This window comes from Pseudomonas sp. App30 (genome assembly GCF_047947025.1).
In the GTDB taxonomy this organism is placed as follows: Bacteria; Pseudomonadota; Gammaproteobacteria; order Pseudomonadales; family Pseudomonadaceae; genus Aquipseudomonas.
This window is the reverse complement of sequence record NZ_CP133165.1, coordinates 1,534,521-1,649,863: the sequence shown is the minus strand read 5'-3', so window position 1 is coordinate 1,649,863 and position 115,343 is coordinate 1,534,521. Positions and strand designations below refer to the sequence as shown.

At 66.3% G+C, this 115,343-nt stretch carries 96 protein-coding genes and 2 pseudogenes (2 of these 98 cut by a window edge); 58 read left to right on the top strand and 40 right to left on the bottom strand.

The genetic code is table 11. The annotated features are described in order from the left end of the window. The 6 genes from RAM80_RS07270 to RAM80_RS07245 form a co-directional block, all read left to right on the top strand. Positions 1–146, top strand: the 3' end of a protein-coding gene (locus RAM80_RS07270) for a fatty acid desaturase family protein (RefSeq protein WP_416425546.1). It extends 946 nt beyond the left edge of the window; 146 of the gene's 1,092 nt are visible here — the last part of the coding sequence; the start codon falls outside the window, past its left edge; it ends in the stop codon at positions 144–146. Beyond that, entirely contained in the window at positions 143–463 is a 321-nt protein-coding gene (locus RAM80_RS07265) for a MocE family 2Fe-2S type ferredoxin (RefSeq protein ID WP_416425545.1), read from the top strand. The genes RAM80_RS07270 and RAM80_RS07265 overlap by 4 nt, the downstream gene beginning before the upstream one ends. After that, positions 460–1,692: an NAD(P)/FAD-dependent oxidoreductase gene (locus RAM80_RS07260; RefSeq protein WP_416425544.1), complete on the top strand. Its 1,233-nt coding sequence runs from the start codon at positions 460–462 to the stop codon at positions 1,690–1,692. The genes RAM80_RS07265 and RAM80_RS07260 overlap by 4 nt, the downstream gene beginning before the upstream one ends. Before the next feature lie 2 nt (positions 1,693–1,694). Further along, entirely contained in the window at positions 1,695–2,528 is an 834-nt protein-coding gene (locus tag RAM80_RS07255; protein ID WP_416425543.1) for a sugar phosphate isomerase/epimerase family protein, read from the top strand. Between the two features lie 157 nt (positions 2,529–2,685). Next, positions 2,686–3,141 (top strand): DUF5625 family protein, encoded by a 456-nt coding sequence (locus tag RAM80_RS07250; RefSeq protein ID WP_416425542.1) that lies wholly within the window; start codon positions 2,686–2,688, stop codon positions 3,139–3,141. 62 nt (positions 3,142–3,203) lie between these two features. Further along, positions 3,204–4,559 (top strand): MATE family efflux transporter, encoded by a 1,356-nt coding sequence (locus RAM80_RS07245; RefSeq protein WP_416425541.1) that lies wholly within the window; start codon positions 3,204–3,206, stop codon positions 4,557–4,559. Between the two features lie 375 nt (positions 4,560–4,934). On the opposite strand, the gene RAM80_RS07240 is transcribed toward RAM80_RS07245, so the two are convergent. The 3 genes from RAM80_RS07240 to RAM80_RS07230 all read right to left on the bottom strand — a co-directional run bounded on the left by RAM80_RS07240 (position 4,935) and on the right by RAM80_RS07230 (position 8,340). Further along, positions 4,935–6,110, bottom strand: coding sequence for a D-alanyl-D-alanine carboxypeptidase family protein (locus RAM80_RS07240; RefSeq protein WP_416425540.1), 1,176 nt, complete (start codon positions 6,108–6,110; stop codon positions 4,935–4,937). Positions 6,111–6,311: 201 nt separating this feature from the next. Then, positions 6,312–7,685 carry a sensor histidine kinase gene (locus tag RAM80_RS07235; protein ID WP_416425539.1) on the bottom strand — a complete coding sequence of 458 codons (1,374 nt, stop codon included), beginning with the start codon at positions 7,683–7,685 and terminating at the stop codon, positions 6,312–6,314. Next, the gene (locus RAM80_RS07230; protein WP_416425538.1) at positions 7,663–8,340 is read right to left on the bottom strand and encodes a response regulator transcription factor; all 678 of its coding nucleotides are present in this window, start codon (positions 8,338–8,340) and stop codon (positions 7,663–7,665) included. The genes RAM80_RS07235 and RAM80_RS07230 overlap by 23 nt, the downstream gene beginning before the upstream one ends. 175 nt (positions 8,341–8,515) lie before the next feature. Here RAM80_RS07230 and RAM80_RS07225 point away from each other — a divergent pair, with 175 nt between their 5' ends. Further along, positions 8,516–9,655 (top strand): N-acetylmuramoyl-L-alanine amidase, encoded by a 1,140-nt coding sequence (locus tag RAM80_RS07225; protein WP_416425537.1) that lies wholly within the window; start codon positions 8,516–8,518, stop codon positions 9,653–9,655. A gap of 319 nt (positions 9,656–9,974) precedes the next feature. Here RAM80_RS07225 and RAM80_RS07220 read toward each other — a convergent pair whose 3' ends face one another. The 5 genes from RAM80_RS07220 to RAM80_RS07200 all read right to left on the bottom strand — a co-directional run bounded on the left by RAM80_RS07220 (position 9,975) and on the right by RAM80_RS07200 (position 16,255). Then, complete coding sequence (locus RAM80_RS07220) at positions 9,975–10,541, bottom strand: DUF4337 domain-containing protein (protein WP_416425536.1); 567 nt, start codon at positions 10,539–10,541, stop codon at positions 9,975–9,977. A gap of 110 nt (positions 10,542–10,651) precedes the next feature. After that, positions 10,652–12,466 carry a monovalent cation:proton antiporter-2 (CPA2) family protein gene (locus tag RAM80_RS07215; RefSeq protein WP_416425535.1) on the bottom strand — a complete coding sequence of 605 codons (1,815 nt, stop codon included), beginning with the start codon at positions 12,464–12,466 and terminating at the stop codon, positions 10,652–10,654. 153 nt (positions 12,467–12,619) lie between these two features. After that, a complete protein-coding gene (locus RAM80_RS07210) occupies positions 12,620–13,660 on the bottom strand; it encodes an ABC transporter ATP-binding protein (RefSeq protein ID WP_416425534.1) in 1,041 nt (346 codons plus the stop codon). After that, positions 13,657–15,192: an ABC transporter permease gene (locus RAM80_RS07205; RefSeq protein WP_416427430.1), complete on the bottom strand. Its 1,536-nt coding sequence runs from the start codon at positions 15,190–15,192 to the stop codon at positions 13,657–13,659. The genes RAM80_RS07210 and RAM80_RS07205 overlap by 4 nt, the downstream gene beginning before the upstream one ends. A 55-nt stretch (positions 15,193–15,247) precedes the next feature. Then, the gene (locus RAM80_RS07200; protein ID WP_416425533.1) at positions 15,248–16,255 is read right to left on the bottom strand and encodes an iron ABC transporter substrate-binding protein; all 1,008 of its coding nucleotides are present in this window, start codon (positions 16,253–16,255) and stop codon (positions 15,248–15,250) included. A 227-nt stretch (positions 16,256–16,482) separates the two neighbouring features. Here RAM80_RS07200 and RAM80_RS07195 point away from each other — a divergent pair, with 227 nt between their 5' ends. After that, positions 16,483–16,689, top strand: coding sequence for a hypothetical protein (locus RAM80_RS07195; protein WP_416425532.1), 207 nt, complete (start codon positions 16,483–16,485; stop codon positions 16,687–16,689). A gap of 254 nt (positions 16,690–16,943) precedes the next feature. On the opposite strand, the gene RAM80_RS07190 is transcribed toward RAM80_RS07195, so the two are convergent. After that, complete coding sequence (locus RAM80_RS07190; RefSeq protein ID WP_416425531.1) at positions 16,944–17,468, bottom strand: GlcG/HbpS family heme-binding protein; 525 nt, start codon at positions 17,466–17,468, stop codon at positions 16,944–16,946. 191 nt (positions 17,469–17,659) lie between these two features. Here RAM80_RS07190 and RAM80_RS07185 point away from each other — a divergent pair, with 191 nt between their 5' ends. The 3 genes from RAM80_RS07185 (at position 17,660) to RAM80_RS07175 (ending at position 20,660) form a co-directional block, all read left to right on the top strand. Next, on the top strand, positions 17,660–18,814 hold the full coding sequence (locus tag RAM80_RS07185; RefSeq protein ID WP_416425530.1) for an SMP-30/gluconolactonase/LRE family protein: 1,155 nt from the start codon (positions 17,660–17,662) through the stop codon (positions 18,812–18,814). A 30-nt stretch (positions 18,815–18,844) separates the two neighbouring features. Continuing rightward, entirely contained in the window at positions 18,845–19,963 is a 1,119-nt protein-coding gene (locus tag RAM80_RS07180) for an L-dopachrome tautomerase-related protein (protein ID WP_416425529.1), read from the top strand. 154 nt (positions 19,964–20,117) lie between these two features. Further along, entirely contained in the window at positions 20,118–20,660 is a 543-nt protein-coding gene (locus tag RAM80_RS07175) for a GGDEF domain-containing protein (protein WP_416425528.1), read from the top strand. 113 nt (positions 20,661–20,773) lie between these two features. On the opposite strand, the gene RAM80_RS07170 is transcribed toward RAM80_RS07175, so the two are convergent. Continuing rightward, the gene (locus RAM80_RS07170; protein ID WP_416425527.1) at positions 20,774–21,076 is read right to left on the bottom strand and encodes a hypothetical protein; all 303 of its coding nucleotides are present in this window, start codon (positions 21,074–21,076) and stop codon (positions 20,774–20,776) included. A gap of 92 nt (positions 21,077–21,168) precedes the next feature. Then, positions 21,169–22,560, bottom strand: coding sequence for an aldehyde dehydrogenase family protein (locus RAM80_RS07165; protein ID WP_416425526.1), 1,392 nt, complete (start codon positions 22,558–22,560; stop codon positions 21,169–21,171). Positions 22,561–22,662: 102 nt separating this feature from the next. On the opposite strand from RAM80_RS07165, the gene ptrR reads away from it, so the two are divergent. Continuing rightward, positions 22,663–23,541: a putrescine utilization regulator PtrR gene (ptrR, locus tag RAM80_RS07160; protein WP_416425525.1), complete on the top strand. Its 879-nt coding sequence runs from the start codon at positions 22,663–22,665 to the stop codon at positions 23,539–23,541. Here ptrR and RAM80_RS07155 read toward each other — a convergent pair. Then, complete coding sequence (locus RAM80_RS07155) at positions 23,511–24,404, bottom strand: ATP-binding protein (RefSeq protein ID WP_416425524.1); 894 nt, start codon at positions 24,402–24,404, stop codon at positions 23,511–23,513. The genes ptrR and RAM80_RS07155 overlap by 31 nt on opposite strands. Before the next feature lie 82 nt (positions 24,405–24,486). Here RAM80_RS07155 and RAM80_RS07150 point away from each other — a divergent pair, with 82 nt between their 5' ends. Next, entirely contained in the window at positions 24,487–25,254 is a 768-nt protein-coding gene (locus RAM80_RS07150) for an AraC family transcriptional regulator (RefSeq protein WP_416425523.1), read from the top strand. A 14-nt stretch (positions 25,255–25,268) separates the two neighbouring features. Here RAM80_RS07150 and pseH read toward each other — a convergent pair whose 3' ends face one another. The 9 genes from pseH to RAM80_RS07105 all read right to left on the bottom strand — a co-directional run bounded on the left by pseH (position 25,269) and on the right by RAM80_RS07105 (position 32,199). Then, complete coding sequence (gene pseH / locus RAM80_RS07145; RefSeq protein ID WP_416425522.1) at positions 25,269–25,820, bottom strand: UDP-4-amino-4,6-dideoxy-N-acetyl-beta-L-altrosamine N-acetyltransferase; 552 nt, start codon at positions 25,818–25,820, stop codon at positions 25,269–25,271. Then, positions 25,817–26,395, bottom strand: coding sequence for a TetR/AcrR family transcriptional regulator (locus tag RAM80_RS07140; RefSeq protein ID WP_416425521.1), 579 nt, complete (start codon positions 26,393–26,395; stop codon positions 25,817–25,819). The genes pseH and RAM80_RS07140 overlap by 4 nt, the downstream gene beginning before the upstream one ends. 37 nt (positions 26,396–26,432) lie before the next feature. After that, positions 26,433–27,368: a ketopantoate reductase family protein gene (locus tag RAM80_RS07135; RefSeq protein ID WP_416425520.1), complete on the bottom strand. Its 936-nt coding sequence runs from the start codon at positions 27,366–27,368 to the stop codon at positions 26,433–26,435. Positions 27,369–27,492: 124 nt separating this feature from the next. After that, the gene (locus tag RAM80_RS07130; protein ID WP_416425519.1) at positions 27,493–27,717 is read right to left on the bottom strand and encodes a DUF6555 family protein; all 225 of its coding nucleotides are present in this window, start codon (positions 27,715–27,717) and stop codon (positions 27,493–27,495) included. Positions 27,718–27,797: 80 nt separating this feature from the next. Next, entirely contained in the window at positions 27,798–28,355 is a 558-nt protein-coding gene (locus RAM80_RS07125; RefSeq protein WP_416425518.1) for an ATP-dependent Clp protease proteolytic subunit, read from the bottom strand. A gap of 64 nt (positions 28,356–28,419) precedes the next feature. Then, positions 28,420–28,611 (bottom strand): general stress protein, encoded by a 192-nt coding sequence (locus RAM80_RS07120; RefSeq protein ID WP_268140763.1) that lies wholly within the window; start codon positions 28,609–28,611, stop codon positions 28,420–28,422. Between the two features lie 178 nt (positions 28,612–28,789). Continuing rightward, positions 28,790–30,931, bottom strand: a complete 2,142-nt coding sequence (gene egtB / locus RAM80_RS07115; RefSeq protein ID WP_416425517.1) for an ergothioneine biosynthesis protein EgtB — start codon at positions 30,929–30,931, stop codon at positions 28,790–28,792. Positions 30,932–30,997: 66 nt separating this feature from the next. Further along, positions 30,998–31,420: a DUF1810 domain-containing protein gene (locus RAM80_RS07110; RefSeq protein ID WP_416425516.1), complete on the bottom strand. Its 423-nt coding sequence runs from the start codon at positions 31,418–31,420 to the stop codon at positions 30,998–31,000. A 143-nt stretch (positions 31,421–31,563) separates the two neighbouring features. Beyond that, on the bottom strand, positions 31,564–32,199 hold the full coding sequence (locus RAM80_RS07105; protein WP_416425515.1) for a HAMP domain-containing protein: 636 nt from the start codon (positions 32,197–32,199) through the stop codon (positions 31,564–31,566). 387 nt (positions 32,200–32,586) lie between these two features. Between RAM80_RS07105 and RAM80_RS07100 the strand changes: the two genes are divergently transcribed. Beyond that, complete coding sequence (locus tag RAM80_RS07100; RefSeq protein ID WP_416425514.1) at positions 32,587–33,858, top strand: serine/threonine transporter; 1,272 nt, start codon at positions 32,587–32,589, stop codon at positions 33,856–33,858. A 111-nt stretch (positions 33,859–33,969) separates the two neighbouring features. On the opposite strand, the gene RAM80_RS07095 is transcribed toward RAM80_RS07100, so the two are convergent. Then, positions 33,970–35,049, bottom strand: a complete 1,080-nt coding sequence (locus tag RAM80_RS07095) for a GlxA family transcriptional regulator (RefSeq protein WP_416425513.1) — start codon at positions 35,047–35,049, stop codon at positions 33,970–33,972. 208 nt (positions 35,050–35,257) lie between these two features. Between RAM80_RS07095 and RAM80_RS07090 the strand changes: the two genes are divergently transcribed. From RAM80_RS07090 to RAM80_RS07010, 17 genes are all read left to right on the top strand, one after another. After that, on the top strand, positions 35,258–35,974 hold the full coding sequence (locus RAM80_RS07090) for a LexA family transcriptional regulator (RefSeq protein WP_416425512.1): 717 nt from the start codon (positions 35,258–35,260) through the stop codon (positions 35,972–35,974). Between the two features lie 155 nt (positions 35,975–36,129). Beyond that, on the top strand, positions 36,130–36,636 hold the full coding sequence (locus RAM80_RS07085) for a spore coat U domain-containing protein (RefSeq protein WP_416425511.1): 507 nt from the start codon (positions 36,130–36,132) through the stop codon (positions 36,634–36,636). Between the two features lie 18 nt (positions 36,637–36,654). Further along, positions 36,655–37,380 carry a molecular chaperone gene (locus tag RAM80_RS07080; protein WP_416425510.1) on the top strand — a complete coding sequence of 242 codons (726 nt, stop codon included), beginning with the start codon at positions 36,655–36,657 and terminating at the stop codon, positions 37,378–37,380. Further along, positions 37,377–39,665: a fimbria/pilus outer membrane usher protein gene (locus RAM80_RS07075; protein ID WP_416425509.1), complete on the top strand. Its 2,289-nt coding sequence runs from the start codon at positions 37,377–37,379 to the stop codon at positions 39,663–39,665. Before RAM80_RS07080 ends, RAM80_RS07075 begins: the two co-directional genes overlap by 4 nt. Before the next feature lie 12 nt (positions 39,666–39,677). After that, complete coding sequence (locus RAM80_RS07070; RefSeq protein ID WP_416425508.1) at positions 39,678–40,118, top strand: spore coat protein U domain-containing protein; 441 nt, start codon at positions 39,678–39,680, stop codon at positions 40,116–40,118. A gap of 17 nt (positions 40,119–40,135) precedes the next feature. Beyond that, the gene (locus tag RAM80_RS07065) at positions 40,136–40,639 is read left to right on the top strand and encodes a nucleoside 2-deoxyribosyltransferase (protein WP_416425507.1); all 504 of its coding nucleotides are present in this window, start codon (positions 40,136–40,138) and stop codon (positions 40,637–40,639) included. A gap of 14 nt (positions 40,640–40,653) precedes the next feature. Further along, positions 40,654–41,151: a hypothetical protein gene (locus tag RAM80_RS07060; protein WP_416425506.1), complete on the top strand. Its 498-nt coding sequence runs from the start codon at positions 40,654–40,656 to the stop codon at positions 41,149–41,151. 7 nt (positions 41,152–41,158) lie between these two features. Beyond that, complete coding sequence (locus tag RAM80_RS07055; protein ID WP_416425505.1) at positions 41,159–41,899, top strand: AraC family transcriptional regulator; 741 nt, start codon at positions 41,159–41,161, stop codon at positions 41,897–41,899. A 553-nt stretch (positions 41,900–42,452) separates the two neighbouring features. Beyond that, positions 42,453–45,152 carry a type VI secretion system Vgr family protein gene (locus tag RAM80_RS07050; protein WP_416425504.1) on the top strand — a complete coding sequence of 900 codons (2,700 nt, stop codon included), beginning with the start codon at positions 42,453–42,455 and terminating at the stop codon, positions 45,150–45,152. Beyond that, the gene (locus tag RAM80_RS07045) at positions 45,149–46,984 is read left to right on the top strand and encodes a phospholipase D-like domain-containing protein (protein WP_416425503.1); all 1,836 of its coding nucleotides are present in this window, start codon (positions 45,149–45,151) and stop codon (positions 46,982–46,984) included. The genes RAM80_RS07050 and RAM80_RS07045 overlap by 4 nt, the downstream gene beginning before the upstream one ends. Next, positions 46,984–48,261 carry a sel1 repeat family protein gene (locus RAM80_RS07040; RefSeq protein ID WP_416425502.1) on the top strand — a complete coding sequence of 426 codons (1,278 nt, stop codon included), beginning with the start codon at positions 46,984–46,986 and terminating at the stop codon, positions 48,259–48,261. Before RAM80_RS07045 ends, RAM80_RS07040 begins: the two co-directional genes overlap by 1 nt. Positions 48,262–48,350: 89 nt before the next feature. After that, the gene (locus RAM80_RS07035) at positions 48,351–49,613 is read left to right on the top strand and encodes a sel1 repeat family protein (RefSeq protein WP_416425501.1); all 1,263 of its coding nucleotides are present in this window, start codon (positions 48,351–48,353) and stop codon (positions 49,611–49,613) included. 67 nt (positions 49,614–49,680) lie between these two features. Then, positions 49,681–49,944, top strand: a complete 264-nt coding sequence (locus RAM80_RS07030; RefSeq protein WP_416424649.1) for a PAAR domain-containing protein — start codon at positions 49,681–49,683, stop codon at positions 49,942–49,944. 257 nt (positions 49,945–50,201) lie between these two features. Next, positions 50,202–53,423 (top strand): ImcF-related family protein, encoded by a 3,222-nt coding sequence (locus tag RAM80_RS07025; protein WP_416425500.1) that lies wholly within the window; start codon positions 50,202–50,204, stop codon positions 53,421–53,423. A 98-nt stretch (positions 53,424–53,521) separates the two neighbouring features. Continuing rightward, entirely contained in the window at positions 53,522–54,967 is a 1,446-nt protein-coding gene (locus RAM80_RS07020) for an efflux transporter outer membrane subunit (protein ID WP_416425499.1), read from the top strand. Next, the gene (locus tag RAM80_RS07015; RefSeq protein WP_416425498.1) at positions 54,964–56,094 is read left to right on the top strand and encodes an HlyD family secretion protein; all 1,131 of its coding nucleotides are present in this window, start codon (positions 54,964–54,966) and stop codon (positions 56,092–56,094) included. The genes RAM80_RS07020 and RAM80_RS07015 overlap by 4 nt, the downstream gene beginning before the upstream one ends. Beyond that, a complete protein-coding gene (locus RAM80_RS07010; RefSeq protein ID WP_416425497.1) occupies positions 56,084–57,586 on the top strand; it encodes an MDR family MFS transporter in 1,503 nt (500 codons plus the stop codon). The genes RAM80_RS07015 and RAM80_RS07010 overlap by 11 nt, the downstream gene beginning before the upstream one ends. Before the next feature lie 40 nt (positions 57,587–57,626). Here the strand turns inward: RAM80_RS07010 and RAM80_RS07005 are convergent, their stop codons facing one another. Further along, entirely contained in the window at positions 57,627–57,986 is a 360-nt protein-coding gene (locus RAM80_RS07005; RefSeq protein WP_416425496.1) for a helix-turn-helix domain-containing protein, read from the bottom strand. Beyond that, positions 57,986–58,288 carry a type II toxin-antitoxin system HigB family toxin gene (locus RAM80_RS07000; RefSeq protein ID WP_416425495.1) on the bottom strand — a complete coding sequence of 101 codons (303 nt, stop codon included), beginning with the start codon at positions 58,286–58,288 and terminating at the stop codon, positions 57,986–57,988. Before RAM80_RS07000 ends, RAM80_RS07005 begins: the two co-directional genes overlap by 1 nt. Positions 58,289–58,561: 273 nt before the next feature. On the opposite strand from RAM80_RS07000, the gene RAM80_RS06995 reads away from it, so the two are divergent. The 4 genes from RAM80_RS06995 to RAM80_RS06980 all read left to right on the top strand — a co-directional run bounded on the left by RAM80_RS06995 (position 58,562) and on the right by RAM80_RS06980 (position 62,148). Next, positions 58,562–59,428: an alpha/beta fold hydrolase gene (locus RAM80_RS06995; protein WP_416425494.1), complete on the top strand. Its 867-nt coding sequence runs from the start codon at positions 58,562–58,564 to the stop codon at positions 59,426–59,428. Positions 59,429–59,457: 29 nt separating this feature from the next. Further along, positions 59,458–60,729, top strand: a complete 1,272-nt coding sequence (locus RAM80_RS06990; RefSeq protein ID WP_416425493.1) for a glycosyltransferase — start codon at positions 59,458–59,460, stop codon at positions 60,727–60,729. Between the two features lie 98 nt (positions 60,730–60,827). Further along, a complete protein-coding gene (locus RAM80_RS06985) occupies positions 60,828–61,553 on the top strand; it encodes an autoinducer binding domain-containing protein (RefSeq protein WP_416425492.1) in 726 nt (241 codons plus the stop codon). A gap of 19 nt (positions 61,554–61,572) precedes the next feature. Next, positions 61,573–62,148, top strand: coding sequence for an acyl-homoserine-lactone synthase (locus RAM80_RS06980; RefSeq protein ID WP_416427429.1), 576 nt, complete (start codon positions 61,573–61,575; stop codon positions 62,146–62,148). Here the strand turns inward: RAM80_RS06980 and RAM80_RS06975 are convergent. After that, positions 62,145–63,590 carry a flavin-containing monooxygenase gene (locus RAM80_RS06975; RefSeq protein WP_416425491.1) on the bottom strand — a complete coding sequence of 482 codons (1,446 nt, stop codon included), beginning with the start codon at positions 63,588–63,590 and terminating at the stop codon, positions 62,145–62,147. The two genes, RAM80_RS06980 and RAM80_RS06975, sit on opposite strands and share 4 nt — an antisense overlap. Before the next feature lie 199 nt (positions 63,591–63,789). On the opposite strand from RAM80_RS06975, the gene RAM80_RS06970 reads away from it, so the two are divergent. Continuing rightward, entirely contained in the window at positions 63,790–65,394 is a 1,605-nt protein-coding gene (locus tag RAM80_RS06970) for an ArnT family glycosyltransferase (RefSeq protein ID WP_416425490.1), read from the top strand. A gap of 127 nt (positions 65,395–65,521) precedes the next feature. On the opposite strand, the gene RAM80_RS06965 is transcribed toward RAM80_RS06970, so the two are convergent. From RAM80_RS06965 to RAM80_RS06955, 3 genes are all read right to left on the bottom strand, one after another. Continuing rightward, complete coding sequence (locus tag RAM80_RS06965; protein ID WP_416425489.1) at positions 65,522–66,163, bottom strand: histidine phosphatase family protein; 642 nt, start codon at positions 66,161–66,163, stop codon at positions 65,522–65,524. Between the two features lie 105 nt (positions 66,164–66,268). Further along, on the bottom strand, positions 66,269–67,678 hold the full coding sequence (locus RAM80_RS06960) for a sensor histidine kinase (protein WP_416425488.1): 1,410 nt from the start codon (positions 67,676–67,678) through the stop codon (positions 66,269–66,271). Continuing rightward, positions 67,656–68,348 (bottom strand): response regulator transcription factor, encoded by a 693-nt coding sequence (locus RAM80_RS06955; RefSeq protein WP_416425487.1) that lies wholly within the window; start codon positions 68,346–68,348, stop codon positions 67,656–67,658. Before RAM80_RS06955 ends, RAM80_RS06960 begins: the two co-directional genes overlap by 23 nt. 141 nt (positions 68,349–68,489) lie before the next feature. On the opposite strand from RAM80_RS06955, the gene RAM80_RS06950 reads away from it, so the two are divergent. The 7 genes and pseudogenes from RAM80_RS06950 to RAM80_RS06920 all read left to right on the top strand — a co-directional run bounded on the left by RAM80_RS06950 (position 68,490) and on the right by RAM80_RS06920 (position 77,785). Then, on the top strand, positions 68,490–69,161 hold the full coding sequence (locus RAM80_RS06950) for a response regulator transcription factor (protein WP_416425486.1): 672 nt from the start codon (positions 68,490–68,492) through the stop codon (positions 69,159–69,161). A 195-nt stretch (positions 69,162–69,356) separates the two neighbouring features. Then, positions 69,357–70,757, top strand: a complete 1,401-nt coding sequence (locus tag RAM80_RS06945) for an efflux transporter outer membrane subunit (RefSeq protein WP_416425485.1) — start codon at positions 69,357–69,359, stop codon at positions 70,755–70,757. Continuing rightward, complete coding sequence (locus RAM80_RS06940) at positions 70,754–71,929, top strand: efflux RND transporter periplasmic adaptor subunit (RefSeq protein ID WP_416425484.1); 1,176 nt, start codon at positions 70,754–70,756, stop codon at positions 71,927–71,929. Before RAM80_RS06945 ends, RAM80_RS06940 begins: the two co-directional genes overlap by 4 nt. Beyond that, positions 71,926–75,006 (top strand): efflux RND transporter permease subunit, encoded by a 3,081-nt coding sequence (locus tag RAM80_RS06935; protein WP_416425483.1) that lies wholly within the window; start codon positions 71,926–71,928, stop codon positions 75,004–75,006. Before RAM80_RS06940 ends, RAM80_RS06935 begins: the two co-directional genes overlap by 4 nt. A 23-nt stretch (positions 75,007–75,029) precedes the next feature. Then, a pseudogene (locus tag RAM80_RS06930) lies at positions 75,030–75,854 on the top strand (sensor histidine kinase); the annotation flags it as partial. Between the two features lie 180 nt (positions 75,855–76,034). Next, positions 76,035–76,742, top strand: coding sequence for a response regulator transcription factor (locus tag RAM80_RS06925; RefSeq protein WP_416425482.1), 708 nt, complete (start codon positions 76,035–76,037; stop codon positions 76,740–76,742). Between the two features lie 167 nt (positions 76,743–76,909). After that, a complete protein-coding gene (locus tag RAM80_RS06920; protein ID WP_416425481.1) occupies positions 76,910–77,785 on the top strand; it encodes a Kdo hydroxylase family protein in 876 nt (291 codons plus the stop codon). A gap of 92 nt (positions 77,786–77,877) precedes the next feature. Here RAM80_RS06920 and RAM80_RS06915 read toward each other — a convergent pair whose 3' ends face one another. Continuing rightward, complete coding sequence (locus RAM80_RS06915; protein ID WP_416425480.1) at positions 77,878–79,407, bottom strand: ArnT family glycosyltransferase; 1,530 nt, start codon at positions 79,405–79,407, stop codon at positions 77,878–77,880. Between the two features lie 225 nt (positions 79,408–79,632). Between RAM80_RS06915 and RAM80_RS06910 the strand changes: the two genes are divergently transcribed. Beyond that, positions 79,633–81,051: an ArnT family glycosyltransferase gene (locus tag RAM80_RS06910; protein ID WP_416425479.1), complete on the top strand. Its 1,419-nt coding sequence runs from the start codon at positions 79,633–79,635 to the stop codon at positions 81,049–81,051. A gap of 284 nt (positions 81,052–81,335) precedes the next feature. On the opposite strand, the gene RAM80_RS06905 is transcribed toward RAM80_RS06910, so the two are convergent. Genes RAM80_RS06905 through arnB form a run of 8 tightly spaced genes read right to left on the bottom strand, consistent with a single transcriptional unit; the run spans position 81,336 to position 90,136 of the window. Then, complete coding sequence (locus RAM80_RS06905) at positions 81,336–82,697, bottom strand: UDP-glucose dehydrogenase family protein (protein WP_416425478.1); 1,362 nt, start codon at positions 82,695–82,697, stop codon at positions 81,336–81,338. Continuing rightward, positions 82,694–83,110 carry a 4-amino-4-deoxy-L-arabinose-phosphoundecaprenol flippase subunit ArnF gene (arnF, locus tag RAM80_RS06900; protein ID WP_416425477.1) on the bottom strand — a complete coding sequence of 139 codons (417 nt, stop codon included), beginning with the start codon at positions 83,108–83,110 and terminating at the stop codon, positions 82,694–82,696. The genes RAM80_RS06905 and arnF overlap by 4 nt, the downstream gene beginning before the upstream one ends. Then, positions 83,107–83,454: a 4-amino-4-deoxy-L-arabinose-phosphoundecaprenol flippase subunit ArnE gene (gene arnE / locus RAM80_RS06895; RefSeq protein WP_416425476.1), complete on the bottom strand. Its 348-nt coding sequence runs from the start codon at positions 83,452–83,454 to the stop codon at positions 83,107–83,109. The genes arnF and arnE overlap by 4 nt, the downstream gene beginning before the upstream one ends. Next, positions 83,451–85,100, bottom strand: a complete 1,650-nt coding sequence (gene arnT, locus RAM80_RS06890; RefSeq protein ID WP_416425475.1) for a lipid IV(A) 4-amino-4-deoxy-L-arabinosyltransferase — start codon at positions 85,098–85,100, stop codon at positions 83,451–83,453. Before arnT ends, arnE begins: the two co-directional genes overlap by 4 nt. Continuing rightward, a complete protein-coding gene (arnD, locus tag RAM80_RS06885) occupies positions 85,097–85,981 on the bottom strand; it encodes a 4-deoxy-4-formamido-L-arabinose-phosphoundecaprenol deformylase (protein ID WP_416425474.1) in 885 nt (294 codons plus the stop codon). The genes arnT and arnD overlap by 4 nt, the downstream gene beginning before the upstream one ends. Next, entirely contained in the window at positions 85,981–87,972 is a 1,992-nt protein-coding gene (arnA, locus tag RAM80_RS06880; protein WP_416425473.1) for a bifunctional UDP-4-amino-4-deoxy-L-arabinose formyltransferase/UDP-glucuronic acid oxidase ArnA, read from the bottom strand. Before arnA ends, arnD begins: the two co-directional genes overlap by 1 nt. Beyond that, positions 87,969–88,991: an undecaprenyl-phosphate 4-deoxy-4-formamido-L-arabinose transferase gene (arnC, locus tag RAM80_RS06875; RefSeq protein ID WP_416425472.1), complete on the bottom strand. Its 1,023-nt coding sequence runs from the start codon at positions 88,989–88,991 to the stop codon at positions 87,969–87,971. Before arnC ends, arnA begins: the two co-directional genes overlap by 4 nt. Continuing rightward, on the bottom strand, positions 88,988–90,136 hold the full coding sequence (gene arnB / locus RAM80_RS06870) for a UDP-4-amino-4-deoxy-L-arabinose aminotransferase (protein ID WP_416425471.1): 1,149 nt from the start codon (positions 90,134–90,136) through the stop codon (positions 88,988–88,990). Before arnB ends, arnC begins: the two co-directional genes overlap by 4 nt. A gap of 435 nt (positions 90,137–90,571) precedes the next feature. On the opposite strand from arnB, the gene RAM80_RS06865 reads away from it, so the two are divergent. Next, positions 90,572–91,876, top strand: coding sequence for a sensor histidine kinase (locus RAM80_RS06865; RefSeq protein WP_416425470.1), 1,305 nt, complete (start codon positions 90,572–90,574; stop codon positions 91,874–91,876). Here RAM80_RS06865 and RAM80_RS06860 read toward each other — a convergent pair. Beyond that, a complete protein-coding gene (locus RAM80_RS06860; protein WP_416425469.1) occupies positions 91,873–92,550 on the bottom strand; it encodes a histidine phosphatase family protein in 678 nt (225 codons plus the stop codon). The genes RAM80_RS06865 and RAM80_RS06860 overlap by 4 nt on opposite strands. A 325-nt stretch (positions 92,551–92,875) precedes the next feature. On the opposite strand from RAM80_RS06860, the gene RAM80_RS06855 reads away from it, so the two are divergent. From RAM80_RS06855 to RAM80_RS06815, 9 genes are all read left to right on the top strand, one after another. Continuing rightward, a complete protein-coding gene (locus RAM80_RS06855; RefSeq protein ID WP_416425468.1) occupies positions 92,876–93,142 on the top strand; it encodes a DUF1652 domain-containing protein in 267 nt (88 codons plus the stop codon). Between the two features lie 159 nt (positions 93,143–93,301). Next, a complete protein-coding gene (locus tag RAM80_RS06850) occupies positions 93,302–94,624 on the top strand; it encodes an OprD family outer membrane porin (protein WP_416425467.1) in 1,323 nt (440 codons plus the stop codon). Between the two features lie 166 nt (positions 94,625–94,790). After that, positions 94,791–95,291, top strand: coding sequence for a thiol peroxidase (tpx, locus tag RAM80_RS06845; RefSeq protein ID WP_416425466.1), 501 nt, complete (start codon positions 94,791–94,793; stop codon positions 95,289–95,291). A 304-nt stretch (positions 95,292–95,595) separates the two neighbouring features. Continuing rightward, positions 95,596–96,921: an MdtA/MuxA family multidrug efflux RND transporter periplasmic adaptor subunit gene (locus RAM80_RS06840; protein ID WP_416425465.1), complete on the top strand. Its 1,326-nt coding sequence runs from the start codon at positions 95,596–95,598 to the stop codon at positions 96,919–96,921. After that, entirely contained in the window at positions 96,918–100,091 is a 3,174-nt protein-coding gene (locus RAM80_RS06835; RefSeq protein ID WP_416425464.1) for an MdtB/MuxB family multidrug efflux RND transporter permease subunit, read from the top strand. Before RAM80_RS06840 ends, RAM80_RS06835 begins: the two co-directional genes overlap by 4 nt. Beyond that, on the top strand, positions 100,088–103,195 hold the full coding sequence (locus tag RAM80_RS06830; protein ID WP_416425463.1) for an efflux RND transporter permease subunit: 3,108 nt from the start codon (positions 100,088–100,090) through the stop codon (positions 103,193–103,195). The genes RAM80_RS06835 and RAM80_RS06830 overlap by 4 nt, the downstream gene beginning before the upstream one ends. Continuing rightward, positions 103,192–104,700: an efflux transporter outer membrane subunit gene (locus tag RAM80_RS06825; RefSeq protein ID WP_416425462.1), complete on the top strand. Its 1,509-nt coding sequence runs from the start codon at positions 103,192–103,194 to the stop codon at positions 104,698–104,700. The genes RAM80_RS06830 and RAM80_RS06825 overlap by 4 nt, the downstream gene beginning before the upstream one ends. A 217-nt stretch (positions 104,701–104,917) precedes the next feature. After that, positions 104,918–107,008 carry a putative bifunctional diguanylate cyclase/phosphodiesterase gene (locus RAM80_RS06820; protein WP_416425461.1) on the top strand — a complete coding sequence of 697 codons (2,091 nt, stop codon included), beginning with the start codon at positions 104,918–104,920 and terminating at the stop codon, positions 107,006–107,008. Between the two features lie 60 nt (positions 107,009–107,068). Then, on the top strand, positions 107,069–107,815 hold the full coding sequence (locus RAM80_RS06815; RefSeq protein WP_416425460.1) for an SDR family oxidoreductase: 747 nt from the start codon (positions 107,069–107,071) through the stop codon (positions 107,813–107,815). 870 nt (positions 107,816–108,685) lie between these two features. Here RAM80_RS06815 and RAM80_RS06810 read toward each other — a convergent pair. Further along, positions 108,686–110,065, bottom strand: a complete 1,380-nt coding sequence (locus tag RAM80_RS06810; protein WP_416425459.1) for an MFS transporter — start codon at positions 110,063–110,065, stop codon at positions 108,686–108,688. Positions 110,066–110,411: 346 nt separating this feature from the next. On the opposite strand from RAM80_RS06810, the gene RAM80_RS06805 reads away from it, so the two are divergent. From RAM80_RS06805 to RAM80_RS06795, 3 genes and pseudogenes are all read left to right on the top strand, one after another. Beyond that, entirely contained in the window at positions 110,412–113,240 is a 2,829-nt protein-coding gene (locus RAM80_RS06805; protein ID WP_416425458.1) for an EAL domain-containing protein, read from the top strand. Positions 113,241–113,294: 54 nt separating this feature from the next. Then, on the top strand, positions 113,295–113,585 hold the full coding sequence (locus RAM80_RS06800) for a nucleotidyltransferase family protein (RefSeq protein WP_416425457.1): 291 nt from the start codon (positions 113,295–113,297) through the stop codon (positions 113,583–113,585). Beyond that, positions 113,582–113,928 (top strand): annotated as a pseudogene (locus RAM80_RS06795) (DUF86 domain-containing protein). Before RAM80_RS06800 ends, RAM80_RS06795 begins: the two are co-directional and overlap by 4 nt. A gap of 100 nt (positions 113,929–114,028) precedes the next feature. On the opposite strand, the gene RAM80_RS06790 reads toward RAM80_RS06795, so the two are convergent. Next, the gene (locus RAM80_RS06790; RefSeq protein ID WP_416425456.1) at positions 114,029–114,268 is read right to left on the bottom strand and encodes a DUF3203 family protein; all 240 of its coding nucleotides are present in this window, start codon (positions 114,266–114,268) and stop codon (positions 114,029–114,031) included. 189 nt (positions 114,269–114,457) lie between these two features. Here RAM80_RS06790 and RAM80_RS06785 point away from each other — a divergent pair, with 189 nt between their 5' ends. Continuing rightward, positions 114,458–115,343, top strand: the start of a protein-coding gene (locus tag RAM80_RS06785) for an efflux RND transporter permease subunit (RefSeq protein WP_416425455.1). 2,300 nt of this gene lie beyond the right edge of the window; 886 of the gene's 3,186 nt are visible here — the first part of the coding sequence; it begins with the start codon at positions 114,458–114,460; the stop codon falls past the right edge of the window.

The window sequence follows — 115,343 nt, the reverse complement described above, 5'->3', positions numbered from 1 at the left end:
ACGACTGCCCGCCGCCGTACCCCAACCTGCTGGCGGCCTACCGCGAGATTCTGCCGACCCTGTGGCGCCAGCGCCGCGACCCCAGCTGGCATGTGCGCCGCCCCGTGCCCGCTGCCAGCGCCGAACGCCAGGAGTGCCCAGCATGAGCGAACAATGGATTGATGTGTGCGCCATCGACGACATCGACGCCGAAGACGTCATGCGCTTCGACCACCAGCAGCACAGCTACGCGGTGTACCGCTCGGCCGCCAGCGAGTTCTTCGCCACCGACGGCCGCTGCACCCACGAAGCCATTCACCTGGCCGACGGCCTGGTGCTGGACCATGTGATCGAGTGCCCCAAGCACAACGGCCGCTTCGATTACCGCACCGGCAAGGCCCTGGGCGCGCCGGTGTGCGTCAACCTCAAGACTTACCCGGTGCGTGTCGAAGGCGGCCGCGTGCTGCTGGCGGTGCAGCCATGAACGCCGCGCCACTGATCATCGTCGGCGCCGGCCATGCCGGTGGCCGCGCGGCGCTGACCCTGCGCGAGCAGGGCTACGACGGCGAGCTGCTGTTGATCGGCGATGAGGCCCATGCGCCGTACGAGCGGCCGCCGTTGTCCAAGGGCGTGCTGCAGGGCACTGCCGAGTTGGGCGGCTACTCGCTGAGCGGCGCTGCTGAGCTGGCGCGGCTGGGCATCGAACATGTCGCCGGCCAGGGCGTGCAGCACCTCGACGTCGGCACGCGGCAGGTGCAGTTGAACGATGGCCGCCGGCTGCTCTACAGCGGCCTGCTGCTGGCCACCGGCGGCAGCGCCCGGCGCCTCCCGGGAATGGCCACTGGCTGGACGAACGTGCGCTACCTGCGCACCCATGACGAAGCCCTGGCCCTGCGCGCCAGTTTGCGCGGCGGCGTGCGGCTGGTGGTGGTCGGCGGTGGCTTCATCGGCCTGGAGGTGGCGGCCAGCGCCCGGGCCCTGGGCTGCGCAGTGACGCTGCTGGAGGCCGGCCCGCGGCTGGCTGGGCGCGTGTTGCCGGCGGAGGTATCCATGGCGCTGTTGACGCTGCACCGCGAGCAGGGCGTGGACGTGCGACTGAACGCGCGCATCGAGGCATTCGAAGGCGCCCGTGAGGTGACTTGCGTGCGTCTGGACGATGGCTCGCGCATCCCCTGCGACAGCGTGGTGGTGGGCATCGGCATGCAGCCCAACGTCGGCCTGGCGCAGGCGGCGGGACTGGCGATAGGGCAGGGCATTCGCGTCGACGCCTGCCTGCGCGCCAGTGCGCCGGACGTGTTCGTGGCCGGCGATGTCTGCGAGTTTCGCCTGCATCCCGAAGGGCCGTACCAGCGCCAGGAGACCTGGCGCAACGCCGAGGCCCAGGGCCGCCATGCTGCGCTCAACCTGCTGGGCGCCGGCTTGCCGTTCCAGCAGGTGCCGGGTTTCTGGTCCGATCAGTACGACCATGGGTTGCAGACCGTCGGCCAGCTGGGCGACGGCCCTGCGTCGGCGCGGCGGGCTCTGGCCGGTGGCTTCCTGCTGTTCTACCTCGACAACCAGCAACGCCTGCAAGGCGCCTGCGGCTGGGGCGTGGGCAACAGCGTGGCCAAGGACATCAAGCTGTGCGAACGCCTGATCACGGCCGGCCAGCCCCTGGCCGCCAGCCAGTTGGCCGACCCCGGCGTGGCCTTGAAAACCCTGCTGAGGAATTGACCATGCCACGTCTGCTGGTGTTTCAATCGTTGTGGGCCATGCTCGACCATCAGGGGCGGGCGACCCTGCCCCTGGAGGCGCAGCTGGAGCAGATCGCCGCTGCCGGTTTCGACGGCATCACCGATCACTACTGGCAGCCGGCTCAGGCCAGGCGCCTGAGCCAGGTGGCGGGCAGCCTGGGCCTGGCCATCGAAGGGCAGGTGTTCCCGCGCACCGTTGACGACTTGGCGGCAGCGCTAGACGTGGCCAGCCAGCATGGCTGCCATCACCTGACGGTGCAGGCCGACGTGCGTGCCGGGTCGCTGGGGCAGGTGCTGCCGCTGCTCCAAGGCTGGCAGCGGCTGATCGAACAGGTGGATTTCCCGGTGCTGGTGGAGACCCATCGCTACCGGGTCACCAATGACTTGCCGTTCACACTGCAGTTGCTGGCGGAGCTGCCGGAACTCAAACTGCTGGCTGACCTGTCTCATTACGTGGTGGGCCGCGAGCTGCCCGAAGCGGCTTGCGCCGAGGACGACGAGGCAATCCATCAGGTGCTGCGCCGCAGCTGGGGCTTCCATGGCCGCGTGGCCAGCAGCGAACAGGTGCAGGTGGGGCTGGCGTTTCCCCAGCACCAGGCCTGGGTGCAGCGCTTCCTTGGGTGGTGGCAGTGGGGGATGCGCGACTGGCTGGCGCGCCCGGGCACCGACCAGGCCAGCCTGTCGTTCACCTGCGAACTGGGGCCGCCGCCCTACGCCATCACCGACGCCCATGGTCTGGAGCTGACTGACCGCTGGCAGGAGGCGCTGTACCTCAAGCAGCTGATTCGCGACCTGTGGTGTCAGGCCTGTCGCTGACGTACAGGCTTACATAGTCCGTAGCAGCGGCCGCAGGCCGCGTCCCAGGCGCCGCGGTCGCGGGCAAGCCCTGAAAAATCGTTTAAGCTTCGATACACATGCACGCATCCAAGGTCTGGTTTTGAAAGGTTTGCCGTTCACCCTGTGTCTCCTTTGCATGGCCCGCTGCAGCACCCTGGTGCAGGCCGCCGAAGCCGCGCCGCTGAGCCTGAAAAGCTCCGGCGCGGTCACCGGCCTGGCGGTGCGCATCGTCGAGGATGACAGCTATTCCGTCCGCATCGATTACTTCTACCCCGCCACCGATGCCGCCGCCCGCAAGGCGCTGTGGCAAGGCGTGGGCGGCGCCTGGAAGGACCCTGCCGGCCAGCTCCACGAGCAGGGCGCGCCGTTCAACGTGTTCCTGCGCATCTACGACATCGACGCCGCCGTGGTGGTGCAGGACCGGCGCATCAGCCACCCCACCGTGTCGTCGTGGGGCAGCGGCGTGTTGCATGCCGAGTTGAGCGAGGTGCGGTTGCGGCCGGGGCACTACCAGATCACCATCGAGCGGCGCGGCAGTGCCGAGCCGATCGACGATTATCGTGCCGGGGTCAGCGTGGTCAGGGCCTACTGAACCTGCGGCCACGGGGTTTGCGCTAGAATGCCCCGGTGCCTCATCACCTGCCCGAGAACTGCATGCCAACCCCAACCCAACGCCCGTTGTGGAAGACCTACCTGGCCTTCCTGGCCCCCATGGTCCTGTCCAATTTCCTGCAGTCCATGTCCGGTACCCTCAACAGCATCTACATCGGCCAGATGCTCGGTACCCAGGCGCTGGCGGCGGTGTCGGGGATGTTCCCTATCGTGTTCTTCTTCATTGCCCTGGTGATCGGCCTGGGCGCGGGCGCCGGGGTGCTGATCGGCCAGGCCTGGGGCGCGCGCGAGCCGCACATGGTCAAGCAGATCGCCGGTGCCACGCTGCTGCTGGGCGCGTTGATCGGCCTGGTGGCGGCGGTGTTCGGCAGCGTCTTCGCGCGCCAGGCGCTGCAAGGCCTGGGCACGCCGGTGGACGTGCTGGATGACGCCGTGGCCTATGCGCGGGTGATGATGTGGATTATGCCGGTGCTGCTGGTGTTCGTGCTGTTCACCCAGCTGCTGCGCGGGGTCAGCGATACGCTGTCGCCACTGCTGGCGCTGCTGGTGTCCACCGCGGTGGGCCTGACCCTGACCCCGGCGCTGATCCGCGGCTGGCTGGGCCTGCCGCAGATGGGTATCCAGAGCGCGGCGCTGGCGGGCCTGGCCGGCAACGTTGCCGCCATCGCCCTGCTGGCCTGGCGCCTGAACCGCCAGGGCCACGTGCTGGCGCCGGACCGGGCGTTTTTCAAGGCCCTGCGCCTGGACCGCTGGATTCTCGCCAAGGTGCTGCGCATCGGCCTGCCCACGGGCTTGCAGATGGTTGTCATCTCGCTGTCGGAGTTGGTCATCCTGTCGCTGGTCAACGGCTACGGCTCCAAGGCCACGGCGGCCTACGGCGCGGTCACGCAGATCGTCAACTACGTGCAGTTCCCGGCGCTGTCCATCGCCATCACCGCGTCCATCCTCGGCGCCCAGGCCATCGGCGCCGGCCGCCTGGAGCGCATGGGCCCGATCCTGCGCACCGGCCTGCTGATCAACCTGTGGCTCACCGGCGGCCTGGTGGTGCTGGGCTATCTGCTCTCGCACTGGCTGCTGGGCCTGTTCATCACCGACGCCAGCACCCTGGCCCAGGCCGAGCACCTGCTGCACATCATGCTCTGGAGCATGCTGGTGTTCGGCTTCCAGGCCCTGGTAGGCGGCATCATGCGCGCCAGCGGCACGGTGCTGGTGCCGGTGCTGATCTCGATCTTCTGCATCCTGGGGGTGGAGCTGCCGGCGGCCTGGCTGCTGAACGCGCACTTTGGCCTGGAAGGGGTGTGGATGGCGTTCCCGGTGACCTACCTGGCCATGCTGGCGCTGCAGGTCGCGTACTACAAGGGCGTGTGGCAGCACCGCACGATCGAACGGTTGGTGTAGCAGCAACTGTTTTGTGGGAGCTGGCTTGCCAGCGAGCTTTATGGCCCTGACAGCTCGCTGGCAAGCCAGCTCCCACAGGATGTAGCAGCTGCCGCAGGCTGCGTCCGAGGCCCAACAGCGTATTGGGGGTTGACACGCCCACCCTGGCAAAAACTCCCCTCCGGCACTTGTCCCCGAAAATCGTGGGTATCTCTGTGGATAACTTTGCCAAAGCCAGTCAGCACAGGAGGTTGGCGGCACTGGCCAAGAAATGATCAATCGGGTGGGTGAACGCTTCGAAGGCACGCAGCGGCACTGGGGTCAAGCTGTAAGCACCTGTTTCACGCGGATTTAATGGCGCATTTACGTTACGAATCTTGTCGTATTTCCGACGCCTCAAGCGCTGGCGATCAGGCCTCTTATCCACAGCTGCAAGCGATCCCAGCATTGCCCCAGCCAGCTGCCGGCAGGCACGGCCTGCAGGGCCACCAGCGGTTGGCTGCTGAGCAGCAGGTCGCCGTCGTACAGGCTGAGCGCGCCCACCGGGCTGCCGGCCGCCAAAGGCGCCTTCAGTGGTTCATGCAGGTCGAGTTGGGTGCGCGTATGGCGCTGCTGGTTGACCGGCAAGGTCAGCACCACATCCTTTGCCAAGCCTACGCTGACGCTGGCCTGGCTGCCCAGCCATACCTTCGGGGTCGCCAGCGGCTGGCCAGCGGTGGCGTAGGTCTGGGTGTCGAAGAAGCGGAAGCCGTAGCCCATGAGTTTGGCGCTGGCCTCGGCCCGCGCCCGTTCGCTGGGGGCGCCGAACACCACGCTGATCAGGCGGCGGCCGTTGCGCACCGCCGAGGTCACCATGCAGTAGCCGGCGGCTTCGGTGTGGCCGGTCTTCAGGCCGTCGTAGCTGGGGTCGCGCCACAGCAGCAGGTTGCGGTTGGCCTGGCGGATGCCGTTCCAGGTCAGGTATTTGTGCGCGTACAGCTCGTAATAGCCGGATTCGTCGTCAATGATCGCCCGCGCCAGGATGGCCATGTCGTGGGCCGAGGAATAGTGGTCGGGCAGCGGCAGGCCGGTGGGGTTGGCGAAGTGGCTGTTGTGCATGCCCAGCTTGGCCGCGGCGGCGTTCATCAGCGGCACGAAGCTGTCGGTGCTGCCGGCGATGTGCTCGGCCACGGCGACGCTGGCGTCGTTGCCCGAATCGATGATGATGCCGCGCAGCAGGTCGTGGGCGCTGACCTGGCTGCCGGGGTCGAGGAACATCCGCGAGCCGCCGGTGCGCCAGGCGTTTTCGCTGATCTGCACCAGGTCTTCGGGCTTCAGCCGCCCGGCCTGCATTTCGCGGGTGGCCAGGTAGGCGGTCATCAGCTTGGTCAGGCTGGCGGGCGGCAGGCGTTCATCGCCGGCGTGCTCGGCAATCAGGGTGCCGGTGCGCGCGTCCATCAGCACCCAGGCCTTGGCGTCCAGGCTCGGCGGGCGCGGCACCAGCGGCGCGGCGGGTGCGGGCTGGGCGAACACGGCGTAGGGGCAGGCGAGCAGGATCAGCACGATCAGGGTGCGCAGGAGCAGGCGTTTCACGGCGGCGGGGCCTCGGTGGGGAAGGGGGCCGAGACTGTGGCGGTGGGTGCCTGGGGGCTCAACTTAACCTGGGTTAAGTAAAATTAATGAAAGGGGGGTTGAGTGCGGACGCAGCCTTCGGCAGCTGCTACGGGGAGGGGCGCCGTTTGCATCGCGATCGACAAGGTACACGCGCATCCGTAGCAGCGGCCGCAGGCCGCGTCAGGTCGCACAATGAATGCTGACCTGCGCGCCGCCGCCTTCCGCGCTGCCGATGTGCAGGGTGTAGCCATGCAGCCGCACGATTGCCGCCACCAGCGACAGCCCCAGGCCATGCCCCGGCTGCGCGTCGGCGCTGGGCCCGCGGTAGAGGCGGCGGATGACCTGGCTGCGTTCCACGGGGGCGATGCCGGGGCCGGTGTCGAGGATGTCCAGGGTCATTTGCCGGCCCTGGCAACGGGCGCGCAACACGATGGCGCCGCCCACCGGGGTGAATTTGATGGCGTTGTCCAGCAGGTTCACCAGCGCCTCGAACAGCAGCGCCACGTCGCCCATCAGCGTCGGCAGCGGGCCCTGGATGTCCAGGGTCAGGGTCTGCTTGCGCTCCAGGGCCAGGGGCTCGTAGAACTCGTGGGCCTGCTGCAGCAGTTCCAGCGGCGAGTAGGGCTGGAAGGCGCCGCGCCGGCGCGTGTCCTCCAACTCGGCCACGCGCAGCAGGCCCTGGAAGCGCACCATGATCGACTCGCTTTCGGCCAGCGCCTGTTCCAGGGTGGCGCGCTGGGGCGCGTCCAGGGGCATCTGGTCCAGCTGGTGCAGGCGCGCACGCAGGCGCGTCAGCGGCGTGCGCAGGTCATGGGCGATGCCGTCGCACACGCCTTTCACTTCCAGCATCAGCTGTTCGATGTGGTCGAGCATGGTGTTCACCGCGCTGGCCAACATGTCCAGTTCGTCGCGCCGAGGCGACAGCGGCAGGCGGTCGGCGAGGTTGCCCGAGACCACGCTTTCGGTGCTGCGCTGCAAGCCCTGCACGCGCTTGAGCGGGCGCCGGCGCAGCAGGCGCCAGCCGATCAGGCCGGGGATCAGCGTCAGCGACAGCCCCCAGGCCAGGGCCTGCTGGATGATGCCGCCCACCGCCGACACCGAACCGCCGTCGCGGGCCAGCACCAGCATGCGCCCGTCGCCGCGGTGCACCAGCAGCGCGTAGCTGCTGCGCGGCTCCTCGCTGGCCTGGGCCACGCTCAGGCCTTTCTGCAGGTAGTGCACCTGGCCGTCGTCGGGCAGGCTGGCGCGCAGTTTCAGCAGGTCGCCGGCCAGGTGTTGGCCCTGGGCGTCGAACAGGCCATAGGCGTCGATGTTGGGGGTGGAGTAGGCCTCGCTGGCGGCCAGTTCGCCCAGCAGGTTGTCGTCGTCGACCTTGGCGTAGTAGTGCGCGCGCTGCATCAGCGTGCGCTCGGCGATGCTGCCCAGGTACTGCGAGATCTGCCAGTACAGCACGCCGGTGAACAGCGCGCCCCAGGCCACGAAGAACAGCGCGTAGAAGCCGATCAGGCGGCTGCTGGACGAGCCCCAGGGTTCAAGCGCGGGGCGCGAGGACATAGCCGGTACCCCTGACGGTCTGGATAATGGGCGAGTGCTCGCCCTCGATTTTCTTGCGCAGGCGGCCCAGGTGCACGTCGATGATGTTGGTGCCCGGGTCGAAGTGGTAGCCCCACACCTCCTGGAACAGCATGGTCCGCGTCACCAGCTGGCCGGCGTTGCGCATCAGGTAGTTGAGAATCTTGAACTCGGTGGGCAGCAGGGCGATGTGCTCGTCGCCGCGGTTGAGGCGGTGCTCCACCAGGTCCAGGCACAGGTCGCCGACCTGCAGGCGCGGGTGGCTGGCGCCGTTCGCCGGGCGGCGCAACAGCACCTCCAGGCGCGCCACCATTTCCACCGGCGAGAACGGCTTGGTCAGGTAGTCGTCGCCGCCCGAGCGCAGGCCACGCACGCGCTCGTCCACGTCCGACAGGGCGCTGATCATCAGCACCGGCGTGTGAATGTCCAGGCTGCGCAGGGTGCTGACGATGGTCAGGCCGTCGAAGTCAGGCAGCATGCGGTCCAGGGTGATGGCGTCGTGGCCGCCGGCAATCGCCCGGGCCAGGCCCTCGCGGCCGTTGGCGCACCATTCCACGGTAAAGCCGTGCAGGCTCAGTTCGGTCATGATGACGTGGGCGGTCACTTCGTCGTCTTCGATGACCAGGGCGCTGCTCATGGGGGAATCCTCTGTTGCTCCGCGATTTTTCGGGGTGGCCATTGTAAAGGCTTGGCTACCCTAGGGAGACCGCGCGTCGGGCTCTATTAAATTTTAATTTAATCGACTTAATTCAGTTGCTTGCACGCGCAGGAGTTTAATGGGCTACCCCCGTGAACCGAGGTTGTCCGCTGCCGTGAACCGTCGCAATTTTCTCGGCCTGATCAGCGCCGTGTCCCTGATGTCGCCCGCCTGGCTGCTGGCCGCGCCGTTGCCGGGTGTCAGCCATTGCCAGGTCAGCCAGCATGGCGGCGTGACCAGCCTGGTGCTGGACCTGGCCGGCAAGGTGCAGTACCAGGTGTTTACCCTCAGTGCGCCTGACCGCGTGGTGATCGACCTGCACGGCGTGGCCGCGCACCTGCCGCCGGCGGCGCTGAACTTCGCCGGCACGCCGGTGCAGGGCCTGCGCAGCGGCCCGACCAAGACTGGCATGCGCCTGGTGCTGGACATGCATCAACCTGCCCACGCCCAGGCGCGGCTGGTGCCGCTGGCCGGTGGGCATCAGCGCCTGGTGGTGGATTTGCCGGTGGGCAAGGCCGCTGCCGCGCTGGCGCGCCACGTGCCGCGCCAGCGCCCGGCGATCATCGCCATCGACGCCGGCCACGGCGGCAAGGACCCCGGCGCCGTCAGCGGCACCAGGCATTACGAGAAGACCGTGGTGCTGGGCATCGCCAGCCTGTTGCACCAGCAGCTGGCCAAGGACCCGCGCTTCACCCCGACCATGAGCCGCGACAGCGACTTCTTCGTGCCGCTGCACCAGCGCGTGCTGCTGGCCCACCAGCGCCGCGCCGACATGCTGGTGTCGCTGCACGCCGACGCGGCGCCGTCACGCTCGGCGCGCGGCGCCTCGGTGTACGTGCTGTCGTCCCACGGCGCCACCTCGGCCATGGCCCGCTACATCGCCGAAAGCGAGAACAGCTCCGACGCCTACGCCGGGGTGTTCGACAAAAGCCTGAGCAACGACGACCCCATGGTCTCCAAGGTGCTGGTGGACATGTCGATGAACGCCACCATCGCCTCCAGCCTCGACCTGGGCCGCACGGTGCTGGGGCACTTCAAGCAGGTCACCAACATCCACCAGCAGCGCGTGGAACAGGCCGGCTTCGCGGTGCTGAAGTCGCCGGACATCCCGTCGATCCTGGTGGAGCATGGCTTCATGAGCAACCCCTACGACTGCGGGCGGCTGATCGACCACCGCCACCAGGTGGAACTGGCGCAGGCGCTGCATGCGTCGATTGGCGATTATTTCCGCAAGTACCCGGTGCACGTCGCGTAGCAGCAACTGTCTTGTGGGAGCTGGCTTGCCAGCGAGCTTTGTATGGCCCCAACAGCTCGCTGGCAAGCCAGCTCCCACAGTGTGTATCCCGACGACGTAACAGCAACTGTCTTGAAATGGCGTCGTCTGCATCGCGACTAAAGTCGGCTCCTACCGCGTTCGTGGTAGGAGCCGGCCTTGGCCGCGATGCAGGCGACGCAATCTAAGCGGTATGCGCATCCGCGTAGCAGCTGCCGCAGGCTGCGTCTTGCATGCGCGGTGCATCAGGCTCACCGCAAAGCCCATGACGCGGCCTGTGGCCGCTGCTACGGGTTGTTGATCAGATGTGGAACCAGGCCAGCCCACCCAGCACCAGGCTCAGGGCGGCGGCACCCAGGGACATTTTCTCCAGCCATTCCTTGCGCGTGAGCAAGGTCATGGCCGCCAGCGAGATCGCGATCTGGATCGCCATCATCGCCTGGGCCCAGCGGTGGTGCTGGTGCAGGATGGTCTCGGACTTCACGTCCCACTCGGCCGCTTCCTTCTCCATGGCCTCCGCCTTCTGCCGCGCCTCTTCCTTTTGCTGCTTGTAGCGCGCGACCTCGGCCTGGTAGTGGGCCACGTCCATGCCCGGGATGTGGCTGGCCAGGTCGGCGAGGTTCTGGCGGCTGGACTTGGCCTGGTAGTAGTTCCACTGGTTGGCGGCTTCGGTCTTCTTGATGGCGGCGTTGTTCTTGTTCATCGCCGCCTCGCTCTCGGTGGAGCCGGCCTGGTAGCTGAGCAGCGCGCCGATGGTGGCCATGACTGCCGTCATCACCGCGATCTTGCTGGCGAAGCTGTCGCCACGGTGGTGGGCGTGCTCGACGTGTTCTTCATGGGGGGAGGGGACTTCGAACGACTCGGACATGGTGCTCGGGCTGCCTTGGGGGGTGGAAACGCGGGCGCGAATATAGGGTAAAACCCTGCGCCCGCCTAGCGGCCCAAAGGCCGCACCCCGCAAGTTTCATGCGGCCCGCGTTACGGCAGGTGCGCGCGGTCCTGCTCGCCGCTGTCGGACTCGAACAGGGTCGCCAATTCGCCCCGCGCTTCCTGGGCGGTCTGCATCACCTTGGCCGCGTCGTCGCGCACCAGGTACTGGGCGGCCAGCACCTGTTCGTCGTGCTGCTTGAAGCGCTGGATGCGCCAGTCGGCCTGCTCCTGGGTCAGGCCCAGGCCCACCAGGGTGCGGCGGCTCATCTCCAGGCTCGAGTAGTAGGTTTCGCGAATCGCCACGGCGCCGGCGTCCACCAGCCGGTGCACGTGCTGGCGGTTGCGGGCCCGGGCGATGATCTTGATGTGCGGGTACAGGCGGTGCACAAGCTCAGCGGTCTTGATGTTGGTCTCGGGGTCATCGGTGGCGATGATGAAGTACTCGGCCTCGCCCACCTTCGCCGCGCTGAGGATCTCGGGGCGCAGCGGGTCGCCGTAGAACACCGGCACGTTGCCGAAGCTGCGGGTCAGCTCGATGGTGTCCACCGAGGTGTCCAGCGCCACGAACGAAACGTTCTGCGCGCGCAGGATACGCGAGACGATCTGGCCCATGCGGCCCATGCCGGCGATGACCACGCGCGGCGCGTCGGCGTCGATGGCCTTGAGGTGCTCGGGCACCGGCTTGACCGGCTTGGGCTGCGCCTTGATATAGCGCGCGCAGGCCAGCAGCAACAGCGGCGTCACCGCCATCGACAGGGTGATGGTCAGCAGCAGGGTGTCGAACAGGTGCTGGTCGAACAGGCCCTCGTCCTTGCCGATCTTGAACACCACGAAGGCAAACTCGCCGCCGGCCGCCAGCACCACGCCCAGGCGCACCGCGCTGAGCTTGCTCAGGCCCCCGGCCAGGCGACCGATGAACAGCAGCAGCGGCAGCTTGATGGCGATCAACAGCAGCATCAGACCCAGCACCGTGGCGGGCGCATCCAGCAGCAACTGCAGGTTGGCGCCCATGCCAACGCTGATGAAGAACAACCCCAGCAGCAGGCCCTTGAAGGGCTCGATCTGCGATTCCAACTCATGGCGGTATTCGGAATCCGCCAGCAGCAGGCCAGCCAGGAACGCGCCCAGGGCCATGGACACGCCGGCCAGGTCCATCAGCCACGCGGTGCCGATCACCACTAGCAGCGCGGTGGCGGTGGACACCTCCGGCAGGCCGGTGCGGGCCACGGCGCGGAACACCGGGCGCAGCAGGTAGCGCCCGCCGATCACCACCACGGCGATGCTGCCCAGCACCCGCAGGCCATGGTTGAGGCTATCGCCTGGCGCCGTGTCATGGTCGCCGGTGGCCAGCAGTGGCACCAGGGCGATCAACGGAATGGCGGCGATGTCCTGGAACAGCAGAATGGCAAACGCCAGGCGCCCGTGGGGGCTGTTCAGCTGCTTGCTCTCGGCCAGGCTCTGCAGCCCGAACGCCGTGGACGACAGCGCCAGCCCCAGCCCCAGCACCACCGCCGTGGGCAGCGGCTGGCCAAAGCCCAGCATCGCCACGCCGCCAATCACCGCACCGGTCAGCAGCACCTGGGCCAGGCCCACGCCGAACACCGACTTGCGCATCACCCACAGCCGCCGCGGCGACAGCTCCAGGCCGATGATGAACAGCAGCAGCACCACGCCCAGCTCGGAAATATGCGAGACGCTCTGCGGGTTGCCGATCAGGCCCAGCACCTGCGGGCCGATGATCACCCCCGCGAACAGATACCCCAGCACCGCGCCCAGTTGCAGGCGCTTGGCCAGCGGCACGGTGATGACGGCGGCGAACAGAAAGACCACGGCGGCTTGTAGCAGGCTCCCTTCTTGGGGCATTGGGTTACTCCTGGGGCGAGGCGAAACGGGTAGTCTACTGGTTTTATAACGCCCATTTATATTATGCAGGTGGGTAGGTAGGACCAAAGCTACTGGCGCTATCCCGCGACTCAGCTCATGCCCCAATAAGGTCCTTGCCGTAAAAACCTGGCCTCAACCCATCCCCACCACATGCGCCACCCCCTGCGCCCGCACATAAACCCGGCTGCCTACCCCCGGCACCTCCACCCCGGCGCTGCGCAGCCGCAATGGGGTTGCCTGGGCTGACTCCAGCTGCACCGTCAACGTCCAGCTGTTGCCGATGAAGTCGGTCTCGCTGACCACCCCGCGCACCGCGCCGGGCGCTTCATCGCACAAGTGCAGTTGCTCCGGCCGCAGCATGACCTGGGCGCTGCCGTGCAGGCTGGGGTCACGCACTGGCAGGCTGCCCAGCGCGCAGGTGGCGTGGCCGTGGGCGAGTTGGGCGGGGAGCAGCACGGCGTCGCCGAGGAACAGCGCGGTCTGGGCGTCAGTGGGGTGGCGGTAGAGTTCCAGCGGTGGGCCGGCCTGTACCAGGCGGCCCTGGCGCATCACGGCCAGCTGGTCGGCGAACGACAGCGCTTCGCCCTGGTCGTGAGTGACCAGCACGGTGGTGATGCCGGCCTCGCTCAGCAGTTGCGCCACGGCCTTGCGCATGGAGGCGCGAAGACCGGTGTCCAGCGCCGAGAAGGGTTCGTCCAGCAGCATCAGCCGCGGGCGCTGGGCCAGGGCGCGGGCCAGGGCCACCCGTTGCTGCTGGCCGCCGGACAGCTCGTGGGGCCAGCTGTGCAACAGGCGCCGGTCCAGGGCCACGCGCTCCAGCAGCGCCTCGACCTGGGCGCGCTTGGCGGCGGCGCTGCCGGGCAGGCCGAAGCCGATGTTGGCGGCCACGTCCAGGTGCGGGAACAGCGCGCCGTCCTGGGGGACGTAGCCGATCTGGCGTTGGTGCGCGGGCACTTCGCGGCCGCCGTCGGCCAGCGGCTGGCCGCCCAGGGCGATGCTGCCCTGGTCGGGGAATTCGAAGCCGGCGATCAGCCGCAGCAGGGTGGTCTTGCCCGAGCCGGACGGCCCGACAATGGCGGTGCGGCTGCCGCTGGGGACGCTGAGGCTGACGTCGTCGAGGGCGGTGAAGGCGCCGAAACGCTTGTGCAGGTGGTGCAGTTCAAGGGCGCTCATCGGCCGGCGGTCCGTTTCGATTGTTGATAGAGGAGGGCGGTCAGCGGCAGCGACAGCACAATCATGATCAGCGCATAGGGCGCCGCAGCGGCGTAGTCGATCTCGCTGCTCATGGCCCAGAAGCCGGTGGCCAGGGTGCGCGTGCCGCTGGGCGCCAGCAGCAGGGTGGCGGTGAGCTCGTTGCAGATGGCCAGGAACACCAGCGCCGCACCCGCCGCTGCGCCCGGTGCGGCCAGGCGCAGGGTGACGCGCCACAACGCCTGGCCCGGTGAACGGCCGAGGCTGCGGGCGATGTTCTCCAGCTCCACCGGCGCCTGGGCGATGCCGGCGCGCAGGCTGACCAGGGCCCGTGGCAGGAACATCAGCAGGTAGGCCAGCAGCACGGTGAACAGGGTCTGGTACAGCGGCGGCGCCAGGTGGATGGTCAGGGTCACCAGCGCCAGGGCCACGACAATGCCCGGCAGCGAGCTGGACAGGTAGTTGCCGCCTTCCAGCAGCCGTTGCAGGCGGCTGGGCGCGCGCACCGACAGCCACGCCGCCGGTATCGCCGCCAGGGTGGTCAGCAGGGCGCCGGCGCTGGCCAGCAGCAGGGTCTGCCACAGGGCGGTCCACAGTTCGTCGTTGCGCCACACCTCCAGGCCGCCGGCCAGCAGCCAGCGGCCCAGGGTCAGTAGCGGCACGCCCAGGGTCAGCGCGCAGGTCGCCAGCATCAGGCCCAGGCCCAGCGCGGTGTCGCGCCGGTTCAGGCGCCAGCCGGGCAGCACGCGCGGGCTGCCGGAGCCCACCCGCGCATAGCGGGCATGGCCACGGCTGGCGGCCTCGACCGTCAGCAGCAACAGGCAGCACAGCGCCAGCACACCGGCCATCATGTTGGCGGCCGGGCCGTTGAACGAGGACTGGAACTGGTCGTAGATGGCGGTGGTGAAGGTGTCGAAACGAATCAGTGCGTATAGCCCGAACTCGGCCAGCAGGTGCAGGCCTACCAGCAACGTACCGCCGCTGATGGCCAGGCGCAGTTGCGGGAGCACCACGCGAAAGAACACTGCCCAGGGTTTGAGCCCCAGGGACTGGCCGACGTCTTCAAGGGCCGGGTCCAGGCGGCGCAGGGTGGCGGCCACGGGCAGGTACAGGAAGGGGAAATAGGCGATCACCGAGATCAGCACCGCCGCCGGTAAACCGTGCAAACCGGGCGCCACACTGACCCAGGCGTAGCTGTGCACGAACGCCGGGATGGCCAGGGGCGCGGTGGCCAGCAAGGCCCACAGCCGCCGCCCGGGTAGCCGCGTGCGTTCGGTGAGCCAGGCCAGGGACACACCCAGCAGCACGCACAGCGGCAGGGTCAACAGGGTCAGCGCCAGGGTGTTGAGCAGCAACTGCGCCATGCGCGGGCGCAGCACCAGGGCGGCAATGTTTTGCCAGCCTTGTTGCACGGCCACGCCGACGATGAAGCCCAGAGGCAGCAGCGCCAGCAGCGACAGGCCAAGGGCGGCGCCCACCAGCCAGGCGTTGCGCCGCCGCTGGCGGCGGCGCAGGGGCAAGCTGGCCGCCGGTACGGCGGCCTTGGTCAAGCCTGAAGATGGCAGCAATTTACAGCAGCCCGGCCTGGTTCATCAGTTCGACGGCCTTCTTGCTGTCGAGCTTGGAAACATCCACCACGGGTGCGTCCAGCTGCGCCAGCGGCACCAGTTTCGGGTTGGAGGCCGCACCCTGGCCTACCGCGTACTCGAACGACTTGCCGTCCTTCAGGATGGCCTGGCCCTTGGGGCCGGTGATCCACTTGAGCAGCGCCTGGGCCTGCTCCTGGTGCTTGCTGGACGCCAGCACGCCGCCGCCCGACTGGCTGACGAACGCCCCCGGGTCCTGGTGCTTGAAGTAGTGCAGTTCGGTGTTCTTGCTGTTCTCGCCGGTCTTGGCCTGGTCGACGAAGCTGTAGTAGTGGTAGATCACCCCGCCTTCCGCCTGCCCGGCATTCACTGCCTTGAGCACCGCGCTGTTGCCGCGGTAGGCGGTGGCGTTGGCCTTCATGCCCTTGAGCCAGTCGAGGGTGGCGGCTTCGCCCTTGAGCGCCAGCACCGCGGCGACGATGGCCTGGAAGTCGGCGCCGGCCGGCGAGGCGGCCCAGCGGCCTTTCCAAGCCGGGGTGGCCAGGTCCATCAGCGAGGCGGGCAGCTGGTCGGCCTTGAGCTTGTCCTTGTTGTAGACGAACACCGTGGAGCGCGCGGCAATGGCCACCCATTTGCCCTGGGCCGGACGGTAGGGCGCGCCCACCTGTTCCAGGGTGGTGGGCGCCACGGGGGCGAACAGGCCGGCGTGCTGCACCAGCATCATGGCCGGCGAGTTCTCGGTCAGGAACACATCGGCGGGCGAGGCCGCACCTTCCTGCACCAGTTGGTTGGCCATCTCGGTGTCATCGCCGTTACGCAGGGTCACCTTGATGCCGGTGTCCTGGGTGAAGCCTGCGACCCAGGCCTTGGTCAGGGTCTCGTGTTGGGCGTTGTACACCACCAGGTCCGAGTCTTGCGCCAGGGCGTGGCTGGCACCGAACAGGGCGCAGGCCAATACCGTGGTTTTCAGCAGGGGTAGGGACGACTTCATGACCGCGCTCCAGTGTTGTTCTTGTGTGAAAAAGGATAATTCAATACGAATCATTTGCATGATTATTCGTGCCGGACGGTAGTGCGGCGAATGACAAAAAATCGTCAAGGCGATGCTGGCGTTTCGTCAATGTATCGAGTTTGTTGCCAAATCCTGCGAGCAAAGTGCGGTAACGCCGGTCACAACTGACAAGGACGGCGTTCCCGTTCGCAACCCGGAGAAATGCTATGCACAGATACCTTGCCAAGCTGATGCTGGTCGCCGCGCTGATGTCGAGCCTGGGCGGCTGCTGGATTTTTGATCCCCATGGAGGCGGCGGTGGTCATGGCGGCGGCGGTGGCGGCCCGGGCATGAGTGGCCCTGGCGGCGGCGGGCCTGGTGGCGGCGGTGGCCCAGGTGGCAATGGCGGTGGCCCGGGCGGCGGCGCGCGCTGACCGGCACTTTTGCCCAGGCAAAAGAAAGCCCGCAACGAGGCGGGCTAAATGAATCATCACAAAGGAGTGGGTGTACTGTGCACCTTGCTTTGTGAAGGCGATGTGAAAAGCCGCCAAGGTGAAAATACTTTCATTACGGCGGCTTTTCTTGATCCCTGTAGCAGCGGCTGTTTCTGTGGGAGCTGGCTTGCCAGCGAGCTTTTGGGGCCTCAACAGCTCGCTGGCAAGCCAGCTCCCACAATGCCTGCTACGGGTTATTCGAACTGTGGCTGGAATTTTTTTACCGCCGCCAGGGCGCAGCCTTCGTCCTTGTCGCCGCCTGGTGCGCCGGACACGCCAAGCCCCCCCAGCACCTGGCGGTCGGCCTTGCGCAAGGTCACCCCACCCGGAATGAACAGCACCTGCGGCACGGTGTTCAACGCGCCGTTGGCCGGGCCGTCGAGCTTGGCGGCCAGCAGTTCGCTGATGGTGTCCTTGTCGAACGCCTGGCCGTAGGAGAAGGCGGTGTAGGCCTTGCGGTAGGACACCGACAGCGACTGCAGCGGCACGGTATCGCCCTTGATCACCGCTTGGGCGTGGCCGGACGGGTCGACCACCGTGGCGGTCACTGACCAGCCCTTGGCGGCGCAGGTCTGCACGGCCTCGGCGGCCAGTTGCTGGGCCACTTGCCAGGGCAGTTTCTGGCTGCTGACCAGGTGGCTGGGGGCGGCCTGGGCGCACAGCGCGGCCAATGTCAGCGCCAGGGTGGCGCCGCTGCGCAGCAGGGGAGAGGTGGGCATGGCAGTTTCCTTTTCGAGGTTGATGAAAATCCTTTCACTCGCCGTGGCGAAAGCAGTTCCCAATACTGGCCTGGCGGCTGGAACCTTCACTGAGATCGGGTTTCAGACGCTATGACCAGGCCCGATGCTGTTGCTCGGGTTTTTTTCAGCATCGGCCTGAAACCGGTTTCAGTCAAATCCGGAGATGATGTGTGAAAACGTCCGCAAGCCTGTTGTTAACCGCAGGGCTGCTGCTGGGCAGTGCCCTGCCTGCCCTGGCCGAAACCGTCGACCGCAGCGATATCCCCATCGGCTCCCTGGACGAGGTGGCTGCGTTCCAGGGCCTGGGGCCGTCCGGCATCGTCGTCACGCCGTCGGGGCGCACCTTCGTCGGCTTCCCGCGCCACGCCATCAACCACACCGGCATGACCCTGGGCGAGCTGGTGGGCGGCAAGCTGGTGCCGTACCCCGACGCGGCCACCAGCCTGCCGTCCGACCGCAGCGACGCGCAGAAACTGATCTCCGTGCACGGCATGACCACCGACACCCAGGGCCGCCTGTGGCTGATCGACGACGGCAAGCGTGGCGGTATCGACGGCATCAAGCCCGGCGCCGCCAAGGTGGTGGGCATCGACCCGCAGACCAACAAGGTGTTCGCCTCGGTAGTGCTCAAGGACGCCCTGCGCCAGGACAGCCACATGAACGACCTGCGCATCGATCTCACCCATGGCGCCCAGGGCACCGCCTACGTGGCCGACTCGTCGTTCGGCGAAGCCCCGGCCATTGTCGTCGTCGACCTGGCCACCGGGCATCAGCGCCGGGTGCTCAGCAAAGACCCGTCGGTGCTGCCGCAACAGGATTTCGTCACCCAACTGGACGGCGTGCCCATGCGCTACCAGGGCAAGGCCAGCGCCTTCCCCCACGGCGGCGTCGACAGCATCACCCTCAGCGCCGACAGCAGCCGCCTGTATTACTCGCCGCTGACCAGCCGCCACCTGTGGAGCATTCCCACCGGCGCCCTGGCCAATTTCGACTACAGCGACAAGCAGCTCGCCGCGCAGATTCGTGACGAGGGCGAGAAGGTCATGACCGACGGCATCGCCACCGATGCCCAAGACCGTATCTACCTGACCGACTCCGAACACCGGCAGATCCTGCGCCGCTGGCCCGACGGCCACTTCGACGTGGTGCTGCGCGACCCGCGGCTGGTGTGGCCGGACGGCATCTTCGTGGCCGGCAACCAGGTCTACGTGACCTTGGGCCAGTGGGACCGCCTGGGCCAGCACAGCGACACCCGCAAGCCGCCCTACCTGCTGATTCGCACGCCCATCGACGGCACGCCGGTGTACGACGCGCAGCCGCACTGATTGCTCACTGACATGGAGGCACCTCCCGCAATGAACGCGATAAAACCCATGACCCTGGCGCTGCTGGCAGTCGCCTCTGTCGCTAACGCCCAGCCAGCCCTTGCGCCACAGGGCGAGTTGGTGGCCGCCCTGCAGAACACCGAGGCCAGCGGCATTGTCGTCACCCCCGGCGGCCGCACCTTCCTGACGCTGCCCCGGGCCGGCAGCAACCACACATTCCCCTCGGTGGTGGAACTGGTGAAGGGCAAGCAGGTGCCGTTCCCCGACCTGGCCACCACCACCGACACCGGCAAGCCGCTCACCGATTGGCTGGTGTCGCCCCTGGGCCTGACGCTGGCCGGCAATACCCTGTGGGTGCTGGACGAGGGCAAGCGCCCGGGCATCGACGGCATCCCCGACGGCTCGGCGAAGCTTGTGGGCATCGACATCACCAGCCGCAAGGTGCTCAAGACCATCGTCTTCCACAAGCCGTTCCTGCGCGACAGCGTGCAGCTCAACGACCTGCGCATCGACCCCGACCACGGCGCCCAGGGCACGGTGTACATCTCCAACAATGGTTTTTCCAGCCCCTCGGATTGTTCGCTGATCGTGGTGGACATCGCCACGGGCAAGATGCGCGAGCTGTTCCACAACCTGCCGCAGACCTCGCCGGCGCCCGGCTACATGACCTACGTCGAAGGCCAGCCCCACGCCTACAGCCTCGACCACCCGACCATGCCCCAGGGCGGGGTCAACGGCATCGAGCTGTCGCCGGACCACAAGAAGCTGTACTGGACCATTCCCACCAACCCCAACTACTACAGCATCGACACCGCCGCGCTCAGCGACTTCAACCGCCCTGAGGACGCGCTGGTCAAGGACATTCACTTCGAGGGCCAGGTTGCCTCCAACGGCGGCATCGCCGTGGACGCCAAGGGCACGCTGTACTTCGGCGACGCCTCGCGCTACTCCATCATCAGCCGCGACAACGCCGGGCAATTTGCGCTGGTGGGCCGCGACTTGCGGTTGATCTGGCCGGATGGCCTGTACTGGCAGGGCGGCTACCTGTACGTCACCGTAGGGCAATGGCAGCGGGTGCCGGGGCTGCACGGCGGCAAGGACCTGCGCACCGCGCCGTACAACATCCTGCGGTTCAAGACGGCAATGTAAAAACTGCGTACCGGGCCTGTTACTCACTGGCTACCCGCCAGCCAGGCTCTATGCTGGACAGTGCGAAAGCGCAGGCGATAAGGTATTCGCCACGTCGGGGGCGAACATCGCCGCCCGGCGTTTTCGTCAATGCATGTCCCTCAAGGAGCCGACGGTGAGCTTGCACAGAGAACGGCTGATGGGCGTCGCCAGCGACGCTGCCCAGGACGCCCCTACGGGGGCGGTGGCGACGCTGCTGGCAACCGAGTGGGCCCAGGCCCTGCGGTTGCGGCAACCCTTGTCGTTGATCGTGGTGACCGTCGACCAGTTCCCGGCGTTCTGCCGCCAGCAGGGCCGCGAGCAGGGCGAGGTGCACCTGGGCCACTTAGGCCAATTGCTCGACGCCATCGCCCGGCGGGCCCGCGACAGCGCCGGGCGCTGCTCGGCCGATGCCTTCATGCTGGTGCTGCCGGAAACCCCGGCAGACGGCGCGCAGGTGGTGGCCGAGCGCTGCCACCAGGCCATTCGCGCAGCCCAGGCCGAACACCCACTGACCGCCAGCATTGGCGCAGGCACGCTGATACCCCGCAGCGAGGCGGGGCATTCGGCGTTCTTCAATGCGGTGGCGCAGTTGTGCGACGAAGCCGCCCGGGCGGGCGGCGATCGCGTGGCAACGCGGCATTTCGGCCAGTCCTACACCGGTGCGATGCGCGCCTGAAGATGGGGGAATCCGTTTCTACAGATCCACGTGGACGTGTGGGAGCTGGCTTGCCAGCGAGCTGTTGAGGCCCTAAAGCTCGCTGGCAAGCCAGCTCCCACAAAAAGACGCGATCAGTTAGGCGGGGCCGAAGCGCTGTCGCCGCCGCTGTCGCCACCATCATCATCGTCGTCATCGTCATCACTGGTGCCAGCGCCACCCGAGGTGTCCTGCTTGCCGCTGTAGCCACCGCCACCGTTGTCGGTGCCGCCGCTGCGGCCAGGGTCGGCGCCTTGCGTACGCGGGTCGGCGCCAGGGCTGGACGGCGAGGCATCGGTGCCGTTGTTGATGGAGATGTCGGACGCCGCCAGGGCCACCGCCGAGGTGGCGGACAGCAGGCTGGCGACCGCCAGGGTAAGCAAGGTTTTCCTGAACATGGTGGCGCTCCCTCGATAAGGACGTTTCACCAGCTTAGGCAGGGGGCGGGGCGCCGTCGATCCAATGTTGCGACCGACGGCGATATTTCATCTTACCGGCGGTCGACCCACACGGTCTGGGCGTTGCAGAACTCGCGCAGGCCGAAGTGCGACAGCTCGCGGCCGAAACCGCTTTTCTTCACGCCGCCAATGGCCACGCGTGGGTCGGAGGCGCAGTAGCCGTTGATGAACACGCCGCCGGTGTCCAGCGCTGCGGCCAGGCGCTTGGCCAGCGCGACGTCGGCGGTCCAGACGCTGCCGGCCAGGCCGAACTCGCTGTCGTTGGCCAACTCAACCGCATGGGCGGCGTCGCGGCAGGCAATGATCGAGGCCACCGGGCCGAACAGCTCCTGCTTGAACGAGGTCATCTCCGGCGTCACGTCGCCCAGGATGGTCGGCGCGTAGTAGTTGCCCACGCCTTCCACCTTGTGGCCGCCCAGCAGCAGGGTGGCGCCTTCGGCCAGAGTCTGTTGCACCTGGCCGTCCAGCTCGTCGCGCAGGTCGTAGCGGGCCATGGGGCCGATGTAGTTGCCTTCTTCCAGCGGGTCGCCGACCTGCATGGCCTTGACCGCCGCCACCAGTTTCTCGGTGAAGGCCGGCAGCACGCTGTCTTCGATGATGAAGCGCTTGGCGGCAATGCACACCTGGCCCACGTTCTGGAAGCGGCCGATGGCGGCGGCCTTCACGGCCTCGTCGAGGTCGGCGTCGGCCAGCACGATGAACGGGTCGGAGCCGCCCAGTTCCAGCACGCATTTCTTCAGTGCGGCACCGGCCTGGGAGGCGATGGCGGCGCCGGCGCGCACGCTGCCGGTGACAGTCACGGCGGCGATGCGCGGGTCATTGATGGCGCTGGAGACGCCGTCGTTGCCCACGTTCAGCACCTCGAACGCGCCTTCCGGCACGCCGCCTTCGCGCAGGGCCTGGGCCAGCAGCAGCGCGCTTCCCATCACGTTCGGCGCGTGCTTGAGCACGTAGGTGTTGCCCGCCAGCAGAATCGGCACGGCGCCACGCAGCACTTGCCAGATGGGGAAGTTCCACGGCATCACGGCCAGGATCGGGCCGATCGGGCGGTATTCGATAAAGGCCTTGTCGCCCGGCACCTGGGTCGGCTCAGGCGCCAGCAGTTCCGGGCCCTGGGCGGCATACCACTCGCACAGGCCAGCGCATTTTTCCACTTCGGCGCGGGCCTGCAGAATCGGCTTGCCCATTTCCAGGGTCATGCTGCGGGCCAGGGCCTCGCTGTTGTTGCGCAGCGCAGCGGCGACGTTGACCAGCACGGCGGCGCGGTCGGCCACCGATACCTGGCGCCACTGGCGGTAGGCGTCGGCGCTGCGGGCCAGGGCCTGGTCCAGCTGGGCGGCGGTCTGGAACGGGTAGCGCGCCAGTTCTTCACCGGTGGCCGGGTTCAGGGAAACGGCGTAGTCGATAACGGCGGGGGCATTCATGGCAAACCTCCAAGGCAGTAGATGAGCGTTACCTTATGCCCTTGATCGCTTCATGAATAATGAATAATAATCAGTGAAATGCTCACAAAACGAGAAAGTATCATGGACCTGACCCAGCTCGAACTGTTCAAGGCCGTCGCCGAGGAAGGCAGCATCACTGCTGCTGCCGCCAAGGTGCACCGGGTGCCGTCGAACCTGACCACGCGCATCAAGCAGCTGGAAAGCGAGTTGGGCGTGGACCTGTTCATCCGCGAGAAACTGCGCCTGCGGCTGTCGGCCAACGGCCACAGCTTCCTTGACTACACCCGGCGCATTCTCGACCTGGTGGACGAGGCCAGGCTGGCGGTGTCCAGCGGCGAGCCCCAGGGCGTGTTTACCCTGGGCTCGCTGGAAAGCACGGCGGCGGTGCGCATCCCGCCCTTGCTGGCGGCCTACCACCAGCGCTACCCCAAGGTGGAGCTGGACCTGTCCACCGGGCCCTCAGGCGACATGATCGACGGCGTGCTGGCCGGGCGTTTCGCTGCCGCGTTCGTCGACGGCCCGCTGCACCCGCTGCTCGACGGCATTTCGGTGTTCGAGGAAGAAATGCTGCTGGTCACCGCCAAGGGCCATGCGCCGGTGACCCGCGCCCTGGATGTCAGTGGCGAGACGGTGTACGCCTTCCGCGCCAACTGTTCGTACCGGCGGCACCTGGAGAGCTGGTTCATCGCCGACGGCGCCACGCCGGGGCGCATTTTCGAGATGGAGAGTTACCACGGCATGCTCGCCTGCGTCAGCGCCGGCGCCGGGCTGGCCATGGTGCCGCGCAGCATGCTCGAAAGCATGCCGGGCAGCAGCAACGTCAGCGCCTGGCCCCTGGGCGGTGAATACAGCTGGCGCCAGACCTGGCTGACCTGGCGCCGCGGCACGCGTTCGCCCAATTTGCTGGGCATGCAGGAGATGCTGGAGAGTCAGGCCTCGGCGGCCACGCGCCCGGCGTAGTCGCGAGCAAACTGCGCGGCGATGCGCCCTGAGCGCGAGCCGCGCTGGGTGGCCCAGCGCAGGGCTTCGACGTGGGCCTGGGCAAAGGCGTCCGCGGGCACCCCGCAGGCCGCCAGCCATTCGTTCACCGCGCCAAGGAACTCGTCCTGGGAGAAGGGGTAGAACGAGATCCACAGGCCGAAGCGCTCCGACAGCGAGATCTTTTCTTCCGACTCCTCGCCAGGGTGCAGGTCACCGTTTTCGCCGCGTTTCCAGTTGAGGTTGTCGCTGGCGCGCTCGGCCATCAGGTGGCGGCGGTTGGAGGTGGCGTAGATCAGCGTGTTGGCCGCCTGGCCAGCCACCGAGCCGTCGAGCACGGTCTTCAGGCTCTTGTAGCCGATGTCGCCTTCCTCGAAGGACAGGTCGTCGCAGAACAGGATGAAGCGCTCGGGGCGCCCGGTGGTGAAGTCGAGGATCTGCGGCAGGTCGCCGATGTGCGCCTTGTCCACCTCGATCAGGCGCAGCCCCTGGCCGTGGAAGCGCTCCAGGCAGGCCTTGACCAGCGATGACTTGCCGGTGCCACGGGCGCCGGTCAGCAGCACGTTGTTGGCCGGGCGGCCTTCAACGAACTGGCGGGTGTTCTGTTCGATCAGGCGCTTTTGTCGGTCGATGTTCTGCAGCGCGTCGAAACTGATCAGGCTGGGCTGCTTGACCGCCGCCAGCACCGGCTGTTCCACGCCGCGCACGCGCCGGTAGTGCCATTGGAAGGCGATGGCGTTGCTGTCGAACACCAGCGCCTGGTCGGGCGGAAAGGCGCGCTCCAGGCTGTTGGCGATGCGTTCGAGTTGGGCGAGCAGGGCAGAGCTGTCAACGGTCATGGACATGGTGGTATCACAGTGCAGGGATGGCTGGGCACAAGCTTAGGGATAGGGCAAAGTGTGCGTCTAACGATAAAAGGGCGCCTGCATGCGTAAAACGGACATTGTCGACCACGGCGAACCGACGGACGCGCGCGGCGTGGCTGCCGTGGCCCTGGACTTCGACGACGGCCACTGGGTGGCCACCCATCGCCACCACAACGCGCAGCTGCTCTACGCCACCCAGGGCGTGCTGGTGGTGGGCACCGCCGAGGGCCATTGGCTGGTGCCCAGCGACCGCGGGTTGTGGATACCGCCGGGGGTGGCGCACTGGACGCGCATGGTTGGCGCGGTGCGGGTGCGCACCCTCTATATCGAGCCGGCGCAGGTGCCCGCGCACCTGCCGGGCAGTTGCTGCGTGCTGGGGGTGCCGGCGCTGCTGCGCGAGCTGATCCTGGCGGCCGTAGCCATCCGCACCCCGCCGGCCGCCGATAGCCGCGATGGCCGGGTCATGGCGCTGATGCTCGATGAGTTGAACCAGCAGCAGCCGTTGCCGCTGCACCTGCCGCACCTGCGGCACCCGGCGTTGCAGCCGGTGAGCGAGCAGATTCTGCAGGGCCAGGGCCTGGATTTGGAACTCAACGACTGGGCCGGGCAGCTCGGCGTGAACCCCAAGACCTTGCAGCGCTGGTTCGTGCGCGACACCGGCATGACCTTCGGCAAATGGCGCCAGCAGGCGCGGCTGCTGACCGCCCTGCAGCGCCTGGCCCTGGGCCACAGCGTGCTGGAAGTGGCGCTGGAGGTCGGCTACAACACCCCCAGCGCTTTCAGCGCCATGTTCCGCCGGCAGTTCGGCGTGTCGCCCAGTGAGTGGTGACGCGGCCTGTGGCCTTACCCCTGCAACCGCGCCAGGCGCTCGACGATCGACGGCCGTTGTGCGCGCCACTCCTGGGCAGTGATCCCCAGCAGCATCACGTCCAGCCGCTCGCCGTCCTTGCATACGTGCTGGCGGCGCACGCCCTCCAGCACGAACCCGAACTTCTGGTGCAGGCGCACCACCGCCGGGTTGCTGGCCAGCACCTCGCAATTGAGCTTGGCCAGGTCCACCTCGTCGAACGCATGGTCCAGCAGCCAGCACTCGACCTGGCTGCCCAGCCCTTTGCCCTGCAGTTCGCTGTCCAGGTAAAACGCCCAGTCCGCACTGCGGTGCAGGGGGTTGATGGCGTTCAGCGACACCAGGCCACGGGGCACGTCGTCGACCATCACCACGAACACCGCCTGGCGGGCGTTGCCGGCCAGGCTGGCGAGCCAGGCCTGGTGTTCGTCCAGGCTGATCTCGTGGTCGGTGTACATGTACTTGCGCACCTGCGGTTGGTTGCGCAGTTGGCGCACGCGCTCCTGCACCTCGGCGCTGGTGGCGAGGATGGGCACGAAGGCAATCATGCCAGGTACTCCCGCGCCGCCTGCAGGATTTCGTCCGACAACGGATGCCCCTCGGTCGCCCGCGCCAGGGTGATGGCGCCGACCATCAGGGTGAACTCCATCAACGCCGCGTGGCGACGTTGCTCGGGCTGTTCCTGGCCCATCACCGCTTCATAGTCGTCCAGCAGCGCGCCGACGCCGTCGGTGTAGGCCTGGCGCAGCGGGCTGCCCTCGGGCTCGCGGCACACATCGCCGGCAAAGCCCACGGTGGGGCAGCCGTCGCCGGGGGCGTCGCGGTTGCTGTCGGCCAGGTAATGGTCGATCAGCACCCGGCGCGCGCCCTTGCGGTCGCGGGTCGGTTCGGTGCGCTCGGCCCAGCGTTGCACCGACTGTTCGAAGGCCTGGCGGCAGGCTTGGGCGGCGAGGGCTTCCTTGGACTCGAAATGGCCATAGAAGCCACCGTGGGTGAGGCCGGCGGCGCTCATCACGTCGGCCACGCTCAGGCCCTTGAGGCCGCGCTCGCGGAACAGGCGGGTGGCCACCTGCAGGATGATTTCACGGTTGCGTTCGGTTTGTTGGCGGGATACGCGGGGCATGATGATCTCGGCGTTGCTTGAACAGATAAGGGGCAGGTCATTGTTCGCGGGCGCGGCGCGCCGCGTAGGCCAGCAGGTGCGTGTAGGCCAGACGCAGCACGGAGCGGTCCGGGGTCTCGACGTCTTCGACCGGGCGCCGGCGCAGCAGGTCGCCCAGCACATGATCGGCCTCGGTGCCGTCGCCGCGCTCGACGTCGCGCAGCATCGAGGCGGTCAGCGCCGAGCCGGGCTCGGTCAGCACCTGCAGGAACGCCTCGCGCACCGGCTCGCGCGGCGGGTAGCCGGCGCGTCGGGCAATGGCCGAGCATTCCTCGAACAGGTCGCAGATCAGGTCTTCGCCGCCTGCGGCCACCACGTCGCCGACGCTGGCGCGCATCAGGCAGGTGATGCCGCCGCCGGTGGCGATGAACAGCCATTTCTCCCACATTTCCTGGGTGATGTCCGGGCTCAACTGGGCGGCAAAGCCGGCATTGTCCAGCGCCTCGAACGCCGCCTGCACACGAGCGCCGTCCTGGCCCACGCGCGCACCGAACGCCAGGTCGTCGCGCTGGTTGAAGTGCACGATGGTGCCGTCGGCACGCTTGTCCAGCGACACGAAGCACTTGCCGCCCAGCACCTTGTCGGCACCGAAACGGGCGTCCAGCAGCTCCAGGTGGCGCATGCCGTTGAGCAGCGGCAGTATCAGGGTATCGGGGGCCACCGCCGGTGCGATGTCGGCCATCACGGCGTCCAGTTGCCCGGCCTTGCAGCTGAGCAGGATCAACGCGAACGGGCGGTCGATGTCCCGTGCCTGCACCCACGGCACCCGGGGCAGGTCAATGTCGCCCAGCGGGCTGCGCACGCGCAGGCCGTGCTCGTCCAGTTGCTGGCCGCGCGCCGCGCGCACCAGGAAGGTGACGTCGCGCCCGGCCGCCAGCAGGCGCCCGCCAAAATAGCCGCCGACGGCACCGGCCCCCACGATCAAAATCCGCATGATCTAGTTACTCCTTTTCATTGAGGTCCAGGTGTAGGCATTAAAGCCCCCATAAAATATAGGCCGATCACCCTCGTTCGAATAGAGTGTGATCGACCTTTATTTTTTTGCCAGCGACGGGAACTTATGCCGGTCGCCAATTCACCCCTTCGATGCCAAATTTTTCTGCCAGCGGCTTGCTGGTCTTTTTCACTCGTTCGCGGCCGAAGCGGCCAATGCGGCCCACCCCGGCGTCACAACTTGCCCAATGCCACGCCTCACCGTTGTCCATGGTGTGTGCGCGGATGATGAACGATTTCGGTACGCCATGAAGCGTGTAGTCAATGACGTAGAGTTTTGCGCTGTTCATAAAACTGAAGTTCCTCCCTGTGACAGTTTTAGTGAGTCCAGGGTGGGGAAAAAATTCAGTCGGATTGTTGGACAGCCGGTCTATTCGCCACTGACCGTCCAGTGCACCGCATCCTTGGGAAACACCACCTGCTCCAGGCGGTGGGCGATGCCGCAGGTCAGCGAGTCATCGGCGGCGATGACTTTCTCTTCAGCTGACAGGCACTTGAAGATGTCCAGTTTCTGCTCGGCGTCCGCGGTCTCGTCCTTGAAGATGGTCACGTAGCGCTCCAGGTCGTTGTTGAGGCTGGAGAGGTATTCGCGCAGGCGCGAATGGTCCACCGAATTCTGGCTGAAGTACCAGTTCATGGGGTGGATGAGGAAACGTGATTGTGGCGCGGCAATGCGCTCGGTGCCGGCCAGGTAGACGATGATGCCCATGGACTCGATGTTGCCGGAGTTGATGGTGCGCACCGGGATGCCCAGGGACTTGATGAAGGTGTAGATGGTAAAACCGAAGTTGGTGCTGCCGCCCGAGGACGACATGTTCAGCCACAGCGACTCGGCGCCGGCCTTCAGCGCTTCAAGGCAGCGGTCACGCAGGCGTTCGTGGGTGCTCTGGTCGATCTGGCAATGGAAATGAACAATGTGCTGGCTCACCGTCATGTCCTTGTCGTTGCGGGGTATGCAGGCCGGGGACGCTGCCCCGGCCCTGACTCAGCGATTAGCTGCGGCCGCCACCGTGGCTGCCTTGACCGCCTTTTTTGCTGCTATCGGGAGTTGCTTTGCTCCGGTCGTTTGGCATTTTGCCTGCAGTCGAGCCGGAAGATGCCTGTCCGCCTTTTTTGCCGGCTTCGGAGGCTTTTTCACGATCATTGGAGAAGTTTCCTGGGTTCGACTTGCCTGTGTTAGCCATGATTCTCTTCCTCTGTTTTATCGGATGTGCAAGGCCAGTGGCCCTGCATTAACTGTGAAAGGCAAAGCCGATAAAAGTTTATTGATTATAGAAAGGCGAGACGGGCGGTCTTAGTGTTTTTGGCTTGAATATTTAGTGCCAAAACGACTGTTGCGCCGCCCGTCTCCTGCATGGGCTGTCAGCACAGGCAGAACAACGCCACCTGCGGCTCATCGCTGATCCACTGGTGGCACACGCGCCAGCCGCCCAGTGCTGCCATCTCGGTGAAAGACTCGACGGTGAACTTGTGCGAGTTCTCGGTGTGCAGGCGCTCGCCCTCGGCAAAGTGAAAGGCCTGGCCGGCCACCTGCACCACTTGTTCGCGCTGGCTCACCAGGTGCATTTCCATGCGCTGCAACTCGGCGTTCCACAGCGCCAGGTGGCGGAAGTCGTCGATCACGAAGTTGCCGTTCAGCTCACGGTTCATGCGCTTGAGCAGGTTGAGGTTGAACGCCGCGGTGACGCCGGCGGCATCGTCATAGGCGGCTTCCAGGATGGCCGGCTCCTTGACCATGTCCACGCCGACGATGAACCAGGCGTTGCGCCCCAGCAGCGTGTGCGCCGAACGCAGGAACTGCACCGCCTGCGGGCGGGTGAAGTTGCCGATGGTGGAGCCCGGGAAGAAGCCCACCCGTGGCTTGCCCTTCACCGCCTCCGGCAGGTGCAGGGCGCGGGTGAAGTCGTCCACCTGGGGCGCTATTTGCAGCTGCGGGTAGCGATCGCGCAAGTGGCTGGCGGCGTTGTCCAGGGCGTCCTGGCAGATGTCAATGGGCACGTAGACGCTGACCTGGGGCGCGGCGTCCAGCACCAGGCGGATCTTGTCGCAGGCACCGCTGCCGAACTCCACCAGCGCCGCGCCCTCGGGAATCACCGCACCGATCTGCGCCGCCACGTCGGTGAGCAGCCGGGTTTCGGCGCGCGTGGGGTAATACTCGGGGGTGGTGCAGATGGCCTCGAACAGCTGCGAGCCGGCGGCGTCGTAGAAGTACTTGGGCGACAGGCTCTTGTGTGGCGCCGACAGGCCGGCGATCACGTCGCGGGCGAACTCGCTGTTGTGCAGGCCGTCCTGGCACACGTCGCGGGCCAGGCGCAGGCCGCAGAACATCCAGCGCAGGCCGGGGGTGAAGAAGTTGCGGTAGCTGGGGCGGCAGTGCTCGGGGCTGGTGATGCTGGCGCCCCCGCGCAGCACCATCTGGTTGACCATGAACTTGCCGTTGTACTCACCCACCGCCGAGGGCGCCGGGTGGAAGCCGGGGTAGGGGCAGTAGGCGCTCTGGGTCCATTGCCAGGCCACGTCATCCACCTGCTCGAGCAGGCCGGTGGTGGCCGCCAGCTCCCATTCGGCCTCGGTGGGCAGGCGCGCCTCGGCCCAGGTGGCGAAGGCGCAGGCCTCGTAGTAGCTGATGTGGGTGACGGGGGCATCGGGGTCCACGGGCACCAGACCGGCCAGGGTCATCACTTGCCAGTGCTCGCCGTCCCGTTGCCAATACAACGGTGCCTGCCAGTCCTGCTCGCGGGCCACGGCCCAGCCGTCGGACAGCCACAGGCCCACCGTGGCATAGCCGCCGGCGGCCATGAAGCGCAGCCATTGGCCGTTGGTCACCAGCCGGTCGCTGATCTCGAACGGCGCCAGGTACGCCTTGTGGCGCGGGCCTTCGTTGTCGAAGGCAAAGCCGTCGCCGTCGTGGCCGATGTCCACCAGGCCACCGTCCAGCGCCTTGAACTGGCCCTCGCGGCCGCCGGCATCGGCCGGCCAGGCCGGGTCGTAGGCAGGCTTGAGCGCCGACAGGCTGAACAGGTGGAGGATGTCCATCAACAGCAGCTCCTGGTGCTGCTGCTCATGGGCCAGGCCCAGGTCCACCAGGGCCAGGGTGGCGGCGTCCAGGTCCATGGCCAGCAGGCTGCCCATGTGCAGGTCGACGTATTGCCGGTACGCCATCACCTGGTCCAGCGCCGGGCGCGTCATCAGCCCGCGCTGGGGCCGCGGCTGGCGCGGCCCCACGGCCTCGTAGTAGGAGTTGAACAGGTAGACGAAGCTGGGATCGAACGGCCGGTATTCGGGCAGGTTGGGCACCAGCAGGAAGGTCTCGAAGAACCAGGTGATGTGCGCCAGGTGCCACTTGGTGGGGCTGGCGTCGGACATCGACTGGGCCACCATGTCCTCCGGGGTCAGCGGGCTGGCCAGGCGCTCGCTATGGCGGCGCACCTGGCGGTAGCGCTGCAGCCGCTCATCGGCCAGGGTGGGCAGGGTTTCCAGTGCGTGGCGTGGCATCAGGTTCATCAGTCAAGGCTCCGCGGCTGCGTCGATGGCGACGTGAGTTGGCGAGGTGACTGCCCGGCAAGCGGCCTACAGGCCCAGGGCATCGAGGGTCTTGGGGTCGGGCTGGCCGTCGAAAAAGGCCTCCAGCACTCGGTTGAACGGGCTGGGGTCGTCGGCAGCGTTGGCAAACAGGGTCATGCACGAGCGTAGCTTGAGGTCATCGGGCGGGGCGAAGATCTGCCCGACCGCTCGTCCTTTCAGCGCTGCCACGGCGGCGCTGGCCTGCAGCAGGCGCGGGCCCAGTAGCGGATGCTGCAGGTAGGCCAGCGCCTCGCCGGCGCCGCTGATGGCGAACTGGCGGGCCATGTCGGTGCGGCCCAGGCCCTGGATCTGCGGGAATATGAACCACATCCAGTGGGTGCGCTTCTGGCCGCCCTGCAGTTCGTGCAGGGCCTGCTCGAACACCGGGCGCTGGGCTTCGACGAAACGCTGGAGGTTGTAGGTGTCCATGGGGTTCACCGCGCAAGGGGCAGGTCTTCAGATGACCGTGGCGGTGGCGGTGAGTTCTAAATAGTTCGACGTGGGGCCCAGGACGCCGCCTGCGGCAGCTGCTACGTAGCAGCTGCCGCAGGCTGCGTCAGGCGACGCCGCGATTAAAGCGAAGGGCGCTGCGGCCGCTCATGCACCAACGCCAAGGTTGCGTCCAGCAGCTTCACCATCTCGTCGATGTCCTGGCGCATGTCCATGTGCTGGCGCGCCTCATCGTGCAATTCCAGGCGCAGCTTGAGCCGCGACAACGGCGTACGCAGGTCGTGGGACACCGCGCCCAGCAGGTAGCCGCGCTGGCGCAGTTGCTCGCGGATGCGCCATTGCATGCGGTTAAAGGTCTGGGTGGCCTGCCGGGCTTCCAGCAGGCCGTACTCCAGCACCGGCAGCGGCGGGCTGTCGAGGTCGTCGCTCAGGCGCTCGGCCGCCGCGCTGAAGTGGCGGATGGGCCGCGACAGCAGCTTGGAGCAGTACCAGGCCGCCACCACCAGGGTGCTGATCTGAATCACCAGCGGCACGATCGGGCCGTCGAACGGCGTGGGTGGAGGGGGCGGCGGCAGCGGCTTGTCCAGGTCCAGCTCGCGCAGTTCCATGGCGTGGAAGCGCGCGTCCTCTTGCTGCTTGCCATAGGCCTGGAACCACACGAACGCCAGGCAATGGGCGAGCACGATAGCGATCACCGAAATACCAAACAGGCGGGCAAACAGGGAGTTGGCGAAGCGCGGCAGACGAAAGCTGGACATGCGGGGGCTCTTGGGCCGGATAGATCCGAGCAGCCAGCATCGCGCCCGGTTGTGTCGCGTTGATTTCACGAATGTATCGGTGAGTGCGGCAGAAAACGGCCACTTGCCGCCGGCGTCCCTGTGCAGTGGGCATCTGGGCCATCAAGGTTGCGAATGAAGCGGCCAGTGCAGCGTGCGGCAACGGCGACGGGGCTTGCAGCCTGGCAGGTGTGGCAAACTGCCACGCCGAAAACCCCTCGCATTTGCGACCGTTGCTCAGCTAAGTCTTTGCTTCTCAAGCACAATCCCGGACAATCGCCCCCCCTTTTATGGCCGGGGCGCTGCCTGCTTCATGTTTCATCCCGTCTCGGCCACGTATGAATAACCGGCAAGCGGAGATTCGACCGGATGAATGAACAGGCCAACAGCCTCGACCAACACTATGCGGCGCCACAAGCGACGCTGAGCCGTTGGAACCGTCACGACACAACCTGGATGCTGGGCCTGTTCGGCACGGCTATCGGCGCCGGAACCCTGTTCCTGCCGATCAATGCAGGCCTTGGCGGTTTCTGGCCCCTGCTGATCCTGGCCTTGCTGGCCTTCCCGATGACGTTCTACGCCCACCGCGGCCTCACTCGTTTCGTGCTGTCGGGGCGTGAAGGCGCCGACATCACCGACGTGGTGGAGGAGCATTTCGGCGCCAAGGCCGGGGCGCTGATCACCCTGCTGTATTTCTTCGCCATCTTCCCCATCCTGCTGATCTACAGCGTGGCGCTGACCAACACCGTGGGCAGCTTCATCGAGAACCAGTTGCACCAGCAACCGCCACCACGTGCGCTGCTGGCGCTGGTGCTGATCGTCGGCCTGCTGGCCGTGGTGCGCTGCGGCGAGCGCTTCATCGTCAAGGCCATGAGCCTGATGGTGTACCCGTTCATCGTCGCGTTGTTGCTGCTGGCGCTGTTCCTGGTGCCGCACTGGACCGGTGGCATCCTCACCACCGCCAGCAACGTGCCGGAGCCTTCGGCCTTCCTGCACACCCTGTGGCTGGCGATTCCGGTGATGGTGTTCTCGTTCAACCATTCGCCGATCATCTCGGCCTTTGCCGTTGACCAGAAGCGCCGCTATGGCGCCAACGCCGAACAGCGCAGCTCGCAGATCCTGGCGCGCGCCCACGGCCTGATGGTGGTGATGGTGCTGTTCTTCGTGTTCAGCTGCGTGCTGACCCTGTCGCCCGAGCAACTGGCGGAAGCCAAGGCGCAGAACCTGTCGATCCTGTCTTACCTGGCCAACCACTTCAGCAACCCGACCATCGCCTTCGCCGCGCCGTTGATTGCCTTCGTGGCCATTGCCAAGTCGTTCCTGGGCCACTACATCGGCGCCAGCGAAGGCCTCAAGGGCCTGATCGTCAAGAGTGGCCGCCGCCCGGCCGCGAAGACCATGGACCGCCTGGTCGCCGCCTTCATGCTGGTGGTGTGCTGGCTGGTGGCAACCCTGAACCCGAGCATTCTGGGCATGATCGAGACCCTGGGTGGCCCGGTGATCGCCGCCATCCTGTTCCTGATGCCGATGTACGCCATCCGCCGCGTGCCGGCCATGCGCCAATACGCCGGCAAGCTGTCGAACCTGTTCGTGGTGATTGTCGGCCTGGTGGCCATCTCGGCGCTGGTCTACACCCTCTAAACGCACACTTCGCCCCATGGCGGCCTGGCGGCCGCTTGTGGGAGCTGGCTTGCCAGCGAGCTGTTGAGGCTTCACAAGCTCGCTGGCAAGCCAGCTCCCACAAAATACGGGTTAGCGCAGCTGCAGCAGCCACCCTGGCTGCCGCAGCCCATCAAACAACCTTCCGTAGTCCGGGTGCAACCGCGCCGGGGTGCGCGTGCGCCGGTATTCACCGGGCGCCACGCCCAGGTATTTGCGGAACGCCCGCGCCAGCTGCTGGCCGTCGCCCAGGCCGCCACGGCGGGCGATCTTGTCCACTGGCAGGTCGCTGTCCAGCAGCGCCTGGCGCGCCATGTCCAGCCGCAACAGCACCAGCAACCCGTAGGGGGAACAGCCGCAGTCCTGGCGCAGCAGCCGGCGCAGGGTGCGCTCGCTGGTGTGCAGGTGGGCGGCTGCCTGGGCGATGTTCAGCGGTTGGTCCAGCCGCGGCAGCCACCAGCGGCACAGGCGCAGGGCAGGGCCGTCGCGGGCGGGGCCCTGGCTGTCATCGGCGCTGGGCGGGCAGGGCTGGCCGCGCACGGCGGCGCAGTGGTCGCGCAACAACAGCAGGGCCATGTCACTGGCGCTCATGCGTTCGCTGGTGGTGTAGAACGGGCCGTCGATCTGCAGGCTGCCGCGGTGCTGCACCTGCAGCGCCGGGTAGCGCTGCCCCAGCAGGGCAACCAGGGCGCTGTGGGTGGTGACCTGGCGCCCCTCCAGCAGCCGCGCCGCCGCCAGCCAGAACACCCCCGCGCCCAGCGCCACCACCCGCCGCGCGCGCGGCTGCACCTGGCGCAGCCACTGCAGCAGCGGCGCTGGCGGGCTGTCCAGGGCCTGGGCCGGGCCGTGGGCGATGATCAACGTGTCGGGTGCCGGCGGCAACTGTGCGTCCAGGGCCTGGGTCTGCACGCTGACCCAGGGCATGCCCGGCGAGCGCAGCGGCGCGCCATCCAGTGAGTACACCCGCGCCCGCAGACTGGCGCCGCGGCGCAGGCTGCAGCAGGGCCGCAGGTCCAGGGCGTGCAGGGTTTCCAGCAGCTTGATCACGTCCCCCACGTAGCAGCCCGGGTAGCTGAGGATGGCGATTTCGCGCACCACGGCGAGGCTGGCGCCAGGCGCGTTCGCACGCGGCGCGGGGGAAGGGGAGTGGGTGATGGTGTGCAAAAAAATCAAGCCCCGGCCAACTGTGCCGTTAATACCTTCAAGGCAGAAATATTTTCTGCGGCCGCGAAGAAATGTGGCCATTGGCTGTCATCTACGGGTCGCGCTTTTGGCGCCGACACGGGATATTGGCGCGCCGTCAAAACATAGACGTCAAAATATAGTCAGTTAGCTATAGAGGGTCAAGCCTTAAAGCTATGCATCTTGAGAGTTCAACCGCATGAAAATGGAGCCGTCGGCCGGCGCTACCTCCCTGGTGGATGCCAAAGGATTGACAGTGATCGAGGCCACGGGCGTGTCCCTGGACGGCCTGGGTCAGAGAATCTCCGATATAGCTGAATCGCTAGGGGGCAAGCGCAACCTGGCGCGCCAGTCCGGCGTGCACGAGACCCAGCTGTACAAATACATTCGTGGCGGCAGTGCCCCCAGCCTGGCGGTGTGCGTGGCCATGGCGCGGGCGGCGGGGGTAAGCCTGGACTGGCTGATCGCCGGCCAGGCGCCGCTGCCTGCCAGTAACGACCACAGCGTGCTGGTGCAGCGCTACCCGGCGCAGGCCTGCGCCGCCGGCCTGCCGTGGCCGGGCAGCGTGGCGGCCATCGAACCTTTGGCCCTGGGCCGGGTCGAACTGCAGCAGCGCGGGCTGGCCGAACACCGCCTGCTGGCGGTGCAGGTGCCGCGTGGCCAGGGCTGCGCGCCGCTGGGCGAAGGCGGCACGGTGCTGATCGACCGGGGCGCACCGGGGCTGGCCGGCGATGGCCTGTACCTGCTGGAACTGGGCGGCGTGGTGCGGGTGCAGCGCGTGCAGTTCCAGTGCGATGGCTCGCTCATGCTGCTGGCCATCAACGAGCAATTCCGCGACCTGCACCTGGCGCAAAAGCGCCAGGCGGAACTGAGCGTCATCGGCCGGGTGGTGTGGATCTGCAGTTGGCAAGGCTGAATTGGCCGGATCTGCCGCGCTTGTGGCCGGATGTGCAACGGTTTGGCCGCCCCTGCAAAGGGCTCGACACGTAAGCTGAAAAAGGTCACCAGGCGGCATTCCAGACGCTTGGGACCCACACACTTACGCAACGCTTTTTGCAGGAAATTCCCCTAATGTTCGACTCCAAGTTCCTCAAGGCCGGGGCCGTCGCCCTGATCGGCCTGGGCATCGCCTTTGCCAACAGCGCCAACGCCTCCACCGCCACCGCCGACATGAGCGTCAGCGCCACCGTGGTCGCCTCCTGCTCGGTGTCCGCCGGCGCCCTGGCGTTCGGCTCCTACTCGGGCACCGCCGTCACCTCCAGCGCCGCCCTGTCGGTGACCTGCACCAACGACGCGCCTTACACCATTGCTTTGGGCGCGGGCAGCGGCACCGACGCCACCACCTCGGCACGCCTGCTGACCAACGCCTCGGACAGTAGCTCCACCTTGAGCTACGGCCTGTACCAGGACAGCAGCTACGCCACCAGCTGGGGCGACACCACTGGCACCGACACCCTGGCCGGCACCGGCACGGGCGCGGCGCAGGCCATCACCGTGTACGGCAAGATCGCTGCCGACCAACTGACCGCCAGCACCGGCTCCTACTCCGACACCGTGGTTGTCACCGTCAACTACTGAGCCGTCGGCGAGCCCCTCATGAACCCTGTCACACGCCTTTCCATGGCCTGTGCACTGGCCGGCCTGTGCGCGCTTGCGCCGCAGGCCCGGGCCCAGGCACTGGACATCATCCCCATCGCCCAGGCGCTGGACGCCAGCCAGCACACGGCCAGCTTCACCCTCAGCAACCGCAGCGCCCGCCCCACCCGCGTGCAGGTGCGCAGCTTTCAGTGGACCCAGGCGGGCAACACCGACGTGCTGGCGCCCACCCAGGCGCTGCTGGTCAGCCCGCCGTTCGCCAACATCGCCCCCGGCCAGTCGCAGACCATCCGCATTCTGCTGCGCGGGCCGGCCACTGACGCCGAGCAGGCCTACCGCGTAGTGTTCGACCAACTGCCCGACGCCGACCCCAGCCAGGTCGCCCTGGCGTTCCGCCTGACCGTGCCGGTGTTCGCCAGCCCAGCGGCGCGGGCCAAGGCCGACGTGCGCTGGCGCGCCGTGGAGGACCACGGCCAGTGGTACCTGCTGGCGCACAACGCCGGCCAGGCCCACGCGCAGTTGGCCAACCTGACCCTGGCAGCCGCCGACGGCCACGCGCTGACGCTCAGCCGCCCGGCGTTGCCTTACTTGCTGGCTGGCCAGGATGGCCGCTGGCTGATCAAGGCCCCGGCCCAGGCGCTGCAGGCCGGCGCGCGCCTGCACCTGACTACCAGCGGCCGCGGCAGCGCAATGGACAGCTGGCTGACCCTTGACCAGGGCCGTTGAACCCGCCGCCCTACCGGTGCCTGCTGCTGATGCTGGCACTGGCCAGCCCCCTGCCGGCCCACGCCGACACCCTGCTGCTGGAAGTGCTGGTGAACGGCCGCAGCCGCGCCGCCGCCCAGGAAGTGGACGAGCAGGCCGGGCGCCTGCTGGTGGCCGCCGACCAGTTGGCGGCGCTGGGTATCCGCACGCCGGCCCACGCTGAAGCGCAGGTCGACCTGACCCGGCTGCCCGGCGGCCATTGCCGTTACGACCAGGCCGCCCAGCGCCTCTACCTGGACCTGCCCGACCGCGACCTGGTGGCCCAGGAACTGCGCCACGACCCCGCGCGCCCCGACGCCAGTGGCCTGCGCAGCGACCCGGCGGCGGTGCTCAACTACGACACCCAGTACACCCGCGCCAGCGGCCAGGCCAGCACCAGCACCCTGGCCAGCCTGCGCCTGCTGGGCGGCCCCGGCGTGCTGGAAACCAGCAGCCTGCAGACCCGCAGCCCGACCCTGGACAGCACGGTGCGGCTGGACACCACCTGGAGCCTGGCCGACCTCGATCACCTGCGCAGCTGGAAGGTCGGCGACGTGGTCAACGGCGGCCTCGGCTGGACCCGCCCGGTGCGCCTGGCCGGGGTGCAGATGGCCACCAACTTCGGCCTGCGCCCGGACCTGGTCACCTACCCGCGCCCCGGCATCAGTTCCAGCGTGGCGGTGCCGTCGTCGGTGGACATCTACGTCAACGGCCTGCACCAGCTCAGCGGCCAGGTCGAGCCCGGCCCCTTCGAGGCCAGCCAACTGCCGGTGGCCACGGGCAGCGGCGACATCGCCGTGGTGGTCAAGGACGCCAGCGGCCGGCAGACCACCCAGACCCTGCCGTTCTACACCAGCAGCCTGCTGCTCAGCCCCGGCCTGGACGCGGTGTCAGTGGAAGCCGGCAGCGTGCGCAAACACTACGCCAGCCAGTCCGCCGACTACGCCCAGGGCGCGGCGTCGTTCAGTTGGCGGCACGGCGCCAGCGACCACCTGACCTGGGAAAGCCACCTGGAAGCCAGCGACACCCTGGCCATGGGCGGGGCAGGGCTGGACTGGCTGCTGGGCCAGGTGGGCGTGTTCAATCTGTCCCTGGCTGGCAGCCAGTACCAGGGCCAGGCCGGCCAGCAGTATGGCGTCGGCTTCAGCCATGCCAGCCACGTGTTCAACGCAGGGTTCAGCGTGCTGCGCGCCGACCACGCCTTCAACGACCTGGCCTCGGCCAACGGTGACGACCGCCCCGGCACCAGCCTGCGCGCCAACCTGGGCTGGTCGCTGCCGGGCCTGGGCTCGCTGGGCGTGGTGTTCACAAAAAAACGCGTGAACATCTACGACGACGCCACCCTGACCTCGAGCAGCGTGCAGACCACGGCGCTGTCGGTGACCTATTCGCGGCCGCTGCCCTGGGGCGCCTACGGCTCGATCACCGCCTTGCACGACTACACCGGCACCACCGGCAACGGCCTGTTCCTGGGCCTGTCGATACCCTTCGGCGACGGTGCCACCTTGAGCGCCAGCAGCAACCGCAGCGGCAACAGCAGCTACCAGACCGTGCAGGCCGAGCGCCCGGCGGTGGAGCGTGGCGACCTGGGCTGGCGGGTGTCCCGCGAGACCGGCGACCTGGACCGCGACGACCTGGCCCTGAGCTACAAATCGCCCTACGGCCTGGTCAGCGGCGAGACCGAGCGCACCGGCGCCAGCACCGACTGGCGCGCTGGCGCCCAGGGCGCGGTGACCCTGCTGGGCGGCCACCTGTTCGCCTCCAACACCATCGATGACGCCTTCGCCCTGGTGGACACCGACGGCCTCGCCAACGTCACCGTGCGCCAGGAAAACCGCGACCTGGGCCGCACCGACCGCAACGGCCTGCTGTTCGTCGACCAGCTGCGCGCCTTCGAGGACAACCACCTGTCCATCGAGCCGGGCGACGTGCCGCTGGACGTCGAACTGGGCACTGACCAGCTGCACCTGACCCCCGGCGACCGCAGCGCCGTGCGCGCCCATTTCGCCGTGCACCGCAGCCAGAATGCGACCTTGCACCTGCGCGATACCAGCCGGCGGCCGCTGCCCGTGGGCGCCACCGCCACCCTGCAAGGCAGCGGCGAGCAGGCGCTGGTGGGTTACGACGGCGAAGTGTTTTTCCAGCAGGTGGCCGCCCACGACCAGGTGCGCGTGCAGGCACCGGGCCGCCCGGCCTGCAGCGCCACCTTCGACTACCACGCCGAGCCGGGGCGCATCCCCGACATCGGCCCCCTGACCTGCCATTGAGGACCCCATGCCATGCGCCATCTGTTATTGCTGGTGTTGTTACCCCTGAGCCCCGCCGCCCTGGCCTACAGCTGTTCAGTGGCGTCGACGCCACTGCTGTTCGGCAGCGTCGCCGGCATCGCCGAGCAGAGCCACGCCAGCACCGCCAGCGTCACGGTCACCTGCGAGGCCGGCGCCAGTGCCGCCAGCGTCGGCTACAGCCTGTACATCGACACCGACGGCAGCACCAGCCAAAGCTTGCGCAACGGCAGCGGCACGGCCCAGTATCAGCTGTACACGGCCAACGGCCGGCAGCCGATCCTGGCCAGCCAGGCGTTCGCCAGCGCCAGCTACACCCTGGCCGCCCACGCCAGCGCCAGCCGCACCTACACGGTGTACGCGCGCATGCAGCCGGGCCGCCAGGGCTCACCCGGCACCTACCAGGCGGTGAACGCCATCCGGTTGGTGTACTGATGTTCAGGAGGCTTTTCATGACCCCGCGCAGGCCGGTGTACCTGGCCGGTTTCGATGTGTTCCGCCGCGATGCGGTAGCCCGAGGGCAGTACCTCAAGGCCCTGTGCGCCGACCAGGGCCTGGACGGCCTTTACCCCTTCGACAACGACCTGCCCGCAGGGCTCGCGGGGCTGGCGGCGGCGCGCTGGATCTGCACGCAGAACATCGACATGATCCGCCGTTGCGACGCGGTGCTGGCTAATCTCAATGTGTTCCGCGGCCAGGAGCCCGACTCCGGCACGGCCTTCGAAGTGGGCCTGGCGGTGGCCCTGGGCAAGCCGGTGTGGGCCTATTTCGACCCCGACCACAGCCTGCGCGAACAGGTGCCCCACGACGTCCAGGGCTATGACGCCCAGGGGTTCGCGGTGGAAGATTTCAACCTGCCGCGCAATTTGATGCTGGCGGCCAGCTGGGCAGGGTACAGTGCTACGGTCGAACAGGCGGTTGGCGATTTGCGCCGGCACCTGGCATCGGCACCTTGAGGAGACACACGGCAATGGACGAAGTCCGGCAATTGGGCGAAATGCTCAAGCAATACGCCCTGAGTGAAGAGCACAAGAAGCAGCTGTTCGAGACCCAGTGCAGCCACTGGACCCAGGGCATCAACGCCCTCTACGAGCGCATCGAGCAATGGCTGCAGCCGCTGCGCGAAGAGGGCCTGGTGGAGATCAGCCGCGAGCCCTACCTGGCCGCCAACGCCAGCTTCCCGGCGCCGCTGTCGCCGTTCGCCAGCCATAAATTGAGCATCACCCTGGCGCTGCGCAGCGTTGAGTTTGTGCCCGAGGTGATGGGCGCCAAGGGCGTGATCTCGCTGGCGGTGATGGGGCTTACCTCGGACCGCTACGGCAGCATCAGCCTGGTGTGCACACCGCCGTCCGCCGACTGGCAGTGGCGCAAGGACCGGGGCGCCAAGGAAGCCGAGACCCACGCGCTGACCGCCGACTACCTGGCGCAGCAGCTGCAGGCGCTGATCCCTCGGCCGCATCGGGACTGACGCCAGCATGTTCGACCGCTACCCCGTGCAGGCCTGCGCCGACGACTATGTTCACGGCGAGGTCATCGCCCCCCATTGCCACGCGCAGATCCAGTTCATCCACGCCATCAGCGGGGTGATGCGCGTCACCACCGCCCAAGGCAGCTGGGTGGTGCCGCCGGGCCATGGGCTGTGGGTGCCGGCGGCGGTGGAACACGACATTCGCATGACCGGCGAGGTGCGCATGCGCACGCTGTTCATCGACCCCGCAGCGCTGGGCTTCGCGGTGCCCGCGTGCCAGGTGGTGCAGGTGACGGCGCTGGTGCGCGAGCTGATTCTGGCCGCCATCGGCAGCCTCGGCCAGGCCCAGCGCGAGGGGCGCGACCACTGCCTGCTGGGCCTGTTGTTCGCCGAGTTGCAGGTGGCGCCACCGCTGGCCGCCCACGTGCGCCTGCCCAGCCAGCCACGGCTCAAGGCCTTGTGCGAAGCCTTCGTCGCCGACCCGTCGCGCGAGTCCTGCCTGCAGGACTGGGCCGACCAGAGCAGCATGAGCTCGCGCACCCTGGCGCGGCTGTTCCAGCGCGAACTGGGCATGACCTTCGGCGAATGGCGCACCCGTACCCGGCTGATCCTCAGCCTGCAGCGCCTGGCCTCGGGCAAGTCCATCCTCGAAGTGGCGCTGGAGCACGGCTACCAGAGCCCCAGCGCGTTCAGCGCCATGTTCAAGCGCGAGCTGGGGCATGCGCCGAGTCATTACCAGCCTGCCTGACCTGCCGCCGGCGTAGCCGCTGCCGCCAGGCTGCGCTGGCCATTACGTACGCTGCGTATTGCCTTGATGCAGGATTGCCGGTTACGGCGCTCTGTTGTTTTTGTATTTTAAATACCCCAGTGCGATATTTGGTTTCAATATGTTACTCAACTATTGTTACTTGTTTTTGCCTATTGCAGCTTGTAACTCGTAAAGTCTATGGGCGTTATCTGTAGGAAATATCAACTCGTTCTGTGGGATGTCTCTCTAGTGACGGCGTAGGGTAGTAATTACCGCCATCCTGCCCTACTTTTTTGCTGCGCATTCATCAAGCGTTGGCTCTGTCATTTGGCCCGCCTGGTGTGGGGTTTTGCCCGCATTTCGAGCGGCGTAACAGATACACAGTTGAACACTTTAATAATTGCACCCGCTCTAGCCGGTGTGCAGCAATTCCTGTTCGTGAACCCATGTATAGGTTGACGCATTTTACATGCGTGCGCGCCCGTATCTGCTGCGCCGAAGTATTCGAAAACTGCATCCGCACTGCAATTCACTTGCCCCAGGAGGCCTGACCATGGCTGAAGCCCCCCGCATCCTCTTCGACCACACCCGCCACCGCCTCAGCATCAGCCAACTGCAGGCACCCCTCGACGTGCTGGCCTTCGAAGGCGAGGAGCGCCTGAGCCAGTGCTTCACCTACCGCATCGAATTCACCAGCACGGCCCAGGACATCACCGCCGAACAGGTGCTGCGCCGCGGCGCCACCTTCCGCCTGTTCCCACTGCCGACCAAGCCCCTGTACCGCGGCCACGTGGTGCCGCCGGCCAAGCCGCTGCGCAGCCTGCGCGGGGTGGTCACCGGCTTCCGGCGGCTGTCTGGCTCGCGCGACGAGGCCCGCTACGAAATCACCCTGCAACCCAAGCTGGCGTTGCTGGCGCACGGCAAGCAGTACCGCATCTACCAGCAGCAGAGCGTGCCGGAGATCGTCGAGAGCGTCCTGCGTCGCCACGACTTTGAAGGCTATGAATTCCACACCCAGATGGTGCGCGAGTTTCCCCGCCGCGAGCAGGTGATGCAGTTCGGCGAAAGCGACCTGGCGTTCATCGAGCGGCTGCTGGCCGAAGTGGGCATCTGGTACTGCTTCTTCGACGACGTGCGCGTCGACATCACCGTGCTGGAGTTCCATGATCATCGTCGCGGCTACCAGTTCGGCGTCGAACTGCCATACACCCCGCCGTCCGGCGTGGCCAACAGTGGCCAGGACAGCGTCTGGGCCCTGCAAAGCCGCCACCAGGTGGTGGAGCAGCACATCGACGTGCGCACCTACCGCCACCGCGACGTCCGCGCCTTGCTCGACGCCGAGGTCGACCAGACCCGCGCCACCACCCGCACCACCTACGGCGAGGCCTACCACTTCGGCGACCCCTACGACACCCTCGGCAACCGCCACGTCTACGACGACGACCTGCCCGCCGAAACCGGCATCTTCTACGCACGCATGCACCACGAGCGCTACCTCACCCAGCAGGCCTGCCTGAGCGGCACCACCAGCAGCCCGACCCTGGCACCCCGGCAGGTGCTGACCATCAACGGCGACGCGCCGCAGGCGTTCAAGCCGCGCATCGTCATCACCGAACTGCGCGCCAGCGCCGCCCGCGACAGCAGCTTCATCGCCCACTTCCAGGCCATTCCCTACATCGAGGCCGGCAGCTTCCGCCCGCCGCTTCCGCCCAAGCCCATCATGGCCGGCACCGTCGCCGCGCGCGTCACCAGCTACAAGGCCAACGACCCCTACAGCCACATCGACCTCGAGGGCCGCTACAGCGTCACCTTCCTGTTCGACCGCCACACCTGGCCCCTGGGCCGGGAAAGCCTGTGGCTGCGCCTGGCCCGGCCCTACGCCGGCGCCACCCACGGCCTGCACCTGCCGCTGATACCCGGCACCGAAGTGGCCGTGGCCTTCGAGCACGGCGACCCCGACCGCCCCTACATCGCCCACGCCCTGCACGACAGCGAACACCCCGACCCGGTCACCCTGCGCAACCACAAACGCAACGTACTGCGCACCCCGGCCAACAACAAACTGCGCATGGACGACACCCGCGGCCAGGAGCACGTGAAGCTGGCCAGCGAGTTTGGCGGCAAGAGCCAGCTGAACCTGGGGCATGTGGTGGACGCGCAGAACAAGGTGCGTGGCGGCGGCTTCGAGCTGCGCACCGACGCGCATGGGGCGTTGCGGGCGGGGAAGGGGGTGTTGATCAGTGCGGATGAGCAGGGGAAGGCGCAGGGGGAGGTGTTGGAGATGGCGTCAGCCATCGGTCGACTGCAACAAGCCGGTGAGCAATTGCAATCGCTCTCCAGCGATGCCGAAGCTGCCAAGGCAACCCCAGCCGATCTGCAGGCGCAACTCAACTTGCTGCGCGACGAACTGGAGCAACTCAAGGCGGCCACCGTACTGGTCAGTGCGCCCAAGGGTATTGCCCTGACCAGCGGTAAACACCTGCAACTGGCCGCGCACGCCAACCTGATGGCCAACGCCGGCGCCAACGCCGATATCAGCGTGGTCAAGCGCCTGTTCATGGGGGTAGGGCAGGGCCTTAGCGTGTTCGTGCGCAAAGTCGGCGTCAAGCTGATCGCCAACCAGGGCCCGGTCAGCGTCCAGGCCCAGAACGACCGGCTGGAACTCATGGCCCGCCATGGCCTGGACATCACCAGCACTGAAGACGAAATCCATATCACCGCGAAAAAGAAAATCACCCTGAACGCCGGGGGTAGTTACATCACCTTGGACCCGTCGCGCATTGAAGCAGGCACGGAGGGTGACTGTTTCGTCAAGTCGGCGCATTTCAATTACAGCGGGGCGGCGAGCATGAAGGCGGCGCATCCGGAGTATCCGGTGGGGCTTTCCAAGGAGCGGTTGAGTCTTCAGCTGCCGATCGCCGCCAACTCTGGCGGTGCTGGCGGCCAAGGGTATGTCGGCATGCCCTACACCCTCTACGCGGATGGCATTGAGCTTCAGCGAGGCATTCTGGACAAGTCCGGGCAGATTCAAGTTGATCACCAGGTGGTTACCCGCGACTACCGGATTGAAACGACCTCCGGCTGGAGCTTCGGGATCCCCATCCCCGCGCAATACCGCAACCCCGAGCAGGCGCACATTGCCAATCGGGGTGTTCACAACCACACGGCCAAGGCCGCGCCGCATACGGAGCATCGTTCGGAGTACGCCTCGATTATGGATGCCCCTGACCTTGAAGAAGGAACTAAACCATGAAACATCCGGAAGTTATCGTGCCGGTCGCGTTCGAACACACGAACACCGCGACCTGCACGCCAGGTTGGTACATCAAGAGCACCGAATACAACCCTGCCAGGGCCACGTTTGAGCCGCTGGTCAATGGTGAGGAGGCGTTTGGCGCTGTCCACCGGGCCATTGCCGAGGCTGTCCAGAGCATTGACATCATTTGCTGGGGTTTCCAGCCCTCCATGTATTTCATCAGGGATGGGCAGGCCCCCAGCATCGGTGAACTGCTAAAGGCGAAAGCGGCGCAAGGCGTACAAGTACGTGTACTGGCCTGGGAAATGCCGCTCAACCTGGCAGGCCTGGGCGGCGAGGCCAACTTGCCTGGCAAGGGCAAGTTCAGGGTTGGCAGCCACGCCATGCAAAGTTCCACGCCTGCACAGTATGCAGAAGACCGGGCCTGGTTCGATGCTTATGCAGTCGCCGATGGCCGCGCGATACACGAAGTTGCGCGGGGTGTTCCGGTGTTGGTCAGCCGCGGTTTCAGCCTGCGGGAGCGGCGGGAAATCTTCGCGGATGTCAAAAACAACAGCCTGGATGCTGATATCAGCAAAGGCACTCGGCTCGCGCATGCGGCAGCGCCGAGCCACCATCAAAAAAGCGTTATCGTTGATTTCGAGGTACCGGAAGTCGCGGTCGGGTTCGTCATGGGCCACAACATGCTCGACGAGTACTGGGACACCGAAAAGCACTCCGGGCTCAACCGTACCCCGGCAACCAAACCCGCGCCGAATCGTGGTGCGCGGGGAAATACCCCTAGGCAAGACATTTCCAGCCGAATCAGCGGCCCGGTATTGGCCGATCTGCACCATAACTTCGCCACGGCCTGGTTCAAGGAAACCGGCGAAGACCTGCTCGTCGCCCGCAATGCGGCGCAGATAAAACCGACACTCAAGTATCGGCATGGCGTTACCCGGCAAATGGCCCAGATGCTGGTGACCCAGCCACAGAGAGACCCCGCGAACCCCAATACGGAGAGCCGCAAGGAAATTCAGGAAGCCTACCTGCAGGCCGCCAACAACGCCGCGCAGTTTATCTACATCGAAAACCAGTACTTCCGCTGGCCGCCGTTGGCAGAGGTGATCAAGGCCGCAGCGGCCAACCAGGTGAGGGATGGGCGCAATCCGGATGAACACGGGGTTGTTCACCTTTTCGTTGTCACCAACGCCAGTGAAGAGGGCATAGGGCCGGGTGCGTTGAATACGCAGCGGATGCTCGAAAGCCTGGGGCGCGCAGACACCATTCCCAAGGTCACCCAACTGCGGCGCATCAAGGCAGCGCGGGACAACGCGCCACCCAAGCCAAGGCCGGACCTGCGCGACTCGCTTGGCCAACGCGAACTCAAGGAATGGCAGGCCTCGCTGGACAAACAGGTCGAGGCAATAAAAGACCACAAGCTGGAAAACGAGGACATTCCTGGCCTGAAAGTTCACGTGTGTTCGCTGGTGGCGCCTGACACCCCTGACGGCACGGAGTGGATGCCGGTGTATATCCATTCCAAGTTGATGATTGTTGATGATGCTTTCACGACGCATGGTTCGGCGAATGTGAATACTCGGAGCATGCAAGTTGATAGTGAATTGAATATTGCCCATGAGTGGGTAAGTGTGACTAAGGCGCTGAGGCGGAGGTTGTGGGGGATGCATACTGGGATGCGTGGGGCTCAGGATGATGCGGGTGAAGCTTTCAGTAGTTGGGGAGATGTGATTAAAGAAAATAAAGCGTTAAGGCTCGCGGGTAAGGCGCCGTATGCGCCGTTGGTGGAGTTTTTTTATGATAAAGAAACGCTTGTGGATCTTGACTGATGCGTAAATTATTGATGCTTCCGTTTTTTGGTTTGGCAGCCTGTAATCATAATTCGTTGAATTATAACGTGGAGGATGTTCCTATGAGTCCAATTGCTGAGTTAAAGGCTGGGTTGAAGTTTAATTGCGTTCATGAAGCTATTCCTGCATCCTCCGATGAGGCAGACCTGGTTTTTAAATATGCGCGTTGGCTGCAGAAAAATAACGAGCTAAAACGAGAGCCCGAAAAGAATGTGGAGATCGAGCGCCTTTATCGGATTGCAGCAGAGAGCGGTCATTATAAGGCCAAGGTTAATTTGCAGAACGGCGCTATGCGCCGTCAATTCAAGTTGAAAGGTGAAGAGTATGAGCGTTTTAGTCAGGAACTTATCAATGCAGATGTTGCGACGGGCTACTATTTTGTCGCGCGCTTCGTCAAACATGGTGCGTTCGGGCTCAGGGAAGACCCTGAAATGGCACTACGCTATTACCGCAAGGCCGCGGATAAGGGCAGCGCCCAGGCCCAGCAATATATAGCGGACCTGCTCGCGCCCATTGATATTGCCCCGGAGGTTGCCCGGCAACTGCGCCGCTGCGCTGCGGAGCAAGGGAACGGTGATGCAGCGGTGGATCTGGCAATTAATTTTGCTATAAATGGCCATTACGAGAAGGCTGTTGAAGTATTTCAATTGGGTGTGGCTGCAGGGAGTCCGAATGCGGCGTCATTTTTGGCGGGGGCGTTTAACGGCCCCCCTCCCGAGGACAAGCTTTATTATTTAGGCCTTGAGAAGGACTTGGAGCGGGCCAAGCGTTACAAAGAAATAGGCGCGCGCCTCAGTGGCTTCTCCTATGCCCATCCCACCGTCCCTGATGTCAATGAAATCGTGCCCCTACCGCCCGCGGAACTCCCCGAGTGGGATGGCAAACTTCAATGGGTCAAAGAACGCAAGGCCAACATCCCGCCACCCAAGCCTAGCGATGAACTGATCCTGCGCCTGGCCAACGCCAAAAAGCTTGACCCGGCCACCGGCAAGCCACTCCCCAGTTCACCCGACTTCACCCAGGCCAACTTCCCGCAGCAAATCTGCTACCCCGGCGAAACCTGCCCACAGGCCGGACACTGGAAAGTCATTTGGCCGTCGCTGCGCAACATCAGGCCGAAAGAGGTGATCCGTTACTTCGATGAAGGCGATATTTTTCCGCTGCAAACGGTGGAGCGTTACCACCTGCGCCCGTGGCCGCTGCGTGACAAGACTACCTTTCGCGAAGAGGCGGTTGAGTGGGGGCTAATTGGATGAGCAGTAGTTCCTCAACGTTTGTCGTGAGCACCTGGCAATGCCTGCCAGAGAGGGCCCGCGCGGCCAGGTTAGCGACGCGAAAGTTATTTATGTTTTCGTTTTTGGGGTTGGCGGCCTGTAATCATAATTCGTTGGATTATGATGTTGAGGATGTGCCTCTGAATCCGATTGCTGAGTTGCAGGCTGGGTTGAGGTTTAACTGCGCGCATGAAGTTATCCCTGCATCCTCCGATGAGGCTGATCTGGTTTTTAAATATGCGCGTTGGCTGCAGAAAAACAACGAGCTAAAACGAGAGCCCGAAAAGAATGTGGAGATCGAGCGCCTTTATCGGATTGCCGCAGAAAGCGGTCATTATAAGGCCAAGATTAATTTGCAAAATGGCGCCATGCGTCGTCAATTCAAGTTGAAAGGTGAAGAGTACCAGCGGTTCAGTCAGGAGCTTATCGATGCAGATGTTGCGACGGGTTACTATTTTGTAGCACGCTTCGTCAAGCATGGTGCGTTCGGGCTCAGGGAAGACCCTGAAATGGCGCTACGCTATTATCGCAAGGCCGCGGATAAGGGCAGCGCCCAGGCTCAGCAATATATAGCGGACCTGCTCGCGCCCATTGATATTGCCCCGGAGGTTGCCCGACAACTGCGTCGCTGCGCTGCGGAGCAAGGTAACAGGGATGCGGCAGTGGATTTGGCAATTGATTTTGCTATAGATGGGCATTACGAAAAGGCCGTTGAAGTATTTCAGTTGGGTGTGGCTGCTGGGAGTCCTATTGCAGCGTCATTTTTGGAGGAGGGGTTCAAGGGGCCCCCTCCGGAGAGAAAGCTCTATTATCTAGCTCTTGAGAAAGACTTGGAGCGGGCCAAGCGTTACGAAGAAATAGGCGCGCGCCTCAGTGGCTTCTCCTATGCCCATCCCACAGTCCCTGATGTCAACGAAATCGTCCCCGTGCCGCCCGCAGAACTCCCCGAGTGGGATGGCAAACTTCAGTGGGTCAAAGAACGCAAGGCCAACATCCCGCCACCCAAGCCTAGCGATGAACTGATCCTGCGCCTGGCCAACGCCAAAAAGCTCGATCCGGCCACCGGCAAGCCACTCCCCAGTTCACCCGACTTCACCCAGGCCAACTTCCCGCAGCAAATCTGCTACCCCGGCGAAGCCTGCCCACAGGCCGGACACTGGAAAGTCATTTGGCCGACGCTGCGCAACGTCAGGCCGAAAGAGGTGATCCGTTACTTCGATGAAGGCGATATTTTTCCGCTGCAAACGGTGGAGCGCTACCACCTGCGCCCGTGGCCGCTGCGTGACAAGACTACCTTTCGCGAAGAGGCCGTTGAGTGGGGGCTAATTGGATGAATAAACGTGACTCGATAAGCACGCCAAATCCGCGATTGAATAATTGATTTAACTATAGGACTTTTCAATGAAAAACATTATCCGTATAGGCGATAAAACCTCCGGTGGTGGCACCGTGATTACCGGCTCTTCTTCCATGATATTCGACGGTATCGGCGTCGCCCGCCAGGGCGATGCCGTGGATTGCCCCATCCCCGGTCATGGTCGCACCGTCATTGCCGAGGCCCATCCGCATTTTTGCGACCACGGGGTTCCTGTTGCTTTCCACGGGCACGCCTGTGCATGCGGCTGCACGCTGGTGTCCTCAATGCCCGCCGTGACTGCCAGCTGACCATGCCGGTGAGACTGGACCAACTTGTCCCCTTGGCTATTCGGCCAGGCGAGCCGCGCCTGGGGCAGTGGTCGAAAAGCGATGGCTTGGCGGCGGTGGACCGTCGGTTGGACGAGCGCATCTCAACCAACGGCAGCAAAAGCAATCAAGCGCGGCGCTGCCCGCAATTCATTTTCAGTGGCAACAGCTCCGTCAAGACGGGGCTTTGGTGCACGGTGTTGATGCCTGCGCCGCCGCTGTTGACGTAGGGATACAGAATGCAGATTCGACGCGTTGTACAAGCAGGAGGCCTTGCTGGCGTGCTGTTGCTGGCAGGGGCACTGCTGTCCGTGATGCTGTGGTATTACCCGCAATGGCTGGGGCTGCGTGACGATGGTGACCGGCAGGCACAGGCGCTGAAGGTGGTGCCCGTGATCACCGGGTTGATCGTGTTGGTGCTCGGCGCGTTTACTTGGCTGGGGCGGCAAATTGGCCGCGCTGCCGATACGGGGAACGATTCCGCACAGCCCCGGCCTGTAGTGTCGCCTGAGCCGGGCGCGGAGGTTGTGCAGCGCGCGGCCATCCTGCGCAACCACCTGCGTGACCACTACGGCCTGTTCTGGCGCCGTAAAGTGCGGCTGTTGTGGGTGGTGGGAGAGGCTGAGCAGGTCGACGCGATTGCACCTGGGCTCACGGAACAGCGGTGGTTGGAGGGTGACGGCACGGTCTTGCTGTGGGGCGGCAGCGGCCAGGAAGCGCTGACCAACGATAGCCTTGAAACGCTCCAGCGCCTGTGCCGCTGGCGCCCCCTCGACGCCATCCTCTGGACCCTCACCACCCCCCAAAGCCACGACCCCAAAGCCATGGCCGCCGGCAGCCGCTACCTGCGCGACCTGTCCCAGGCCCTCGGCTGGCAGCTGCCCCTGTACCTTTGGGAAGTCTGCCCCCAAGCCTGGATCAAACCTTTCGAACCCGCCCAGCCGGTAGGCTGCCTGCTGGCCCCGGACGATGACCTGGGCGCCGCCCTGCAACAGTTGATCGAACCCCTGAACCAGCGGGGCATGGCCCATATCCAGGTGCACCGCACCCACTGTTTTCTCTTCTACCTCGGCCACCACCTGCACACCCATGGCGCCGCCCACTGGCCCCAGGCGCTGGCGCCGCTGCTGCCCGAGTTTGCCCGCAGCACGCCGCTGCGCGGCCTGCACTTCAGCCTGGCCCGCACCGACGGGCCGGTGCCGGGCACCGAGCACCTGCTGCAGCTCGACGGCGCCTGGGCGGCGCTGCTGGCGGACCGCAAGACCCGCCCGCGGCGGCGCGGCTGGCATGCCCGGCGGATGCTGTACGTGGCCACGTTGGCCGCCACAGGCGTGCTGACGGCTGGTGTATTGCTGTCCTTCGTGGCCAACCGCAACCAAGCGCTCCACCTGGCGCAGGTCGCCGAACAGCCGATCACCACTCTCACCACCCTCAGCAACCTGACCCGCGAGGTGGACCGCCTGGAGTACCGCCGCGTCCACGGCGAGCCCTGGTACCTGGGCTTCGGCCTGAGCCACAGCCAGGCGCTGCTCGACTCGCTCTGGCCGCGCTACGTGCAGGCCACCCATGCACTGCTGCGTGACAAGGCCGTGGCCAGCCTGGAGCAGACGCTGTGGACCCTGGTGGCGCAGCCCGCCGGCAGCAAGGCGCGCACGGCGATGGCTGGTGGCGCCTACGAGCCGCTCAAGGCCTACCTGATGCTCGCGCACCCGGAAAAAGCCGATCCGGCGTTCCTGGAAAAACTGCTGCTGGCGCGCGTGCCTGATCTGCCCGGCCAATGGTCGTTCTACCTGCAGCAACTCCCCAGCCATCCCGAATGGCGCATCGACGCCAACCCACGCCTGATCGCCCAGGTGCGGCAGGTCCTGCTTGGCGAGCTGGGCCAGCACAACGCCGAAGCCAGCCTGTACCAGCAGGTGCTGGACCGCGCGGGCAACCATTTTCCGTCGATGGCGCTGGCGCAGATGCTTGGCGACACCCAGGCGTCGGCGCTGTTTGGCGCGACCCGCAGCGTGCCGGGCATCTTCACTCGCCAGGCGTGGGACGGGCAGATACGGGCTGCCATCGATGACATTGCCGAGGCGCGTAGGGCGAAAATCGATTGGGTGCTCACAGACAAGGCAGCAAACGTCGATAGCGAGCTGTCCCCTGCAACCCTCAAGGCCAGGCTCACCGCCCGCTACTTCAAGGATTTCGGCAGCGCCTGGCTGAGCTTCCTCAACAGCGTGCGCTGGCGCCAGGCCAAGGACCTGGGCGAGGCGGTCGATCAGCTCGCCCTGATAAGCGACCCGCAGCAATCGCCACTGATGGCCCTGATCACCACCGTGGCCTACCAGGCCGGAACCGGCGGCAAAACGCTGATCAACACGGCGCAGCAAACCATCGATACGCCCATGCCACAAGGCCCGCTGGACGCCACCTTCGCCCCGTTGCTGCAACTGCTGGCCAAGGACAACAGCCCGCTGAGCCTGCACAGCTACCTGACCCGCGTCACCCGCGTGCGCCTGCAGCTCCAGCAGATCGACGACGCCAGCGACCCCCAGGCGATGACCCAGGCCCTGGCCCAGTCGGTGTTCCAGGGCCGCACCCTGGACCTTGGCGACAGCCGCGAGTACGGCAGCCTGATCGCCGCCAGCCTGGGCGGGCAATGGAGCGGCTTTGGCCAGAACCTGTTCGTCAAACCCCTGGCCCAGGCCTGGCAGCAGGTGCTGCAACCCTCCGCCGCAGCGCTGAACGCGCAGTGGCAGCGGGCGATCGTCGAGCACTGGGACGGCGCCTTCAGCGGCCGCTACCCGTTCGCCGCCACCGGCAGCGACGCCTCCTTGCCGATGCTGGGGCAGATGATCCGCGCCGGCACCGGGCGCATCGACCAATTCCTGCAGCAGGAACTGGGCGGCGTGCTGCGCAAGGAGGGCAACCGCTGCGTTGTCGACCCGCGCCACAGCCAGGGCCTGCGGGTGAACCCGGCGTTCCTGGCGGCGGTCAACCGCCTGGGCCACCTGGCGGACGTGCTCTACACCGACGGCGGCATGGGCCTGGGCTTCGAGCTGCAGGCCAAGGCGCTGCCCGAGCTGGTGCAGACCACCTTCATCCTCAACGGCGAACGCCTGCATTACTTCAACCAGAAGCCAAGCTGGAAACGCTTCCACTGGCCCGGCGCCAGCGACTACCCCGGCGCCAGCCTGAGCTGGACCAGCGTTGCCACCGGCGAACGGCTGTTCGGTGCCTACGACGGCGCCTGGGGCCTGATCCGCCTGCTGGAGCAGGCCCAGGTGACGGCGCTGGACGACAGCGACACGCGCTTTCGCCTGGTGCTGAAGGCCCCGGACGGCATCCCGCTGACCTGGCACCTGCGCACGGAGCTGGGTGCAGGGCCGCTGGCGCTGCTCACGCTGCGCGGCTTCAGTTTGCCGCCGCGAATTTTCCTGGCGGAGGGCGATGCAGTGGGGCCTCAAGGCTGAATGTCCGAATTGAAACGACGGTTGTCTCGAACGCGCGGGCGTCGGCTCTATAGGATCCAATAACCTGCAAGCCTTGTCTCCCGCGATGAAGGCTGCAGATGTTCGCTCCCCGGTTTCGTCCCTTCCTGTGGCTGTTGATGGCCACGCTGCCCGCCTGCAGCTCATGGACCCACCATGAGCCTGCACGCTCGACCCTGGCCGGCGTCAACCCGCTGCAGCAGCTACCGGCGCAGGTCACCGACCAGCCCCTGCCAGCCCAATGGTGGCAGCTGTACCACGACCCGCGCCTAAACGGCCTGGTGCAGCAGGCCTTGGCCCATAACCGCGACCTGGCCGCCGCCCAGGCCCATGTGCAGGCGCTGCTGGGTGGCCTGCATGAGGCCGATGCGCAGCGGTGGCCGAGCACCGACGTGCAGCTGGGCGCCAGTTATGGCAAGACCGCCGATGACCAGACCCTGGCCAGGGCTACCGGCAGCCACGCGCCGGCCCAGTGGGAGTTCAACCCGGGGCTGGAGCTGGCCTACCAGGTGGACGTGTGGGGCCAGGTGCGCCAGGCCATTGAGCACGCCCAGGCCAACGCCGAGGCCGCCGCGGCCGCCGAGGACCAGCTGCGCGTCACCGTCGCGGCGCAGACCACCCGCGCCTATGTCAACGCCTGCGCCCTGGGGGGGCGCGCGGCCGTACAGCGCCAGTCGTTGCAAGTGTTGGGCGACAGCGTGCGCTTGCTGCAACGCCAGCGCCGGGGCGGGGTGGTCACCGATTTCGAGGTGTCGCGCATGCAGGCCTTGCAGGGCCAGACCCAGGCGTTGCTGCCGATGCTGGAGGCACGGCGCCAGGCCGCGGTGTTCGAGCTGGCGACGCTGACCGGCAACAGCAACCCCGATCCGCTCAGTTGCCAGCAGGTACCGCGGCTCGACGCCGACCTGCCGGTGGGCGACGGCTGGCAGTGGCTGGCCCGGCGCCCGGACATCCGCCAGGCCCGCCGCGAGCTGCAGGCCGCCGGCCTGCAAGTGGGCATCACCCAGGCCGACCTTTACCCCAAGGTCAGCTTCGGCGCCTCGCTGACCTCGTCCAGCCACCCGCTGAACGAGCTGGGCAGCAGCCAGGCGGTGATGTTCGGCATCGGCCCGCTGATCAGCTGGCAGTTCCCCAACCGTGCCGCCAACCGCGCCCGCGTCGAACAGGCCAAGGCCCTGGAGCAGGGCAGCCTGGCGCGCTTCGACGGCCAGGTGCTGCTGGCGCTGCAACAGGTGCGCCAGGCCCTGGCCCTCTACGACGGTGAACGCCAGCGCCATGCCGCGCTGGCCCAGGCCCTGGCCGACAGCCAGCGCGCCTTCGAGCTGGCCCAGCGCAACTACCGCGCCGGCGCCCTGGATTTTCTCGACGTGCTCGACAGCGAGCGCGAACTGGTAGCCCTGCAGGCCCAGGTCGCCGACGCCGACGGCCAACTGCTGCAACGCCAGATCACCCTGTTCGCCGCCCTGGGTGGCGGCTGGCAACGCCCTGACACTCTTCCTGCCACTGCCGATGGAACCCCCCGATGAACATTGCCGCCGACGACATCACCCATCGTGAACAGCAACTGCTGGCCCGCCGGGCGGCGCGCCGCCGGCAGTTGCAGCTGGGCGCCGGGGTGCTGGGGCTATGCCTGGCCGTGGGCTACGGCGGTTATTGGTGGCTGACCGGGCGTTACCTGGAAAGCACCGACGACGCCTACGTGCGTGCCGACTGGGTGCCGGTAAGCGCGCGCATCAACGGCTATGTGGCCCAGGTGCTGGTGGCCGACGACCAGCCGGTCAAGGCCGGCGACGTGCTGGTGCGCATCGACGACCGCGACTACCAGGCGCGCCTGGCCGCCGCTACCGCCAGCGTCGCCGAAGCCGACGCTTCGGTGCAGGCCGCCCAGGCCAGCCTGACGGTGGCCCACGAGCGGGTGGCCGAACAGCAGGCGGCCATCGCCCAGGCGGCGGCGCTGGCCGAGGGCGCCAGCGCCGAAGCCCGCCGCGCCGGCCTCGACCGCCAGCGCTACCAGGGCCTGGTGCGCGACCAGGCGGCCAGCGCCCAGCGCCTGGAAAGCGCCGAGTCGAGCTTCGCCCAGGCCCGTGCCGCGCTGCAGGCGGCCCAGGCCCGGCAGCATCAGCAGGACCTGGCGCTGAACGTCGCCCGCAGCCGTGAACAGCTGGCCCAGGCCGCCGTGCAGCAACAGCTGGCGCGCCAAGCCCAGGCCCGGGCGCAGCTGGCGTTGGCGCGCAATGCCCTGGAGGACACGCTGGTGCGCGCGCCCATCGACGGCGTGGTCGGCCAGCGCAAGGTGCGCGAACGCCAGTACCTGGCCCCCGGCCTGCCATTGCTGGCGGTGGTGCCGGTGCAGCAGGCCTATGTGGTGGCCAACTTCAAGGAAACCCAGTTGCAGCACATGCGCCCCGGGCAGTCGGTGGAGCTGCGCGTGGACAGCTTCGGCGGCCAGCGCCTGCACGGCCACGTGGCGAGCTTCTCGCCCGGCTCGGGGGCGGTGTTCGCGCTGCTGCCGTCGGACAACGCCACCGGCAACTTCACCAAGATTGTCCAGCGCTTCCCGGTGCGCATCCTGCTGGACAAGGCCGCGGATGGCGCGCCGATCCTGCCGGGCATGTCGGTAGTGGCCACGGTGGACACCCGCGATGAGCGCTGAACAGGCGGTCTCCCTGCGCGCCTGGGTGGCGGTGATCGGCGGGCTGTTCGGCTGCTTCATGGCCGGCATGAACGTGCACGTCACCAGCGCCGCCCTGCCGGAAATCGAAGGTGCACTGGGCGCCACCTTCCAGGAGGGCTCGTGGATTTCCACCGCCTACCTGGTGGCAGAAATCGTGATGATCCCGTTGACGGCCTGGCTGGTGGAGGTGTTCTCCCTGCGGCGAGTGATGCTGGTGGGTGCGTTCATTTTCCTGCTGGCCTCGGTGGCCTGCTCGCTGGCGCCGAACCTGGCGGTGATGATCGCCATCCGCGTGGTGCAGGGCGCGGCGGGCGCGGTGCTGATCCCGCTGTCGTTCCAGCTGATCATCACCCAGTTGCCGGCGAGCAAGGTGCCCATGGGCATGGCCCTGTTCAGCCTGGCCAACAGCGTGGCCCAGGCGGCGGGGCCGTCCATTGGCGGCTGGCTGACCGACGCCTACAGCTGGCGCTGGATTTTCTACCTGCAACTGGTCCCGGGGGTGTTGCTGCTGATGGCCATCGCCTGGGCCATCGACGCCAGCCCCACGAAGCTGGCGCTGCTCAAGCGCGGCGACTGGTTCGGCATCGCGGCGATGATCATCGGCCTGGGCGGCCTGCAGATCGTGCTGGAGGAGGGCGGCCGCGAGGACTGGTTCGGCTCGGACTTCATCGTCGCCATGAGCTGGGTGTCGGGGCTGGCGCTGGTGTATTTCGTCTGGTCGCAGCTGTACGGCAGCCGCGCGTTCATCAACCTGCGGCTGCTCAAGGGCTACAACTTCGGCGTGGCCAGCGTGGCCATGTTCATCTTCGGTGGCATGACCTTCGGCCTGGTCTTCCTGGTGCCCAACTACCTGTCCCAGCAGCAGGGCTACAACGCCAGCGAGATCGGCGTCAGCCTGATCCTGTATGGCCTGGTGCAGTTGCTGCTGGCGCCGCTGATGCCGGCGCTGATGCGCGTGCTCAACCCCAAGCTGATGGTGGCCGGGGGCTTCCTGATCATGGCCCTGGGCTGTTACCTGGGCGCGTTCCTGGACGCCGACAGCGCCGCCAATGTCATCGTGCCGTCGGTGGTGGTGCGCGGCATTGGCCAGCCGCTGATCATGGTGGCGCTGTCGGTGCTGGCGGTGGCGGGGCTGAGCAAGGCCGAGGCCGGCTCGGCGTCGGCGCTGTTCTCGATGCTGCGCAACCTGGGCGGCGCCGTGGTCACCGCCGCCCTGGCCCAGGCCGTGGACGTGCGCGAGCGGGTGCACAGCGAGCGCATCGGCGAGGCCCTGAACGTGTTCGCCGCGCCCGTGCAGGAACGCCTGGGCGGCCTGCTCGACCCGTCGCTGCCCGAACAGCAGCAGAGCCTGGCGCTGATGCTGGCCAGCGTCCGCCACCAGGCGTACCTGATGGCCTACAGCGATGCGTTCTACGTGGCGTTCGTGGCGCTGGCGGGGTGCGCGGTGGCGGCGTTGCTGATGCGCCGCTAGGACGCGGCCTGGCGGCCGCTGCTACAGGGAGATTGTGTGGTCAGACTACGCCTTGCAGCAGGCTCTCGTAAGGGATGCGCAGGCCATCGTGTAGCCTTTTGATCATTCGCAGGCTCAGCGGCCGTTTGCCGTTCAACACTTCTGAAACCCGACCACTGGGACCGATGTACGCTTCCAGGTCCCGCGGCGTGAGCCCCTGCTGTTCCATGCGGAACTTGATGGCTTCGATTGGATTGGAAGGCGGCATGGGGAAGCGCACCCCTTCATATTTCTCGATGAGCAGGGTCAGGATTTCCAGCTCGTCGCCTTCAGGCGAGCCCACCGGTGCATTCCACAGATGTTCAACACGGGCGAGGGCTTGGGCAAGGTCGTCGTCGGAGTGAATGGGCTTGATGTTCATTAGACAGTCTCCGCGTTGATTGCATCGTACTGGACGTGGGTGCCGACGAACCGGATGAAACCGATCTGGCGTTCGAAGTCGATGGCCAGGATAACTCGATATTTATTGCCGCCAATGTTGAAAACTACCCTGCCGCCTTTGAGGACACTCGCAGTGCGTAACTGCGCCTTCAGCTCCTGGGGAGTGCGGTAAGCAGCTTTCTCCATGTGCCTGAACCATTCCGTAAGCGGAACCATGGCATCCGTGCAAGCAGGATTCATTTCCCAGAACTGGCGCAAGGTTCCTTTTGCGATAATTCGCACTGTGGCGGTTCTCCCGTTTTGGGAGATGATATTCCTAACCTTCCAAAAGTTCAATCTTTCGCCCCCCACCTACCTGATCAGGTAGTTGTTCCATTGCGCCATCACGCCGAGAATCACTTCCATTGGCAGCCAGTGTTTGCGCTGCCCGCCTGCTTTGCAAAGCCCTCGCCGTCTCACAACAACAAGGACGAACCTTTGCCCGCTGCGCCTGTAACCGGGGGCGCGTCGGGCTTCTATGCACGCAAATGGATGATTCAAGTGAGAGGTAATGACATGCGACACGACAACTTCGTGGTCGAGGGGCTGTACAAGGATTACAAGGTCTACGTCGAACGCCTGGGCAACGACCCGCGGCGCAAGAACGTGCTGTGCGTCAACGGCGCCATGGCCACCACCACCTCCTTCACCCGCGCGGCGAAGGTGATGGCCGAGCACTTCAACGTGTTCCTGTTCGACCTGCCGTTCGCCGGCCGCTCCCGCGAGCACAACTGCCAGCAGCACCTGGTGACCAAGGACGACGAGGTGCAGCTGCTGTTGGCGCTGATCGAGCGCTTCGAGATCCACCACCTGGCCTCGGCTTCGTGGGGCGGCATCTCGACGCTGCTGGCGCTCAGCCACAACCCCGAGTCCATCGACAGCTCGGTGGTGATGGCCTTCGCGCCGACCCTGAACAAGGCCATGCTCGACTACGTCAACAAGGCCCGCCTGTTGATTGAAAGCGACAGCAAGTCCGACATCGGCCACCTGCTCAACGACACCGTGGGCCGCTACCTGCCGCCGCGCCTCAAGGCCAGCAACCACCAGCACATGGCGTCGCTGGCCACCGGCGAATACCACCAGGCCAAGTTCCACATCGAGCAGGTGCTGCAGCTGGGTGGCGGTGGCTATCTGGAGCGCCTGGGCAGCATCAACAGCCACGTGCATTTCATCAACGGCCTGTGGGACGAGTACACCAGCCCGGCCGATGCGCTGAATTTCGCCAAGCACGTGCCCAGCTGCAGCTTCGCTGTGCTCGAAGGCACCGGCCATTTCCTCGACCTGGAGTCGCGCCTGGCGGCTGCCCGCGTGCACCGCGCGCTGATGGGCCATCTGCTGTCGGTGCCGTGGAAGCCCATGGTGGCCCAGGCGCGGTACGCCTGAGTGAACGTTTTTTCGAGTGAGGTATGCCCATGCAGGTAATCATGGTGGCCATCGGTTCGGCCGGTGACGTTTATCCCTTCATTGGCCTGGGCAAGGCCCTGGTCGAACAGGGCCACGGGGTGACCTTGTGCAGCATGCCGGCGTTCCAGGCGGCCATCGAGCAGCAGGGGCTGGAGTTCGTCCCGGTGTGCGACGAGCAGACCTACCGCCAGGCCATGGACGACCCGCGCCTGTGGGAGCCCAAGACCTCGTTCGGCACCCTGTGGCAGGCCATCGCCGGCATGCTGGAGCCGGTGTACCGCTACGTGGCCTCGCGGCGTTTCGAGGACATCGTGGTGGTGGGCTCGCTGTGGGCGCTGGGCGCGCGCATTGCCCACGAACGCTACGGCATTCCCTACCTGTCGGTGCAAGTGTCGCCGTCGACGCTGCTGTCGGCCCACGTGCCGCCGGTGCACCCCAAGTTCAACGTCTCGCCGCGCATGCCGCTGTCGCTGCGCAAATGGCTGTGGCGGGGCATCGAATACCTGAGCCTGGACCGCACCTGCGCCCCGGCCATTGACGCGCTGCGCCACAAGGTCGGCCTGACCGGCACCGTGCAGCGGGTGTTCAGCCAGTGGCTGCACGCGCCCCAAGGCGTGCTGTGCCTGTTTCCCGACTGGTTCGCCGCACCGCAGCCGGATTGGCCACGCCCGCTGAACATGGTCGGCTTCCCGCTGTACGACGGCAGCCAGGGGGGCGAGCTGGACCCGCAGGTGCAGGCGTTCCTGGCGGCCGGGCCGGCGCCGGTGGTGTTCACCCAGGGCTCGACCACGCATTTCGACCAGCGTTTCTACCGCCTGGCCATCAGCGCGCTGGCCAAGCTGGGTGCCCGCGGCATTTTCCTCACCGGTGACCGCGAGGCCATCAGCGACCTGCCCGCCAGCGTGCTGCAATGCCGCTACGCGCCGATGTCCACCTTGCTGCCCCATTGCGCGGCGCTGGTGCACCCGGCGGGCGTCGGGGCCATGAGCCTGGCGTTGGCGGCGGGCATTCCCCAGGTGGTGCTGCCCGTGGCCCACGACCAGTTCGACAACGCCGAGCGCCTGGTGCGCCTGGGCGCCGGGGTAAGGCTGAAGCTGCCGCTGGGCGAGCATGACCTGCTCGAAGCGCTGCTGCACGTGCGCAGCGACCCGGCCATCCGCCGCGCCTGCGTGCTCGCCCACCAGCGCTCGGTGGCCAGCGATGCCTGCGCGCAAGCCGTGGAACTGATTGAAGAATGCCACGGCCGCTACAGCGCCCGTGCATTGTCACAAGCGGGCTGAGGTGGCGGATTATTGACGTATTGTAATCAGACATTTCATTGACACAGAGCGACGGTGCGTTAGATTCCCTGCAAGGATGGGAAATCGAGAGCAGAGTCATGGGCAAGGACAGCGATCTGGTGCGATGGGCGAACGAGCTCCGCGCCGAGATGCTCGCACAACAGCACATCTGGCAGGTGCTGACGGTGCTGGACCGTGAGGTGCATCGATTGGGCTTCGACTATTACGCCTGCGGCATCCGTCACCTGGTGCCGTTCACGCGACCGACCACCGAGGTCATCGGTTCCTACCCCGGTGACTGGCTGGAGCATTACCAGGCGCAGGACTATGCGCGGGTCGACCCCTCGATCCTGCATGGCCTGCGTTCCAGCGACATGGTGGTGTGGGACGACGCGCTGTTTCGCGAGTGCCGGCAGCTGTGGGGCGAGGCCCGTGACAACGGCCTGCGGGTCGGCGCCACCTTGCCGCTGCGCACCACCAACCAGACCTTGAGCGTGCTGTCGGTAGCCCGCCACGACGAGAAGATCGGCGAGGTGGAAAGCGAAGTGGTGCGCCTGCACCTGCGCTACCTGATCGAGCAGACCATGCAGCGCCTCGCCGAGCTGGGCCACCCCATGCTCTCGCAGCCGTCCATCAGCCTCAGCCAGCGCGAGCGCGAGGTGCTGCAATGGACCGCCGACGGCAAGAGCTCCGGCGAAATCGCGCTGATCCTCGACATCTCGATCAATACCGTCAACTTTCACCTCAAGGCCATCCTGAAAAAATTCAAGGCGACCAGCAAGACCCTGGCCGCGGCGCATGCCGCCATGCTGGGGCTGCTTTAAGACAAGGAAATCACACTTGATGGTGCAGATAATCAGCAAACGCTACAGCGAACTGTCGGCGCCGCTGCGCGACGCCCTGGGGCGTTACCGCCACCGGGTGTTCATCGAGCAGATGGGCTGGGACGTGCGCAGCACCTCGCCGCTGGCGGGGCGCGAGTTCGACCAGTTCGACCATCCCGGCACGCGCTACATCATTGCCCTCGACGAACATGGCCAGGTGCGTGGCTGCGCACGCCTGCTGCCCACCCTGGAGCCCTACCTGCTGGGCGAGGTGTTCGACTACCTGTGCGACGAAACCCCGCCGGCCAACCGCGGCACCTGGGAGATCTCGCGGTTCGCCGCCCAGGCCGACCAGGACCCGCGCCTGGCCATGCGCGTGTTCTGGACCACCCTGCATGCTGCCTGGGAGCTGGGTGCCAAGGCCGTGGTGGCGGTGACCACGGCGTCGCTGGAGCGCTATTTCCAGCGCAATGGCGTGGTCCAGGCGCGCCTGGGCGAGGCGCGCAAGGTCAAGGGCGAGCGCCTGGTGGCGTTGCATTTCGACGCCTGGCAGCCCAATGGCGTGCGGGAGCTGGGGCTGGGCGAAGTGGCCTAGTGGAACACCAGGCCCTGGGCATTCATGCCGCCCAGGCGGAACGCCAGGTAGTCGGCCAGGTAGTTCTGCCGCAGCCGCCAGGGCGCCCGCGCGCCTTGTTTGGGCAGGCCGTCGAGGGCGCGCAGCACGTAGCCTGAATTGATGTCCAGCAAGGGCCGGCGCTCGCCGCCGGCATCGGCCAACTGCGCGCGGCACTCACGGTAGCCATGGCGATGCATGTGGTTGAGCAGCCGGCACACCTGGCGTGACGACAGGTCGGCGCGCAGGGTCCAGGACGCGTTGGTGTAGCCCACGCAGAACGCCAGGTTCGGCACCCCGTCCAGCAGCAGCCCCTGCCACGCCAGGCGCTGGCCCAGGTCCACCGGCTGGCCGTCGACGCTCAGCTGCATGCCGCCGCAGGCCTGCAACTTAAGGCCAGTGGCGGTAATGATGATGTCGGCGGGCAGGCGCTTGCCGGAGGCCAGCAGCAGGCCGTCGGCCTCGACGCTGGCGATGGTGTCGGTGACCACCTGGGCCTTGCCGCTGGCGATGGCGCGGAACAGGTCGCCGTCGGGCACGATGCACAGGCGTTGGTCCCAGGGCGCGTAGCGGGGCTTGAAGTGGGTGTCCACGGCATAGCCGCGGGGCAGGGCGCGCTTGACTCCCAGGCGCAATAGCCGGCTCGACAGGTTGGGCAGGCGCCGGCACAGCTGGAACAGCGCCTGCCCGGCCAGGGCGTTTTTCCAGCGCGCCAGGCTGCCGGCCAAGCGTGCGGGCAGGGCGCGGCGCAGCCAGTTGGCCAGCAGGTCGCGGGCGGGCAGGGCCAGCACATAGCTGGGCGAGCGTTGCAGCAGCGTCACCTGCCGCGCGCTGGCCGCCAGCGCTGGCACCAGGGTCACGGCGGTGGCGCCGCTGCCGATCACCACCACGTCGCGGTGGCTGCAGTCCAGGTCGGCCGGCCACTGCTGCGGGTGCACCCAACGGCCGCGGAATTGCGCCTCGCCGGGGAAGGCGGGGCGATGGCCCTGGGCGTAGTCGTAGTAGCCACAGCACAGGTACAGGAAGTTGCAGTGATACTGCCGCGTGACGCCGGCCACCTCGACCTCCAGGGTCCAGCGCGCCGCCTGTGAATCCCAGGCGGCGCCCAGCACCCGCTGGCCGAAGCGGATATGCCGGTCGATGTCACCCTCGCGGGCGGTGTCACGCAGGTAGGCATGGATGGCCGCGCCGTCGGCGATCGACGCCGGCCCCTGCCAGGGCCGGAAGGGGTAGCTGAGGGTGAACATGTCCGAGTCCGAACGGATGCCGGGGTAGCGGAACAGGTCCCAGGTGCCGCCCAACGTGTCGCGGGCTTCCAGCACCGCGTAGCGGCGGCCGGGGCACTGGGCCTGCAGGCGCCAGGCGGCGCCGATGCCCGACAGCCCGGCACCGACGATGAGCACGTCGAAGGCTTCGATTGTCATGATCTTCCTTGTCGTAACCTGTAATGATTGCAGCCCGCGTCATTGACTGCGCGATGACACAAATTTCATAACTTCTCACTGATACTGTGCGCGCTCCCAACAATAAACGGAATTGCTTCGATGGGTACCCGATTGGTCCAGCTGCTGTCGTTCATTACCATCACCGGCCTTGTGTTCCTGACGCTTACAGGAATAGCCAATGCTTGAGTTGCCTGCCAACGCTTCACGTGGAATCGCCCGCCAGGCCTGGTGGGCCGGGTTGGTCGCCCTGGTGCTGTTCATGGCCGGCGCCTGGGGCATGGCCCCCATCGGTTTCGATTCGCGCTTCGTCATGTTCGCCGAGGAAATGCTGCGCCATGGCCTGACGTTCTTCCCCACCACCTATGGCGAGCCGTACGCCGACTACTCGGCCACCTCGACGTTCTTCATCTACCTGTTCTCGCGGCCGTTCGGCGAGGTCACCAGCTTCAGCGCCTGGCTGCCCAGCGGCATTGCCGCCGCGGTCACCGTGGCCTTGCTGTACCGGTTGGTGGCCCCGTATTCGCGGCGCTGGGCGCTGATCAGCATCGCCCTGATGGCGCTGAGCGGCACCTTTGTCATGGAAACCCGGGCGGTGTCCCAGGACCTGATGCTGGCGGCGGTGAGCCTGGCGGTGTTCTACCTGGGCTACGCCCATGACCATTTCCACACCCCCCGGCGCCTGTGGGCGCTGCTGGCGCTGGTGGTGCTGGGCTTCGCCATTCGCGGGCCGATCGGCCTGGTGGTGCCCACCGGCATGCTGTGCAGTTATTACCTGCTCCACGGCCAGTGGAAGCGTCTGTTCGCCTTCGGTTTCAGCGCCCTGGCGCTGTTGGGCCTGTGCGTGGGCCTGCTGCTGTGGCTGGCACGCCTGAGTGGGGGCGACGCCTTTGTCGCCGACGTGATTCACATGCAGGTGGGCGGGCGTATCGACGGCAGCGAAGGCGCCAGTGGCCCGCTGTACTACTTCATCAGTTCCCTGGGCAACTACGCCCTGGCGTACCCGCTGGCGCTGCTGGTGCTGGCCGGTGCCTGGTTCGCCGGGCCGGCGCGCCAGGGGCCAGGGCTGCAGCTGCTCAAGTGCTGCGCGGTGGCGGGGCTGATCGTGTTGCTGGGGCTGTCGGTGCCCCAGGCGAAGAAGGCCCGCTATGTGCTGCCGATGCTGCCCATGGCGGCGGTGATCGCCGGTTATCCCTTCCACCGCCTGGGCGGGCGCGTGTTCGCCTGGCTGCGCGGGCTGATGCAGGGGCTGTGGCTGGTCATGCCCGGCCTGCTGCTGGCCGGGGTGCTGGTGGCGCATCATCGTTTCCCGCAATGGCTGCCCCACGTCACCGCGCCGGCCGTGGTGCTGGGCCTGTTGCAGGCGGTGGCCGTGGCTTGGCTGCTGCGCGCCAACGGCCGTGCGGTGGGCCTGGCGTTTTGCGCGGTGCTGGCGCTGTGGTCCAGCTACATCCTGGTGTTCGAACCGGTGGAGCAGGTGATGTATGACACCCGCACCTTCAGCCAGGCCGTGGACCAGGCCGTGCAGCACGACCCGGCACCGCTGGTGCTGCATGGCATGGGCAAGGACGCCAAGGCGATCAAGTTCATGGTCAACATCGATCGTGACCTGCTGCCGCAGTTCACCGATAGCCCGGCGCAACTGGCTGCCCTGCCGAGCGGTACCTGGGTAATGATGGAAGCCAAGGACCGCGAGCTGCTCAAGGGCACGCCCCTGGGCACCCAGGCCCCGGTGCTGGCCGGCAGTTTCGACAAGGATGACTACGTGCTGCTGCGCGCCCCATGAAGCACCCCCAACCCACGTAGCAGCTGCCGCAGGCGGCGTCTGGTTCGCTGCGGTGTGCCGGGAGAAACGCGGGGTCTGGGACGCGGCCTTTGGCCGCTGCTACGGGGGGAATCCGGGTTCGCGGTGGCTAGTGCTTGAGCGCCACGTCCCAGCCATCGGCGTTCATCACGCCCAGGGAGCTTGCCTGGTTGTGGGCGTCGATGGCGACGAAGAACGCGGTGCCGTAGTCGCTGGCTTCGGCGTGTTCGAAGTCCAGCTGCGCTTCCAGCTTGCTGATGCAGTCACTGTGGGTGACCAACACCAGGTTGCGGTGCGCCTGCTTGTGCGCCAGGGCGTCCTGCAGCAGGGTCTTGCGGTTGCACACCCGTAGCCATTCCTGGCTCTGGTTGGCCGCGCCGAACATGCCCTGGCCGGTCTGCGCGGTGCGCGTGGTGGGGCTGCTGATGACGTCGGTGTTGGCCATGCCCAGGGTGCGGAAACCGTCGCCGATGCGCGTGGCCATGGCCTGGCCGTCATGGGTAATGCCGTCGGCGGCGTTCATGCAGGCCGCGTCCGAGCGGTCGCAACGCTCCGCATGGCGCACCAGCACAATCACGTCGCCGGCCGCCCAGTGCTGCTGCACCCCGGCAGCCGCGAGGTTGCCAGGCTCGCCCAGGTCCAGCGGCGAGCGTGGCCACAGAACGAAACCGGCGATCAGGGCCGGTACCACCGCGATGGCAGTACCGATCAGAAGCTTGCGCATCAGCTTGCGCTGCGGGGGTACCGTCATGGCCGAATTCCGAAGAAGCGTGCAAAGAGTATTGGACACTATTGGCCAGAAAGTGCCCTGGCCGTGAAAACGTTGTGAAAATATCGAAAATTCGTGAACAGCCTCTCACTGCCTACCTATACCGGAGCTGTCAGCCCGCGCAAATGCCGACAGATGGAGCGGTTTGCCAGCCAGTTCGATGATGCACCCCGGCGCCCCCTCCCGCACCTGCAGGTGCAGGTCGTGCAGGCGGGCCACCGCGGCCACCATGCTCAGGCCCAGGCCGTTGCCCACGGTGTGGCGGCTGCTTTCGGAGCGGTACAGGCGGCGGAACACCGCTTCGCGCTCGGCTTCGGGAATGCCCGGGCCGGTGTCGCTGACCTGCAACGCCACGCTGTCGCTGCTCTGGGACAGCGCCACCACCACACGGGCGCCGTCGGGGGAGAACTTGATGGCGTTGTCCAGCAGGTTGCAGGTGGCGTCGAACAGCAGCTGCGCATCGCCGGCAAGCATGGCCGGGCCGTCGCTTTCCAATAGCGTAAGCTCGATGCCACGCTCCTCGGCCAGGGGCTCGAAGAACTCCACGGCGTCGGCGCCGATGCGGTTCAGGTCCACCGGCGCGAAGTGGCTGCGGCGGGCGCTGTCCTCGATCTCGGAAATGCGCAGCAGGGCGCGGAAGGTCATCAGCAGGCCCTTGGCCTCGCCCAGGGCCGAGTCGATGGTCTGCGCGTATTCTTCTTCGCGCAGGCCGCGCCGCTGGGCGCGTTCCAGCCCGGCGATCAGGCGGGTGAGCGGGGTGCGCAGGTCATGGGCGATGTCGTCGCACACGCCTTTCACCTCGCTCATCAACCGTTCCAGCTCGTCGAGCATGCCGTTGACCACTCGCGCGATACGGTCGATGTCGTCGTGGCTGCCGCGCACCGGCAGGCGCTGGCTGAGGTCGCCCTCGACAATGCCGCGGATGGCGTTGCCCAGGGCGTTCAGGCGCAGGCGCGTGGAGTTGCCCAGCCAGATCGCGCCTAGCAGGCCCACCACCAGCAGTAGTACGCCGCCGGAGATCAGGGCGTTGACCAGCAGTTCGTCGAATTCATGGATGTCGTGCACGTCCTGGGCCACCAGCAGCTGCGTGCCGTCTTCCAGGCGGTGGACGATGAAACGGATCGGCCGGTGGTGACCGTTGGCTTTCAGCCAGCGAAACTCCTGGGGTTTGTCGTAGCCGTTGATGGCCGGCAGGCGATGAATGGCGCCGGCCAGGTAATGGCCGTTGGCGTCGAACAGCGCGTGGGGCAGGCGGCCGTCAGCGTCCTGTTGGGCGTGCTTGCGGATTTCCGCCAGGCGCAGGTCCGGCGCCTGCTGGCTGCGGTTGTCCACCTGGCGGTAGAGGTTGGCGTCGGCCTCGGCCTTCAGGTACACCGCCGTCTGCCAGTACAGGTAGCCGAACAGCGCCAGGAACGAACAGCCAAACAGCGCCAGGAACAGCACGCCGATGCGGAAGCCGCTGGTGCGGGGGATCTCACTCAGGCGCACGGAGGACATAGCCGGCTCCCCGAATGGTCTGCAGCATGGGCGCTTCGCCGTCGGCGTCGATCTTGCGGCGCAGGCGGCCGATGTGCACTTCGATGACGTTGGTGCGCTCGTCATAGCTGTAGTTCCACACCGCCTCGAACAGCATAGTGCGGGTCACTACCTCGCCGGCATGGCGGGCCAGGTGCTCCAGCAGGGCGTATTCGCGCGGCAGCAGGTCCACTTCGCGCTGGCCGCGGTGCACGCTGCGGCGCAGCAGGTCGATAGTCAGTTCGCCCACCTGCAGGCGGTTGGTCTGCTCGTTGGCCACCGGCGCGCCGCCGCGGCGCAGCAGGGCGTCCAGGCGTGCGGTCAGCTCGATGAATTCGAACGGCTTGGTCAGGTAGTCATCGCCACCGGCGCGCAGGCCGCGCACGCGCTCATCCAGCGCGCTCAAGGCGCTGAGGATCAGCACCGGGGTGGCCACGCCGGCGCTGCGCAGGGCGGTCAGCACGCCCAGGCCGTCGGTGCTGCCGGGCAGCATGCGGTCCAGCACGATCAGGTCGAACGGGTTGCTCAGGGCCTGGACGATGCCCTGGCGGCCATCGCCGGCCAGGGTCACGGTGTAGCCATGGTCATGCAGCGCCGCTTCTATTTCGCGTGCGGTGGTGGGATCGTCTTCGACGACCAGTACGTGGGTCATGGGCAGTGTCGCTCCGGCAGGCAATGGGCGAGGGCAGGGACAACACAGGGCCCCGGCTGGCATAGTGTGCGCATGCTTGGGCAAACGGCAGGTCGCCGCCAGCTAAATTTTAGTTTAGGTAACGATTGAGGAGGTCCGGCAGTGCGCATACTGGTGATCGAGGACGATGCCACCGCCGCCGGCTACCTGGTGCGCGGCCTGGCCGAGAGCGGCCACGTGGCCGACAGCGCCGACAACGGCCGCGATGGCCTGGAAATGGCCCTGGAAGGTATCTACGACGCGCTGATCGTCGACCGCAAGTTGCCGCTGCTCGATGGCCTTGAAGTGGTGCGCCAGCTGCGCGCCGAAGGCCTGCAACTGCCGGTGCTGATGCTCAGCGCCCTGGCCTCTACCGAGCAGCGGGTGGAAGGCCTGCGCGCCGGCTGCGACGACTACCTGGTCAAGCCCTACGCCTTCGTCGAGGTGGTGGCGCGCCTGCACGCGCTGCTGCGCACCGCCGGGCAGGCGCCGGGCAGCGGCGAGCACCTGAAGGTCGGCGAGCTGGAACTCGACTGCGCGGCCCGCACCGCGCGCCGCCAGGGCCGGGAAATCCGCCTGCAGTACCGTGAGTCGCTGCTGCTGGCCAAGCTGATGCGCCACAGCGGCGAGATCGTCACCCGCGACATGCTGCTGGAAAGCGCCTGGGATTACGCCTTCGACCCCAACGACAACGTGATCGACAAGCACATCTATCGCCTGCGCCGGAAATTGGACGAGGGCTTTGATACCTCGTTGATCCGCACCGTGATGGGTGCGGGGTATGTGCTCGAATAACCCGCATACCGCGTGAAGCGGACGCCGCCTGGCGGCAGCTGCTACGGGGGCATGTAGCAGCGGCCGCAGGCCGCGTCCCAGGCGCGCGTTCTTAAACAAAAGTTTATTTCCAGGCGAACGCCCTGCCAGCCCCCTCCCTATACCGTCGCAACCATTCGTGGACCCCCCGTCCACCCAAGGCTCGACGGAGTACCCATGCCCGCTGCTGCACCTTCTTTCTTCCGCTTGTGGCCCCTGTGCCTGGCCGTGCTGCTGGGCGGCTGTTCGCTGGTGCCGGCGTACCACACGCCCAGCGCGCCGGTCGACGGCCCCTGGACTGCCGCGCAACCGCTGTCTGCCGCGCCGGCAGCCGGGGGCGCGTGGTGGCAGGAGTTCCATAGCCCCGAGCTGGACGCCCTGGTGGCTCGTGGCCTGACGGGCAATTACACCCTGGAGGCGGCCCGGCAGCGCATCGAGCAGGCCCGTGCCAGCGCCCAGGTCGCCGGCGCGCTGCAATACCCGCAGCTGTCCCTGGACGGCAATTTCCAGCGCGAGAACAACTACGGCACCACCGCCAAGCGCAGCGTGGGCCTGGGCGCCAGTTATGAAGTGGACTTCTGGGGCAAGCAGCGCGCCACCGCCGACTCGGCCAGCGCCCTGGCCGACGCCAGCGCCTTCGACGCCCAGACCCTGCGCATGACCTTGGGCGCCAACATCGCCAACAGCTACTTCCAGGTGCTGTCCCTGGACGAGCGCCTGAAGCTGGCCCAGTCGATTGCCGACGACGCCCAGCAGGTGCTCGACCTGGTGCAGGTGCAGGCCAGCCAGGGCGCGGTCTCGAACCTGGAAGTGGCCCAGCAGCGCAACGCCCTGCAGACCTTCCAGGCCGCCATGCCGCCGCTGCGCCAGCAGCGCGACCAGGCGCTGTACCAATTGGCCGTGCTGGTAGGCGCTGCGCCCCAGGGCTTCACCCTTGAGGCCAGCGGGCTGCAGGGCATCGCCCTGCCCACGGCCAGCGCCGGCATGCCGGTGAGCCTGCTGCGCCAGCGCCCCGACATCCAGGCCGCCGAGGCGCGCCTGCGCTCGGCCAATTTCGACGTGGGCGTGGCCCGCGCGGCGTTTTTCCCCAACCTGTCGCTGAACCTGCTGGGTGGTATCGACACCCTGGCCGGCGGGCAGATCTGGAGCGCCATCGGCACCCTCAGCCAGCCACTGTTCCAGGGCGGCCAGCTCAAGGGCCAGCTGACCCTGGACAGGGCCCACGTCAAGGAACTGGTGGCCACCTACCGCGAGACGGTGATCGAAGGCCTGCAGGACGTGCAGACCCAGCTCAGCGCCAGCCGCGAGCTGGACAAGAGCGCCGCCCTCAACCAGGCCGCCGTGGACTCCGCCCGCGAAGCCGCGCGCCTGGCCCAGGTGCGCTACCGCTTGGGCTCCACCGATTTCCAGACGCTGCTGATCGTCGAACGCACCCAATACCAGGCCGAAGACACCCTGCTGCAAGTGCGCCTGCAACACCTGCAGGCCGCCGTCGGGTTGTTCCGCGCCCTGGGCGGCGACTTCGGCGCGGCCCCCACTCTTGCCTCCAACCCCGTTACCAAGGACGCCCAGCCATGAGCCTCTCGTCTTCCCCCCGTCGCCTGCGCCTGGCAGCCCTGGCCGTCGCCGTGATGGCCGTTGCCGGCGTTGGCCGCTACAGCTGGCTCGACCACGCCCAGGCCGCCGCCGCGCCCAAGGCTGCCGCCGCCGTGCCGGTGCACGTGTCCCAGGCCAGCCAGATGGACGTGCCGGTGTGGCTGTCGGCCATCGGCAACGTGCAGCCGCTCAACAGCGTCAACGTGCGGGTGCGCGCCGATGGCGAGCTGACCCAGGTGCTGTTCAACGAAGGCCAGATGGTGCAGGCCGGCAGCCTGCTGGCGCAGATCGACCCGCGCACCTACCAGGCCCAGGTCGCCCAGGCCCAGGCCCAGGTGGCCAAGGACCAGGCGCAGCTGGCCAACCTGCGGGTCAACCTGCAGCGCGCCAGCAACCTGGCCGCCGCCAAGGCCGGCCCGACCCAGGACGTCGACACCTACAAGGCGCAACTGGCCGCGCAACAGGCCACCGTGCAGGCCGACCAGGCCGCCCTCGACAACGCGCGCCTGCAACTGGGCTTCACCGAGGTGCGCGCGCCGTTCACCGGGCGCACCGGCCAGCGCCTGCTGGACGTCGGCTCCATCGTGCACGGTGCCGAGGCCACGGGCCTGGTCACCTTGACCCAGATGGACCCGATCTCGGTGGCCTTCGCCGTGTCCCAGGACGAGCTGGCGCAAATCCTCGAGCAGAACGCCAGGCAGCCACTGCAAGTGGTGGCCATGAGTCGCGACGGCAGCCATGAAATCGCCCGCGGCCAGTTGACCTTCATCGACAGCCAGGTGGCCACCGCCAGCGGCCAGGTGCAGCTCAAGGCGCAATTCGACAACGGCAAGCGCCAGCTGTGGCCGGGCGAGCTGGTCAGCGCACGCTTGCTGATCAACACCCAGCGCGCCGCCACCGTGGTGCCGGCCAGCGCCGTGCAACTGGGCCGCGACGGCGACTACGTGTACGTGGTCAACGCCCAGCAGCAGGTGGAACCACGCCAGGTCAAGGCGTCGAGCATTGTGGTGGATGGCAAGCAGTGGATTCGCGAAGGGCTTGCGCCTGGCGAAAGCGTGGTCACCGTCGGTCAATCCCGGGTTGCGCCGGGCGTCAAGGTTGCGGCGATCAATGAGCAGGCCGTGGCCGCCAACGCCAGCCAGGTGCAACCATGAACGCCCTGGCCAGCCTGATTCCACGCCGCGTGGGCCTGAGCATGCTCGCCATCGGCGTGATGCTGCTGGGCGTGTTCGCCTACTTCAAACTGCCGGTGGCGGCGTTGCCGACCGTGGACTTCCCCACCATCCAGGTCACCGCGCTGCTGTCGGGTGCCAACGCCGAGACCATGGCCAGCTCCGTGGCAACGCCCCTGGAACGGGCCTTTGCCGCCGTGCCCCAGGTCACCTCCATGACCTCGGCCAGCGCCGCCGGCAAGACCCAGATCGTCCTGCAGTTCGACCTGTCGCGCAACATCGACGGCGCCGCCCAGGACGTGCAGACCGCCATCAACGCCGCGGCCTCCAACCTGCCCAAGACCATGACCAGCCAGCCGACCTTCAACAAGGTCAACCCGGCCGAGGCCACGGTGCTGTCCATCGCCCTGACCTCGCCGGTGCGCACGCTGCCGGAGCTCAACCAGTTCGTCGACAACTACATGGCCCAGCAACTGTCGCAGATGCCGGGCGTGGGCATGATCGACTTCCACGGCCAGCAGAAGCCGGCCATGCGCATCCGCATCGACCCGGACCGTCTGGCGGCCCGTGGCCTGACCCTGGAAGACGTGCGCAGCATCATCGGCATCAGCACCCTCGACCAGCCCAAGGGCAACCTCGACGGCACCAGCCGCACCATCACCCTGGGCGCCACCGACCAGCTGCTGGACGCGGCCCACTACCGCGACCAGGTGGTGGCTTACAAGAGCGGCGTGCCGATCAAGGTCAGCGACATTGGCGACGTGGTCGCCGGCGCCGAGGACACCGAGCAGTCGGCGGCCCTGAACGGCCAGCCGACGGTGATCGCCGACATCCACAAGCAGCCCGGCTACAACGTGCTGGCCACCATCGACAACATCAAGGCGCGCCTGCCGTCGTTGATGGCGCAGCTGCCGGCTGACGTGCAGGTGCACATCGTCGGCGACCGCACCCAGACCATCAGCGCCTCCATCGACGACGTGCAGTTCACCCTGCTGCTGTCCATCGCCCTGGTCGTGGTGGTGATCTTCCTGTTCCTGCGCAAGGCCACGGCCACGCTGATCCCGGCCATGACCATCCCGCTGTCGCTGGTGGCCACCTTCGCGGTGATGTACGTGCTGGGCTACAGCCTCGACAACCTGTCGATCATGGGCCTGGCCATCGCCGTGGGCTTCGTGGTGGACGACGCCATCGTGGTGATGGAAAACATCGTGCGCCACCTGGAGATGGGCAAGTCGCGGCTGCAGGCGGCGGTGGAGGGCCTGCGCGAGGTGGGCTTCACCATCGTCTCCATGACCGTGTCGCTGATCGCGGTGTTCCTGCCCATCCTGCTGATGAGCGGCATCGTCGGCCGGCTGATGCGCGAGTTTGCCGTGACCGTCAGCGTCGCCATCATCATGTCGTGCATCGTCTCGCTGACCATCACCCCGATGCTCTGCGCCTGGCTGCTCAAGCCCCACGCCGAGGACGAGCCAGAGGGCCGCTTCGCCAGCGCCTGCGAGCGCGCGTTCATGGCGGTGCAGAACGGCTACCAGCGCAGCCTTGACTGGGTGCTGGGCCACCAGCGCCTGACCCTGGCGGTGGCCATCGCCACGGTGGCGGTCACTGGTGTGCTCTACGCCAACATTCCCAAGGGCTTCTTCCCGCAGCAGGACACCGGCCTGATCACCGCGGTGGCCGAGGCGGCGCCGGACATCTCGCCGCTGGCCATGCGCGCCCAGGTGGGCAAGCTGGCCGATATCGTCGGCCAGGACCCGGCCGTGGACAAGGTGTACTTCTGGGTCGGCCCCAACCCCACCATCAGCCAGGCGAAAATGATGGTGGCGCTGAAGCCGTTCGCCCAGCGCAGCGCCAGCGCCAGCCAGGTCATTGCCCGCCTGCAGGCGCCGCTGGCCCAGGTGCCGGGCATCAAGCTGTTCATGCAGCCCAACCAGGACATCGTCATCGGTGGCCGTGCGGCCAAGACCCAGTACCAGTACACCCTGCAAGACCCCAACACGGCGGAGCTCAACCATTGGGCCGACCTGCTGCTCAAGCGCATGCAGGCGTTGCCGCAGCTGCAGCACGTGACCTCGGACCAGCAGAGCGGCATTCCCCAGGCCACCCTCGACATCGACCGCGACTCGGCCTCGCGCCTGGGCGTGTCGGTGCAGGCCATCGACGACGTGCTGTACGACGCCTTCGGCCAGCGCCAGGTGGCGACCATGTTCACCCAGCTGGACCAGAACCATGTGATCCTGGAACTGGACCCGGCGTGGCAGGTGTCGCTCACTACCCTGGAGCACCTGTACGTACGCTCCACCAGTGGCGCCATGGTGCCGCTGAACATGCTCACCCACCTCAAGCGTGAGCTGGTGCCGATCGCCATCAACCACCAGGGCATCTTCCCGGCCATCACCCTGTCGTTCGACCTGGCGCCGGGCATGGCGCTGAGCGATGCGGTCAACGCCATCAACCAGACCACCCAGGCGGCGGGCCTGCCCGACAGCGTGCAGGGCAGCTTCCAGGGCACCGCCCAGGCGTTCCAGGACTCGCTGAAGTCGCAGCCGTGGCTGATCCTGGCGGCGATCATCACGGTGTACATCGTGCTGGGCGTGCTGTACGAGAACGCCATTCACCCGCTGACCATCATCTCGACCCTGCCGTCGGCCGGTTTCGGCGCGCTGGTGGCGCTGATGCTGGGCGGGCTGGACCTGTCGGTGCTGGGCATGATCGGCATCATCCTGCTGATCGGCATCGTCAAGAAGAACGCGATCATGATCGTCGACTTCACCCTGCAGGCCCAGGCCGAGGGGCGCACGCCCCAGGAGGCGGTGCGTGAGGCCTGCCTGCTGCGCCTGCGCCCCATCTTGATGACTTCGCTGGCGGCGCTGCTGGGCGCCATCCCCCTGGCGTTCGGCCACGGCCCTGGTTCCGAGCTGCGCCAGCCCCTGGGCGTGGCGATTGTCGGCGGCCTGCTGGTGTCCCAGGTGCTGACCCTGTATACCACCCCCGTGGTCTATCTTTGGTTCGAACGCCTGCGTACGCGCAAGGCGGCGCGCCGGGAAGCAGTGGCCGCGTGACGGAGGACACAGGGCAGAAGAACATGGAATTTCGACACAGCCTCACCCAACGGATTGTCATCGTTTTCGCCATCATGACCACGGTGGTGGCCGGCGCGTTCGCCATCGGCATCGTCGCCACCGTGCACGTGGTCGAGAAGCGCCTGGTCACCACCAGCCTGGGCGGCACCCTGCAGCGCATCCTGCTGATGGACGACATGGCCGCCTGGCGGCCCAAGCCCGAGCGCGACGAGCGCTTCTACGCCCAGGAGGGCCATGGCGAGCTGGCCCTGCCGGCCGACCTGCAAGGCCTGCGGCCAGGGTTCAGCGAGCTGGTGCGCGAGGGCAGGGCCTGGTACGTGATGGTGCGGGAGGTGAACGGCCGCAAGTACGTGCTGCTGCGTGACCAGCAGGGCTTCGACCAGCGCGAGCAGGTGCTGTTCGCGGTGGTCATCATCGGCTTCGTGCTCAGCCTGGCCGCGGCGCTGTTGCTGGGCCGCGCGCTGGCGCGCCGGGTGATGGTGCCGGTGACGCGCCTGGCCCGCCAGGTGCGCCACCGTGACCAGCTGCTGGACCTGGCACCGCCGCTGGCGCCGGGCTATGCCCTGGACGAGGTGGGCGAGCTGGCGCGTTCCTTCGACCTGACCCTGGGCCGCCTGCGCGTGGCGCTGATGCGCGAAAAACTGTTCACCGGCGACGTCAGCCACGAGCTGCGCACGCCGCTGATGGTGCTGGCCACCTCCAGCGAGCTGCTGCTGGAAAACCCGCGCCTGAGCGCCGAGCAGCGCGAGCAGGTCGCCAGCATCGCCCGTTCCAGCCGCGAGATGCGCGAGCTGGTGGAAAGCCTGCTGGCGCGGGCACGCGCCGAAGGCACCGGGATGAAATCGCTTTGAGCCTTGGCGCGGTCGTGATATTCCGTGGACGACAATGTAACGCGATTTTGACGGTCGTGATGCTATACGCCTTCCTGGATTCTGCGCCGCGCCTGTTTTTGCACACATTGGCAGCCGCGGCGCGCATGGAAAGTACAAAAAGAAGCTGGGGGATGTATGCAAATTCTGGTGGTTGAGGACAATCGCGATATCCTCGATAACGTGACCGAGTACCTGCAGCTGCGCGGCTGCGAGGTAACCCGCGCCGAGGACGGCCTGAGCGGCCTGCACCTGGCGGCCACCCGTTCGTTCGACATGGTGATCCTCGACGTGATGCTGCCGGGCATGACCGGCACCCAGGTGTGCCAGCGGCTGCGCGAAAGCTCGCGGGCCGACACCCCGGTGATCATGCTGACCGCGCGCGACGCCTTGTCCGACCGCCTGGACGGCTTCAAGGCTGGCGCCGACGATTACCTGATCAAGCCGTTCGCGCTGTCGGAGCTGATGGCGCGCATCGAGGCCCTGGTGTGGCGGTTCAAGCGCAAGAGCTCGCGCACCCTCAAGGTCCACGACCTGTCCTACGACCTCGACACCCTGGACATCAGTCGGGGCGGGGTGGCGCTGCGCCTCAACCCGACTAACCTGAAGATGCTCGAACTGCTGATGCGCCGCAGCCCGGCGGTGGTCACCCGACGGGAGCTGGAAGAAACCGTGTGGGGCGAATACACCCCCAACAGCGACAGCCTGCGCAGCAACCTGCACCTCTTGCGGCGCATGGTCGACAAGCCGTTCGGCGTACCGCTGGTGCACACCATTCATGGCATCGGCTACCAGATGGTTTATAAAGGGGTGGAACCGATTGCCGAGGATGACGCCGACGCTTGAGCGCGACCGATTGCCCCGGCGCGCACGTTTCACCGAAATTTTCACGTTGTAAGTTGTCGGCTGAGCTATAACTGGAAATATTTTGTAAATATTCCACCAATGCTCGCTTACCGCAGGAAGCGGGCACACACGCATGTGCTGTACATGGATCTACGTAGGCGAACCATATGACTGAAGTTGTCAGCTTGCCCCTTACTGCCTGGAACACCGATATTGACGCAGAGGTTCAAGCCCGCGGTATCGCAGCCCTGGAGGCCGGCAACGTCCTGGCTTTCCCGGGCCTGCGCTTTGAAGTCGGTGAACATGAACGCGACCTGCTGACCCCACGGGTGGACGGCAAGAGCAAGAACATCAGCCTGTCGCCCAAGGGCGACGCGCTCAAGGGCGTGGAAGGCGACGAAGCCCGGGCCCGGCAGATGCAGGCCATGGTCGGGCGCTACGCCGATTATGCCGAAAACCTCGCCCGTACCCTGCTCAAGCCCTACGCCGGCGCCCTGCAGCGCGCCCGCACCAGCTTCCGTCCCGAAGAGATTGCCGGGCGCCAGAGCTCCTGGCGCAAGGACGACACGCGCCTGCACGTGGACAACTTCCCGTCCTCGCCCACCCGTGGCAACCGTATCCTGCGCGTGTTCGCCAACATCAACCCGGCGGGCGAGCCGCGCTGCTGGCGCCTGGGCGAGCCGTTCGAGCAACTGGCCGACCGCTACGCCAAGGCGCTGCCCAAGCCGGTGTGGGGTTCGGCCGCGGTGCTCAACGCCCTGGGCATCACCAAGGCGCCGCGCAGCGCCTACGACCACTACATGCTGCACCTGCACGACCGCATGAAGGCGGACCTTTCCTACCAGCAGAGCGCCCCGCAAAGCGTCTGGGACTTCCCGGCGGGCACCACCTGGATGGTCTTCACCGACCAGGTCTCCCACGCCGCCACCCGTGGCGCCTGCGCCCTGGAGCAGACCTTCCTGTTGCCGGTGGACGCCATGCAATCGGTCGAGCGCGCGCCGCTGCGCGTGCTCGAACGGCTGATGGCGCGCAAACTGGCGTAAGCCCACTGAGGTCTGTGGGAGCTGGCTTGCCAGCGAGCTTTTGAGGCCCTAAAAGCTCGCTGGCAAGCCAGCTCCCACAAAGGCACCCCCTCTCACGGTTTTGGAATGAACGCCACGCTCTGGTTGTCATGGGCATGGAACAGGCGGGCGCCGTTGTCGGGCTGGGTCAGCACCAGGTCGTGGTCCTCGGCCAGGTAGCGCAGCGGCAGGTCCTTGAGGGTCGGGTACTGGGCGAAGACGATGGTGCGCGCCGGGTTCCACGTGGTGCCGGTGCGGTGCGCCAGCCACGCCATGAAGTCGGCGCTGGTGCCGTCGCGCGGGTAGTCCTCGTCCTCGCCGATGTAGGTGAACGGCCCGGCGTGGTTCTGCACGTACAGCGGCAGCTTGTTGTCGACTTCCACCATCACCAGGTGCCACTGGTTCCACGGCGCCTGCTCGCTGGCACGGGCCTCCACGTCCTGGCCGAAGCGGATGATGCCGCCGTTGCCGTTGGTCCAGGGGTAGGCCACGCCAATCACCAGGATCATCAGCGCCGCGGCGATGCCGATGCCACGCTGCCAACGGCGTGCGCTGGCCGGGCGGTTGGCCAAGTAGCCGCGCAGCCAGGCGGCGCCCAGCAGCTGGGCGAACGGCACCAGCGGCAGCACGTAATAGCTGCGCCGGCTGCCGCAGGCGGTGAAGAACGCGAACATCAGCCCCAGCCCCAGCACCAGCCAGCGGGTGTTGGCGTCCGTGCTGCGCCAGTGCCGCACGGCCAGCCACAGGCCGATGAGCCAGCAGGGCGCCCAGGGCAGGGTGTACACCGGCAGGTAGAGCAGGTAGGTGTAGATCGGGCCGAAGTTGTCGAACGGCTTGAAGAAGCGCACCACGTTCTCGCGCACCACCAGGCCCAGGCCGCTCTCGCCGTAGGTTGGCTGGCCGTAGAAATGCGACAGCACGAAGGGGATCATGTACACCGCGCCGGCCACCACCAGCGCTGCCAGCAGCCGCAGATTCAGGTGGCGCTTCCAGCGCCCCTCGGCCAGCAGGTGCGGCAGCAGCATCAGGCCCGGCAGGATGAAGCCGATCAGGCCCTTGAGCAGCGAGGTCAGTGCCAGTATCAGGAAGAACGCCGCGTAGCGTGAAAAGCGCGTGTCCAGCGGGTCGCGCCAGTACCACCAGACCGCCGCGAGTACCCCGAACACGGTGAGCACGTCGGCGGTGGCCACCCGCGACCACACCAGGAAGTAGAACGTGGTCGCCAGCAGCCAGCCGGCGATCAGCCCGGTGCCCTTGCGAAACAGCTGCTCGCCCAGCAGGTACACCAGCCAGACGCTCAGCCACGCGGCGAGCACCGACGGCAGGCGCAGCGACCAGTGATCCAGGCCGCCCATCAGGCCGGCGGTGGCGGTGATCAGCCAGTAGGAGGGCAGGGGCTTGTCGTAATAGGCGCCGCCCTTGAGGTAGGGGTCGAAGTAGTCGCCGCTCTGCAGCATCTGCAGGGCGATGTTAGCCCAGCGCGTCTCGGCCCCCCACAGCTCGCGCTGGCCCAGGCCCAGCAACAGGGCGATGGCAGCGACGCCGAGCAGCAGCACCAGGGCGCCGCGCTCGGAGCGGAAGTATCGGTACAGGGTGTCAGTCATGTTCAGCCACATAGGATCGAAGGCCCGGAGGTCCATCCACCGGGCGGGTCAAACCTAGTGCACCAACCGTTGCGTTTGCGTGACCACAATGAGAAAAAACCGTTGATGGCACTACGGTCATCATCGACATGAAATCCTGCGTCACAGGCCCTGCTTTCACCTGCTTTTGACCCGTGGCCCCGCACACTGCCCCGACACCCCCGCTCACCGCTGGATGACCCGTACATGACGTCGAAACGCCCCTTCCTGCTGTTGTTGTTGATCACCGGCCTGCTGTTCTTCGTTGCCCTGGGCAACCATCAGTTGCAAGGTTCCACCGAGCCGCGCGTGGGCGGCATCGCCATGGAGATGCACCTGCAGGGCGACTGGGTGACGCCGCGCCTCAACGGCGAACCGTTCCTGGAAAAGCCGCCCCTGAGCCTGTGGCTCGACAGCGCCGCCATGAGCCTGTTCGGCCCCAGCGCCTGGTCGGTGCGCCTGGCGTCGGCGCTCGCCGGCTGGTGCAGCGTGCTGCTGCTGTACGGGTTCCTGCGGCGTAATGGCCGGCCGGTGGCGGTCGCTGTCACCGCCGGGCTGATGCTGGCCACCACCGCCAGCTTCTGGGGCAACGTGCGCCAGGTGGGCGAAGACTCGCTGCTGACCCTGGGCGTGAGCCTGGCGTTGGTGGCGTTCTACCAGGCCAGCCAGCGGCGCAGCCTGGCCAGCGCGCTGCTGTTCAGCGCCGGCATCGCCATCGCCACCCTGAGCAAAGGCGTGCTGGGCCTGGCCTTGCCGGGCGTGGTCATCTTCGCCTGGCTGCTGGCCGAGACCGTGCAGCAACGGCGCCTGGCGCTGGGGCGCTGGCTATGGCCGGCGGCGCTGACCCTGGTGGGCCTGCTGCCGTTGCTGGTGTGGCTGGGCTTCCTCTACCAGCAGGGCGGCGGCCAGGCACTCAAGGAGCTGCTGTGGGCCAACAGCGTCGGGCGCTTCAGTGGCTCGTTCAGCGAGGCCGGGCACTTCGAACCTTTCTATTACTACCTGGGCAAGTTGCCTGAAGCCTTCCTGCCGTGGAACCTGCTGGTGTACCTGGGCCTGTGGCATTTGCGCAAACAATGGCGCGTGCAGCCGCACCTGATGTTCTGCAGCCTGTGGCTGCTGGCGCAGTTCGCGCTGCTGACCCTGGCCTCGAGCAAGCGCATGGTCTACCTGATGTCCCTGGCGCCGGCTGCCGCGGTGATCGCCGCGGAATACGCGCGGGTGCTGCTGGCCTGGCGCCCGGCCGCTCATTGGCAGCGTGCGGCCGCAGGCGTGATGGGGCTGGTGGTGGTGGCCTACCTGGGCGTGGCGATCTGGGTGTTGCCGCGCGCCGACCGTGCCGAGTCCTTCGTGCCCCTGGCCGAGCAGATCCGCGACTACCAGGCGCAAGGCCGCCACGTGGCGTTGGCCACGCCCAGCGAGCGGTTGGCAGGGGCAGGGGTGTTCTACAGCCGCAGCCTGTTGCCGGCGTTGGCCAGCGAGCAGGCGATGACCCAGTTCCTGGCGCAGGCGCCGGGCAACGTGGCGGTCATGGAGCGCGAGACAGCGCCGGAGGCGGGGGTGGAGGTGTTGCGCAAGGTGGTGGTGGGGGACCGGGCCTATTACTTCCTGGCCCAGCCCGCCTTGTAGCAAAGACGCGGCCTTTGGCCGCTGCTACGCAGATCGCACGTAGCAGCAACTGTCTTGTGGGAGCTGGCTTGCCAGCGAGCTTTTATGGCCCCAACAGCTCGCTGGCAAGCCAGCTCCCACAGAATGTAGCAGCAACTGTCGTGAAACGGCGTCGTCTGCATCGCGACTAAAGTCGGCTCCTACCCTATTCGTGGTAGGAGCCGGCCTTGGCCGCGATGCAGGCGACGCTGTCCATGGGGTATCCGCATTCGCGTAGCAGCTGCCGAAGGCGGCGTCCTAGGGGGTTACACCCACTTCTGGTGCGGGATCGGCAGGCTGCAGGATTCGCCGCGGCCAATCGGGAAGTAGGTGATGCCTTTCTGCGCCAGCCGGTCCACGTCGTACAGGTTGCGGCCGTCGAAGATCACCGGCTGCGCCAGGCGCTTCTGGATCAGGTCGAAGTCCGGGGCCTTGAACTGTTGCCATTCGGTGCAGATGATCAGCGCGTCGGCACCGTTCAGGGTGGCTTCCGGGGTGCCCATCAGCATCAGGTTCGGCTGCTCGCCGTACAGCAGTTGGGTCTGCTGCATGGCCTCGGGGTCGAACGCACGCACCTGGGCGCCGGCGGCCCACAGGGCTTCCATCAGCTCGCGGCTCGGGGCGTCGCGCATGTCGTCGGTGTTGGGCTTGAACGCCAGGCCCCAGACCGCGAAGGTGCGGCCTTTCAGGTCACCCTTGAAGTAGGCTTTCACCCGCTCGAACAGCTTGTGTTTCTGGCGCTCGTTGATGGCTTCCACGGCCTGCAGCAGGTCGTTGGAGCAGTTGGCGGCCTCGGCGGTGTGGATCAGCGCGCGCATGTCCTTGGGGAAGCACGAGCCGCCGTAGCCACAGCCAGCATAGATGAAGTCGTAGCCGATGCGCGGGTCGGCGCCCATGCCCAGGCGGATGGCCTCGATGTCGGCACCCAGGTGCTCGGCCAGCTCGGCGATCTGGTTGATGAAGCTGATCTTGGTGGCCAGCATGCAGTTGGCGGCGTACTTGGTCAGCTCGGCGCTGCGCAGGTCCATGAACAGGATGCGGTCGTGGTTGCGGTTGAACGGCGCGTACAGGTCGCGCATCACGTCGCGCACTTCCTCGCGCTCACAGCCGATGACGATCCGGTCCGGGCGGCGGCAGTCACGCACCGCCGAGCCTTCCTTGAGGAATTCGGGGTTGGAGACGATATCGAACTGCAGGGTGCGGCCGGCTTTCGCCAGGGCGTCGTTGATGTGCTTCTGCAGGGCGTCGCCGGTGCCCACGGGCACGGTGGATTTCTCCGCGACGATCAGCGGCTCCACGCGGTGGCGGGCAATGGCGTCGCCCACCGAGAACACGTACTTGAGGTCGGCCGAGCCGTCATCGCCCGAGGGCGTGCCGACGGCGATGAACAGCACTTCGCCGTGCTCGATGGCCAGTTTCTCGTCGCTGGTGAAGTGCAGGCGACCGTTGTCCAGGTTCTCCCGCACCAGCGCCGACAGGCCCGGCTCGAAAATGGTCACGTGGCCCTTGGACAGTTGGTCGACCTTGTGTTGGTCGATGTCCATGCAGATCACGTCATGACCCACTTCGGCCAGCACGGTGGCTTGCACCAGACCTACGTAACCACTACCGATAACACTGATTTTCATTGCGCAGATCCTATGGACTTGTTGCCGTGTGTACGTCGCGAGTTGATGATCAGCACCCCGAGCACGACCAGCGTCACCCCGAGGCTTTTCAACAGCGAAAAATGTTCATTGAACGCCGGCAGGCAGGCCGCCAGCAGGTAGACCAGGGCGTAGCTGATGCTCAGCAGCGAATAGGCACGGCCCAGGGGCAGGTGCTGCAGCGCGCCGAGCCAGCACAGCATTGACAGGGCGTAGGCGAAGATCGCCGCCATCACCACGCCCAGCGCCAGCCACGGCACCGGGCCGTTGAGCAGGGTGTCGAGCCACTGCGCCGGCACCGGCAGCCGGGTCATGCTCCAGCGCATGCCCAGTTGCGCACCGCTGACCAGCAGCACGCTGCCGCCCGCCAGGGCAAAACCCTGTGCGCGGCTCATGCCTGCCACCCCAGCAGCAGCACGCCGGCCATGACCACGCCCACGCCCAGCCAGTGGCGCACGTCCACGTGTTCGCGGAAGACAAAGCGCGCCACCAGGGTGATCAGCACGAAATTGAGGCTGAGCATGGGGTAGGCAATGCCTACCTCAAGGTGTTGCAGCACCAGCAGCCACAGCAGCAGGCCCAGGCCCAGGCACAGCAGCGCCAGCCACAGCCACGGCGTGCGCAGCTTGGCCAGGGCGCCGCCGGCGGGGGCGTCGCGCCAGGACTCGACCGCCAGTTTTTGCGCGATCTGGCCCAGGCAGGTGAGGGTGCAGGCCGCCAGCAACAGAAGGAAGATCATGGCGGCGTCTGGTCGAAAATGAAGATCATCAGGCTGCCTTGCACGAAGCGCTTGCCGTCCTTGGGCAGCAGGTCGACCTCATGCAGCTCGTCATCACTCTTGACCCGCATCACCACGCCCACCGAACCCTGGCGACGGGCCTCGGTCATCCACGCCTGCACCTGTTCCAGCTGCACCTCGCGGGCGCTGGAGTCGGCGTAGCTGAGGCCATACTTGGTCTCGCCCACGGTGTTGTACAGGTACACGGTGGGTTGCGCGGTGTGCCAGGCCAGGGCCGAGGCAGCGCCCAGGTCGTTGGCCAGCAGCGTGTGGGTCTGGCGCAGCTCGTCGCTGTGTTCGGCGATGAACGCGTCCGGGGTCTTGTTGTTGACGATGGAGTCCGGCAACGCGGCGGGCAGCAGGGCAATCAGCACGCCCATGCCCACGGCCGGGGCAGCCCAGCAGCGCAATGGCTTGAGCAGCGCCAGCACGTTGGCGAGCACCACGCCGCCCAGGGCCACGACGATCAGCGCCAGGTGCTGGGGCTCGTCCACGTACACCGGCTTCTTGTGCTGCAGCCAGGCGATGGCGGCCAGGCCGATGACGCCCATGGCCAGGTTGAGCACGGCGTTGCTGCGCAGCATCAGGGTCTTGCCCTGGGCCAGCGCCTGGTTCAGCAGGTGGCCCAGCAGCAGCGCCAGGGGCAGCATGCACGGCAGGATGTAGGTCGGCAGCTTGCCGCGGCTCAGGCTCAGGAAGGCCAGGGGCAGCAGCAGCCACAACAGCACGAACAGCACCTTCGGGTCTCGGCGGGTGGCCCAGGCCTGGCGCACGGTAGCCGGCAACAGCAGCGCCCAGGGTAGGCTCGAGGCGGCCAGCAGCGGCAGGTAGAACCAGATTGGCTGGGCGTGCTGGGCGTCGTCGCCGGCGAAGCGACGGATGTGCTCGTGCCAGAAGAAGAACGACCAGAAGTCAGACTCCTGCTGGTTGACCATCAGCGCCCACGGCGCCGACACCAGCACTGCCACCAGCACGCCGAACAGGCCGAAGCGCACCAGCTCGCCGAAGCGTTTCTGCCAGATCATCCACGGCGCCGCGATCAGCACCGGGAATACCCAGGCCAGGAAACCCTTGGTCATGAAGCCCATGCCACAGGCCACGCCCAGCAGGCCCCAGTGCAGCAGGCGCGCGCTGGTGGTGCGGCTGTCGATGGCGAACCACAGGGCCACCAGGCTCAGGTTCACCCACAGGGTGAATTGCGGGTCGAGGTTGGCGTAGCCGGCCTGGCCGGCCACCAGGCCGAAGCTCATGTACAGCACCGCGCAGATCACGCTCTGGCGCTTGTCGGCCCACAGGCGGTTGGCCACAAGGTAAGTCAGCAGCACGCTCAGGCCCAGGCTGAGGGCCGAGGCCACGCGTACGCCGAACAGGTTCTGGCCGAACAGCCACTGGCCGATGGCGATCAGCCAATAGCCGGCGGCGGGTTTTTCAAAGTAACGCAAGCCCATGAAATGCGGCGCGGCCCATTTGCCGGTCAGCAGCATTTCCTGGCTCATTTGCGCGTAGCGGGTTTCATCGGGAATCCACAGCCCGTGGAAGGGCAGTGGCAGCAGGTAGAAGAGCCCGAATGCAAGCAGCAAGACGGGCAGGGTCCAGCGCTGGATCATGGTCGTTGAACCCCAAGCCAGCCTTCGCGTCCTTCCAGGGCGCCGCGGGTCAGTTGTTCCACCGGCAGGGCGGTGGTGTCCGCGGGCAGCAGTTGCCCCAGGGGTTGGAACTGTATCTGTCGCTCGCGTGCCGTTGCCAGCAAGCGGCGGAAATCGTCAGCCATCAGAATCCCTTCAACCTCGGCGTGAATGGTGTAGTTGTTCAAGCCTCCAGGCTTGAAGCGTTCCAGGATGTAGTCGTTGAAGCCTTGGGCGCTCACCGTTGGCCCCACCACCTCGTCGAAGGTGGGCAGGTCCACGGGGATCTGCACGGTACCGGCCGAACCATCGGCCAGGCGTGGCTGGAACAGGTGGGTGCCACGGCAATCGCTGTTGTAGCGGAAACCGAAGTCTTCCTTGGCCTGTACCACGCGTTCGTCGGCGCGCCAGCCGGCCGCAGCGGAGCAGTCGATGCGCTGCCCGAGGATATCGTTCAGGGTTTCCACGCCCCGGCGGATCTGCTCGTGCAGTTGCGCGTCGCTCCAGCGACCGGTGTTGGCCTGCCAGCCATGGTGATCCCAGGCGTGCAGGCCAACCTCGTGGCCGGCGTCGCGGGCCTGGCGCATCAAGTGCCCCAGGTCGCGACCGATCGGCTTGCCGGGCCAGGCGGTGCCGGCCAGCAAGATATCCCAGCCGTACAGGCCTGCGGCATTGGAACGCAACATCTTCCACAGGAACTGCGGGCGGATCAGGCGCCACAGGTGGCGCCCCATGTTGTCCGGCCCGACGCTGAAGAAGAACGTCGCTTTCACCTGGGCTTCGTCGAGCAGTTCGAGCAACCGCGGCACCCCTTCACGGGTGCCTCGGTAGGTGTCGACGTCGATGCGCAGACCTGCCTGCATTAACGCTTGCTCTCGATTTCAACCATGGCTTCGCGCAGGAAGAAGTCCAGGGTCTTGCCGATGGTTTCGCTCAGCTCGATGGTCGGGGTCCAGTCGATCAGGCGACGGGCGTTCTCGATGCTCGGGGTGCGGTGGGTCACGTCCTGGTAGCCGTTGCCGTAGAACGCCTTGCTCTCGATTTCACGGAAGCCGGCGAACGGTGGGAAGTTGCCACGCAGCGGGTGAGCTTCGAACTGGCGCAGCAGCTCTTCGCCCAGCTGGCGGATGCTGGCTTCGTTGGTCGGGTTGCCGATGTTGATGATCTCGCCGTCGCACTTGCCATCGCGGTTCTCGATGATGCGTGCCAGGGCTTCGATGCCGTCGTCGACGTCGGTGAAGGTGCGCTTCTGCTCGCCACCGTCCACCAGGCGGATCGGGGTGCCTTCCACCAGGTGCAGGATCAGCTGGGTAATGGCGCGCGAGCTGCCGATACGGGCCGAATCCAGGCGGTCCAGGCGTGGGCCCATCCAGTTGAACGGACGGAACAGGGTGAACTTCAGGCCCTTGTCGCCGTAGGCCCAGATCACGCGGTCCAGCAGTTGCTTGGAGACCGAGTAGATCCAGCGCTGCTTGTTGATCGGGCCGACGATCAGGTTCGAGGTGTTCTCGTCGAAGTGGCTGTCCTGGCACATGCCATAGACTTCCGAGGTCGACGGGAAGATCACGCGCTTGTTGTACTTCACGCAGTGACGGACGATTTTCAGGTTTTCTTCGAAGTCCAGTTCGAATACGCGCAGCGGGTTGCGGGTGTATTCGATCGGGGTGGCGATGGCGACCAGCGGCAGCACCACGTCGCACTTCTTGATGTGGTATTCGATCCACTCGGAGTGGATGCTGATGTCACCTTCCACGAAGTGGAAGCGCGGGTTGCCGCGCAGGTGCTCGATGGCGTCCGAACCGATGTCCAGGCCGTAGATTTCATAGCGGTCGTCGCGCAGCAGGCGCTCGGACAGGTGGTTGCCGATGAAACCGTTGACGCCCAGGATCAGCACGCGGGTGCGGCGCACAGGGCGGCCGGCGGCCTTGCCGATCAGCTTGGAGCCTTCCACCAGGCCCAGTTCACGGGCCAGTTGCGGGCCGCTCAGGTACAGGCCGTCGTTGTTGCGCTGGCCGGCGGTGATTTGCAGGGCGTCGGTGCCGCAGGCGATGCGCAGCGGTTCGACGCTGATCACGTGGCCTGGCTCGAAGCCCTGGTTGCCGGCGACCACTTCGGCGCTCCAGACAATCAGCTTGTGCTCGCCCACGGCGCAGAACGCGCCCGGGTATGGCTGGGTGACAGCGCGCACCAGGTTGAACAGCTCTTCGGCCGGGCGGCTCCAGTCCAGCAGGCCGTCGGCAGGGGTGCGGCGGCCGAAGGTAGTGGCCTGGCTCTCGTCCTGGGCGGTCTCGGTGACTTCGCCCTTGGCCAGCAGCGGCAGGGTTTCGTTCAGCAGCGCGGTGGCGGCGTCACGCAGCTTGGCGTGCAGGCTCAGGCCGGTGTCGGAACGCTCGATGGCCACGCGTTGCTGGGCAACGATGGCGCCAGCGTCGGCACGCTTGACCATGCGGTGCAGGGTAACGCCGGTCTCGGTTTCGCCCTTGACCAGTACCCAGTTGGCCGGTGCGCGGCCGCGGTAGCGTGGCAGCAGCGAGCCGTGCAGGTTGAACGCACCTTGCTTGGCGCAGGCCAGCACGGCCTCGCTCAGCAGGTTGCGGTAGTAGAACGAGAAGATGAAGTCGGCGTCGAGCTTGGCGATGCGCTCGATCCAGATCGGGTGGTTGGCGTCTTCCGGGGCGTGCACCGGGATGCCTTTGCGTGCGCACAGTTGCGCCACCGAGCCGTAGAAGTTGTTTTCCTTGGGATCGTCGGCGTGGGTGAATACGGCGGCGATGTCGTAGCCTGCCTCAAGCAGGGCGTTGATGCCGGCGCAGCCGATATCGTGGTAGGCGAAGACAACAGCTTTCTGGTTCATGAGGCAGCCTTGCTGGAAGAAATGGAAATCGAGGTTTCAGGGTGAGGTTCGGTGTTGCCGCCAGCTGGTTCGTTGCTGCGCAGCACCTTTTCGATGAAGAACCGCGGACGGGCGCGGACGTCGCTGTACATGCGGCCCAGGTATTCACCCAACAGGCCCATGCCGATGAACTGCGCACCGGTGAACACGAACAGCACGGCGAACAGCACGAAGGTGCCGTGGCCCGACCAGGCGGCGCCGTAGATCATGCGCAGCGCGATCAGCGCGACGGCGAACAGCACGCCCAGGGCGGCCATGCCGATGCCGACCACGCTGAGCAGGCGCAGCGGCGTGGTGGTCATGCAGGTGACCAGGTCGAACATCAGGCTGATCAGGCGCATGGGGCTGTACTTGGAGTCGCCGTGCTCGCGCTCGGCGTGCTGCACCAGCACCTCGGTGGTGTGGCGGGCGAAGCTGTTGGCCAGGATCGGGATGAAGGTGCTGCGCTCGCGGCAGGCCAGCATCGCGTCGACCACGCTGCGGCGGTAGGCGCGCAGCATGCAGCCGTAGTCGCTCATGGCCACGCCGGTGGAGCGCTGCACGGCCAGGTTGATCAGCTTCGACGGCCAGCGGCGCAGGGCCGAGTCCTGGCGGTTGTTGCGCACGGTGCCGACCACGTCGTAGCCCAGCGAAGCCTGGGCGACCAGGTTGGGGATCTCTTCGGGCGGGTTCTGCAGGTCGGCGTCGAGGGTGATCACCAGGTCGCCGATGCACTGCTCGAAACCGGCCATGATCGCCGCGTGCTGGCCGTAGTTGCGGTTCAGGATCACCGCCACCACCGGGCTGCCCGGGCGTTCGGCGGCGTCCTGGAGGATGTCGGCCGAGGCGTCGCGGCTGCCGTCGTCCACCAGCACGATTTCATATTTCTGCGTCAGTTGCGCACACGCAGCTTCGGTGCGGCGCAGCAGCTCCGGCAGGCTCTGCTCTTCGTTGTACACCGGTATCACGATGGACACGGTGTTGATCGGATAAGGTCTCACGGGCGGTGTTCCAGGGTTTTCTCAATGGCGCAGGCAACGCGCTCGACATCGTCGAGGGTCATGTCGGGGAACAGCGGGATGGAGCACAGGCGGGCCGAGTTCCACTCAGTGTTGGGCAGCTGCACGTCCGGGAACTTCTGGCGGTACCAGGTGTGCAAGTGCGTGGCAATGAAGTGGATGCCAGTGCCAATGCCTTGATCTTGAAGACCTTTCATGAAGGTTTCACGATCAATGCCGCAACGTTCCGGGTCGATGCGCAGGATGAACAGGTGCCAGGCGTGCTGTTGCGGCCAGGCCGGTTGCGACAGTGGCAGCACCGGCAGGTGCTTGAGGCGTTCGAGGTACGCCTGGGCCAGCTGCTCGCGCTTGGCATTGATGGCGTCGACGCGCTCCAGTTGCACCAGGGCAATGGCGGCGTTGATGTCGGCCAGGTTGTACTTGAAGCCCGGCTCCTGGACCATGGCCTGTGGCTTGCGGCCGTGGGTCATGCGGTCGTAGGCGTCCACGCCCAGGCCGTGGAACTTGAGCATGCGCACGCGGTTGGCGAAGGCTTCGTCATCGCTGACGAACATCCCGCCTTCGGCGCAGGTCATGTTCTTGATGGCGTGGAACGAGAAGATCGCGGTGCCTTGGGCGCCGATCTCGCGGCCGCGGTAGCGGGTGCCCACGGCGTGGGCGGCGTCTTCGATGACGCGGATGCCGTGGCGCTCGGCCAGGGCGTACAGCGGGTCGAGGTCGAAGGCGGCGCCGGCGTAGTGCACGGGGATGATCGCCTTGGTGCGCGGGGTGATGGCGGCCTCGATGTCGGCCACGCTGCACATCAGGGTGTCACGGTCGATGTCGACGAATACCGGGGTAGCACCCAGCAGGCAGATCATGTTGGCGGTGGACACCCAGGTCTGGGACGGGGTGATGACTTCGTCGCCCGGGCCGATGCCCAGGGCCAGCAACGCGATGTGCATGGCGCCGGTGGCGGACGACAGGGCCACGGCATGGGCGCAGCCCACGCGGCGAGCGAATTCCTGCTCCAGCTCCTGGGCCTTGGGGCCGGTGGTGATCCAACCGCTGCGCAATACCTGCTCTACTGCTGCGATCTCCTGGTCACCCATGCTGGGACGGGAAAAGGGGAGAAAACTCTGATTCATGGCATCCTCGGAATCTGACAGGCTTATGCGCTTCGTGCGTCATACATGCCCCACTTTAGTCGCAGGGCCATCCGTTATAGAGGGAGATTATTACCGCCGCAAGCTGAACGAACGCTTGCTGAACGAATCAATTGCTGTTTGATACAAAAATCGGGGTAGTCAGGCCTGGCAGGCATTGAAGTCGACGAATGCCCACGTGTCTGTAGGAAATGTCTGAAGATGCTCGTAGAAAATGCCACTGTGAAAAACTGCCGATGGTTCAATACGTCAAAGGTGCATTTTCATGTGTCAAAAAAGAGTGAGTGACAGATGAAAATGCTGTCCCGGTGCCAGCTTTTCCGTTCATCACAAGTCTTTGACATGGGCTGCGGTACAAGGGCTGATAAACTGCCTGGCCCTCCAGACCCCTAGCATGACGCTGAGCTGCCCCCGCCCATGAATTCGATCGTCGCCCGCTGGCGCACCAAGCACTCCCGACAAAGCCTGGCCCAACGCATCATTGTAGTCTTCGCGCTGATGACCACGTTGGTGGCTGGCGTTTTTGCCGTGGGAATTGTCGCAACCGTGCATGTGGTGGAGAAAAAGCTCACCACCACGGGGCTGGGCGGCAACCTGCACCGCATGCTGATGATGGAAAACCGCGACGACTGGACCCACCGCCCGGAAAAGGACGAGCTGTTCTTCGCCGACGACGGCCAGGGCGACCTGGCCATGCCCCCGGACCTGCAGGCCCTGGAACCGGGCTTCCACGAGGTCAGGCGCCTGGAGCGCAGCTGGTACGCCATGGTGCGGGTGGTCAACGGCCGCAAGTACATCCTGCTGCGCGACCAGCAAGGTTTCGAGGAGCGCGAGCGGCTGCTGTTCGGCGTGGTCATCACCGGCTTCGTGCTGAGCCTGCTGGGCTCGATCCTGCTGGGCTGGCTGCTGTCGCGCAAGGTCATGGCGCCGGTGATCCGCCTGGCCGGCCAGGTGCGCCACCGCGACCAGTTGCTGGACCTGGCGCCGCCCCTGGCGCCCGACTACGCCGCCGACGAGGTCGGCACCCTGGCCCGTTCCTTCGACGACACCCTGGGGCGCCTGCGCTCGGCGCTGGTGCGCGAGAAGCTGTTCACCGGTGACGTCAGCCACGAATTGCGCACGCCGTTGATGGTGCTGGCCAGCTCCAGCGAGCTGTTGCTGGAAAACCCCGGCCTGGATCCCCGTGCGCGTGAGCAGGTGTCGCGCATTGCCCGCGCCAGCGCCGCCATGCGCCAGCTGGTGGACACCTTCCTGCTGCTGGCCCGGGCGGAAAACGCCGAGGGCGGCCGCGGCCCGGCCGCCGGCATGGTGCAGGTGGCGCAGGAGCTGGTGGAGACCTGGCGCACGCCCATCGAGCACAAGGGCCTGGAGCTGATCTACCTGCCGGAAGACGCGGGGGAGGGGGTGTACAACCAGACCTTCCTGGGTGCGGTAATGGGCAACCTGCTGCGCAACGCCTGGCACTACACCGACCATGGCTTCATCCGCCTGACCCTGTTGCCGGGCGGCTTCAAGGTGGAGGACAGCGGCATCGGCATTCCGGAGGAGAAGCGCCTGGAGATGTTCCAGCCGTTCGTGCGCGGCGACGAGCAGCGCGGCGAGGGCCTGGGGCTGGGCTTGTCGCTGGTGCAGCGGATCTGCGTGAACGAGGGCTGGTCAGTGACCCTGACCAGCCGCGAGCCCCACGGTTGCTGCTTCGAGGTGCGCCTGGCGGCGGTCTAGCCTTTCAGGCGGTGCAGCGTGCGCGGCCACTGGTTAGGGTTCAGGGCGCCCAGCACATGGGGGGTGCCGGTGACCGGGTCGACGCTCACGAACAGTGCGCTGGCGTAGCCCGGGCCGCTGCCGCCATGAATGCCGGCCTGTTTCTCCAGGGCGTTGATGCACTCGCTGTGGGTGACCAGCACCAGGTTGTGGCCGGGCTGCTTGTGCGCCACCACGTCCTGGAGCATGGTCTGCCGGCAGTTGATCAGCCAGTCCTGGGGCGTGGCGGCCTGGCCGAACATGAACATCGCGGTCTGGCGGGTGCGGGTCAGGGGGCTGGTGAACACCTGCGCCTGGGCCATGCCTAGCGCCTGCAGGCTGTTGCCCACTTCGCTGGCCACGCGGCTGCCGGCCAGGGTAATGCCATCGGCGTCGCCCAGGCAGGCACCGTCGGAACGGTCGCAGCGCTCGCCGTGGCGCACTAGCACCGCTACGTTGCCGGCCTTCCAGGCGGCCTGCAGGCCCGAGTGGCGCAGGGTCTTGCCATCACCCAGGTCGGCCGGGCCGCTTGGGCGCAGCGCCCAACCGCCTAGCGCCGAAGCCGCCACTACTGCCAGCAGGCCCATGACGACAACGCGGCGACGCAGGGCGAAACGCCGTGGCGGCAAGGGGAGGGCGACAGAGGCTACCGGCATGATGGCTCCATGGAGCTATGAAAGTGCCGGGACTATAGGGGCGGCCAGGTTAAGGGCTGGTGAATGGAATGTGAAAATTTTAGTTTTGAGGGGGGGCAATTAGGTCTGTCAGACCGTGGCACGTTGCAACAGATGTAGGAGCCGACCTTGGTCGCGACAGGCCGCGCGGGCGGCCGGTGGTGGCCGTTATCGAGTCGCAAGGCGAGCGCAAAAAGCAGCTTGCACTCTCGTCGCCAACTCGTTGCAAGGCTCTGCGACAGGGTATATACACAATATTTCAAGCGCATGTCTGCGCGCCCGAACTGCCTGAGCGAGGATGCCAAAGATGATGACACTGGGACTTTGTTCGCTGGAACTACGCAATATCATCGAATGTGCTTTTCTGCCGGCCCACTGCACCTGCACGGTGGCCCCGGACCAGTCGCTGACGGTCCAGGTCACTGACCCCGTCACCGGCCAGGTGCAACTGATGGTCACCGGTATTTCGACCGATCGGCTCAGCAGCAGTCGGGCTATTTCCGACCTGATCGCCGAGCTGCGCCATGATCTTGAGCACAATCGCCACACCTTCCCTCACGCGCTTGCCAGCTGAGGGCCTTGCCGGCGCCGCCCAGCGGCGCCGGGCCAATACTGGCGTTCCGCCAGTTACCTAAAATTTGTTTCATGTAGTTTCATGGAACTTGTCTCTGAAATGTCATGTAACGGATCCGTAATGGCGTCAGTTTTTTAACTGACTCCAACGAGACCCGTGATGATCAAGAAGATAGTCCGTCCCCTGGTAGGCGCCATGCTGGGCACTGCCGCCCTGGGTGCACACGCCGACTTCATCGATGACAGCCATGCAGACCTGACGCTGCTCAACCGCTACCTGAACCAACAGGGCAGCGACGTGGTTGGCAGCAACAAGAAGGCCAACAGCGTGCGCGACTGGGGCCAGGGCTTCGAATTCAACTTCAAGTCCGGCTACACCGAAGGCACCGTCGGCTTCGGCCTGGACCTGACGGCCTTCTACGGCGTCAAGCTGGACTCCAATTCCCAGCAGGGCAGCATGTTCCCGCTGGACGACGGCAAGTCGGCCAACGACTTCGGCGTGCTGAGCCCGACCTTCAAGATGCGCTTCCTCAAGGATGAACTGCGCGTCGGCACCCTGACCCAGAACAACCCGATGCTGGCCAACACCGACGGTCGTCTGTACCAGCAGACCAACACCGGCGCGCAACTGGTGTCGAAGGATCTGGATAACTATGTTTTCACCTTGGGTAACATTACCCAGACCAAGATCCGCAACGAAACCGGCGACCAGGACATGATCACCGGCGGCGGCGCCAAGGGCAGCAACCGCTTCAGCTACGGTGGCGCCGACTACACCGGCATCAAGGACACCACCCTGAGCGGCTGGTACTCGAACCTGGCCGACTACTACCAACAGTTCTACCTGGGCCTCAAGCACACCGACCAACTGCCAGTGGGCAGCCTGGCCACTGACCTGCGCGCCTACCGCAGCCTGGGGATCGGCGGCAACGGCGACGGCGACAGCAACTATGGTGCGGCCGGCTACTACGGTGGCACCACCACCAAGGGGCGCATCAACCAGTCGACCTTCAGCATCATGGAAAGCTACAGCCTGATGGGCCACACCTTCGGCCTGGGCGCGCAGAAGAACACCGGCGACAGCGACTTCCCGTACCTGGACTCGGGCCTCAACAGCGGCGATGCCCGCCAGGGCCCTGGCAGCGGCGCGGACACCCCGGCGCTCACCAACCTGCAACTGAACAAGTTCCAGCACGCCGGCGAGCGTACCTTCCTGGCCCTGTACAAGTATGACTTCGGCCAGCTGGGCCTCAAGGGCCTGGGCTTCTCGGCCCTGTATGCCCACGGTGACCAGGTCAAGGTGGCCAGCGGTGGCGACAGCGAATGGGAACGCGACCTGGCGCTGAGCTACGTGGTGCCGGACGGTACCCTGAAGGGCCTCGGCGTGACCTGGAAGAACGCCCAGGCCAACCCCGAGATGACCGGCCAGACCCACCAGGACGAGAACCGCTTCTACGTCAGCTACGTAATGCCGCTCTGGTAACAGCTGCGCGGTGACGATGGGGTAAACGCACTGTGGGAGCCGGCTTGCCGGCGAGCTTTGAGGTATTGCCAAAAGCTCGCTGGCAAGCCAGCTCCCACAGTTTTAGTTTGCAGGGATTCATGGTTAACTCCCTGTCTTTATTCCATACCGCAGAAGGATTCCGTTCATGGCTCAAGTGACGCTCAAAGGCAACCCGGTCCAGGTCAAGGGCGAACTGCCGAAAGTCGGCGCCAAGGCGCCTGCGTTCTCGCTGGTTGCCGGCAACCTGGCCGACGTGACCCTGGCAAGCTTTGCCGGCAAGCGCAAAGTGCTGAACATCTTCCCAAGCGTTGACACCCCGACCTGCGCTACCTCGGTACGCAAGTTCAACGCCCAGGCCAGCGAACTGGCCAACACCGTGGTGCTGTGCATTTCCGCCGACCTGCCATTCGCCCAGGCCCGCTTCTGCGGCGCCGAAGGCCTGGAAAACGTGCAGAACCTGTCGACCCTGCGTGGCGCCGAGTTCAAGCAGGACTACGGCGTTGCCCTGGCTGACGGCCCGCTGGCCGGCCTGACTGCCCGTGCCGTGGTGGTGCTGGACGAGAACGACAACGTGCTGCACACCGAGCTGGTTGGCGAAATCGCCGAAGAGCCGAACTACGATGCTGCCCTGGCAGTATTGAAGTAACACCCAGGACCAGGCACTTCGCCTGTAGCCGCTGCCGCCAGGCTGCGCTGGCCCTCAGTACGCTGGAGATTTCCAGTGTAGGCGAGGGCCAGTGCAGCCTGCGGCAGCGGCTACGGGATGGATAGCGTCCAATGGTCTGTGTTACATGCAGTAATAAAGAAACGGCCTGGCATCCCCCAGGCCGTTTTCTTTTCTGGACGAAACACGGCATAAACGCGTCCTACGTAAATAGCGGGTAAAGGCACTTTGCAATATTCGCAACAATGATTATCGTTCCAGCCTCCCGACACACCCACTTTCAATAATGGTCGATCATTCCATGCAACCCGCCGGTTCCCGCACCTTTCCCCGTTGGCTGTTCGGCCTGCTGATCCTGATCCTGCTGATTGCCGCGGGCCTGTACTGGCGTGCGCAGCATTCGCCGGCCCAGCAGCATGAAGCCGGCGGCCCGCCCGAGAAAGGCCGGCCCCACGGCGGCCGCCCGGGCGGCAACCCCATGCGCCCAGGCTTCGGCCCGGCCAGTGGGCCTACGCCGGTTCGAGTGGCCCCGGCCACCGTGGGCGACTTCCCGGTCTATTTGAAAGCCCTGGGCACGGTGACTGCCACCAACACCATCAGCGTGCGCAGCCGCGTGGCCGGGGAGCTGGTGAAGGTGGCGTTCCAGGAAGGGCAGATGGTCAAGGCCGGCGACCTGCTGGCGGTGATCGACCCGCGCCCGTATGAAATTGCCCTGCAGCAGGCCCAGGGCACCCTGGCCCAGGACCAGTCGCAGTTGAAGAACGCCCAGCGCGACCTGCAACGCTATAAAGAGCTGTTCGCCCAGGACAGCATCGCCAAGCAGACCCTGGACACCGCCGAGGCGCTGGTGGGCCAGTACCAGGGCACGCTGCTCACCGACCAGGCCAACGTCAATAATGCCAAGCTCAATCTGGAATTCACCCAGATCCGCGCGCCCATCAGCGGCCGCGTGGGCCTGCGCCAGCTGGACGTGGGCAACCTGGTGGCTGCCAACGACACCACCGCCCTGGCGGTGATCACCCAGGTGCAGCCCATCAGCGTGATCTTCACCCTGCCCGAGACCACCCTCGACCCGGTGCTGGCCCGCGTGCGCAGCGGCGCCACCCTGCCGGTGGAAGCCTGGGACCGCGGCGACCGCGCCCAGCAGGCCACGGGCGTGCTGCACAGCATCGACAACCAGATCGACACCACCACCGGCACCCTGAAGTTCAAGGCCTACTTCGATAACAAGGACCTGGCGCTGTTCCCCAACCAGTTCGTCAACGTCCACCTGCTGTCCGACACCCTCAAGGACGTGGTGCTGGCGCCCTCGGCCGCGGTGCAGTTCGGCACCAACGGCACCTTCGTCTATGCGATGGACGGCAACGACAAGGTGCGCATTCGCCAGCTGAAGATCGGCGCCTCCGACGGCACCGTCACGGTGGTCGAGGACGGCCTGGCCAAGGGCGACCGCGTGGTGCTGGAAGGCACCGACCGCCTGCGCGACGGCAGCAGCGTGGAAGTGGTCAATGACCCAGGCCAGGTGCCCACCACGCCAGGCGAGCACCTCAAGGGTGAAGACGCCGCCGGCAAGCAGGCCGGCAACGGCCACCGGAGCAAGGCGGGCGTATGAATCTGTCGCGGCTGTTCATCCTGCGTCCGGTAGCCACTACCCTGAGCATGCTGGCCATTATCCTGGCCGGCCTGATCGCCTACCGCCTGCTGCCGGTGTCGGCGTTGCCCCAGGTCGACTACCCGACCATCCGGGTCATGACCCTGTACCCCGGCGCGAGCCCGCAAGTGATGACCAGCGCCGTGACCGCGCCGCTGGAGCGCCAGTTCGGGCAGATGCCCGGGCTCACCCAGATGGCCTCCACCAGTTCCGGCGGCGCCTCGGTGCTGACCCTGCGCTTCAGCCTCGACATCAACATGGACGTCGCCGAGCAGCAGGTGCAGGCGGCCATCAACGCCGCCACCAACCTGCTGCCCACCGACCTGCCGGCGCCGCCGGTGTACAACAAGGTCAACCCGGCCGACACCCCGGTGCTGACCCTTGCTATCAGTTCGAAAACCATGCTGCTGCCCAAGCTCAACGACCTGGTCGACACGCGCATGGCGCAGAAAATCGCCCAGATCACCGGCGTCGGCATGGTCTCCATCGCCGGCGGCCAGCGCCAGGCGGTGCGCATCAAGGTCAACCCCGAGGCCCTGGCGGCCAACGGCCTGAACCTGGCCGACGTGCGCACGCTGATCGCCGCCTCCAACGTCAACCAGCCCAAGGGCAACTTCGACGGCCCCACGCGGGTGTCGATGCTCGACGCCAACGACCAGATGGTCTCGCCCGAAGAATACGCCAACCTCATCCTCAGCTACCGCAACGGCGCGCCGCTGCGCCTGAAGGATGTGTCGACCATCGTCAACGGCGCCGAGAACGAGCGCCTGGCGGCCTGGGCCAACAAGAACCAGGCGGTGCTGCTGAACATCCAGCGCCAGCCCGGTGCCAACGTGATTGAAGTGGTGGACCGCATCAAGGCGGTGCTGCCGTCGATCACCGACAACCTGCCGGCGGGCCTGGACGTGGCGGTGCTCACCGACCGCACCCAGACCATCCGCGCCTCGGTGGCCGACGTGCAGCACGAGCTGCTGTTCTCCATCGCCCTGGTGGTGCTGGTGACCTTCCTGTTCCTGCGCCGTTTCAGCGCCACGATCATTCCGTCGGTGGCCGTGCCGCTGTCGCTGATCGGCACGTTCGGCGTCATGTACCTGGCCGGTTTCTCCATCAACAACCTGACGCTGATGGCCATGACCATCGCCACCGGTTTCGTGGTGGACGACGCCATCGTCATGCTGGAGAACATCTCCCGCCACATCGAGGAGGGCGAGACGCCGCTGCAGGCGGCGCTCAAGGGCGCCCGGCAGATCGGCTTCACGCTGCTGTCGCTGACCTTCTCGCTGATCGCCGTGCTGATCCCGCTGCTGTTCATGGCCGACGTGGTGGGGCGGCTGTTCCGCGAGTTCGCCATCACCCTGGCGGTGGCCATCCTGATTTCGCTGGTGGTCTCGCTGACGCTGACGCCGATGATGTGCGCACGCCTGCTCAAGCGCGAGCCCAAGCCGGAAGAACAGACGCGCTTCTACCGCGCCAGCGGCGCCTGGATCGACTGGCTGATCGAGGCCTACGGCCGCAAGCTGCAGTGGGTGCTGCGCCTCCAGCCGCTGACCCTGCTGGTGGCCCTGGCCACCCTGGGCCTCACCGTGTTCCTTTATATGGTGGTGCCCAAGGGCTTCTTCCCGGTGCAGGACACCGGGGTGATCCAGGGCATCACCGAGGCGCCGCAGTCGATCTCCTTCAGCGCCATGAGCCAGCGCCAGCAGGACCTGGCGGCCATCGTGCTGCAGGACCCGGACGTCGAGAGCCTGTCTTCTTACATCGGCGTGGACGGCGACAACGCCACGCTCAACAGCGGGCGCATGCTGATCAACCTCAAGCCCCTGGGCCAGCGCAGCCACACCGCCAGTGAAGTCATCGCCAACATCCAGCCGGAAGCCGACAAGCTGGTGGGCATGCGCCTGTTCATGCAGCCGGTGCAGGACCTGACCATCGAGGACCGGGTCAGCCGCACCCAGTACCAGTTCAGCCTGTCGTCGCCCGATGCCGACTTGCTTAGCCAGTGGAGCGGCAAGCTGGTGGACGCCCTGCGCCAGCAGCCGCAGCTCACCGACGTGGCCAGCGACCTGCAGGACAAGGGCCTGCAGGTGTACCTGGTGATCGACCGCGACCAGGCCAAGCGCCTGGGCGTCAACGTCGCCGACATCACCAACGCCCTGTACGACGCCTTCGGCCAACGGCAGATTTCCACCATCTACACCCAGGCCAGCCAGTACCGCGTGGTGCTGCAGGCGGCCAACGCCTCGGTGATCGGCCCGCAGGCGCTGGAGCAGATCTACGTCAAGAGCACACCCAGCGACAGCGCCATCAACCAGACCGTGTCCAGCACCCTCACCGGTGCCAGCTCGTCGTTGCCGGTGACCAACAGCACCCAGGTGCGCCTGTCGAGCCTGGCGCACATCGAGCAGCGCCAGGCGCAGCTGGCCATCTCGCACATCGGCCAGTTCCCGGCGGTGATGGTCTCGTTCAACCTGGCGCCGGGCGTGGCCCTGGGCCAGGCTGTAGCGCTGATCGAGCAGGTGCAGAAGGACATCGGCATGCCGATTGGCGTGCAGACCCAGTTCCAGGGCGCGGCCCAGGCGTTCCAGGCGTCGCTGTCGAGCACGCTGCTGCTGATTCTGGCGGCGGTGGTGACCATGTACATCGTGCTGGGCATTCTCTACGAGAGCTACATCCACCCCATCACCATCCTCTCCACGCTGCCCTCGGCGGCGGTGGGCGCCTTGCTGGCGCTGCTGCTGAGCGGCAATGACCTGGGGATGATCGCCATCATTGGCATCATCCTGCTGATCGGCATCGTCAAGAAGAACGCGATCATGATGATCGACTTCGCCCTGGACGCCGAGCGCAACCAGGGCCTGGACCCGCAGACCGCCATTTACCAGGCGGCGCTGCTGCGCTTCCGGCCGATCCTGATGACCACCATGGCCGCGCTGTTCGGCGCCGTGCCGCTGATGCTGGCCGGTGGTTCGGGCGCAGAATTGCGCCAGCCGCTGGGCCTGGTGATGGTGGGCGGGCTGCTGGTGAGCCAGGTGCTGACGCTGTTCACCACCCCGGTGATCTACCTGTACTTCGACCGCCTGGGGCGCCGCTGGCGCAAGGCACCGGCCGCTGAACCGCAGGCGTCGGCATGAACCTGTCGGCCCCCTTCATTCGCCGCTCGGTGGCGACCATGCTGCTCAGCGTCGCGGTGATGCTGCTGGGCGGCGTCAGCTTCGGCCTGTTGCCGGTGTCGCCGCTGCCGCAGATGGACTTCCCGGTGATCGTGGTGTCGGCCAACCTCGCCGGCGCCAGCCCCGAGGTCATGGCCTCCACCGTGGCCACGCCGCTGGAGCGCGCCTTCGGCAGCATCTCCGGCGTCAGCAACATGAACAGCCGCTCCAGCCAGGGCTCGACGCGGGTGATCCTGCAGTTCGACATGGACCGCGACATCAACGGCGCCGCCCGCGAGGTGCAGGCGGCCATCAACGCCTCGCGGCCGCTGCTGCCCAGCGGCATGCGCAGCATGCCCACCTACAAGAAGGTCAACCCGGCGCAGGCACCGATCATGGTGCTGTCGCTGACCTCCGACGTGCTGCAGAAGGGCCAGCTGTACGACCTGGCATCCACCATCCTGTCCCAGAGCCTGTCCCAGGTGGACGGGGTAGGGGAGGTGCAGATCGGCGGCAGCTCGCTGCCGGCGGTGCGCGTGGAGGTCGAGCCCAACCTGCTCAACCAGTACGGCGTGGCCCTGGACGAGGTGCGCACCACCATCGCCAACGCCAACGTGCGCCGGCCCAAGGGCTTCGTCGAAAGCGGCGAGCACAACTGGCAGGTGCAGGCCAACGACCAGCTGGAAAAGGCCAAGGACTACGGCCCGCTGATCATTCGCTACCAGAACGGCTCGGCCCTGCGCCTGAGCGACGTGGCCAAGCTCACCGACGGCGTGGAAGACCGCTACAACGCCGGCTTCTTCAACGACGACGCGGCGGTGCTGCTGGTGATCAACCGCCAGGCCGGCGCCAACATCATCAAGACCGTGGCGCAAATCAAGGCGCAGCTGCCGGCCCTGCAAGCGGTGCTGCCGGCCAGCGTGCGGCTGAACATCGCCATGGACCGCTCGCCGGTGATCACCGCCACCCTGCACGAGGCCGAGAGCACCCTGCTGATCGCCGTGGCCCTGGTGGTGCTGGTGGTGTACCTGTTCCTGGCCGACTGGCGCGCCTCGCTGATTCCCACCCTGGCGGTGCCGGTGTCGCTGGTGGGCACCTTCGCCATCATGTACCTGTGGGGCTTCTCGCTGAACAACCTGTCGCTGATGGCGCTGATCCTGGCCACGGGGCTGGTGGTGGACGACGCCATCGTGGTGCTGGAGAACATTGCCCGGCACATCAACGCCGGCATGGCGCCGATGAAAGCCGCCTACCAGGGCGCCCGCGAAGTGGGTTTCACCCTGCTGGCGATGAACGCCTCGCTGGTGGCGGTGTTCATGTCGATCCTGTTCATGGGCGGCATCATCGAGAAGCTGTTCCGCGAGTTCTCCATCACCCTGTCGGCGGCCATCGTGGTGTCGCTGCTGGTGTCGCTGACCCTCACGCCGATGCTCTGCGCGCGCTGGCTCAAGCCCCACGACCACGGCCATGAAACCCGCCTGCAGCGCTGGAGCAACCGCGTGCACGAGGCCATGGTGCGCGGCTACGACCGCACCCTGGGCTGGGCCCTGGCGCACCGGCGGCTGACCCTGATCAGCCTGGTGGTCACCATCGGCGTCAACATCGCCCTGTACGTGGTGGTGCCCAAGACCTTCATGCCCCAGCAGGACACCGGCCAGCTGATGGGCTTCGTGCGCGGCGACGACGGCCTGTCGTTCACCGTCATGCAGCCGAAGATGGAAGCCTTCCGCCGCGCCATCATCGCCGACCCGGCGGTGCTCAGCGTCGCCGGCTTCATCGGCGGCAACAACGGCACCAATAACGCCACCATCCTGGTGCGCCTCAAGCCCATCAAGGAGCGCGACGTCAACGCCCAGCAGGTCATCGAGCGCCTGCGCAAGAACCTGCCCAAGGTGCCCGGCGCGCGGCTGATGCTGATGGCCGACCAGGACCTGCAGTTCGGCGGCGCCCGCGACCAGACCACCAACCAGTACCAGTACATCATCCAGAGCGGCGACCTGGCCGCGCTGCGCACCTGGTACCCGAAGATCACCGAGGCGTTCAAGCGCCTGCCGGAGCTGACCTCCATCGATGCCCGCGAAGGCCGCGGCGCGCCCCAGGTGACCCTGGTGGTGGACCGCGACCAGGCCAAGCGCCTGGGCATCGACATGAGCACCGTCACCGGGGTGCTCAACAACGCCTACAGCCAGCGGCAGATCTCCACCATCTACGACAGCCTCAACCAGTACGAAGTGGTGATGGAGATCAACCCCAAGTACGCCCAGAACCCGGTCACCCTCGACCAGGTGCAGGTGATCAACTCCGCCGGCGCGCGGGTACCGCTGTCGAGCATCGCCCACTATGAGAACAGCCTGGCCGACGACAGCGTCAGCCACGAGGGCCAGTTCGCCTCGGAAAGCATCTCCTTCGACCTCGCCGAGGGCGTGCCCCTGGACCGTGCCACCGCCGCCATCGAGCGCGCCATTGCTTCCCTGGGGCTGCCCGAGGACATCATCGTCAAGGTGGCCGGCACCGGTGACGCCTTCGCCGCGGCGCAGAAGAGCCAGCCGTGGATGATTCTCGGCTCGCTGGTGCTGGTGTACCTGGTGCTGGGTATCCTCTACGAGAGCTACGTGCACCCGCTGACCATTCTCTCCACGCTGCCGTCGGCGGGGGTGGGCGCGCTGCTGAGCATCTACGTCACCGGCGGCGAGTTCAGCCTGATCTCGCTGCTGGGGCTGTTCCTGCTGATCGGCGTGGTGAAGAAGAACGCCATTCTGATGATCGACCTGGCGCTGCAGCTGGAACGCGAGCAGGGCATGGGCCCGTTCGACTCGATTCGCCAGGCCTGCCTGCAACGCCTGCGGCCGATCCTCATGACCACGCTGGCGGCCATCCTTGGCGCGCTGCCGCTGCTGATCGGCGGCACCGAGGGCGCGGAGATGCGCCAGCCGCTGGGCCTGGCCATCATCGGCGGGCTGATCTTCAGCCAGATCCTGACCCTGTACACCACCCCGGTGGTCTACCTCTACCTCGATCGCCTGCGCCACCGGGTCAACCGCTGGCGCGGCGTGCGTACCGATGCATCCCTGGAAACCCCGCTATGAACAAGCCGACCGTGCTGCTGCGCCCCTTGACCTGCCAGATGGCCACCGCCCGCGGCTCGCGCCTGCTCAACCTGGGCCTGAGCGCGCTGATGCTCACTGGCCTGCTGCTGGGCGGCTGTGCCGTGGGGCCTGACTACAAGCGCCCGGACGTGGCCGCGCCGGCGCAGTTCAAGGAAGCCCAGGGCTGGCGCCAGGCGCAGCCCAGCGACGCCCTGGCCCGTGGCGCCTGGTGGGAAGTGTACGGCGACACCCAGCTCAACGGCCTGGTGGAGCGCCTGAACCACTCCAACCAGACCGTGGCGCAATATGAAGCCCAGTACCGCCAGGCCCAGGCGCTGGTGAAGAGCGCGCGTGGCGCGTTCTTCCCCACCGTCGACCTCAGCGCCAGCAAGACCCGCTCCGGCCAGGGCGCCGGCAGCAGCAACAGCAACACCAGCCTGGGCAGCGCCGGCAGCGGCATTCGCAACAGCTACTCGGCCCAGGCCAACGTCAGCTGGGAAGCCGACGTGTGGGGCAAGCTGCGCCGCGGCCTGGAAGCCGACAAGGGCAGCGCCCAGGCCAGCCTTGCCGACCTTGCGGCCATGCGCCTGAGCCTGCAGTCGGAGCTGGTGCAGAACTACCTGCAACTGCGGGTCATCGACCAGCAGAAGCGCCTGCTGGAGGCCACGGTGCAGGCCTACGAGCGCTCGCTGACCATGACCCAGAACCAGTACAAGGTCGGCGTCTCGGGCGCCGATGCGGTGGCCCAGGCGCAGACCCAACTGCGCACCACCCAGGCTGACCTTGTGGACCTGCGCTGGCAGCGCGCCCAGTACGAGAACGCCATCGCCGTGCTGATGGGCGTGCCGCCGGCCGATTTCAACCTGGCCGAGAGCCAGGCCATCCCGGCGCTGCCGCAGATCCCCGTGCAGGTGCCGTCGCAGTGGCTGGAGCGGCGCCCCGACATCGCCGCCGCCGAGCGCTCGGTGATGGCCGCCAACGCCAACATCGGCGTGGCCAAGAGCGCCTATTACCCGGACCTGACCCTGAGCCTGTCCGGGGGCTACAGCAGCAGCACCTTCGCCAACTGGCTGAGCCTGCCCAACCGCTTCTGGTCGGTGGGCCCGCAGCTGGCCGGCACGCTGTTCGACGGCGGCCAGCGTTCGGCCGAGGTGGACCGCACCGAGGCGGTCTACGACCAGACCGTGGCCCAGTACCGGCAGACCGTGCTCAACGGCTTCCAGGAGGTGGAAAACTACATGGTCCAACTCAAGGTGTACGAAGACGAGGCCCAGGTGCGCGAGCAGGCGCTGGAGTCGGCGCGCGAGTCCCTGCGCCTGACCACCAACCAGTACAAGGCCGGCCTCATCGCCTACCTCGACGTGGTGACGGTGCAGGCCACGGCGTTGAGCAACGAGCGCAGCGTGCTCAACGTGCTGCAGAGCCGCCTGGTTGCCAGCGTGCAACTAATTGCGGCGCTGGGCGGCGGCTGGGATGGGCAGCTGGAATTGAGCCGCGCGCCTTGATGCCGTTCGTCTGAAAGGTTAAGGTCAGCACCGGCCCTGTACAACGCTGTACAGCGGCCGGACCCTTGTAGAAGCTGGATTCGGTGATGGCAAAGCGATATCCCGCCAAGCCCCCGTATTCAGGCGCTCTTCGCAAGCAAACAAACGTTTAATTGCGTACAATCCCGGGCAGATTTTTCGCAGGGAACGCGTCGTATTTGCCGGTTTCGAGAGTCGCATGCTGATTGGTAGTTATTCCCCCTCCCTGGTTGTCATTTCACTGTGCGTGGCCATGCTGGCGTCCTATACGGCGCTCGACCTGGTTGGCCGCATCGCCACCGCGAAGGGGCGCGCGGTGTATTTCTGGATGGCCGGTGGCTCGCTGTCCATGGGCGTCGGCGTGTGGTCCATGCACTTTATCGGCATGCTCGCCTTCAGCCTGCCCATCGCCCTGGGGTATGACCTCAAACTGACCGCGCTGTCGCTGCTGATCGCTGTGCTGTCCTCGGGCTTCGCCCTGTGGCTGGTGAGCCAGCCGCGGCTGCCGTTCGGGCAACTGGCCTTCGGCGCGCTGATCATGGGCAGCGGCATCGCCACCATGCACTACACCGGCATGGCCGCCATGCGCATGACCCCCGGCATCCAGTACGATCCCGTGCTGTTCATCGATTCCATCGTCATTGCCATCGGCGCCTCGGCGGCCGCCCTCTACATAGCGTTCCGCCTGCGCCATGCCGCGCCCCACGTGGTGCTGGCGCGCGGCGTGGCCTCGGTGGTGATGGGCGTGGCCATAGTGGGCATGCACTACACCGGCATGGCCGCGGCCATGTTCCCCGAGGGCAGCGCCTGTGGCGCCCTGGGCGGTGGCCTGACCGGCAAGGGCCTGGACTACATGGTGCTGATCACCAGCCTGGCGGTGCTGGGCATCACCCTGCTGACCTCGGTGCTGGACGCGCGCATGGAGGCACGCACCGCTGACCTGGCCAACTCCCTGCGCCTGGCCAACCGCGAGCTGACGCAGCTGGCCCTGCACGACAACCTCACCGGCCTGCCCAACCGCATGCTGCTGGCCGACCGCATCGAGCAGGCGATCCAGATGGTGGACGAGAAGGGCGGCTGCTTCGCGCTGATGTTCATCGACCTGGACGGCTTCAAGCCGGTGAACGACGCCTTCGGCCACTTCACCGGCGACGAGCTGCTGCGCGCCGTGGCCCTGCGCCTGCGCGGCAACCTGCAGGGCCAGGACACCCTGGCGCGCATCGGTGGCGACGAGTTCGTGCTGCTGGTGGCCCTCGACGAGCCGGACGACGTGCCCACCGTGGCCGCCCGCCAGGTCGCCCTGATCGCCCAGCCGTTCCGGGTGGCCGAGCAGAACCTGCAGATCTCCGCCAGCATTGGCATCGCCCTGTACCCCGGCAACGGCATTGACCAGCACAGCCTGCTGATGAACGCCGACGCCGCCATGTACCACGCCAAGAGCGCGGGCAAGAACTGCTACAGCTTCTTCGACGGCTCCATGAACACCAACGCCCGCAAGCAACTGCAACTGCTGCAGGACCTGCGCCTGGCGGTGGAGCGCGGCCAGCTGCGCCTGCACTACCAGCCCAAATTCGAGGCCAGCACTGGCCAGCCGGTGGGCGCCGAGGCGCTGCTGCGCTGGCAGCACCCGGACATGGGCCTGCTGAGCCCGGACCGCTTCATTGACCTGGCGGAGAAGACCGGGCTGATCATCGGCATCGGCGACTGGGTGCTGGACGAGGCCTGCCGGCAGATGCGCGAGTGGGCGGTGCAGGGCTATGGCCACTGGCGCATCGCGGTGAACCTGTCGGCGCTGCAGTTCTGCCACGTGGGCCTGGTGGCCAGCGTCGCGGCGGCGCTTGAACGGCACCAGTTGGCGGCGAACAACCTGACCCTGGAGATCACCGAGACCACCGCCATGAACGACGCCGACGCCAGCATGAGTGTGCTGCGCCAGCTGTCGGACATGGGCGTGGACCTGTCCATCGATGACTTCGGCACCGGCTACTCCAGCCTGATGTACCTCAAGCGCCTGCCGGCCAACGAGCTGAAGATCGACCGCGGCTTCGTCCGTGACCTGGAGCAGGACAGCGACGACGCCGCCATCGTCTCGGCCATTGTCGCCCTGGGGCAGGCCCTGGGCCTGCGTATCGTCGCCGAGGGCGTGGAGACCGATAACCAGCAGAACTTCCTGACCCGCCTGGGCTGTGACTCGCTGCAGGGTTTTCTGTTGGGCCACCCCTTGCCGGCGGAGCGCTTCATGGCCGATATTCACGCGGCGGAAAATCTGCAGCGCGCGTCGGGCGCTTGAATTTCGTACTATTAGCCAGCCTTCAACCCTGCAATCCCCATGAGGAGTGTACCGAGGTCCATGGATAAAGTTATCGTCATCACCGGCGGCAGCCGTGGCATCGGTGCCGCCACTGCGCGCCTGGCCGCCCGCCAGGGTTACCGCGTGTGCATCAACTACCTGGCCGATGAACAGGCCGCCCAGACCACCCTGGCCGAACTGCGCGAGCTGGGCGCCCAGGCCATTGCCGTGCGCGCCGACGTCAGCGTCGAGGACGAGGTGGTGCACCTGTTCAACCGCGTCGACACCGAGCTGGGCACGGTCAGCGTGCTGGTCAACAACGCCGCCACCGTGGGCCACACCTCGCGGGTCGACGAAATGTCCGAATTCCGCCTGCTGAAGCTGCTCAAGAGCAACGTTGCCGGGCCGATCCTGTGTGCCAAGCACGCCATCCTGCGCATGTCCACCCGCCATGGCGGGCAGGGCGGCAGCATCGTCAACGTCTCCTCGGTGGCCGCGCGCTTGGGCTCGCCGGGCGAGTACGTCGATTACGCGGCGTCCAAGGGCGCGCTGGATACCTTCACTGTGGGCCTGGCCAAGGAACTGGCCGGCGAGAGCGTGCGGGTCAACGCGGTACGGCCGGGCTACATCTATACCGAGTTCCATGCCCTGAGCGGCGACCCGGATCGGGTCAGCAAGCTGGAGCCGGGGATTCCCATGGGGCGGGGCGGGCAGCCCCACGAGGTGGCGGAGGCGATCCTGTGGTTGGCCTCGGAGCAGGCCAGCTACACCACCGGCAGCTTCCTCGACCTGGGTGGCGGCCGCTGAGCCCGTAGCAGCGGCCGCCAGGCCGCGTTCAGGCCAACGCAACGCAATGTATTCGCTCTGCTGTTGCTGTTGCTGTTGCTGTTGCTGTTGCTGTTGCTGTTGCTCTGGCTTGTGATCTTGATCTGGCTTTTGATCTTGATTGTATGCCCCGTAAAGCGCCCGGGCCGACTGGAGGCGTCGATCAACGGGCTGCCCGAAGGGCCGAGGCCGCAGGCCGAAGAGACGGTAACCCGCAGGCTTCTATAGCGGGTGCCGTCTGCCCGTTGAGCGGCGCCGGAAGGAGGGGACCCGTAGCGCAGCGGAGGGCCCAAGCAGGGGCAAGCCTTTTTTGCTTACTTTTTGTGGCGTTTGACAAAAAGTGAGTCGGCGTAAGGCCGAAACGGTCGGTGGTATCCCCACGAAAATGGATATGTTCACCGATTCTGTATCCCGCTTCGGCGATTTCGAACATATCCATTTTCGTGGTGCGACCACCGACCGTTCCGGCCTTACGCCGGGTCACTTTTTTCAGTCGAAAAAAAGTAACCAAAAATTCTCGCCCCTGCTTGGGCCCTCCGCTGCGCTACGGGTCCCCTCCCTCCGGCGTCGCTCAAGCGGACGACGGCCCGGAATAGAAGCGCCTCCGGTTCCGTCTCCCTCGGCTCCGCCGAGGCCCGCTTGATCAACGCCTCCGGTCGGCCCGGGCGCTTAACGGGGCCAAGATCAAAGTCAAAAGCTAGATCAAGATCAAAAGCACATCAAAAGCCAGATCAAAAGCCAGATCAAAAGCAGATCAAAAGCAGATCAAAAGCAGATCAAAAGCTGTTGGATACGAAAAAGCCCCGGGTTCTCATCGAAGCCGGGGCTTTTTCTTGCAGCTTGCAGCTGCTGTTACTTCACCGCCTGCATCCGCATCTGCAGGTAATCCTTCTTGTCCACTTCCTTCGCATCACGCTTGCCCAGGTCTGCCATCGGAATCCGGTAGGTTTCCTTGGCCGCGTAAGCCGCGAGGGCTGCGATGATGGTGATGCCGAACGCCATGGCACCCACGGTCATCGGGATGTTGTCCGAGCCGGGCGGGGCGATGGCGGCGAACAAAGCCGGCAGCAGCGCGGTGATCATGGTGCCCACGTTCTGCGAGATGGCCATGGCCGACACGCGGTAGCGGGTCTGGAACAGTTCCGGGTAGAAGCTTGGGAAGATCGCGTTGTAGCCCTGGTAGACCACACCCCACATCAGCAGCGACATGGTGAAGGCCAGGGGCACGCTGTGGATGCTGATCGCGTACAGGTAACCGAAGGCCAGCAGGCCCGAGCCCAGGGCGCCACCCATGATCATCGGGCGACGGCCGATCTTGTCCGACCAGTTGCCCACGAACGGGATCACCACCACGGCGACGATGTTGCCGATCACCGGAATCCACAAGTACACGCTCTTCGAGAAGCCGATGCCGTAGGCCGGCTGCACCGCGTAGGCCGCACCGAAGATGGTGGCCACCACCGGGATCACGTTCATCAGCGCCATGCAGGTCACCAGGCACATGTTGCGCCAGTTGTGCTGGAAGGCCTCGACGATGGGTGCTTTCGGCAGTTCGGTGCTGGCTTCTTCCTTGACGAAGGCCGGGGTCTCGTGGACCTCTTTACGGATGATGTAGCCGGCGATCAGCACGATGGCGCTGAGCAGGAACGGAATCCGCCAGCCCCAGCTGTTGAACGCATCGTCAGGCATGAAGTAGGCCAGTGGCAGGAAGATCGCCGCGGCGAAGATCTGCCCTGCCTGCACGCCCTGCAGGGTGTAGCTGGCGTAGTAGCCCCTTCTGCCGAAGGGCGCGTGCTCCATGATCATGGAACTGGCCCCGGAGATCTCGCCGGCTACCGCGAAGCCCTGGATCAGGCGCAGCACCACCAGCAGGACCGGCGCCAGCATGCCAACCTGGCTATAGGTAGGCAGCAGGCCCACGGCCATGGTCGCGAAGCCCATCAGGAACATGCACAACAGCAGCACGTTCTTGCGGCCGCGGGTGTCACCCCAGTGGCCCAGGAACGCGGCACCGATCGGACGGGCGATGTAACCCACGCCATAAGTAGCCAGCGAGGCGACGATAGCGATCTTGGGGTCGGTGGACGGGAAGAAGATTTGCGGGAATATCAGCGCCGCAGCCTGGGCGTAGATAAAGAAGTCATAGTACTCGAGCGCCGAGCCAATCCAGCCGCTGGCGGTCGCTTTCTTGGTCTGCTTTGAGCCGTGGGACTCGGTGGATACTTGATCCATGGGTGTCTCCGTTGTTTTTATTATAGAGCAATATCATTTTAGGTAACGCTGGCCGTCAGCTGGGGTCGAAACCAAAACTAACTGGATAGTTAACAAATATCAGCCGCCATGATCTGTGTCAATACGGCAACCCGGTGGCCCATGCGAACCTGTGCGATTGCCGGTCATTATTATGACACCAGTGAAAAAGTTTGTGCAGCGAATGGCATCAGTGGTGCGTCTGGCGCAAGGGTTGGCGCCCGGTTGGTCTGACAGAGCTTGCCTGAAGTAGTGGCACCGCGCTATATCTTCGTCTGGCCCTGCCGATAAGGGGTTCTGCGACTGTCCGTTCTGTTGGAGCACCTTCTTGAACTTCCCCGTTTTGCCCGATGACTCACGCCTGCCGCCGGGCGAACAGACGGCCGCGTCGATTGAAGTGGTGCTGGCCGGCGCGCGCGCCTGGCCCAAGGCTTGCGCGTGGGTGTGGTACCGGGATGGCGAGCCCATGCACCGGGCGGCCCAGGGCGGCGCCTTCTGCCAGTGGCCTGCGACACTGGCAGCTGACGACCTCGACGCGTTCTGCCGCACCGAGGGCTTGCATCGCTGGCCCACCGGCCAGGGCGAGCGTGCCCTGGGCTGGCTGCTGGCGCCACGCAGCGAGGCGCACAACCTGCAGTTGGCCGAGCTCGCCCGGGAGCTGGGCACGCGGGTGCAGAGCGAGGCCCTGGCGCGGGCGCAGATCACCCAGCGGGTGCTGTACGAAATTACCTACCTGGCCAGTTCCACCCGTGACCGGGCGGCGTTCCTCGAAGGCGTGCACCGGCACCTGGCCACGCTGATCGACGCCGAGAACTTCTACCTGGCGCTGTACGACCCGCAGCACGGCAAGGTCTCGTACCCTTATTACGTGGACATCATCGACGTCGATGCCATCGAGGCCGAAAGCCACGAATACCTGGACCCCGAGTGCCTGTCGCTGACCGGCTACGTGCTGATCAGCGGCCAGCCGCTGATGGTCGACGCCGTGGGCATGCGCCGCGCCGAGCAGGAAGGGCGCTTCGCCCCCCTGGGCCACCGCCCCGAGTTCTGGATGGGCGCGCCGCTGAAGAACGCCTCGGACGAGGTGTTCGGCATGCTTGCCATGCAGGTCTACGAGGTGTCGCGTATTTATAGCGCCGAGGACCGCGAGCTGTTCCTGGTGGTGGCCCGCCACGTGGCCATGGCCCTGGACCGCATCCTGCACCGGGTCGACCTGGAGGAGACGGTGTCGCGGCGCACCCAGGAGCTGTCCGAGCTCAACGATGCCCTGCGCCAGGAAGTGGTCGAGCGCGAGCGCGCCGAGCACCTGCACAGCGCGCTGTTCCAGATTGCCGAGCTGTCCAGCCAGCCGGGGGACATGGCCGAGCTGTTCCAGAGCCTGCACAGCATCGTCGGCGACCTGCTGTTCGCGCGCAATTTCTACATCGCCCTGTTCGAGGTGATGACCGGCGAGGTGACCTTCCCCTATTACATCGACGAACAGAGCGCCGCCGTGCCGCCGCCACGCCGTGGCCGCCGTGGGCTGACCGAGTACGTGATCCGCCAGCGCCGACCGTGCCTGATCGACTACGACGACGCTACCGAGCTGATGGCCAGCGGCGAAATCACCCACAACCCCGGGCCCATCCGCTCGCAGTCGTGGCTGGGCATCCCGCTGTTCGAAGGCACCCAGGTGCGCGGCGTGCTGGTGGTGCAGAGCTATTCGCCGATGATCCGCTACAGCCAGCGCGACCAGGAGCTGCTGACCTTCGTCTCCCGGCACATCGACACCGCGTTGTCGCGGCGCAGCGCCGCCGAGGCGGTGCACGCCGCCAACCTGATGCTCGAGGCGCGGGTGCAGAGCCGCACCCGTGAGCTGGACCACGCCAACGCCAAGCTGCAGCATGAAAACGCCCACGACGCCCTGACCGGGCTGCCCAACCGCAGCCACCTGCAGCAACGCCTGCAGCAGGCCTGGGAGGATTTCTGCCGGCAACAGCGGCCGTTGGTGGTGATGTTCATCGACCTGGACCGCTTCAAGATGGTCAACGACAGCCTCGGCCACCATTTCGGCGACCTGCTGCTGACCCAGGCCGCCACCCGCCTGCGCAACTGCCTGCGCCAGGACGACCTGCTGGCGCGCCTGGGCGGCGACGAGTTCGCGGTGCTGGCGCCCAGCGCCGACCTCGATGTGGCGGTGGACCTCGCCGAGCGCATCCTGCTGGCCTTCGACCTGCCATTCAACATTGACGGCCATGGGGTGTTTTCCTCGTGCAGCATCGGCATCGTCAGCGCCGACGGGCAGTTCCACCATGAGCCGGCGGACCTGTTGCGTGACGCCGACACCGCCATGTACCGGGTCAAGAACGCCGGCCGCGACAGTTTCGCGGTGTTCAACCAGCAGGTGCGCCGCGAGGTCACCGACCAGATGGAGCGCGAGGGCGCCTTGCGCAACGCGCTCAAGCGCGACGACGAGCTGCTGGCGTATTTCCAGCCCATCGTCAGCGTCGAAAGCGGTGCGGTGGTGGCGCTGGAGGCGCTGATCCGCTGGCGCCAGGCCGACGGCCGCATCACCGCGCCAGGGCAGTTCCTGCCGGCGCTGGAAGGCCTGCGGCTGATTGGCCGGCTGGACCTGTACATGCTCAACCGCATCGCCGAAATCCTCGCCCGGCCCGAGCACGCGCACTGGCCGCCGGTGCACGTCAACTGTTCCAGCTACAGCATTACCCGGCCCGAGTTCGCCAGCGAAGTGCTGGCGCTGCTGCAACGCCACGGCATCGACGCCCACCGTCTGTGCCTGGAACTGACCGAAGGCGGCCTGGTGGCCGAGCCCGAGCGCGCCCGGCAGACCATGCAGCAACTGGCCGAACACGGCCTGAGCGTGATGCTCGACGACTTCGGCGCTGGCTTCTCGTCGCTCAGCTACGTGCACCAGTACCGCTTCAGCGGCCTGAAGATCGACAAATCCTTCATCCTCGAACTGACCGCCAGCGAACGCAGCCGCGCCATCGTCCGCGCCATCGTGCGCATGGCCGACTCGCTGGGGCTGCCGGTGGTGGCCGAAGGCGTGGAAGACGAGGCCACCTTGCAGCTGCTCAAGGAGATGGGCGCGTCGCAGGCGCAGGGGTATTACTTTGCGCGGCCGATGGCGATGGAGTTGCTGGAGTTGGCGCAGTGAGGCAGTTACGGATGGTAGACTGCCAATACCGAGCCGACCAAAGGACCGATTGTCATGCGCCCATCCGTTGCCCTTCTTAACAAGGAAGCTGCTGTCCGTGAGGTCGTGGGGCGCTTCCGCACCGCCAATCCTCGGGTTTTTGGCTCGGTACTGCAGGGTACCGACCAGGATGGCAGTGACCTGGACTTGCTGGTAGACGCGTTGCCTGGTGCAACACTGTTTGACTTGGGTGGGCTGCAGGCCGAATTGGAAGACCTGTTGGGGGTAGCGGTCGATGTGCTGACGCCGGGTGATCTTCCGATCAAATTCAGGGAGCGGGTCGTCGCTCAGGCGCGCCCGGTATGACGGAGCAACGGCTTGATGACTACCTGGCGCATATCCGCGAGGCTGCCCAGGATGCCCTGGTCTTGTCGAAGGGCTTCAGATCGAAGAGTTTCTCGAGGATAAGCGCACGCAACAGGCGGTAATCATGAGCCTCGTCATTCTTGGCGAAGCATCGACCAAAGTCATGGATAAATATCCTGAGTTTGCTGCGGCACATCCAAACGTTCCTTGGCGCAGCATGAGAACGATGCGCAACCGAATTGCTCATGGGTATTTTGACATTAACCTCGAAATCGTCTGGCAGACGGTGAAATCCGCGCTGCCCGATTTGCTTGGCGTGCTGCCTTCGCAAATCCAACGCTGACGCAGCCTTCGGCACGCGCTCCCTGTAGCAGCGGCCGCCAGGCCGCGTCAGGGGCGCCGCGGTTGACTGGGGACGCAGCCTGCGGCAGCTGCTACGGGGGTTAGATGACCGAACCGGGCACGCTGGCCTTGACGTGGTGGCGGGCGTCCACTGCGCCGGCCACGGTGAGGGCGTCGGCCTCGGCCTCGGTGATGGGCACGCGATGGCCGTTGAGCTCGGCGATGGACATGCGCAGCTGGTCGTCGGTGGTGATGCGCACGTCGGTCGCCAGGCCTTCGCAACGCCTGTCGGCGTCGACCAGGGTGCAACGTTGGGTCTGGGCATTGATTTCCACGGGCATGGCTCCTCTCCTTGTTCTGTTGGGCACTCAAGTGTTGGACAACAGCCGCGCGGCGCGGGCCCTTCGCGCTGATCAACGGTCGGCCGATTAAAGGTTCTTCAGGCTACTCCTCACAAACGTTTGCCGGGCCTACACTGATCCGGCGTGTGCCTGGTGGTGGCGTCCTGTCCTGCGTACGGAACAAACCCGATGCTTGGAATTGTGCGTGTCGCGCTGAACCGGCCCTATACCTTCGTGGTGTTGGCCATTTTCATCCTCATCGTCGGCCCCCTGGCGGCGTGGCGGACGCCTACGGACATTTTTCCGGAGATCCGCATTCCGGTCATCGCCGTGATCTGGCAATACACCGGCCTGCCGCCCGACCAGATGGCCGGGCGCATCACCTCGCCGTTCGAGCGGGTGCTGACCACCACGGTGAACGACGTGCGCCACATCGACGCCGAGTCGCTGAACGGCTTCGGCATCGTCAAGGTGTACTTCCAGCCCAACGTCAACATCAGTACCGCCAACGCCCAGCTGACCTCGGTAGCCCAGGTGATCCTGCGGCAGCTGCCGCCGGGTACCACGCCGCCGCTGATCCTCAACTACAGCGCTTCCACCGTGCCCATCGTGCAGCTGGCGCTGTCGGGCCAGGGCCTGAGCGAGCAGCGCCTGGGCGACCTGGGCCTGAACAGCGTGCGCCTGCTGCTGACCTCGGTGGCCGGCGCCGCCATGCCGTACCCGTTCGGCGGCAAGAGCCGCCAGGTGCAGATCGACATCGACTCCGCTGCCCTGCAGGCCCGCGGCCTGTCGGCCCAGGACGTGGCCAACGCCCTGGCCGGGCAGAACCTGATCACGCCGGTGGGCACCGAGAAAATCGGCCGCTACGAATACGTCATGCAGCTGAACAACGCGCCCTCGGCCATCGCCGACCTGGAAGCCCTGCCCATCAAGGCCGCCGACGGTACTACGGTGCTGATGCGCGACGTGGCCAGCGTGCGCGACGGCGCGCCGCCGCAAACCAACATCGTCCACGTCAACGGCAGCCGCTCGGTGCTGATCACCGTGCTCAAGACCGGGTCGGCGTCCACCCTGG

Bases quoted from the DNA above. Each gene is read 5' to 3' on its own strand.
- RAM80_RS07265 (WP_416425545.1), top strand. From the start codon at position 143: ATGAGCGAACAATGGATTGATGTGTGCGCCATCGACGACATCGACGCC.
- RAM80_RS07260 (WP_416425544.1), top strand. From the start codon at position 460: ATGAACGCCGCGCCACTGATCATCGTCGGCGCCGGCCATGCCGGTGGC.
- RAM80_RS07255 (WP_416425543.1), top strand. From the start codon at position 1,695: ATGCCACGTCTGCTGGTGTTTCAATCGTTGTGGGCCATGCTCGACCAT.
- RAM80_RS07250 (WP_416425542.1), top strand. From the start codon at position 2,686: ATGGCCCGCTGCAGCACCCTGGTGCAGGCCGCCGAAGCCGCGCCGCTG.
- RAM80_RS07245 (WP_416425541.1), top strand. From the start codon at position 3,204: ATGCCAACCCCAACCCAACGCCCGTTGTGGAAGACCTACCTGGCCTTC.
- RAM80_RS07235 (WP_416425539.1), bottom strand. From the start codon at position 7,685: ATGTCCTCGCGCCCCGCGCTTGAACCCTGGGGCTCGTCCAGCAGCCGC.
- RAM80_RS07230 (WP_416425538.1), bottom strand. From the start codon at position 8,340: ATGAGCAGCGCCCTGGTCATCGAAGACGACGAAGTGACCGCCCACGTC.
- RAM80_RS07220 (WP_416425536.1), bottom strand. From the start codon at position 10,541: ATGTCCGAGTCGTTCGAAGTCCCCTCCCCCCATGAAGAACACGTCGAG.
- RAM80_RS07215 (WP_416425535.1), bottom strand. From the start codon at position 12,466: ATGCCCCAAGAAGGGAGCCTGCTACAAGCCGCCGTGGTCTTTCTGTTC.
- RAM80_RS07210 (WP_416425534.1), bottom strand. From the start codon at position 13,660: ATGAGCGCCCTTGAACTGCACCACCTGCACAAGCGTTTCGGCGCCTTC.
- RAM80_RS07200 (WP_416425533.1), bottom strand. From the start codon at position 16,255: ATGAAGTCGTCCCTACCCCTGCTGAAAACCACGGTATTGGCCTGCGCC.
- RAM80_RS07195 (WP_416425532.1), top strand. From the start codon at position 16,483: ATGCACAGATACCTTGCCAAGCTGATGCTGGTCGCCGCGCTGATGTCG.
- RAM80_RS07190 (WP_416425531.1), bottom strand. From the start codon at position 17,468: ATGCCCACCTCTCCCCTGCTGCGCAGCGGCGCCACCCTGGCGCTGACA.
- RAM80_RS07180 (WP_416425529.1), top strand. From the start codon at position 18,845: ATGAACGCGATAAAACCCATGACCCTGGCGCTGCTGGCAGTCGCCTCT.
- RAM80_RS07170 (WP_416425527.1), bottom strand. From the start codon at position 21,076: ATGTTCAGGAAAACCTTGCTTACCCTGGCGGTCGCCAGCCTGCTGTCC.
- RAM80_RS07165 (WP_416425526.1), bottom strand. From the start codon at position 22,560: ATGAATGCCCCCGCCGTTATCGACTACGCCGTTTCCCTGAACCCGGCC.
- ptrR (WP_416425525.1), top strand. From the start codon at position 22,663: ATGGACCTGACCCAGCTCGAACTGTTCAAGGCCGTCGCCGAGGAAGGC.
- RAM80_RS07155 (WP_416425524.1), bottom strand. From the start codon at position 24,404: ATGTCCATGACCGTTGACAGCTCTGCCCTGCTCGCCCAACTCGAACGC.
- RAM80_RS07150 (WP_416425523.1), top strand. From the start codon at position 24,487: ATGCGTAAAACGGACATTGTCGACCACGGCGAACCGACGGACGCGCGC.
- pseH (WP_416425522.1), bottom strand. From the start codon at position 25,820: ATGATTGCCTTCGTGCCCATCCTCGCCACCAGCGCCGAGGTGCAGGAG.
- RAM80_RS07140 (WP_416425521.1), bottom strand. From the start codon at position 26,395: ATGCCCCGCGTATCCCGCCAACAAACCGAACGCAACCGTGAAATCATC.
- RAM80_RS07135 (WP_416425520.1), bottom strand. From the start codon at position 27,368: ATGCGGATTTTGATCGTGGGGGCCGGTGCCGTCGGCGGCTATTTTGGC.
- RAM80_RS07130 (WP_416425519.1), bottom strand. From the start codon at position 27,717: ATGAACAGCGCAAAACTCTACGTCATTGACTACACGCTTCATGGCGTA.
- RAM80_RS07120 (WP_268140763.1), bottom strand. From the start codon at position 28,611: ATGGCTAACACAGGCAAGTCGAACCCAGGAAACTTCTCCAATGATCGT.
- egtB (WP_416425517.1), bottom strand. From the start codon at position 30,931: ATGAACCTGATGCCACGCCACGCACTGGAAACCCTGCCCACCCTGGCC.
- RAM80_RS07110 (WP_416425516.1), bottom strand. From the start codon at position 31,420: ATGGACACCTACAACCTCCAGCGTTTCGTCGAAGCCCAGCGCCCGGTG.
- RAM80_RS07105 (WP_416425515.1), bottom strand. From the start codon at position 32,199: ATGTCCAGCTTTCGTCTGCCGCGCTTCGCCAACTCCCTGTTTGCCCGC.
- RAM80_RS07100 (WP_416425514.1), top strand. From the start codon at position 32,587: ATGAATGAACAGGCCAACAGCCTCGACCAACACTATGCGGCGCCACAA.
- RAM80_RS07090 (WP_416425512.1), top strand. From the start codon at position 35,258: ATGAAAATGGAGCCGTCGGCCGGCGCTACCTCCCTGGTGGATGCCAAA.
- RAM80_RS07085 (WP_416425511.1), top strand. From the start codon at position 36,130: ATGTTCGACTCCAAGTTCCTCAAGGCCGGGGCCGTCGCCCTGATCGGC.
- RAM80_RS07080 (WP_416425510.1), top strand. From the start codon at position 36,655: ATGAACCCTGTCACACGCCTTTCCATGGCCTGTGCACTGGCCGGCCTG.
- RAM80_RS07070 (WP_416425508.1), top strand. From the start codon at position 39,678: ATGCGCCATCTGTTATTGCTGGTGTTGTTACCCCTGAGCCCCGCCGCC.
- RAM80_RS07065 (WP_416425507.1), top strand. From the start codon at position 40,136: ATGACCCCGCGCAGGCCGGTGTACCTGGCCGGTTTCGATGTGTTCCGC.
- RAM80_RS07060 (WP_416425506.1), top strand. From the start codon at position 40,654: ATGGACGAAGTCCGGCAATTGGGCGAAATGCTCAAGCAATACGCCCTG.
- RAM80_RS07055 (WP_416425505.1), top strand. From the start codon at position 41,159: ATGTTCGACCGCTACCCCGTGCAGGCCTGCGCCGACGACTATGTTCAC.
- RAM80_RS07050 (WP_416425504.1), top strand. From the start codon at position 42,453: ATGGCTGAAGCCCCCCGCATCCTCTTCGACCACACCCGCCACCGCCTC.
- RAM80_RS07045 (WP_416425503.1), top strand. From the start codon at position 45,149: ATGAAACATCCGGAAGTTATCGTGCCGGTCGCGTTCGAACACACGAAC.
- RAM80_RS07040 (WP_416425502.1), top strand. From the start codon at position 46,984: ATGCGTAAATTATTGATGCTTCCGTTTTTTGGTTTGGCAGCCTGTAAT.
- RAM80_RS07035 (WP_416425501.1), top strand. From the start codon at position 48,351: ATGTTTTCGTTTTTGGGGTTGGCGGCCTGTAATCATAATTCGTTGGAT.
- RAM80_RS07030 (WP_416424649.1), top strand. From the start codon at position 49,681: ATGAAAAACATTATCCGTATAGGCGATAAAACCTCCGGTGGTGGCACC.
- RAM80_RS07025 (WP_416425500.1), top strand. From the start codon at position 50,202: ATGCAGATTCGACGCGTTGTACAAGCAGGAGGCCTTGCTGGCGTGCTG.
- RAM80_RS07020 (WP_416425499.1), top strand. From the start codon at position 53,522: ATGTTCGCTCCCCGGTTTCGTCCCTTCCTGTGGCTGTTGATGGCCACG.
- RAM80_RS07015 (WP_416425498.1), top strand. From the start codon at position 54,964: ATGAACATTGCCGCCGACGACATCACCCATCGTGAACAGCAACTGCTG.
- RAM80_RS07010 (WP_416425497.1), top strand. From the start codon at position 56,084: ATGAGCGCTGAACAGGCGGTCTCCCTGCGCGCCTGGGTGGCGGTGATC.
- RAM80_RS07005 (WP_416425496.1), bottom strand. From the start codon at position 57,986: ATGAACATCAAGCCCATTCACTCCGACGACGACCTTGCCCAAGCCCTC.
- RAM80_RS06995 (WP_416425494.1), top strand. From the start codon at position 58,562: ATGCGACACGACAACTTCGTGGTCGAGGGGCTGTACAAGGATTACAAG.
- RAM80_RS06990 (WP_416425493.1), top strand. From the start codon at position 59,458: ATGCAGGTAATCATGGTGGCCATCGGTTCGGCCGGTGACGTTTATCCC.
- RAM80_RS06985 (WP_416425492.1), top strand. From the start codon at position 60,828: ATGGGCAAGGACAGCGATCTGGTGCGATGGGCGAACGAGCTCCGCGCC.
- RAM80_RS06980 (WP_416427429.1), top strand. From the start codon at position 61,573: ATGGTGCAGATAATCAGCAAACGCTACAGCGAACTGTCGGCGCCGCTG.
- RAM80_RS06975 (WP_416425491.1), bottom strand. From the start codon at position 63,590: ATGACAATCGAAGCCTTCGACGTGCTCATCGTCGGTGCCGGGCTGTCG.
- RAM80_RS06970 (WP_416425490.1), top strand. From the start codon at position 63,790: ATGCTTGAGTTGCCTGCCAACGCTTCACGTGGAATCGCCCGCCAGGCC.
- RAM80_RS06965 (WP_416425489.1), bottom strand. From the start codon at position 66,163: ATGACGGTACCCCCGCAGCGCAAGCTGATGCGCAAGCTTCTGATCGGT.
- RAM80_RS06960 (WP_416425488.1), bottom strand. From the start codon at position 67,678: ATGTCCTCCGTGCGCCTGAGTGAGATCCCCCGCACCAGCGGCTTCCGC.
- RAM80_RS06955 (WP_416425487.1), bottom strand. From the start codon at position 68,348: ATGACCCACGTACTGGTCGTCGAAGACGATCCCACCACCGCACGCGAA.
- RAM80_RS06945 (WP_416425485.1), top strand. From the start codon at position 69,357: ATGCCCGCTGCTGCACCTTCTTTCTTCCGCTTGTGGCCCCTGTGCCTG.
- RAM80_RS06940 (WP_416425484.1), top strand. From the start codon at position 70,754: ATGAGCCTCTCGTCTTCCCCCCGTCGCCTGCGCCTGGCAGCCCTGGCC.
- RAM80_RS06935 (WP_416425483.1), top strand. From the start codon at position 71,926: ATGAACGCCCTGGCCAGCCTGATTCCACGCCGCGTGGGCCTGAGCATG.
- RAM80_RS06925 (WP_416425482.1), top strand. From the start codon at position 76,035: ATGCAAATTCTGGTGGTTGAGGACAATCGCGATATCCTCGATAACGTG.
- RAM80_RS06920 (WP_416425481.1), top strand. From the start codon at position 76,910: ATGACTGAAGTTGTCAGCTTGCCCCTTACTGCCTGGAACACCGATATT.
- RAM80_RS06915 (WP_416425480.1), bottom strand. From the start codon at position 79,407: ATGACTGACACCCTGTACCGATACTTCCGCTCCGAGCGCGGCGCCCTG.
- RAM80_RS06910 (WP_416425479.1), top strand. From the start codon at position 79,633: ATGACGTCGAAACGCCCCTTCCTGCTGTTGTTGTTGATCACCGGCCTG.
- RAM80_RS06905 (WP_416425478.1), bottom strand. From the start codon at position 82,697: ATGAAAATCAGTGTTATCGGTAGTGGTTACGTAGGTCTGGTGCAAGCC.
- arnF (WP_416425477.1), bottom strand. From the start codon at position 83,110: ATGAGCCGCGCACAGGGTTTTGCCCTGGCGGGCGGCAGCGTGCTGCTG.
- arnE (WP_416425476.1), bottom strand. From the start codon at position 83,454: ATGATCTTCCTTCTGTTGCTGGCGGCCTGCACCCTCACCTGCCTGGGC.
- arnT (WP_416425475.1), bottom strand. From the start codon at position 85,100: ATGATCCAGCGCTGGACCCTGCCCGTCTTGCTGCTTGCATTCGGGCTC.
- arnD (WP_416425474.1), bottom strand. From the start codon at position 85,981: ATGCAGGCAGGTCTGCGCATCGACGTCGACACCTACCGAGGCACCCGT.
- arnA (WP_416425473.1), bottom strand. From the start codon at position 87,972: ATGAACCAGAAAGCTGTTGTCTTCGCCTACCACGATATCGGCTGCGCC.
- arnB (WP_416425471.1), bottom strand. From the start codon at position 90,136: ATGAATCAGAGTTTTCTCCCCTTTTCCCGTCCCAGCATGGGTGACCAG.
- RAM80_RS06865 (WP_416425470.1), top strand. From the start codon at position 90,572: ATGAATTCGATCGTCGCCCGCTGGCGCACCAAGCACTCCCGACAAAGC.
- RAM80_RS06860 (WP_416425469.1), bottom strand. From the start codon at position 92,550: ATGCCGGTAGCCTCTGTCGCCCTCCCCTTGCCGCCACGGCGTTTCGCC.
- RAM80_RS06855 (WP_416425468.1), top strand. From the start codon at position 92,876: ATGATGACACTGGGACTTTGTTCGCTGGAACTACGCAATATCATCGAA.
- RAM80_RS06850 (WP_416425467.1), top strand. From the start codon at position 93,302: ATGATCAAGAAGATAGTCCGTCCCCTGGTAGGCGCCATGCTGGGCACT.
- tpx (WP_416425466.1), top strand. From the start codon at position 94,791: ATGGCTCAAGTGACGCTCAAAGGCAACCCGGTCCAGGTCAAGGGCGAA.
- RAM80_RS06840 (WP_416425465.1), top strand. From the start codon at position 95,596: ATGGTCGATCATTCCATGCAACCCGCCGGTTCCCGCACCTTTCCCCGT.
- RAM80_RS06835 (WP_416425464.1), top strand. From the start codon at position 96,918: ATGAATCTGTCGCGGCTGTTCATCCTGCGTCCGGTAGCCACTACCCTG.
- RAM80_RS06830 (WP_416425463.1), top strand. From the start codon at position 100,088: ATGAACCTGTCGGCCCCCTTCATTCGCCGCTCGGTGGCGACCATGCTG.
- RAM80_RS06825 (WP_416425462.1), top strand. From the start codon at position 103,192: ATGAACAAGCCGACCGTGCTGCTGCGCCCCTTGACCTGCCAGATGGCC.
- RAM80_RS06820 (WP_416425461.1), top strand. From the start codon at position 104,918: ATGCTGATTGGTAGTTATTCCCCCTCCCTGGTTGTCATTTCACTGTGC.
- RAM80_RS06815 (WP_416425460.1), top strand. From the start codon at position 107,069: ATGGATAAAGTTATCGTCATCACCGGCGGCAGCCGTGGCATCGGTGCC.
- RAM80_RS06810 (WP_416425459.1), bottom strand. From the start codon at position 110,065: ATGGATCAAGTATCCACCGAGTCCCACGGCTCAAAGCAGACCAAGAAA.
- RAM80_RS06800 (WP_416425457.1), top strand. From the start codon at position 113,295: ATGCGCCCATCCGTTGCCCTTCTTAACAAGGAAGCTGCTGTCCGTGAG.
- RAM80_RS06790 (WP_416425456.1), bottom strand. From the start codon at position 114,268: ATGCCCGTGGAAATCAATGCCCAGACCCAACGTTGCACCCTGGTCGAC.